This is a genomic window from Aquabacterium sp. CECT 9606, assembly GCF_918741295.1.
In the GTDB taxonomy this organism is placed as follows: domain Bacteria; phylum Pseudomonadota; class Gammaproteobacteria; order Burkholderiales; family Burkholderiaceae_C; genus Aquabacterium.
This window is the reverse complement of sequence record NZ_CAKKNB010000001.1, coordinates 1532346-1641560: the sequence shown is the minus strand read 5'-3', so window position 1 is coordinate 1641560 and position 109215 is coordinate 1532346. Positions and strand designations below refer to the sequence as shown.

At 63.4% G+C, this 109215-nt stretch carries 124 protein-coding genes and 1 pseudogene (2 of these 125 running past the window's edge); 67 read left to right on the top strand and 58 right to left on the bottom strand.

Annotation, left to right across the window (positions count from 1 at the left end; all coding sequences use genetic code 11):
- The 3 genes from LQ232_RS07770 to LQ232_RS07760 form a co-directional block, all read left to right on the top strand.
- Positions 1-16, top strand: partial view of a multidrug efflux SMR transporter gene (locus LQ232_RS07770; protein WP_230179683.1) — the end only. The gene continues 317 nt to the left of window position 1, outside the view; only the last 16 of its 333 coding nucleotides appear in the window; its start codon lies off the left edge, out of view; the stop codon is at positions 14-16.
- Positions 17-145: 129 nt separating this feature from the next.
- The gene (locus LQ232_RS07765; protein ID WP_230179682.1) at positions 146-1351 is read left to right on the top strand and encodes a serine hydrolase; all 1206 of its coding nucleotides are present in this window, start codon (positions 146-148) and stop codon (positions 1349-1351) included.
- A 245-nt stretch (positions 1352-1596) separates the two neighbouring features.
- Positions 1597-2622 (top strand): acyltransferase, encoded by a 1026-nt coding sequence (locus tag LQ232_RS07760; RefSeq protein ID WP_230179681.1) that lies wholly within the window; start codon positions 1597-1599, stop codon positions 2620-2622.
- Positions 2623-2779: 157 nt separating this feature from the next.
- On the opposite strand, the gene LQ232_RS07755 is transcribed toward LQ232_RS07760, so the two are convergent.
- Positions 2780-2983, bottom strand: a complete 204-nt coding sequence (locus LQ232_RS07755) for a 2TM domain-containing protein (RefSeq protein ID WP_230179680.1) — start codon at positions 2981-2983, stop codon at positions 2780-2782.
- Between the two features lie 205 nt (positions 2984-3188).
- Between LQ232_RS07755 and LQ232_RS07750 the strand changes: the two genes are divergently transcribed.
- Positions 3189-3389 carry a hypothetical protein gene (locus LQ232_RS07750; protein ID WP_230179679.1) on the top strand — a complete coding sequence of 67 codons (201 nt, stop codon included), beginning with the start codon at positions 3189-3191 and terminating at the stop codon, positions 3387-3389.
- On the opposite strand, the gene LQ232_RS07745 is transcribed toward LQ232_RS07750, so the two are convergent.
- Together LQ232_RS07745 and LQ232_RS07740 are read right to left on the bottom strand one after the other, a co-directional pair.
- A complete protein-coding gene (locus tag LQ232_RS07745; protein WP_230179678.1) occupies positions 3386-4522 on the bottom strand; it encodes an acyltransferase in 1137 nt (378 codons plus the stop codon). The two genes, LQ232_RS07750 and LQ232_RS07745, sit on opposite strands and share 4 nt — an antisense overlap.
- A 37-nt stretch (positions 4523-4559) precedes the next feature.
- Positions 4560-6980 carry a catalase gene (locus LQ232_RS07740; RefSeq protein ID WP_230179677.1) on the bottom strand — a complete coding sequence of 807 codons (2421 nt, stop codon included), beginning with the start codon at positions 6978-6980 and terminating at the stop codon, positions 4560-4562.
- 114 nt (positions 6981-7094) lie between these two features.
- Here LQ232_RS07740 and LQ232_RS07735 point away from each other — a divergent pair, with 114 nt between their 5' ends.
- A complete protein-coding gene (locus LQ232_RS07735) occupies positions 7095-7790 on the top strand; it encodes a mobilization protein (protein WP_230179676.1) in 696 nt (231 codons plus the stop codon).
- 13 nt (positions 7791-7803) lie between these two features.
- Here LQ232_RS07735 and fabR read toward each other — a convergent pair whose 3' ends face one another.
- Positions 7804-8484, bottom strand: a complete 681-nt coding sequence (gene fabR, locus LQ232_RS07730) for an HTH-type transcriptional repressor FabR (RefSeq protein ID WP_230179675.1) — start codon at positions 8482-8484, stop codon at positions 7804-7806.
- A gap of 121 nt (positions 8485-8605) precedes the next feature.
- Here fabR and LQ232_RS07725 point away from each other — a divergent pair, with 121 nt between their 5' ends.
- Positions 8606-9715 (top strand): ferredoxin reductase, encoded by a 1110-nt coding sequence (locus tag LQ232_RS07725; RefSeq protein ID WP_230179674.1) that lies wholly within the window; start codon positions 8606-8608, stop codon positions 9713-9715.
- A 16-nt stretch (positions 9716-9731) separates the two neighbouring features.
- Positions 9732-10847, top strand: coding sequence for an acyl-CoA desaturase (locus tag LQ232_RS07720; protein ID WP_230179673.1), 1116 nt, complete (start codon positions 9732-9734; stop codon positions 10845-10847).
- Positions 10848-10854: 7 nt separating this feature from the next.
- Here LQ232_RS07720 and LQ232_RS07715 read toward each other — a convergent pair whose 3' ends face one another.
- Positions 10855-11544: an outer membrane protein gene (locus tag LQ232_RS07715; RefSeq protein ID WP_230179672.1), complete on the bottom strand. Its 690-nt coding sequence runs from the start codon at positions 11542-11544 to the stop codon at positions 10855-10857.
- Between the two features lie 123 nt (positions 11545-11667).
- Here LQ232_RS07715 and LQ232_RS07710 point away from each other — a divergent pair, with 123 nt between their 5' ends.
- On the top strand, positions 11668-12036 hold the full coding sequence (locus LQ232_RS07710; protein ID WP_230179671.1) for a hypothetical protein: 369 nt from the start codon (positions 11668-11670) through the stop codon (positions 12034-12036).
- Positions 12037-12082: 46 nt separating this feature from the next.
- Here LQ232_RS07710 and LQ232_RS07705 read toward each other — a convergent pair whose 3' ends face one another.
- From LQ232_RS07705 to LQ232_RS07690, 4 genes are all read right to left on the bottom strand, one after another.
- Complete coding sequence (locus tag LQ232_RS07705) at positions 12083-12817, bottom strand: hypothetical protein (RefSeq protein ID WP_230179670.1); 735 nt, start codon at positions 12815-12817, stop codon at positions 12083-12085.
- A 104-nt stretch (positions 12818-12921) separates the two neighbouring features.
- Positions 12922-13143 carry a hypothetical protein gene (locus tag LQ232_RS07700; protein WP_230179669.1) on the bottom strand — a complete coding sequence of 74 codons (222 nt, stop codon included), beginning with the start codon at positions 13141-13143 and terminating at the stop codon, positions 12922-12924.
- Between the two features lie 60 nt (positions 13144-13203).
- Positions 13204-13488 (bottom strand): H-NS family nucleoid-associated regulatory protein, encoded by a 285-nt coding sequence (locus LQ232_RS07695; RefSeq protein WP_230179668.1) that lies wholly within the window; start codon positions 13486-13488, stop codon positions 13204-13206.
- Between the two features lie 77 nt (positions 13489-13565).
- A complete protein-coding gene (locus LQ232_RS07690) occupies positions 13566-16469 on the bottom strand; it encodes an ATP-binding protein (RefSeq protein ID WP_230179667.1) in 2904 nt (967 codons plus the stop codon).
- A 140-nt stretch (positions 16470-16609) separates the two neighbouring features.
- On the opposite strand from LQ232_RS07690, the gene LQ232_RS07685 reads away from it, so the two are divergent.
- Both LQ232_RS07685 and LQ232_RS07680 read left to right on the top strand, forming a co-directional pair.
- On the top strand, positions 16610-17353 hold the full coding sequence (locus tag LQ232_RS07685) for a metallophosphoesterase (protein WP_230179666.1): 744 nt from the start codon (positions 16610-16612) through the stop codon (positions 17351-17353).
- Positions 17343-18764, top strand: a complete 1422-nt coding sequence (locus LQ232_RS07680; protein WP_230179665.1) for a bifunctional serine/threonine-protein kinase/universal stress protein — start codon at positions 17343-17345, stop codon at positions 18762-18764. The genes LQ232_RS07685 and LQ232_RS07680 overlap by 11 nt, the downstream gene beginning before the upstream one ends.
- Positions 18765-18772: 8 nt before the next feature.
- On the opposite strand, the gene parC is transcribed toward LQ232_RS07680, so the two are convergent.
- Positions 18773-21100, bottom strand: coding sequence for a DNA topoisomerase IV subunit A (gene parC, locus LQ232_RS07675; protein ID WP_230179664.1), 2328 nt, complete (start codon positions 21098-21100; stop codon positions 18773-18775).
- Positions 21101-21232: 132 nt separating this feature from the next.
- Here parC and LQ232_RS07670 point away from each other — a divergent pair, with 132 nt between their 5' ends.
- Positions 21233-21454 carry a hypothetical protein gene (locus LQ232_RS07670; RefSeq protein WP_230179663.1) on the top strand — a complete coding sequence of 74 codons (222 nt, stop codon included), beginning with the start codon at positions 21233-21235 and terminating at the stop codon, positions 21452-21454.
- 6 nt (positions 21455-21460) lie between these two features.
- On the opposite strand, the gene LQ232_RS07665 is transcribed toward LQ232_RS07670, so the two are convergent.
- Complete coding sequence (locus tag LQ232_RS07665) at positions 21461-23467, bottom strand: DNA topoisomerase IV subunit B (RefSeq protein WP_230179662.1); 2007 nt, start codon at positions 23465-23467, stop codon at positions 21461-21463.
- A gap of 18 nt (positions 23468-23485) precedes the next feature.
- A complete protein-coding gene (locus tag LQ232_RS07660) occupies positions 23486-24802 on the bottom strand; it encodes an alkaline phosphatase family protein (RefSeq protein WP_230179661.1) in 1317 nt (438 codons plus the stop codon).
- Between the two features lie 116 nt (positions 24803-24918).
- Here LQ232_RS07660 and LQ232_RS07655 point away from each other — a divergent pair, with 116 nt between their 5' ends.
- Together LQ232_RS07655 and LQ232_RS07650 are read left to right on the top strand one after the other, a co-directional pair.
- The gene (locus LQ232_RS07655; protein ID WP_230179660.1) at positions 24919-26019 is read left to right on the top strand and encodes a glycine zipper 2TM domain-containing protein; all 1101 of its coding nucleotides are present in this window, start codon (positions 24919-24921) and stop codon (positions 26017-26019) included.
- Complete coding sequence (locus LQ232_RS07650; protein WP_230179659.1) at positions 26016-26171, top strand: DUF3096 domain-containing protein; 156 nt, start codon at positions 26016-26018, stop codon at positions 26169-26171. The genes LQ232_RS07655 and LQ232_RS07650 overlap by 4 nt, the downstream gene beginning before the upstream one ends.
- A gap of 19 nt (positions 26172-26190) precedes the next feature.
- Here LQ232_RS07650 and LQ232_RS07645 read toward each other — a convergent pair whose 3' ends face one another.
- From LQ232_RS07645 to LQ232_RS07600, 10 genes are all read right to left on the bottom strand, one after another.
- The gene (locus LQ232_RS07645) at positions 26191-26925 is read right to left on the bottom strand and encodes a helix-turn-helix transcriptional regulator (RefSeq protein WP_230179658.1); all 735 of its coding nucleotides are present in this window, start codon (positions 26923-26925) and stop codon (positions 26191-26193) included.
- Entirely contained in the window at positions 26900-27244 is a 345-nt protein-coding gene (locus LQ232_RS07640) for an antibiotic biosynthesis monooxygenase (RefSeq protein WP_230179657.1), read from the bottom strand. Before LQ232_RS07640 ends, LQ232_RS07645 begins: the two co-directional genes overlap by 26 nt.
- On the bottom strand, positions 27241-27579 hold the full coding sequence (locus LQ232_RS07635; protein WP_230179761.1) for an NIPSNAP family protein: 339 nt from the start codon (positions 27577-27579) through the stop codon (positions 27241-27243). The genes LQ232_RS07640 and LQ232_RS07635 overlap by 4 nt, the downstream gene beginning before the upstream one ends.
- 155 nt (positions 27580-27734) lie before the next feature.
- Entirely contained in the window at positions 27735-28085 is a 351-nt protein-coding gene (locus LQ232_RS07630; RefSeq protein ID WP_230179656.1) for an RNA-binding protein, read from the bottom strand.
- 62 nt (positions 28086-28147) lie between these two features.
- On the bottom strand, positions 28148-28366 hold the full coding sequence (locus LQ232_RS07625) for a hypothetical protein (protein ID WP_230179760.1): 219 nt from the start codon (positions 28364-28366) through the stop codon (positions 28148-28150).
- 206 nt (positions 28367-28572) lie between these two features.
- On the bottom strand, positions 28573-31710 hold the full coding sequence (locus LQ232_RS07620) for an efflux RND transporter permease subunit (protein WP_230179759.1): 3138 nt from the start codon (positions 31708-31710) through the stop codon (positions 28573-28575).
- A gap of 10 nt (positions 31711-31720) precedes the next feature.
- A complete protein-coding gene (locus LQ232_RS07615) occupies positions 31721-33208 on the bottom strand; it encodes an efflux RND transporter periplasmic adaptor subunit (protein ID WP_230179655.1) in 1488 nt (495 codons plus the stop codon).
- A gap of 3 nt (positions 33209-33211) precedes the next feature.
- Positions 33212-34411: a TolC family protein gene (locus tag LQ232_RS07610; protein WP_230179654.1), complete on the bottom strand. Its 1200-nt coding sequence runs from the start codon at positions 34409-34411 to the stop codon at positions 33212-33214.
- A gap of 147 nt (positions 34412-34558) precedes the next feature.
- Positions 34559-34927: a DUF2946 family protein gene (locus tag LQ232_RS07605; protein ID WP_230179653.1), complete on the bottom strand. Its 369-nt coding sequence runs from the start codon at positions 34925-34927 to the stop codon at positions 34559-34561.
- A gap of 24 nt (positions 34928-34951) precedes the next feature.
- The gene (locus LQ232_RS07600; protein WP_230179652.1) at positions 34952-35812 is read right to left on the bottom strand and encodes a sterol desaturase family protein; all 861 of its coding nucleotides are present in this window, start codon (positions 35810-35812) and stop codon (positions 34952-34954) included.
- Positions 35813-35914: 102 nt separating this feature from the next.
- On the opposite strand from LQ232_RS07600, the gene LQ232_RS07595 reads away from it, so the two are divergent.
- The 7 genes and pseudogenes from LQ232_RS07595 to nifA all read left to right on the top strand — a co-directional run bounded on the left by LQ232_RS07595 (position 35915) and on the right by nifA (position 43996).
- Entirely contained in the window at positions 35915-36916 is a 1002-nt protein-coding gene (locus LQ232_RS07595; RefSeq protein ID WP_230179651.1) for an AraC family transcriptional regulator, read from the top strand.
- A 66-nt stretch (positions 36917-36982) separates the two neighbouring features.
- Positions 36983-37355 (top strand): annotated as a pseudogene (locus LQ232_RS07590) (YciI family protein).
- 30 nt (positions 37356-37385) lie between these two features.
- Positions 37386-37814 (top strand): VOC family protein, encoded by a 429-nt coding sequence (locus LQ232_RS07585; RefSeq protein ID WP_230179650.1) that lies wholly within the window; start codon positions 37386-37388, stop codon positions 37812-37814.
- 60 nt (positions 37815-37874) lie between these two features.
- A complete protein-coding gene (locus LQ232_RS07580) occupies positions 37875-38936 on the top strand; it encodes an AI-2E family transporter (protein WP_230179649.1) in 1062 nt (353 codons plus the stop codon).
- An 80-nt stretch (positions 38937-39016) separates the two neighbouring features.
- The gene (locus LQ232_RS07575; protein ID WP_230179648.1) at positions 39017-40819 is read left to right on the top strand and encodes a DUF1800 family protein; all 1803 of its coding nucleotides are present in this window, start codon (positions 39017-39019) and stop codon (positions 40817-40819) included.
- A 15-nt stretch (positions 40820-40834) separates the two neighbouring features.
- The gene (locus tag LQ232_RS07570) at positions 40835-42256 is read left to right on the top strand and encodes a DUF1501 domain-containing protein (protein WP_230179647.1); all 1422 of its coding nucleotides are present in this window, start codon (positions 40835-40837) and stop codon (positions 42254-42256) included.
- 72 nt (positions 42257-42328) lie between these two features.
- Positions 42329-43996, top strand: a complete 1668-nt coding sequence (gene nifA / locus LQ232_RS07565) for a nif-specific transcriptional activator NifA (protein ID WP_230179646.1) — start codon at positions 42329-42331, stop codon at positions 43994-43996.
- Between the two features lie 9 nt (positions 43997-44005).
- On the opposite strand, the gene LQ232_RS07560 is transcribed toward nifA, so the two are convergent.
- Positions 44006-44425: a nitrogen fixation protein NifQ gene (locus tag LQ232_RS07560; RefSeq protein ID WP_256450028.1), complete on the bottom strand. Its 420-nt coding sequence runs from the start codon at positions 44423-44425 to the stop codon at positions 44006-44008.
- Between the two features lie 207 nt (positions 44426-44632).
- On the opposite strand from LQ232_RS07560, the gene nifB reads away from it, so the two are divergent.
- The 17 genes from nifB to arsA all read left to right on the top strand — a co-directional run bounded on the left by nifB (position 44633) and on the right by arsA (position 57158).
- On the top strand, positions 44633-46213 hold the full coding sequence (gene nifB / locus LQ232_RS07555) for a nitrogenase cofactor biosynthesis protein NifB (protein ID WP_230179644.1): 1581 nt from the start codon (positions 44633-44635) through the stop codon (positions 46211-46213).
- A gap of 43 nt (positions 46214-46256) precedes the next feature.
- On the top strand, positions 46257-46451 hold the full coding sequence (locus LQ232_RS07550; protein WP_230179643.1) for a 4Fe-4S binding protein: 195 nt from the start codon (positions 46257-46259) through the stop codon (positions 46449-46451).
- Positions 46452-46462: 11 nt separating this feature from the next.
- Positions 46463-46879: an iron-sulfur cluster assembly accessory protein gene (locus LQ232_RS07545; protein WP_230179642.1), complete on the top strand. Its 417-nt coding sequence runs from the start codon at positions 46463-46465 to the stop codon at positions 46877-46879.
- 18 nt (positions 46880-46897) lie between these two features.
- Entirely contained in the window at positions 46898-47446 is a 549-nt protein-coding gene (locus tag LQ232_RS07540) for a M48 family metallopeptidase (RefSeq protein WP_230179641.1), read from the top strand.
- Positions 47443-48231 (top strand): 4Fe4S-binding leucine-rich repeat protein, encoded by a 789-nt coding sequence (locus LQ232_RS07535; protein WP_230179640.1) that lies wholly within the window; start codon positions 47443-47445, stop codon positions 48229-48231. Before LQ232_RS07540 ends, LQ232_RS07535 begins: the two co-directional genes overlap by 4 nt.
- Positions 48224-48559 carry a nitrogen fixation protein NifZ gene (locus LQ232_RS07530; protein ID WP_230179639.1) on the top strand — a complete coding sequence of 112 codons (336 nt, stop codon included), beginning with the start codon at positions 48224-48226 and terminating at the stop codon, positions 48557-48559. The genes LQ232_RS07535 and LQ232_RS07530 overlap by 8 nt, the downstream gene beginning before the upstream one ends.
- Before the next feature lie 8 nt (positions 48560-48567).
- On the top strand, positions 48568-48864 hold the full coding sequence (locus LQ232_RS07525) for a nitrogen fixation protein NifZ (RefSeq protein WP_371820126.1): 297 nt from the start codon (positions 48568-48570) through the stop codon (positions 48862-48864).
- Between the two features lie 15 nt (positions 48865-48879).
- Positions 48880-49233, top strand: a complete 354-nt coding sequence (locus LQ232_RS07520; RefSeq protein WP_230179638.1) for a DUF3024 domain-containing protein — start codon at positions 48880-48882, stop codon at positions 49231-49233.
- A complete protein-coding gene (locus LQ232_RS07515) occupies positions 49230-50429 on the top strand; it encodes a cysteine desulfurase family protein (protein WP_230179637.1) in 1200 nt (399 codons plus the stop codon). Before LQ232_RS07520 ends, LQ232_RS07515 begins: the two co-directional genes overlap by 4 nt.
- Positions 50426-50647: a putative nitrogen fixation protein NifT gene (gene nifT / locus LQ232_RS07510; RefSeq protein ID WP_230179636.1), complete on the top strand. Its 222-nt coding sequence runs from the start codon at positions 50426-50428 to the stop codon at positions 50645-50647. Before LQ232_RS07515 ends, nifT begins: the two co-directional genes overlap by 4 nt.
- A gap of 10 nt (positions 50648-50657) precedes the next feature.
- Positions 50658-50918, top strand: coding sequence for a hypothetical protein (locus LQ232_RS07505; RefSeq protein ID WP_230179635.1), 261 nt, complete (start codon positions 50658-50660; stop codon positions 50916-50918).
- 17 nt (positions 50919-50935) lie between these two features.
- A complete protein-coding gene (locus LQ232_RS07500; protein WP_230179634.1) occupies positions 50936-52090 on the top strand; it encodes a DegT/DnrJ/EryC1/StrS aminotransferase family protein in 1155 nt (384 codons plus the stop codon).
- Between the two features lie 17 nt (positions 52091-52107).
- A complete protein-coding gene (locus LQ232_RS07495; protein WP_230179633.1) occupies positions 52108-52965 on the top strand; it encodes an SIR2 family protein in 858 nt (285 codons plus the stop codon).
- A 35-nt stretch (positions 52966-53000) separates the two neighbouring features.
- Positions 53001-53297, top strand: a complete 297-nt coding sequence (locus LQ232_RS07490; RefSeq protein ID WP_230179632.1) for a 2Fe-2S iron-sulfur cluster binding domain-containing protein — start codon at positions 53001-53003, stop codon at positions 53295-53297.
- Between the two features lie 22 nt (positions 53298-53319).
- The gene (locus LQ232_RS07485; RefSeq protein WP_230179631.1) at positions 53320-54903 is read left to right on the top strand and encodes an FAD-dependent oxidoreductase; all 1584 of its coding nucleotides are present in this window, start codon (positions 53320-53322) and stop codon (positions 54901-54903) included.
- Between the two features lie 12 nt (positions 54904-54915).
- Positions 54916-55287, top strand: a complete 372-nt coding sequence (locus LQ232_RS07480) for a hypothetical protein (protein WP_230179630.1) — start codon at positions 54916-54918, stop codon at positions 55285-55287.
- A 95-nt stretch (positions 55288-55382) separates the two neighbouring features.
- On the top strand, positions 55383-57158 hold the full coding sequence (gene arsA, locus LQ232_RS07475) for an arsenical pump-driving ATPase (protein WP_230179629.1): 1776 nt from the start codon (positions 55383-55385) through the stop codon (positions 57156-57158).
- Positions 57159-57271: 113 nt separating this feature from the next.
- On the opposite strand, the gene LQ232_RS07470 is transcribed toward arsA, so the two are convergent.
- From LQ232_RS07470 to LQ232_RS07460, 3 genes are read right to left on the bottom strand one after another with little or no spacing between them, the layout of a single operon-like run.
- Positions 57272-57709: an Ohr family peroxiredoxin gene (locus LQ232_RS07470; RefSeq protein WP_230179628.1), complete on the bottom strand. Its 438-nt coding sequence runs from the start codon at positions 57707-57709 to the stop codon at positions 57272-57274.
- 12 nt (positions 57710-57721) lie between these two features.
- On the bottom strand, positions 57722-58051 hold the full coding sequence (locus tag LQ232_RS07465) for a rhodanese-like domain-containing protein (protein WP_230179627.1): 330 nt from the start codon (positions 58049-58051) through the stop codon (positions 57722-57724).
- A gap of 5 nt (positions 58052-58056) precedes the next feature.
- Positions 58057-58296 (bottom strand): zinc ribbon domain-containing protein, encoded by a 240-nt coding sequence (locus LQ232_RS07460; protein ID WP_230179626.1) that lies wholly within the window; start codon positions 58294-58296, stop codon positions 58057-58059.
- A gap of 253 nt (positions 58297-58549) precedes the next feature.
- On the opposite strand from LQ232_RS07460, the gene LQ232_RS07455 reads away from it, so the two are divergent.
- From LQ232_RS07455 to LQ232_RS07375, 17 genes are all read left to right on the top strand, one after another.
- Positions 58550-59779 carry an IscS subfamily cysteine desulfurase gene (locus LQ232_RS07455; RefSeq protein ID WP_230179625.1) on the top strand — a complete coding sequence of 410 codons (1230 nt, stop codon included), beginning with the start codon at positions 58550-58552 and terminating at the stop codon, positions 59777-59779.
- Between the two features lie 34 nt (positions 59780-59813).
- Positions 59814-60227: a Fe-S cluster assembly scaffold IscU gene (gene iscU, locus LQ232_RS07450; protein WP_230179624.1), complete on the top strand. Its 414-nt coding sequence runs from the start codon at positions 59814-59816 to the stop codon at positions 60225-60227.
- A gap of 24 nt (positions 60228-60251) precedes the next feature.
- Positions 60252-60626 carry an iron-sulfur cluster insertion protein ErpA gene (erpA, locus tag LQ232_RS07445; protein ID WP_230179623.1) on the top strand — a complete coding sequence of 125 codons (375 nt, stop codon included), beginning with the start codon at positions 60252-60254 and terminating at the stop codon, positions 60624-60626.
- 8 nt (positions 60627-60634) lie between these two features.
- Complete coding sequence (gene iscA, locus LQ232_RS07440; protein WP_230179622.1) at positions 60635-60958, top strand: iron-sulfur cluster assembly protein IscA; 324 nt, start codon at positions 60635-60637, stop codon at positions 60956-60958.
- A gap of 6 nt (positions 60959-60964) precedes the next feature.
- Positions 60965-62821, top strand: a complete 1857-nt coding sequence (hscA, locus tag LQ232_RS07435) for a Fe-S protein assembly chaperone HscA (protein ID WP_230179621.1) — start codon at positions 60965-60967, stop codon at positions 62819-62821.
- 18 nt (positions 62822-62839) lie between these two features.
- Positions 62840-63175, top strand: a complete 336-nt coding sequence (gene fdx / locus LQ232_RS07430) for an ISC system 2Fe-2S type ferredoxin (protein ID WP_230179620.1) — start codon at positions 62840-62842, stop codon at positions 63173-63175.
- A gap of 137 nt (positions 63176-63312) precedes the next feature.
- Positions 63313-64449 carry a homocitrate synthase gene (gene nifV / locus LQ232_RS07425; protein WP_230179619.1) on the top strand — a complete coding sequence of 379 codons (1137 nt, stop codon included), beginning with the start codon at positions 63313-63315 and terminating at the stop codon, positions 64447-64449.
- A complete protein-coding gene (cysE, locus tag LQ232_RS07420) occupies positions 64446-65195 on the top strand; it encodes a serine O-acetyltransferase (protein WP_253074359.1) in 750 nt (249 codons plus the stop codon). The genes nifV and cysE overlap by 4 nt, the downstream gene beginning before the upstream one ends.
- Positions 65192-65542 carry a nitrogenase stabilizing/protective protein NifW gene (nifW, locus tag LQ232_RS07415; RefSeq protein ID WP_230179618.1) on the top strand — a complete coding sequence of 117 codons (351 nt, stop codon included), beginning with the start codon at positions 65192-65194 and terminating at the stop codon, positions 65540-65542. The genes cysE and nifW overlap by 4 nt, the downstream gene beginning before the upstream one ends.
- A 27-nt stretch (positions 65543-65569) precedes the next feature.
- The gene (locus LQ232_RS07410; RefSeq protein ID WP_230179617.1) at positions 65570-66421 is read left to right on the top strand and encodes an electron transfer flavoprotein subunit beta/FixA family protein; all 852 of its coding nucleotides are present in this window, start codon (positions 65570-65572) and stop codon (positions 66419-66421) included.
- Positions 66418-67518, top strand: coding sequence for an electron transfer flavoprotein subunit alpha/FixB family protein (locus tag LQ232_RS07405; RefSeq protein ID WP_230179616.1), 1101 nt, complete (start codon positions 66418-66420; stop codon positions 67516-67518). The genes LQ232_RS07410 and LQ232_RS07405 overlap by 4 nt, the downstream gene beginning before the upstream one ends.
- A gap of 37 nt (positions 67519-67555) precedes the next feature.
- Positions 67556-68866: an FAD-dependent monooxygenase gene (locus tag LQ232_RS07400; protein ID WP_230179615.1), complete on the top strand. Its 1311-nt coding sequence runs from the start codon at positions 67556-67558 to the stop codon at positions 68864-68866.
- A gap of 24 nt (positions 68867-68890) precedes the next feature.
- On the top strand, positions 68891-69190 hold the full coding sequence (locus LQ232_RS07395) for a ferredoxin family protein (RefSeq protein ID WP_230179614.1): 300 nt from the start codon (positions 68891-68893) through the stop codon (positions 69188-69190).
- A gap of 15 nt (positions 69191-69205) precedes the next feature.
- Complete coding sequence (locus tag LQ232_RS07390) at positions 69206-69661, top strand: ferritin family protein (protein ID WP_230179613.1); 456 nt, start codon at positions 69206-69208, stop codon at positions 69659-69661.
- A gap of 37 nt (positions 69662-69698) precedes the next feature.
- A complete protein-coding gene (locus LQ232_RS07385; RefSeq protein WP_230179612.1) occupies positions 69699-70022 on the top strand; it encodes a ferredoxin in 324 nt (107 codons plus the stop codon).
- Entirely contained in the window at positions 70016-70504 is a 489-nt protein-coding gene (locus LQ232_RS07380; RefSeq protein WP_230179611.1) for a hypothetical protein, read from the top strand. Before LQ232_RS07385 ends, LQ232_RS07380 begins: the two co-directional genes overlap by 7 nt.
- A 610-nt stretch (positions 70505-71114) precedes the next feature.
- Positions 71115-72965 carry a metallophosphoesterase gene (locus tag LQ232_RS07375; RefSeq protein ID WP_230179610.1) on the top strand — a complete coding sequence of 617 codons (1851 nt, stop codon included), beginning with the start codon at positions 71115-71117 and terminating at the stop codon, positions 72963-72965.
- Here the strand turns inward: LQ232_RS07375 and LQ232_RS07370 are convergent.
- Positions 72940-73932: a reverse transcriptase family protein gene (locus tag LQ232_RS07370; RefSeq protein WP_230179609.1), complete on the bottom strand. Its 993-nt coding sequence runs from the start codon at positions 73930-73932 to the stop codon at positions 72940-72942. The genes LQ232_RS07375 and LQ232_RS07370 overlap by 26 nt on opposite strands.
- A gap of 227 nt (positions 73933-74159) precedes the next feature.
- On the opposite strand from LQ232_RS07370, the gene LQ232_RS07365 reads away from it, so the two are divergent.
- From LQ232_RS07365 to LQ232_RS07345, 5 genes are all read left to right on the top strand, one after another.
- Complete coding sequence (locus LQ232_RS07365; protein ID WP_230179608.1) at positions 74160-74453, top strand: hypothetical protein; 294 nt, start codon at positions 74160-74162, stop codon at positions 74451-74453.
- Positions 74454-74559: 106 nt separating this feature from the next.
- Positions 74560-74718 carry a hypothetical protein gene (locus tag LQ232_RS07360; protein ID WP_230179607.1) on the top strand — a complete coding sequence of 53 codons (159 nt, stop codon included), beginning with the start codon at positions 74560-74562 and terminating at the stop codon, positions 74716-74718.
- Positions 74719-75162: 444 nt separating this feature from the next.
- Complete coding sequence (locus LQ232_RS07355; RefSeq protein WP_230179606.1) at positions 75163-75615, top strand: YciI family protein; 453 nt, start codon at positions 75163-75165, stop codon at positions 75613-75615.
- Positions 75612-76268: a glutathione S-transferase family protein gene (locus LQ232_RS07350; protein WP_230179605.1), complete on the top strand. Its 657-nt coding sequence runs from the start codon at positions 75612-75614 to the stop codon at positions 76266-76268. Before LQ232_RS07355 ends, LQ232_RS07350 begins: the two co-directional genes overlap by 4 nt.
- Before the next feature lie 43 nt (positions 76269-76311).
- Positions 76312-76965, top strand: a complete 654-nt coding sequence (locus tag LQ232_RS07345; RefSeq protein ID WP_230179604.1) for a DsbA family oxidoreductase — start codon at positions 76312-76314, stop codon at positions 76963-76965.
- A gap of 10 nt (positions 76966-76975) precedes the next feature.
- Here LQ232_RS07345 and modC read toward each other — a convergent pair whose 3' ends face one another.
- The 15 genes from modC to nifH all read right to left on the bottom strand — a co-directional run bounded on the left by modC (position 76976) and on the right by nifH (position 89075).
- Entirely contained in the window at positions 76976-78073 is a 1098-nt protein-coding gene (gene modC / locus LQ232_RS07340; protein ID WP_230179603.1) for a molybdenum ABC transporter ATP-binding protein, read from the bottom strand.
- The gene (gene modB / locus LQ232_RS07335; protein ID WP_371820125.1) at positions 78066-78761 is read right to left on the bottom strand and encodes a molybdate ABC transporter permease subunit; all 696 of its coding nucleotides are present in this window, start codon (positions 78759-78761) and stop codon (positions 78066-78068) included. The genes modC and modB overlap by 8 nt, the downstream gene beginning before the upstream one ends.
- Positions 78758-79501: a molybdate ABC transporter substrate-binding protein gene (gene modA, locus LQ232_RS07330; protein WP_230179601.1), complete on the bottom strand. Its 744-nt coding sequence runs from the start codon at positions 79499-79501 to the stop codon at positions 78758-78760. Before modA ends, modB begins: the two co-directional genes overlap by 4 nt.
- 46 nt (positions 79502-79547) lie before the next feature.
- Positions 79548-79856, bottom strand: a complete 309-nt coding sequence (gene fdxB / locus LQ232_RS07325) for a ferredoxin III, nif-specific (RefSeq protein WP_230179600.1) — start codon at positions 79854-79856, stop codon at positions 79548-79550.
- Positions 79853-80050: a CCE_0567 family metalloprotein gene (locus LQ232_RS07320; protein ID WP_230179599.1), complete on the bottom strand. Its 198-nt coding sequence runs from the start codon at positions 80048-80050 to the stop codon at positions 79853-79855. Before LQ232_RS07320 ends, fdxB begins: the two co-directional genes overlap by 4 nt.
- Before the next feature lie 17 nt (positions 80051-80067).
- Positions 80068-80556 (bottom strand): NifX-associated nitrogen fixation protein, encoded by a 489-nt coding sequence (locus LQ232_RS07315; RefSeq protein ID WP_230179598.1) that lies wholly within the window; start codon positions 80554-80556, stop codon positions 80068-80070.
- Entirely contained in the window at positions 80549-80968 is a 420-nt protein-coding gene (nifX, locus tag LQ232_RS07310; protein WP_230179597.1) for a nitrogen fixation protein NifX, read from the bottom strand. The genes LQ232_RS07315 and nifX overlap by 8 nt, the downstream gene beginning before the upstream one ends.
- Positions 80965-82392, bottom strand: a complete 1428-nt coding sequence (gene nifN, locus LQ232_RS07305; protein WP_230179596.1) for a nitrogenase iron-molybdenum cofactor biosynthesis protein NifN — start codon at positions 82390-82392, stop codon at positions 80965-80967. Before nifN ends, nifX begins: the two co-directional genes overlap by 4 nt.
- Before the next feature lie 11 nt (positions 82393-82403).
- A complete protein-coding gene (gene nifE, locus LQ232_RS07300) occupies positions 82404-83813 on the bottom strand; it encodes a nitrogenase iron-molybdenum cofactor biosynthesis protein NifE (RefSeq protein WP_230179595.1) in 1410 nt (469 codons plus the stop codon).
- 22 nt (positions 83814-83835) lie between these two features.
- Entirely contained in the window at positions 83836-84321 is a 486-nt protein-coding gene (locus LQ232_RS07295) for a hypothetical protein (RefSeq protein WP_230179594.1), read from the bottom strand.
- A 10-nt stretch (positions 84322-84331) separates the two neighbouring features.
- A complete protein-coding gene (locus tag LQ232_RS07290) occupies positions 84332-84652 on the bottom strand; it encodes a hypothetical protein (RefSeq protein ID WP_230179593.1) in 321 nt (106 codons plus the stop codon).
- Positions 84653-84654: 2 nt separating this feature from the next.
- Complete coding sequence (locus tag LQ232_RS07285; protein ID WP_230179592.1) at positions 84655-85002, bottom strand: 2Fe-2S iron-sulfur cluster-binding protein; 348 nt, start codon at positions 85000-85002, stop codon at positions 84655-84657.
- A 72-nt stretch (positions 85003-85074) separates the two neighbouring features.
- The gene (gene nifK / locus LQ232_RS07280) at positions 85075-86631 is read right to left on the bottom strand and encodes a nitrogenase molybdenum-iron protein subunit beta (protein WP_230179591.1); all 1557 of its coding nucleotides are present in this window, start codon (positions 86629-86631) and stop codon (positions 85075-85077) included.
- 29 nt (positions 86632-86660) lie between these two features.
- Positions 86661-88127, bottom strand: a complete 1467-nt coding sequence (gene nifD / locus LQ232_RS07275; protein WP_230179590.1) for a nitrogenase molybdenum-iron protein alpha chain — start codon at positions 88125-88127, stop codon at positions 86661-86663.
- A 66-nt stretch (positions 88128-88193) separates the two neighbouring features.
- Positions 88194-89075 (bottom strand): nitrogenase iron protein, encoded by an 882-nt coding sequence (gene nifH, locus LQ232_RS07270; RefSeq protein WP_230179589.1) that lies wholly within the window; start codon positions 89073-89075, stop codon positions 88194-88196.
- 365 nt (positions 89076-89440) lie between these two features.
- Between nifH and LQ232_RS07265 the strand changes: the two genes are divergently transcribed.
- On the top strand, positions 89441-89851 hold the full coding sequence (locus LQ232_RS07265) for a group II truncated hemoglobin (RefSeq protein WP_230179588.1): 411 nt from the start codon (positions 89441-89443) through the stop codon (positions 89849-89851).
- A 17-nt stretch (positions 89852-89868) separates the two neighbouring features.
- The gene (locus LQ232_RS07260; protein WP_230179587.1) at positions 89869-90477 is read left to right on the top strand and encodes a hypothetical protein; all 609 of its coding nucleotides are present in this window, start codon (positions 89869-89871) and stop codon (positions 90475-90477) included.
- Between the two features lie 24 nt (positions 90478-90501).
- On the opposite strand, the gene fliR is transcribed toward LQ232_RS07260, so the two are convergent.
- The 13 genes from fliR to fliF all read right to left on the bottom strand — a co-directional run bounded on the left by fliR (position 90502) and on the right by fliF (position 102196).
- Positions 90502-91263, bottom strand: a complete 762-nt coding sequence (fliR, locus tag LQ232_RS07255) for a flagellar biosynthetic protein FliR (protein ID WP_230179586.1) — start codon at positions 91261-91263, stop codon at positions 90502-90504.
- A gap of 3 nt (positions 91264-91266) precedes the next feature.
- On the bottom strand, positions 91267-91536 hold the full coding sequence (fliQ, locus tag LQ232_RS07250; protein WP_230179585.1) for a flagellar biosynthesis protein FliQ: 270 nt from the start codon (positions 91534-91536) through the stop codon (positions 91267-91269).
- A 16-nt stretch (positions 91537-91552) separates the two neighbouring features.
- Entirely contained in the window at positions 91553-92320 is a 768-nt protein-coding gene (gene fliP / locus LQ232_RS07245; RefSeq protein WP_371820124.1) for a flagellar type III secretion system pore protein FliP, read from the bottom strand.
- Positions 92321-92343: 23 nt separating this feature from the next.
- Entirely contained in the window at positions 92344-92706 is a 363-nt protein-coding gene (locus LQ232_RS07240) for a flagellar biosynthetic protein FliO (protein ID WP_230179584.1), read from the bottom strand.
- 24 nt (positions 92707-92730) lie between these two features.
- On the bottom strand, positions 92731-93222 hold the full coding sequence (fliN, locus tag LQ232_RS07235) for a flagellar motor switch protein FliN (RefSeq protein WP_230179583.1): 492 nt from the start codon (positions 93220-93222) through the stop codon (positions 92731-92733).
- Positions 93215-94216 (bottom strand): flagellar motor switch protein FliM, encoded by a 1002-nt coding sequence (fliM, locus tag LQ232_RS07230; RefSeq protein ID WP_230179582.1) that lies wholly within the window; start codon positions 94214-94216, stop codon positions 93215-93217. Before fliM ends, fliN begins: the two co-directional genes overlap by 8 nt.
- Positions 94217-94237: 21 nt before the next feature.
- Positions 94238-94900 carry a flagellar basal body-associated protein FliL gene (gene fliL / locus LQ232_RS07225; RefSeq protein WP_230179581.1) on the bottom strand — a complete coding sequence of 221 codons (663 nt, stop codon included), beginning with the start codon at positions 94898-94900 and terminating at the stop codon, positions 94238-94240.
- Between the two features lie 142 nt (positions 94901-95042).
- A complete protein-coding gene (locus LQ232_RS07220; RefSeq protein WP_230179580.1) occupies positions 95043-96446 on the bottom strand; it encodes a flagellar hook-length control protein FliK in 1404 nt (467 codons plus the stop codon).
- Positions 96447-96476: 30 nt separating this feature from the next.
- Positions 96477-96971, bottom strand: coding sequence for a flagellar export protein FliJ (gene fliJ / locus LQ232_RS07215; protein WP_230179579.1), 495 nt, complete (start codon positions 96969-96971; stop codon positions 96477-96479).
- A 1-nt stretch (position 96972) separates the two neighbouring features.
- Positions 96973-98406, bottom strand: a complete 1434-nt coding sequence (gene fliI / locus LQ232_RS07210) for a flagellar protein export ATPase FliI (RefSeq protein ID WP_370652476.1) — start codon at positions 98404-98406, stop codon at positions 96973-96975.
- Positions 98403-99470, bottom strand: coding sequence for a flagellar assembly protein FliH (locus LQ232_RS07205; protein ID WP_230179578.1), 1068 nt, complete (start codon positions 99468-99470; stop codon positions 98403-98405). The genes fliI and LQ232_RS07205 overlap by 4 nt, the downstream gene beginning before the upstream one ends.
- The gene (fliG, locus tag LQ232_RS07200; RefSeq protein ID WP_230179577.1) at positions 99457-100452 is read right to left on the bottom strand and encodes a flagellar motor switch protein FliG; all 996 of its coding nucleotides are present in this window, start codon (positions 100450-100452) and stop codon (positions 99457-99459) included. The genes LQ232_RS07205 and fliG overlap by 14 nt, the downstream gene beginning before the upstream one ends.
- A gap of 16 nt (positions 100453-100468) precedes the next feature.
- A complete protein-coding gene (fliF, locus tag LQ232_RS07195) occupies positions 100469-102196 on the bottom strand; it encodes a flagellar basal-body MS-ring/collar protein FliF (protein WP_230179576.1) in 1728 nt (575 codons plus the stop codon).
- A 206-nt stretch (positions 102197-102402) separates the two neighbouring features.
- On the opposite strand from fliF, the gene fliE reads away from it, so the two are divergent.
- From fliE to bamC, 6 genes are all read left to right on the top strand, one after another.
- A complete protein-coding gene (gene fliE, locus LQ232_RS07190; protein WP_230179575.1) occupies positions 102403-102753 on the top strand; it encodes a flagellar hook-basal body complex protein FliE in 351 nt (116 codons plus the stop codon).
- Between the two features lie 47 nt (positions 102754-102800).
- Complete coding sequence (locus LQ232_RS07185) at positions 102801-104042, top strand: MFS transporter (protein WP_230179574.1); 1242 nt, start codon at positions 102801-102803, stop codon at positions 104040-104042.
- A gap of 22 nt (positions 104043-104064) precedes the next feature.
- Positions 104065-104208, top strand: coding sequence for a hypothetical protein (locus LQ232_RS07180; protein WP_230179573.1), 144 nt, complete (start codon positions 104065-104067; stop codon positions 104206-104208).
- On the top strand, positions 104205-105014 hold the full coding sequence (locus tag LQ232_RS07175; RefSeq protein WP_230179572.1) for an SDR family oxidoreductase: 810 nt from the start codon (positions 104205-104207) through the stop codon (positions 105012-105014). Before LQ232_RS07180 ends, LQ232_RS07175 begins: the two co-directional genes overlap by 4 nt.
- A gap of 106 nt (positions 105015-105120) precedes the next feature.
- Entirely contained in the window at positions 105121-106002 is an 882-nt protein-coding gene (gene dapA, locus LQ232_RS07170; protein ID WP_230179571.1) for a 4-hydroxy-tetrahydrodipicolinate synthase, read from the top strand.
- A gap of 67 nt (positions 106003-106069) precedes the next feature.
- Positions 106070-107224: an outer membrane protein assembly factor BamC gene (gene bamC, locus LQ232_RS07165; RefSeq protein WP_230179570.1), complete on the top strand. Its 1155-nt coding sequence runs from the start codon at positions 106070-106072 to the stop codon at positions 107222-107224.
- 105 nt (positions 107225-107329) lie between these two features.
- On the opposite strand, the gene LQ232_RS07160 is transcribed toward bamC, so the two are convergent.
- The 3 genes in view from LQ232_RS07160 to LQ232_RS07150 are tightly spaced (at most 35 nt apart) and all read right to left on the bottom strand, a layout consistent with a single transcriptional unit that may run on beyond the window.
- Complete coding sequence (locus tag LQ232_RS07160) at positions 107330-107698, bottom strand: hypothetical protein (RefSeq protein WP_371820123.1); 369 nt, start codon at positions 107696-107698, stop codon at positions 107330-107332.
- A gap of 35 nt (positions 107699-107733) precedes the next feature.
- Positions 107734-108264, bottom strand: coding sequence for a hypothetical protein (locus tag LQ232_RS07155; protein ID WP_230179569.1), 531 nt, complete (start codon positions 108262-108264; stop codon positions 107734-107736).
- A 29-nt stretch (positions 108265-108293) separates the two neighbouring features.
- Positions 108294-109215, bottom strand: the 3' portion of a protein-coding gene (locus LQ232_RS07150; protein WP_230179568.1) for a cupin domain-containing protein. 236 nt of this gene lie beyond the right edge of the window; only the last 922 of its 1158 coding nucleotides appear in the window; the start codon falls outside the window, past its right edge; its stop codon occupies positions 108294-108296.

Here is a 109215-nt window from a genome sequence, read left to right as displayed (position 1 = left end):
CCTCAGTGCTAAGTAGAGCGGCCCTGTGTCTGGGGACGACCTACGGGTGTTGATGTATCAACGCGTCCGCGAACTGGGCTCGATCGGTCTACGTGCGAGACCCCGATCTCAACCTCATCGATATCTCAGAATTGGCCCACCGCCTATGAACCTCAAAAAATTCGCCTTCACTTCCCTGGCCGCCCTTGCCATCACCGCCACCGCTGGCTGGTTTTCGCTCGACAAAGAGACCCGCGCCCTGCTGGCCACGCACCCCACCAACGCGAACGTCCTCTTCTGGACCCAAGCCCAGCGCGACGCAGGCTTCCGCGCCCTAGACCGATTGCCCATCCTCGCCAAATCACGCGCCATACCCACCGGCACCAATCCCTTGGCCTTGCCGCCAGGCCCGCCACTGCGCTTGCCCTTGGATGTCGACGCCTTCATGGCCGGCCAGCGCAGTGCAGCGCTCATCGTGCTGCACGACGGGAAGGTGCGCCTTGAGCGCTATGGCCTGGGCTTCGATGGCAACGGGCGCTGGACAAGCTTCTCGGTCGCCAAGTCGGTCACCTCCACCCTGGTGGGTGCCGCCATCCGCGACGGCTTCATCAAAAGCATGGATGACAAGATCACCGACTACATCCCGGAGATGAAGGGTTCGGCGTATGACGATGTCAACGTGCGGCAGTTGCTGACAATGACCTCAGGCGTGCGCTGGAACGAAGACTATGCCGATCCAAACTCCGATGTGGCGCGCTTCAACAACCACAAGCCGGAAGAAGGCGTCAATGCGCTGGTGAGCTACATGCGCCGCCTGCCCCGTGATGTGCCCGCAGGCACGCGTTGGCACTACAGCACCGGCGAGACCAACCTGATCGGCATCCTGCTGGGCCAGGCAGTTAAAAAACCACTGGCCACCTACCTGTCAGAGAAGATCTGGGTGCCAGCCGGCATGGAACAGCAAGCCACCTGGATTTTGAGCAAGACGGGGCAGGAGATCAGCGGCTGTTGCATCCAGGCCGCCGCGCGAGACTACGCTCGATTCGGGCTGTTCATCGCCGACGGCGCCCGCGTCAATGGGCAAAGCATCGTGCCTGAGGGTTGGCTGGCCGAGGCCACCAGCACGCGTGTGGACATCGGCCAGCCAGGCCGCGGCTATGGCTACCAATGGTGGACATTTGCCGACGGCAGCTTCATGGCACGCGGCATTTTTGGCCAGGGCATCTTCATTGATCCCAAGCGCAAGCTCGTGATCGTCACCAACGCCAACTGGGCAGGCGGCGCACGCGACGCAGTGGCCGCGGCGGCCCGCGAGGCCTTCTTCAAGGCCGTGCAAAAGGCGGTGGACGCCGAAGCAGCCCAACCCAGGTGACTGATATCGCCCCAAATGAGGGGGCAAGTCCCCCGCATAAGTGGTGCACAGGCTTAAGTGCCCCTTTACACTTCTTCACCGGCAATCTTGGCTTGGCTTTGTCGCCCTTGGCTCGTCAGCGGGCGGCAACTTGTCGTTCACACCAACCATTGAGGTGGACTTTGCTCAAATCATTTTTATTTTCTGCGCCACTCATCAGTGAACGCATCACCGCCACGGGCGGCCGGCCCAGCGGCTTCGATTACATGCGAATCACGCTGGCGTTGATCATCCTGTGCTTTCACACGGCGGTGACCACCGGTGGCATGGTCACGCAACAAGCGATCAATTCGTCACCTGCCGGGCTGCTCATCGGCATGCTGCTGCCGCTGTTCTTCGCTTTGAGCGGCTACCTTGTCTCAGGCAGCCTGGAGCGCTCCAAAAGCCTGGGCGTTTTCCTGGGCCTTCGGGGGCTGCGCATCTTCCCGGCGCTGGCCATTGACACCCTCTTGTGCGCGCTGGTGCTGGGGCCACTGGTCACCACACTGCCGCTCAACGACTATTTTCAGCACCCTCAATTCATCCAGTACTTCCAGAACATCCTGGGGATCATTCACTATCACCTGCCCGGGGTGTTCGAAAGCAACCCGATGAGCGAGGTGAATGGCCAGCTGTGGACCATCCCGTCGGAACTTGAGTGCTACATCCTGCTGGCCGCATTGGCGGCGGTCGGCCTGCACAAGCGCCGATCCTTGCTGCTGGGCGTGGTCATGGCGGCGACCGCGGCATTGGAATACCGCACTGCCGTGCAAGGCGTGCCCGGCTGGGTTGGCCGAATGATCGTGCTTTGCTTCATTGCCGGCGTCTTGGTCAACGCCTACCGTGATCGAATCAGGCTCAACGGCGTGGCGTTCATCGCTGCCACCGCACTGACCGCCATCTGCCTGCGCACGCCAGCACTGATCTACGTGACGCCGTTTCCGGCCGCCTACATGATGGTCTGCCTGGGGTACCTGAACCCGCGAAAGAGCAAGTTCCTTGAAAGTGGTGATTACTCTTACGGGCTGTTCTTATATGGCTTTCCCATCCAGCAACTGATCGTGGCCACCACCCATTTTGGCCGCACTTGGTACGGCAATCTGGTGTTGAGCCTGCCCATCGCCTTGGCCTTCGCCGTCATGTCCTGGCACGTGTTTGAAAAACGTGCACTGAACCAGAAGAAGTACCTGTTCGCTTTCGACCGCTGGTGGGTGAGCACCGCCCCTGGCCGACTTCTCAGGGGTAAGGGATGACCCATCCAGTCCCCGACGGCCCCCCGCCGAGAACCCATACGGCATCCTGCACGGCCAAGTGGTCAACAGCCACATGCGCCCCGACCGGAAAACCTGCCGCGCCATGTTGATGCGGGCGGTGCAAACGCGCTGAGCGCGCCTTACTGAAAATGCAGGCTCAGCGAGATTTTCGACTGAGCATGAGCCAGACCGTGCCATGCGCGGCCAGGCCGATGCCCCAGCCCCAGGCCACGATGCTGGCCCAATCGTGCTCGGCGGAAGTGGTCTGGTTGATGCGCCACAGGCCCGCCACCACGATGACGTAAACCACGGCATGGATGACGAAGCTCAGTTGCAACAAACTGCGTTGACGGGTGGCCATGGGTGCGGTCCGGTTCAAGGTTGAAAGACCCTGGAATCTAGGCCTCAGGCGCCGGCCTGGCTCGCCTTTGGCCGCCACGGGTTTGACTGCTGGCGCCAAAGATGTAAGCACATGATTGCGCGGCCCACGCGCGCCAAAAATCCGGCTCATCCGATACGACAATACACGTCCCGCAACAAAGAGCCATCCACCCGATGGAAGCCCCATGACTCAAGAGAAAAGCCCTTCGTCCGAAACGATTGCCGGATGGGACTCCACCACCGTGGCCGGCAAAGGCGTCAGGTTGCGCTTTCTCAGCCAGGGGAAAAACCCGGGGCAACTTGAGTCGGGCGCATGGGTCACGCTGAGTGCCAAGCAATGCCAGGCTTTGGCCGAAGAACTCCTGCAGGAATCGAAAAAGATCTAACAGGTGGCCGCAGTTGCCGGCGGGCTGGTGCGCCGGCCCCTAGCAATCGCAGGCAACTCCACGTGCGTGTGCAGCAGTGCAGAGGCCACCAACGTCGCTGGCACGGCCACCAGCACCGCCGCCCAAGCGGTCGGTACCAGGCCCATGCCGAATTGCGTCACGCAAACCCAGGTCACCAATTGCAAGATGGGCATGTGGATCAAATAGGTGGCATATGACCGCTCACCCAGCCAATGCGCAATGGTTGAGTTGAACGCTTTGGCGAAGGCCCACCGCGCGCCTTGGCTGACATGGTCAGAGGCCGACTTGTTCAGCAGCATCATGCAGACAAATGCCGCCCACGCCAGGATCGGGTTGGTGCCCGCGGCGCTCATCAGCAGGCCCGAGGCCAACACCAGCCAGGCCAGCGGAAACGCCGAGAGACCTGCATCTGCCCTGAGCCAAAAACGCGTGCTCATGCCCACGCCAAAGTAAAGCGCCGCCCCTGGCAGCACGCTGGGCAGCATGAACTCACCAAACACCCCTTTGGTGTACAGCCTGTAGCCCCAGATGGCCAAAGCGGCCAGCGCCACCTGCCCCACGCGGTGGGTGGCCAGAGCGACCGCCAAAGGTGCCACCAGGTAAAACTGCCACTCCAGCGACAGGCTCCAGGCCGGCCCCAGAAACATGTACTGCGACTCGTACAGCACCTGGCTTGAAACGGCCCCGTGCAACATGGACAGGTGTGCCGCCAAGTGCCAAGGCCAATCACCACTGGCCAGACTGTCGGATTGCATGAGCAAGCGATGCGTGGCTGGCGTCAGCTCACCCCAGGGGTGAGACAGGAAGGTGTCAAAGGCCAGGTAGGTGCCGCCAATACCGGCCAGCAACGCAACGGCGTACACCGGGTAGATGCGCAAGAACCGGCGCGTGATGTAGCGGCGGTAAGGTTCGCGGCGCTCCAGCAGCAAATGCGTGACAACAAAGCCGCTGAGGATGGTGAACACCATGACCGCACCATCGGCCAACTGGCCCATGGGCTTGGCCAGCCATGGCAGCAGTTGACCAAGGCCGGTGTATGACAGGATGTGGCCGAACACCACCGTCCATGCCAACCAGGCCCTGAGTCCCTCCAGTCCGCCAAACCGCCGCATCGTGTCCGCCCCGGGCCAAAGGGGCGGATTTTAAGGCTCAGACTTCGGGTGGATCCATGAAGCGCTGGAAGTGCCGGTGCTTGGCGATCGCAGCCTTGAACATGGCGGCCGTGGTGACCGCGTCCGCCGCGGTGCCCACGATGATGCCTGGATCAGGCTCGCCCCAAGGCAGATCGGGCGAGGCCCCGGCCGCTTCCAGCAAGGTGGCGCCTGCGCCCAGCACCAGGATCGGCTTGCAGTGACGGTACTGGTCCCGCACGAATTCCAGGGCTGGCCCCACCCCGACCAGCGAGGCAATGCCAGCCTCGCCGTCTGGGATCACCAAGGCGTCGTACAGCACTGACGGTGACGCTTCCAGCGTGATGTCGACGTGGATGGGCGTGTCGGCCAAGGCTTCGACCGCGCCCAATTGCACACCGACGAAACGCGGCACGGCCCCTTCCTGGATCAAGGACGTGTAGATGGCTTTGAGGGATTCGGGCTCAACGCCATCGGCCACCAACAGCGCCACGCGGCGCGCCTTGATCGAGCCATCGCCCGGCCGGGCCAGCAGTGACAGCGCGGGAGACGGCTCGTACACGGGCGCAGGCTGGTCGGTGGCCAAGGGCATGGGGGATGGCACAAGGATGCCCAGTCCAGTGGCCACGCCCAAGGCCAGATCGGCATCAACGTTGGCCAGCATCGACACCACGCGCTCGCGGATGGCCTGGATCTGCACGCGGCTCAACTCGAAGCGGTAGGCCTTGATGATGTGTTCTTGCTCAATGGGTGTCTGGCTTTGCCAGAACAAGGTGGCCTGTGCGTAGTGCTCGGCAAACTTCTCGGGCTTGCCGCGAACCTTGTCCTCAGCCACCGGCTGGGGGAAGGAGGTGAAACCGGTCATGCGCCCAGCCTGGAAGGGGCAGCCACCGCCCAGCGAATTAGGCTCGTAAGACACACGGCCACGGTGCACGGCCTGGCGGTGCATGCCGTCGCGCTGGTTGTTGTGCACTTGGTTGACCGGCGCATTGATGGGGATCTCGTGGAAGTTGGGCCCGCCCAGGCGCGAGATCTGGGTGTCCAGGTAAGAATGGATGCGGCCTTGCAGCAAGGGGTCGTTGCTGAAGTCGATGCCGGGCACGATGTGGGCCGTGCAAAAGGCCACCTGCTCGGTTTCCGCGAAGAAGTTGTCGGGGTTCCGGTTGAGCACCATCTTGCCCACGATCGTCAGGGGCACAAGCTCTTCCGGGATGATCTTGGTGGGGTCCAGCACATCGAAATCAAAGTTGTCGGCCTGGTCCTCGGTGAAGATCTGCAGGCCCAGCTCCCACTCAGGGAAGGCGCCCGCCTCGATGGCCTCCCACAGGTCGCGGCGGTGGAAATCAGCGTCGGCCCCGGCAATCTTGACGGCCTCGTCCCAGTCCAGCGAATGGGTGCCGGCCACGGGGTTCCAGTGGAATTTGCAGAACACCGACTCGCCAGCCTCGTTGACCAGCCGGAAGGTGTGCACGCCAAAGCCTTGCATGGTGCGGTAACTGCGTGGAATGGCCCGGTCGGACATCTGCCACATCAGCATGTGGGTGGACTCGGGCATCAGCGACACGAAATCCCAGAAGGTGTCGTGCGCCGATGAGGCTTGCGGCATGGCATGGTGCGGCTCGGGCTTGACGGCATGGACCAGGTCAGGGAACTTCATCGCGTCCTGGATGAAGAAGACGGGGATGTTGTTGCCGACCAGGTCCCAATTGCCTTCGTCGGTGTAAAACTTGACGGCAAATCCGCGCACATCGCGCACGGTATCGGCCGAGCCACGCTCGCCCGCCACGGTCGAGAAGCGCACGAACACCGGAGTGCGCTTGCCCGCCTCTTTGAAGGGCGCCGCTTTGGTGAAGCCAGTGAGGGGCTTGTAGCACTCGAAGTAACCGTGGGCGGCCGATCCGCGCGCATGCACCACGCGCTCTGGGATGCGCTCGTGGTCAAAGTGGGTGAGCTTCTCGCGCAGGATGAAGTCTTCCATCGCGGTGGGCCCGCGCAGGCCGACCTTGAGCGAGTTCTGGTTGTCGGCAATGGCCACGCCCTGGTTGGTGGTCAGCACCTGGCCGCCCGAATCCACGCGCACGCGGTCGAGCGACCCCACCGTGGGGTTGTGCCCCTCGGGTGGCAGGCCCGCGCCAACCTTCTCAGACACCGCCTTCTCGCTCACGGTGCTGGCCGTGGCCAGTGGTGTGCTTGGCGTCGCCGATTGGCCTTGCGGAGGCTTGTAGGCGGCCTCACCGTGCTCGGCGGGCTTGTTCTGGTTCCACACCATGGCCGCGGCCAGATCGGCGGACGCGCTGACTTTGTTGACCAGGTCTGGCAACACTGGGTCGGTGGCCTTGGAGGCCTTGGGGGGCGGTGTGGTCGAAGGGCCGGACACGGTGGCCAGGGTGGAGCCAAGATTCAATTCGGTTTTGGAAGGTGTGCTCTTTCGCGTTGCCATGGGTCTCTTTCAATGTGGTGGCGATACAAGAGACCCAGCAGCAATCGGGGTGCCGCTTCGCAGCTTGGCGCAAAGCTTGCTGCAAGTTCAGGTTTACAACCTTTGGCACACCTCATGCAAGACACACGAATCCACCTGATCGGCGGTGAAAAAGGCGGGGTCGGCAAATCGATGGTCTCGCGCCTGCTGGCCCAGTACTTCATCGACCAGCAACTGCCCTTTGTGGGGTTTGACACCGACCGGTCTCACGGCGCCCTGCTGCGCTTTTATGCCGGCTTTGCCTCGCCGGTGCTGATCGACCGTTACGAAGCGCTTGACCACATCGTTGAGACCGCGATCGAGAAGCCCGGGCAACGCGTGCTGGTGGACCTGGCCGCGCAAACGCACGAGCCTTTGGTCAAATGGATGGAGGAATCAGGCGTGCTGGACATGGCCGGCGAAGCCGGCTTCAAGCTCACCTATTGGCACGTGATGGATTCGGGCCGCGATTCGGTCAACCTGCTGACGCGCCTGCTGGACCGCTTCGGCCCGCGCCTGAACTACGTGTTGGTGCAAAACCAGCTGCGCGGAGATGATTTCAGCCAGCTTGAGAAATCAGGCCAGCTTGAACGCGCCTTGGGCCTGGGCGCCAAGGTGATCGCCATCAAGCACCTGCACGACAACGTGGTGCAGAAAATCGACGCCAACAACGTGAGCTTCTGGGCAGCCAAGAATGGGGGCGATGGCAGCGGCCTGGGTTTGATGGAACGCCAACGACTGAAGACCTGGCTACAACACGCCTATGGCGAGCTGGCCAAGGCCGACGCCTGAAGAGGCGTGAAACTCAGGCGGCCGGCTTGGCTTGCATGGCCGCCAGGGACTGCGTGCCCACGATGATCATCCGCACCATCGTCACGAGCTGGGCGGTCAGCTCGTCCTGTTTATCAGGGGGCATGTCCATGGCGGACGCACCCATGGTGAACACCAAGCGCGTGATGGCCTTGGCGGTCAGCGCCGGCTCGAACAAGCCGGTTTGATTGGCGGCGGCCAGTCGGATCAGGTCCAGCCGCAGTTCGTCTTCAAAAAAACGCAACTCGCGCTCGACCGCCTGTTTGTAGGCATCAGAGCCCACCGTGCCCTCGCACAGCAGGATGTGCAGCAGCTTGTCGTCGGAGCGAAGCTGCTCCATGAAAGCATGGATGGAGCCGGCCACCACGCTTTGCTCGGCCGTGGCCCGGTGCCGCGCCTCACCGATGATTTGCCGCAAAGAGCGCCCTGCCCGGTCGATCAAGGCCACGGCCAGCTCGTCCATGTCACGAAACTGGCGGTAAAAGCTGTTGGGGGCAATGCCGGCCTCTCGGGCCACCTCACGCAGGCTGAGTGACGACACGCTGCGGTGAGGCCCCACCAGCTTGAGGGCCGCCGCGATGATGTCCTCTCGGGAGATCACGGCTTTGCGGCCCACGGCGTGGCTGGAAGGCGCCGCACCGGGCATGGTGGAAGGAAGGTCTAGGGACGTGTCCAAGGGCCGGCGCGCTTTGTGAAAAGAGACCGAGGGATTGTACCGTCAAACATTAATATACAACCGTATAGACAAATGTTCTAAATTACCTACAATGCGGTCAACGTCTGCTTTCGGAGACCCTGTGACCGCCCGTTCCACCCAGAGATCGCTGAGCCGCCTGATCGCCCCTTTGATCAAACCATCCGTGTTTGATTTCTGGGCCGGACACCTCAATCCTGCCTGGTCATGGGAGCGCCCCTTGGCACGCGTGGTGGCCCGCCGCATTGAAGCCCAGGGCACCGTCACCCTGGACCTGAAGGCCAACCGCCATTGCGGCGCCATCCAGCCCGGGCAGCACGTCAACGTCAGCGCCGAAGTCAATGGCCGACGCGTGACGCGCAGCTACAGTCCCACGCGCATCTCCCGCTCGGGCAAACGCTTGTCGATCACTGTCAAACAAGTCGATTGCGGCAAGCTCAGCCAACACCTGTGCCGGCAAGCCAAAGTGGGCGATGCCCTTGAAATTGGCCTGGCGTTTGGCGACATGTCACTGTCACAGGTGTCCTCAGGCGGCGCACAAACCCCCGGATCAATCCTGCTCCTGGCCGCCGGCAGCGGCATCACGCCCTTGATGAGCCTGACCCGAGCCCTTGACGCCGCAGGCCTGACGCACGACCTGACCTTGATCTACTGGGCACGCACGCGCGCCGAACTGTGCTTCATGGCCGAGTCGCGCGCATTGGCCGCCCGCCAGCCGCGCTTCCAGGTTCACTTCGTGCTGACCCAGGAAGCCCAACGTTTGAACGGTGAACACGCCGAACGCCTGAATGCCCAGTTGTTGGCCACCCTGGTGCCCGATCTGGCGCAACGCCGCGTTTACGCCTGCGGGCCGGCAGGCTTTGTTGACACCGCACGCGCCCTCAGCGTGGGCCATGCCTTGTCGTTCGTGGGTGAAGCGTTCACGCCGCGGCCCTTGGCCACCACGGATGCCGTGGGCACCGTGCGCATCAACCTGGCCCTGAGCGGCCGCACCCTGGAAGTGCCCACCGGCGAAGCCTTGCTGCCTGCCCTGGAAGCCCAGGGCCTGAGCCTGCCTTCGGGGTGCCGCATGGGCATTTGCAACACCTGCGCTTGCGGCAAGCAAAGCGGCATCACACAGAACCTGCACACCGGCGACAAGGAAGACATCCCGACCTCGGCCTTGCGCTTGTGCGTCAGCCGCGCCTGCACCGACCTCACGCTCGACCTTTGACGAAAGCTGATCCAGCATGACTTCATCCAAATCCCTCAGCCGCCCCCTGAACGACGAAGAACTGGCGCAGTTTGGCGCGGAGATCGATGCCCTGCGCGCACGCACCGTGGCCGACTTGGGCGAGCGCGATGCGCGCTACATCCGCCGCGTCGTCAAGGCCGTCAACTACCTGGAAGCGGGCGGCCGCGTCATCCTCATGGCCGGCCTGTTCCCGCCCGCATTCGTGCTGGGCACCTTGATGTTGGGCGTGTCCAAGATCATCGAGAACATGGAGGTGGGCCACAACGTCATTCACGGCCAGTACGACTGGATGGGCGACCCATCGCTGAACGGAAAGACCTACGAGTGGGACATCGTCGGCACGGCCGACAGCTGGCGCAAGACCCACAACTTCCGCCACCACACCTACACCAATGTGCACGGCATGGACGACGACATTGGCTACGGCTTGCTGCGCCTGTTCCCCGAACAGAAGTGGAGCCCGTTCTTCCTCTTCCAGCCCCTGATCGCGGTCATCTTCGCGCTGTTGTTCCAGTGGGGCGTGGCCATCCAGGACCTGCGCCTCGGCCGATATTTCAAAGGCAGGATTACCGGCAAGCAGTTGGGCGAGCAATTCAAGCCAGTGGGCAAGAAGATGCGCTACCAATTGCTCAAGGATTTCGTGATCTTTCCGCTGCTGGCGGGCCCGTTCTTTCTGCCGGTGCTGTTGGGCAACCTGATCGCCAATGGCATGCGCAATGTGTGGACCTACAGCATCATCTTCTGCGGCCACTTCACCACCGATGTGGAAACCTTCCCGCGCAGCATCGTGAAGAACGAAACACGCGGCCACTGGTACGCACGCCAGATCAAGGGCTCATCCAACCTCAAGGGAGGACGCCTGCTGAACCTGATGTCGGGCAACCTGAGCTTTCAGATCGAGCACCACCTCTTCCCTGACCTTCCAGCCAACCGCTATGTCGAGATGGCGCCCCAGGTTCAAGCCATCTGCGCACGCTACGGCCAGCACTACAACACCGGCTCATTCGCCCGCCAATTCGGTCAGGTCATCTGGCGCATCCTGCGTCACGCCTTGCCCAGCCGGCCCAAGAGCTTGGCGCCCGAGGGCGACTGGGCCATGGACCGGTCCTGACACTTCATCAGAAGCGGTATTTCACGCCCAAGGTGGCCAGATCCACATCCTGGCGGCCTTCGTTCTGGAACTTCAGCTTGTGGCGTTCCCAGTCCAGCGTGACGCTCCAGTTGCGCGTGAAGTCAAAGCTCACGCCCGCGCCATAGGCCAGGGCAAAGGCATCTGCTGAGCCGGCGGGCGCCACCACACCGGCCGCAGGCGCGCTCTTGGTCCAGCCATAGGTGGTGCCCACCTTGCCGACCAGCGTGAACCTGGGGCCCAAGGGCACGAAGCCGGTCAGCATGGCGTTGACGCCCCGGGCCTTTTGCGTGCCACCGTTGTGATCGGCATCACCCCATTGGATGTAGCCCAGCTCAATGCCCAGGTAGGGGTTGAACATGCCGCCGGTGTAAATCTTGCCGGAAGTGTCCGGATCTTCGCAGCTCAAGCCCGCCACACAGGTGGTGTGCAGCTCGCCCTTGCCGACGCTGATGCCCACGTAGCCAGAGGTGGTGTAAGGCAACCATGAGTAGCGCAGATCACTGGCGGATGGGCCTTGGCCACCGTAACCTGCAGCGGGTGGATCTTCAGGCAAGGCAGGCTGCGCGCCACCCTGGCTTTGCGCCATGGCCGGCCCTGCCATGGCCATGGAGAGCAAGGCCGCAGCCGATGCGGCCGTGAGGCCGGTTTTGAATTGACGACCAAGCGTTGGTTGCATGGGTGCTCCTTTCAATGGGTGACTGGTGAGATGAAAATGCACCACCACATGGCAATCTGCGTGCCGCCGCGAGGGCGGTATCCCGATTGCTGGAAGAAGGCATTCCTTCTACCGGAGACCGCCATGAGTGTCACCGACCGCCTTTGGCCCAATGGCCCCGTGGACCTGCCACCCGAAGCCGGCAACCTCACCGCATCACGCTATGAACCCGATGAACAGTGGCTCAAGCAAGCCAATGCCGAGTTCCAGAAGGCTGCACTGTGGCGTTGGTTCGCGACCCACCTGGAAGATCCGCGAGATGCCGTGCCACACAGCGAACAAGGTGATGACTACCTGTGGGGCGACGGCGAGCCCGTGCTGGCCGACCGGGCCTTGAACGAGCGTTTCGGTTCGGTCGTGCCAAAGGAGGTGCTGGGTGAAGTGGTTTCGGCCATCCGCCATGAGGTGGGCAACGAGTGGGCGCACAAGCGCCTGGACAAGGCAGGCGGCTGAAGTGCCGCCGCCATGGGTAAGAGGGCAAGCAGTAAAGGGCAACCGCCTATTTGTTGCCAGCCTTGTTGCCCTTGTCTTCCTGACCGCTCAGGCCAGCGCCCTCGCTGCCAGCCGATGACGAGCCCTGCTGCCGCCGTGCACGCCATTCATTGAAGTCGTTTGAAAAGTTCTGATAGCGTTCTTGATGCCATTGGCGGTAATCCTCGTCAAAGCGGCGCATCTGCTCTTCACGCCATTGTTGGTAGTGAGGATCCTCGTGGCGTTGCTGTTGGCGGGAAGACGGCGAGCCAGCCCGCTGGCCAAAATGCTCGCGGCCAAACTGGTCAAACTGCTGCTGGCTGAAATTGCTGTTGTCGGCCCGGAACCCGGCGTCGAAGGCGCCCAAGCCTGAATAGCCCAGCCCCCCATGTCCGGTTGCCCCAAAACCGCGGCTGCCGTAGTAGGAGCGTTGTTGATGCTCCGACGGGTTCCAGCCCTCCCCCGATGCGCCATAGTGGTCCCGGAATTGCCGTTCGTTGTGGTCGTCCTGTTGGTCTTCACCATAAGACGGTGAGTAGGGATTGCCGTAACGGTTGCCCGATGGCTGTCCGCCAAAGGGGGTGCCGCCGTATTGCGACGACCCGCTCGAACCACTGAACTGGCTGTGTTGGTCTTGCCGGCCGCCAAATTGGCCGCCCTGCTGGCCACCTTGTTGCCTGCTGCCTGGCTGGTCACCCCAGCTGGACTGGCCGCCTGGTTGCTGATTGCGAAAACCTTCGTCGTTGTTACGTCGTTGAGTCATGATCTTGCCCTTTCATTTCCTCGTGGAGTTCAAACAAACCGACGCTTGCTTTTGACAGGCACGGTTCGCTGGAAAAGGGGCAATCTCCATTCCTGCGAATGGCGTCAACGGGGCTGCGCCGGTCCTCGCTTGGTGCCCGGCAGCAACTGGTCTGCGCCTTGGCCAGAGGCAGTCTTTACGGGGCCAGATTGGCGATCCAGCTCCTGGGTAGGTTCGATCTCGGTGAGGTTGGAATCGGGCACAGGGGTGCCCCTGTCCTTGGCCGTGCCTTCATTGCGAGGGGTGCCGGGGCCATGGCCCACACTCACGGAAGCAGAATTAGTCATGATCGCGTCCTTGGAAACATGCGGTTGGTGGGTTTAACCCAGCAAGGCATGTTCCTGCGATCAGGAAACCTGCTCAGGTGAAGGCGTGGCCAGTCGCAATTCCTCGACGGTGAAGCCTTCCTTGGTCAAGGCTTCGCGTATCCACGAGGGTTGCGAACCTTCTCCATTCCAGGTTTCACCCGTGTGGGGATGCTTGTATTTGGGGCCTGCGGGCACGGGCAATGGCTCGGGTTTGCGCACGATCATCTCCGACTCCTCGATGCCCAATTCATCGGGCGATATTTGCCAGAAATCGAGGAGTTTCCTGATCGAACGCAGTACTGCTTCTTGTTCTGCGGTCAACATGGTTTTTTCAAGATGGAATCACGTCTGAGGGTGTTCTCTTGGTATTCAAACATTGAATGGAATATCAATCGGGGTAATTATTCACGCAGGTTCAACATGCGGTCAATTTCAGAAAAAAGCTGGACGACATTCAAAGGTTTGGTGAGGTAAACATCAAACCCCGCACGTTGGGCTTTGGCCACATCGCTGGGCATGGCATTGGCACTCAGCGCAATCAAAGGGATGTGGCGCGTGGCGGGATCACCCTTCAAACGGCGGCACAGCTCAATGCCATCAATGCCCGGCAAATTGATGTCGATCACCGCCAGGTCGGGGGGATTGGCCCGGGCCATCGCCAAACCTTGCAACCCATCGGTGGCCACCTCGACCCGGTAGCCCGTTTGCAGGGCCATCACGCCAGTGAACAACTCAACATTCGACGGATTATCCTCGACATAGAGCAATCGGCTTTCGGCCATCACCCCTGGCAATGCAAGGGAATTGCCCTCGGCCTGCGCCAGTTTCTCGGCCACGCCGGCCGGTGGCGCGGCCGCTTTCAGGTGAACCCGGAACGTCGACCCTTGGCCGAGTGATGATTCCACGGTCAATTGCCCACCCATCAGCTCGACCAGCCGGCGCGTGATCACCAGGCCAATGCCCGTGCCCTGGATCACCTCGCCTTCGGTCTCGAACCGCGTGAATGGCTGGAACAGGCGATCGAGCTGCTGCGGGGTCAAACCACGCCCTGTGTCGCTCACCACCAGCACCACCTGCCCCGGATTGCCTGGCTCCACGGTCACCGTCACTGTGCCCTGATCACGGTTGTACTTGACGCCGTTGGACAGCAGGTTGCTCAGCACTTGTTTAAGCCGCTTGCGGTCGGCCACCACCCAGGTTACCTCGCCTGGATTGCCGCGGTTGAGCAGCACCACGTTGCGCTCCTCGGCCACCGGCGCCACCATCTCCAGGGTTTCCTCAATGACCAAGCCCAGGTCCAGGGGCTCCATGGAGGTGCCCACGGCGCCGGCCTCGATGCTGGCCAGGTCGAGCACTTCGTTGATCAACTCGAGCAGGTGCCAGCCGGCCGCCTCGATCTGGCGCACCTTGTGCAGGTCAGCCTCGCTGAGCGGCGGCCTGGCCAAGGCCAGCAATTGGGCGAAACCCAGGATGGCGTTCAGGGGCGTGCGCAACTCGTGGCTCATGCCAGAGAGGAACTCGGTCTTGGCGCGGCTGGCGTGCTCGGCCTCTTCTTTGGCCTGCTGCAGCTCGGTGGTGCGCGACTGCACACGCCGCTCCAGCTCTTCGTTGGCGGCACGGAGCTCCTGCTCGGCCTTGATGTAGCGCGTGACATCGTTGATGACGGTCATGCCCGCATAGGGCGCGTCTTCGCCCTCGCGGTACAGGGGCGACACGTTCACTGAACCCCAGATGCTGGTGCCATCGCTGCGCTGGATTCTGATCAACTCGCCACGCACCGGCTGGCGGGATTCCATCATGCGTTGGAAGGGCAACTCGTTGGGGGCGTACTCGCTGCCATCCGGCCGAAACTGCCTGATGCCATAGCGGACAGGGTCGCCCGAGGCCGTCACCGCCGTGGCCTGCTCTCGGGTCACCCCATACAAGGCCAGCGCTGAATCATTGAAGTCCAGCAATTTGAGACTGCGCTCACGCACCACCATGCCTTCGGCCAAGGTATCGATCAGCAAGCGCAGGTAGGACTCTTTCTCTTTCAGCGACTTGACCTGCGAACGCACCGCCAGTGCCATGCGGTTGAAACTTTCCGACAAGTGGCCCAGCTCATCATCCCGCCGTTTGGGCAGCACGCGAGGGGGCTCCCCCGCCTCGATGGCAACGGCGGCCATTTGCAGATGGCGCAAAGGCCGGCTGATCTGGCGCCGCACGATCCACGCCAACAGCAGCAGCTCGGCCAACAGCGCCAAGGCACCCAGCATGACCACGTTGCGCGCTGCGTTCATGGCCAGTTGGTCCACCACGCCGCGCGGGTAAACGGTCACCGTGTACCAATTGGGCCCCGCGATGTGGGCAATGCCCAGCACCAACGTGTGGTCGCTGGTGTCCCTCACCACAGGGGCCTGGCCAGCCTGCTTCACCTGCCGGTAGATCTCGGTCAGCACCGGGTCTTGCAAGGCATCGAGCTTGAGTTCGCCCTTCGCTGACTTGATCTTGTCCATCAAGCGGGGATGCGCGATCAGCTCGCCCTTGTCATTGAATATCAGGCTGTAGACACCCTGGGTGGTCTGCTGGATGGTGCGGGTGATCAAAGCGTCGATGGAGACGTCCTGGCTTGCCAGGCCAACCCATTCGCCATCCACATCGATCGGCACCACGGCAGAGACCATCCAGGTGCGGGCCTTGTCGTCGAAGTACAGGTCGGTCCAGGTGCTGGATCGTTTTGGATTGCGACTGGGCGACGCGTCACGCAGAGGGGCATGGTCGAACTCGTTGGTGTCCTTGTCCAACAGCCGGCCCCAATTCACGCTGGGCGAATACATGATGATGCCCTTGCCTTGCAATGCGATGTAGGCCGAGTAGTAGCGCTCGGTCATCAGCGGACCCCACTCGCGCAGCAGTTCAAACGCCGTCATCACCTGGCGGCGCAGCAAGGCATCGTGCTTGGCGCCGGGCAACAGGCCCACACTGGGCAGGCGGAGGTGGTCATCGCGCTCTGGACGCACGCGCGTCACGCCATCGCTGTCACGCACAAACCAGGCGTTGAACTCGGCTCGCGGATCAAGGTCGTCCTTGGCCTGCAAGCGCTCCAGCCAGGCGTTGCGCAAGCGCAGTGTGTTGTCTTGGGCAAACTGGAAAGGCTGCGCGTCAAGCTCATGGCGTGCCGCTAAAACCTCCTGGAGGTTCTGGGCGGTCAAGGCCCGAACGTCTTGCAAGGTATCGCGGTAGATGAGGGCCGTCGTCAAGCCCGTTGCGGCCGCCATCAGCAGCCCCACCTGCAGCAACACCCGACTTGAAAGGCTCAAACTCATCTTGATTTGGCTCTCCGCCTGAACGCCACCCCACATGTCATTCTGGTGCATGACGCCCTTTGAAGGCCGAAAATGTGGGTGGGGAAGACCCTTAAGACTGATCCAGTCTAGACTCGTTCAATGGACGCCCTCTCTTAGCCATGAAGCTCGCGCTGTTGTCCGACCTGCACGCCAATCGCCAGGCCACCGAGGCGGTGTGGGCCCACGCCCAGGAGCAGGGGTTTGACCAGTTGGTGTTGCTGGGCGACTACGTGGATTACGGCGCGGACCCGGCCTGGACCGTGGACTTCGTGCGCGATCAACTGCGGCATGGGGCAATTGCCGTGCGCGGCAACCACGACGATGCCATCGATGGCCATGGCAGTGCCGACCTCGCGGGCCATGTCGTGCCCTCGCTGGAATGGACGCGCCAACAACTCACTCAGGAGCAGCATGTCTTTCTGACGTGCCTGCCCCTGACCGCCACGGTGGGCCCCTGCCTGATGACCCACGCCAACGCTCATGATCCCGTCAACTGGGGCTACATCCACAGCCGGGTGGAGGCCACGCGCAGCCTGCTCTCGACCGACCAACGTTTCGTCTTTTGTGGCCACATGCACCAGCCCTGCCTGTACCACCTGAGCGGCACGGGCAAGTCGGGCGAGTTCAGCCCCGTGGCGGGGGTGCCCATCGAGTTGTCGCCTGCACGGCGCTGGCTGGCCATTCCCGGCTCGGTGGGCCAACCGCGCGATGGCAACCCCGCCGCCTGCTACGCCTTGTTCGACACCACCAGCGAGACCCTGACCTTTCACCGCGTGCCTTATGACCACGAAGAAGCGGCCAGGCGCATCATCGCGGCTGGGCTGCCCAGCCACCATGCCGAGAGGTTGAAACATGGCCACTGAGCCGACCCGGCTTGAAGCCGGCCAGGTCGTCGATGGCTTCCGCCTGGATGAGCGCCTGCACCAAGGCGGCATGGCGCATTTGTGGTCGGTGACAGCGCTCGATGTCCCCACCGACATCCCCTTGATCATGAAAGTGCCGCGCATCAAAGGTGGCGAGGATCCGGCCAGCATTGTGGGCTTCGAGGTCGAACGGATGATCATGCCGCGCCTGAGCGGGCCGCATGTGCCTCGCTTCGTGGCGCGGGGCGATTTCACCCGCCAGCCCTACATCGTGATGGAGCGCATTGGCGGAGAGACTTTGCGGCCACGCTTGCTGCAAGCGCCCTTGCCAGCGGACGAAATCGCCCGCCTTGGGGCCAGCGTGGCTCAGGCCTTGCACGCCCTGCACTCGCAGCACGTGGTGCACCTGGACATCAAGCCCAGCAACATCATGTTCCGCGAATCGGGCGAGGCGATGTTGGTGGACTTCGGCCTGTCACGCCACGACCAGTTGCCCGACTTGCTGGAAGAGGAGTTCACCTTGCCGATGGGCACCGCGCCCTACATGTCGCCCGAGCAGGTGCAGTTCGTGCGCACTGACCCGCGCAGCGACCTGTTCGCGCTGGGCGTGATGATGTACCACCTGGCCACAGGCGAGCGGCCCTTTGGCCAACCCACCACCGTGGTCGGCCTGCGCAAGCGCCTGTACACCGAACCCATGCCGCCGCGGGCCTTGCGCCCGGACCTGCCTGCGTGGTTCCAGGAGATCGTGCTGCGTTGCCTCGAGGTCGACCCCGACAGCCGCTACCAGACCGCCGCGCAACTGGCCTTCGATTTGCAGAACCCCGGCCAGGTGGCCTTGACAGGCCGCGCCACCAAGCTGATCAAGGCCGGGCCCATCACCACTTTTGGACGCTGGTTCAAGGCCATGGGTGCCGAGCCCAAAGGCGATATCACTGCCACCTCGCAGGTGGAGCGCAGCCCCATCATCATGGTGGCCATCGGCTTAAAATCCAGCCCGCTGGAGCTGCAACAAAAGCTGCTGACCACCGTCGGCCGCATCCTGCAGATAGAACCCAAGGCGCGGCTGGCGTGTGTCAGCGTCATGAAGACCAACCGCGTGGGGATGGACAAGCTGACCGACGATGTGGGCAACAGCCTGCATGTGCAGCAGTTGGTGGCCATCAAGCACTGGGCGCGGCCTTTGCAGCAATCATTGAAGATGGAAGACCAGCGCCTGACCTTCCATGTGCTGGAGGCACCCGACACCGCCACGGCCATCGTCGAGTTCGCCACGCGCAACCAGGTCGACCACATCGTGATGGGTGCGCGCGGCAACTCGACATTGAGGCGCTACCTGGGCAGTGTGTCTGCCCAGGTGGTGGCCGAGGCGGAATGCTCGGTCACCGTGGTGCGGGTCCTGCCTTTTTAACCTTCCGGTCAAAGCGGCAGCACCCTCATCACTTTTTGCAGGCCGTCCACGGCCTTGCCCTTGCGGGCGCGCTTGCCGATGTGGGCGGCATAGCCTGAGTTGCGCACGTCTTCTTCCTTGTCCTTGCCGCCGCGGCCAGAGCCGATCACCTTGACACCGTTGTGTGCCGTGGTCACCGAGATCAGCGGATCCTTCTTCGCATCCACGTCCATCAAGGTCAGGCCACGCCCGCCATTGGATTGCAGCTTGAGTTCGTCCAGCGCGAACACCAACATGCGGCCACCCTGTGCCAGACAGGCCACCTGCGTGTGCGTGGGCTGCACCAGCACGGGCGGCAACACGTAGTTGCCTTCGTCCAGCGTCAAGAAGCCTTTGCCACCTTTCTGGCGTGTGATGAGGTCGCCCATCTTGGCCAGCAGGCCAAAGCCGCCGGTATTGGCCAACAGCAGGGTCTGGTCCACGGCACCGGCCAGGTAGTGCACTGGCTGCGTGCCCGATTCGAGCTCGATCATGCTGGTGATGGGCGAGCCATCACCACGCGCACCCGGCAAGGCGCTGACCTGCAGGCTGTAGACCCGGCCATTGCTGCCAATCACGATCATCGGATCGATGGTGCGGCACTCCATGGTGCCGTACAGGCCATCACCGGCTTTGAAGGCGAAGCTGGCCGGGTCGTGGCCATGGCCAGTGCGTGCACGCACCCAGCCCTTCTGGCTGACCACCACCGTCACGGGTTCGTCAATGACCTTGACCTCGGCCACGGCGCGCTTCTCGGCCTGGATCAGGGTGCGGCGTTCGTCGCCAAACTGCTTGGTATCAAGCTCGATCTCCTTGATCACGGTGCGCTTGAGCACGCTGGGGTTGTCAAGGATGTCGCGCAGCTTGGCTTCTTCGGTGCGCAGCTCGGCCAGCTCCTGCTCGATCTTGATGGCTTCCAACCGCGCCAATTGGCGCAGGCGGATGTCCAGGATGTCGTCGGCCTGGCGATCACTGAGCTTGAAGCGCTCGATCAGCGCGGCCTTGGGCTCATCGCTCTCGCGGATGATGCGGATCACCTCGTCGATGTTCAGCAAAACGAGCTGGCGGCCTTCGAGGATGTGGATGCGGTCCAGCACCTTGCCCAGGCGGTGGCTGGTGCGGCGGGTCACGGTGGCCATGCGGAAACCGATCCACTCCAGCAACACCTGGCGCAGGCTTTTCAGGGTGGGCCGGCCGTCGGCACCCACCATCGTCATGTTGATCGGAGAAGATGTTTCCAGGCTGGTGTGGGCCAGCAAGGTGGTGATCAGTTCTTGCTGCTCCACCGTGCGGGTCTTGGGCTCGAACACCAGGCGCACGGCCGCGTCCTTGCTCGATTCGTCGCGCACGGCGTCGAGCACCGACAGCACGGTGGTCTTCAGCTGGGTTTGCTCGGCCGTCAGGGCCTTCTTGCCCGTCTTGACCTTGGGGTTGGTCAGCTCTTCAATCTCTTCCAGCACCTTCTGCGAACTGGTGCCATGCGGCAACTCGGTGACCACCAGTTGCCACTGCCCGCGCGCCAGATCCTCGATCTTCCAGCGTGCACGCACCTTGAGGCTGCCCCGGCCGCTGCGGTAGGCATCTTGAATATCCTGTGGGCTGGAGATGATCTGGCCGCCGCCCGGAAAGTCAGGTCCCTGGATGTGGCCGAACAACTCTTCGTCGGGCAGTTTGTCGTTGCGGATCAGCGCGACAGCGGCGTTGGACACCTCGCGCAGATTGTGGCTGGGGATCTCGGTGGCCAGGCCCACGGCAATGCCGCTGGCGCCATTGAGCAGCACGAAAGGCAGGCGCGCTGGCAACTGCTTGGGCTCTTCGAACGAGCCGTCGTAGGTGGGGATGAAATCCACCGTGCCCATGTCGATTTCATCGAGCAGCAGGCGGGCGATGGGGGCCAGGCGTGCCTCGGTGTAGCGCATGGCGGCAGCGCCATCGCCATCGCGGCTGCCGAAGTTGCCCTGGCCGTCGATCAGCGGGTAGCGCAGCGCGAAGTCTTGCGCCATGCGCACCATGGCGTCATAGGCCGCCGTGTCGCCATGCGGGTGGTACTTGCCCAGCACATCGCCCACCACGCGGGCGCTCTTGACGGGTTTGGCGCCGGTGTTGCCCGCGAAGCTCAAGCCCATCCGGTCCATGGAATACAAGATGCGGCGCTGCACGGGCTTCTGGCCATCGCACACATCGGGCAAGGCGCGCCCCTTGACCACGCTCAGGGCGTATTCCAGATACGCGCGCTCGGCGTAGTGCGACAAGGTCAGCGATTCACCATCGTCAGATGGCGGCTGCGGCGGAAGGAAGTCAATGGTTTGCTGGGTCATCTTGGTGTGGTCTAAACCGATCGGTATTTTTTGTGTCGGACAACGCTGACAGGCAAAGCAGACACGGCCGATGGCTTGTCATCGGGTTTGAGGTCACAGTGAACACATCACAACCTATTTGGCAGTACTGACATGAACAGCATCAAAATCGTGGCCATTGCCATCATCGTTGCAGGCATCCTGGGGCTCACCTATGGCGGCTTCAGCTACACCAAGAACACGTCGGCGGTGAAGCTCGGTCCGCTGGAGTTGAACGTCAAGGAAAAAGAAACCGTCAACATTCCTCTGTGGGCTGGTGTGGGCGCCATTGTGGTGGGTGGTCTGCTGCTGGTTGGCGGCGGCCGCAAGGCCTGATTGATCTCAGATGTCGATCTCCACCTCATCGCCATGCAGCTCCATGAGTTCGCGGCGCGAGGCGGCTTCGCCCTTGCCCATCAGCTTGTTGAATGACACCTCGGTGGAGCCAAAACCAGGCTCGCCATAAGCCACTGGCAACAGGCGGCGGGTGTCGGGGTTCAAGGTGGTATCCCACAACTGCTCGGCGTTCATCTCACCCAGGCCCTTGAAGCGGCTGATGGACCAGGCGCCTTCACGGCACCCTTCCTTGCGCAGCTTGTCCAGGGTGGCGGTCAATTCACCCTCGTCCAGGGCATACAGCTTGGCGGCGGGTTTCTTGCCACGCGCCGGCGCATCCACCCGGAACAAAGGCGGGCGCGCCACGTAGATGTGGCCGGTCTCGATCAGTTTGGGGAAGTGCCTGAAGAACAGCGTCAACAACAACACCTGGATGTGCGAACCGTCCACATCCGCGTCTGACAGGATGCAGACCTTGCCATAGCGCAGGCCCGACAGATCAGGCGAATCGTTGGGCCCGTGAGGGTCCACGCCAATGGCCACCGAGATGTCGTGGATTTCATTGTTGGCGAACAGGCGGTCACGCTCAACCTCCCAGGCGTTGAGCACCTTGCCGCGCAAGGGCAGGATGGCCTGGGTCTCTTTGTTGCGGCCCATCTTGGCGCTGCCGCCCGCCGAATCACCTTCCACCAAAAACACTTCGTTCAGGCTGATGTCGCGACTCTCGCAATCGGTGAGTTTGCCGGGCAGCACTGCCACGCCCGAGCCTTTTTTCTTCTCGACTTTTTGCCCGGCTTTTTGACGCGCCTGGGCTTGCTTGATGACCAGCTCGGCCAGCTTCTTGCCATAGTCCACGTGCTGGTTCAGCCACAACTCCATCGACGGCTTGACGTAGGTGGTGACCAGGCGCAGCGCGTCACGGCTGTTCAGGCGCTCCTTGGTCTGGCCCTGGAACTGCGGGTCAAGCACCTTGGCACTGAGCACAAAGCTGGCGCGCGAGAACACGTCATCGGGCATGAGCTTGACACCCTTGGGCATCAACGAATGCATCTCAATGAAGCCCTTGATGGCGTTGAACAGGCCATCCTTCAGGCCCGCCTCGTGCGTGCCGCCGGCCACCGTGGGGATCAGGTTGACGTAGCTTTCGCGCATGGACGCGCCTTCTTCGGTGAAGGCCACGCACCAGGCGGCGCCCTCGCCTTCGGCGAAGTTCTCGGTCTCGCCACCGGTGGCGAACTGCTCGCCTTCGAACAGCGGGATGATCGGGTCGGTGTGCAGCGCTTGCGTCAGGTAATCGCGCAGGCCGCCCTTGTAGAGCCAGGTCAGCGTCTCACCGGTTTTTTCGGTGGTCAGCGTCATGGTCACGCCAGGCATCAACACGGCCTTGCTGCGCAGCGTGTGCATCAGCTCAGTGCGGGGCAGCTCGGCGCTTTCAAAGTATTTGGGGTCAGGCCAGGCGCGTGCGGTGGTGCCATTCTTGCGCTCGCCGGAGGCCAGCGGGCGCACGGTCAGCGGCTCGATCACATCACCGCCACTGAAGGCCAGTTGAGCCACCTGCTTTTCGCGGTACACGGTAACCTGCAAGCGCGTGGACAGCGCATTGGTCACGCTCACGCCCACGCCATGCAAACCGCCCGAGAAGCTGTAGGCGCCGCCCGAACCCTTGTCGAACTTGCCACCAGCGTGCAAGCGCGTGAACACGATCTCAACCACGGGTACCTGCTCTTCAGGGTGCAGACCAAAGGGAATGCCGCGGCCATCGTCTTCCACGCTGATGGAGCCATCCGTGTGCAAGGTAACGGCGATGCGCTTGCCAAAACCGGCCAAGGCTTCGTCGGCCGCGTTGTCAATCACCTCCTGGATGATGTGCAGGGGGTTGTCGGTGCGGGTGTACATGCCCGGCCGCTGCTTGACCGGCTCCAGGCCCTTGAGCACGCGGATCGACGATTCGCCGTAGCTGGTGCTGGGTTTGGTGGATGAGGACGCGGGGACAGGATTGGGTTTCGATGACATGGGCGCGATTCTACGAACTTAACGGGCACGGAAGACTTCGGTGACCGGCCGCAAATTGAGCCACTCTTTTTCGGCCTCCGAGCCAGAACCGTCCACAACCAGGTGAAATTGCCGGAAATCGGCCTTGAAACGCGCCAAAGCGCCGTTCAGCCACAGCACCGTGGCCAGGATGTTGAGGTGGTCCACCCTTCCGGCAAATTTACCCTGCCTGACACCTGCACCGAAAAACAGGGTTGGAATGCGGCCCACGCCGGTGATGTAGCCGTTGCCCCGGCTGGTGTCGGTGATGCCATCTTCGTCAAAAGTGACGATGAGCAGGCTGTTGTTGGCCTTGGCCCAAGCGGCATAGGCGCCGATGTTCTGGCGCAGCCAATCGTCGGCCACCTGGGCGCTGTTGCTGTGCGCGTCGTGCTGCTCATTGGGCACCACGATCGACACATTGGGCAGCTTTGAAAATGGCAACGGACGGCCTTGGGCATCCTTGTCAAAGCCGCGGAAAGCCTTTTTCAGCACCGGGTCGTTTGTGGGTGCGAAACCCAGGTTGGCATGAACCGGCAGCACGTGGTGCGCCAGATCACCCTTCAGACCACGGCGGCTGGTGGGTGCGATTTGATCCGTCCAGTTGATGGCGGCGTTGTGTTTGCGGCGGTAAAAATCGGTCTGGGCCTGGGCGCCCGAGCAAGCCGCCAGGGCATCGTCAGTGGCGCAATTCCAGCTGGGATATGGCAGCGATTCGCTGAAGCTGGCGAAACTGCGGCCCGATTGCATCAGCGCTGCCCCCAAGTTCGGAGAAGTCAAGGGCAACCAGGCATCAGGCAGGTTGTTGTTGCCCACGCCGATGTTGGTTTGCCGAGCAGAAGCCAACAACTGCCCCTGCCAGTCATACAAGGCCTCGCCCAAGTAAGGCGAGCGGGTATCTTCAAACCAGGCTGGCAGCACACCCTGGTGATGCCCTGAAAACAGGTAAAGGTAATTGGGTTGGCTGGGCCGTGTGGGCAGGTCCGAGCCATAGGGCGTGCGGGTGAAGTGCGAGTTGGTGAAGCGCGCACCCTGGCTGGCCAGCTCATTCAGGTAGCGCCAGTTGGAGCTGTTGCCAAAGACGGGGGCGTCGCCTCTCTTCAGTTGCGCCTCTGTGGCTTCAAAGGCCGAGAGGTTTTCAAGGATGACGATGACGGTGTGGTCAGGGTGCCAGATCGGGGCCGGATCGCCTTTGGTCGAAGGCTTGCTGCGGCGGGCGGCGGCCAGGGCGGCCAAGGGGCCAGCGCTGAGCCAGCTGGCAACAAGCCGGCGCAGGGTGGCGCGGCGAGTGATTGTTGCGGGGCGGCGAGGCTTCATGGGGCCGTAGGTTAGCCCACGCCGGCGATTCTTTTCGTGCTGTGTCGGCCGCGATGGCGCATGGCGCGTTAAATCAAGGTGCGTGCCCGTTTCGTGGCATGCTGAAAGCCACTCTGATGAAATTGCCCTCACGACTGTCCGTGCTCATCCTCGCGCTGGCGGCAGCCTTGCCGCTGACCATCGGCACATCTGCCTATGCACAGACGGCCACGACCGTCACTGCCGACAGCTTCAGCGTTGAACCTGTGCGCGCCCTGACACCGGGCACCGAGCTTGCCTTCAGGCTCACGGCCACGCCAGGGTCAGACGTGACGCTGCAGATTGGCGGCGCCACTGCCGGCGTTCGGATGCAAGAGGTCAGGCCCGGCGTTTACGAAGGCGACTACACCGTGCGCTCGCGCGACCGGCTCACGCCCACCAGCCTGGTGACGGCGCGCATCGTGCGCGATGGCCGTGAGATGAATGCCACGCTGGACCAATCATTGGTGCGCGGCGCGCCAAGCCCCGTGCAGGCAGCGCGCATCGGGGCGTTCACGGTCAATGCGCCGGATCGCATCCGCGCTGGCGACGAACTGAAGTTCTCCCTCTCAGGCGTGCCCGGCGGCACGGCGCGCGTGACCGTTGAGGGGATCAACAATGCCCTGTCCCTGACCGAAGTCAGCCGTGGCCTGTACGAAGGCAGCTACACCGTGTCGCGCAGGGACCGCCTGCGTGGCAACCTGGTCGCCACCGGTTTCTTGAAGGTCGGGCAGAAAGAGACCAGCCAGCGCTTCGTGCGTGACCAAGTGGCCAGCACGAACGACCAGGGTTGCGACCGCCGCGAAAGCCGCGATGCCCGCCGCGACGACCTGGCCACCCATGCCACTTGTGGCGTCGTGACGGCCGCCGGCAAGGCCGAGATCGACGACGCGGACTCGCACAATGTGCTGGGCACCGTGGCTGGCGGTGTGATCGGCGCCGTGATCGGCAACCAGGTGGGCGGCGGTTCGGGCAAGGACATCGCCCGCATCGTCGGAGCCCTCGGTGGCGCCTACGCTGGCAACCGCATCCAGAACGCCAGGGAAAAGACCACGGTCTACCGCGTGACGGTTCAGCTGGAAGACGGCAGCACCAAGACCTTTGACCACGCGGTGGACCCCGCTCTGCCAGTCGGTGCGCGCGTGAAGATCGTGAATGGTGCCATCGTGCGCCGCTCAACCACAGGTGACTATCAATGAATCTGCATATTGGCCTGACGCCCTTGATTTCGCTGCTGGCCGGCATCCTCATCCTGGTGATGCCGCGCTTGCTCAACTACATCGTTGCGTTTTATCTGATCGCGATCGGGCTGATTGGACTGCTGGGGGCGGGCGGGCTGCGGATGGGTTGAGCGGATGCAGTGCGCATGTTCAGCCCATTTGGGCGGCATGCGCGTTCAGCATGGGTAGCAGCGCTTGGACGCCAATCGGCGTCAACTCGAGTGCGCGCCCATCAGCCCGTCGTATCCAGGCCTGTTGGATGAAATGCTCTAGCAATTCATTCGCAAGCTGGCCAGCCAGGTGATCGCGCCTCTCCGACCAGTCAAGGCATGGATAGGCGTAGCGCCGCCCGGACATGGGCTGCTTCGGTTGCAGCCCCAGGCTTGCCATCCATGCAGCACCTTGGAGGGTCAGCTCATAGCCTTGCGAGGTGATCTTCAGGCCGTCTCTTGCCTGCAATGTGGTCAGTAATTTGACACCCAGCTCGCCTGCCAGATGACCATAGCAACAGCGGGCAAACCTCAAGCGCTTGCGGGCTGGGTGTTCCCACAAATGATCGTGGGTTGAGCGCTCTGCAACGACTGCAAGCGCCTCCAGCGCATGTGCCACATCGGCATTTGCCAGCTTGTAGTAGCGATGCCGGCCCCTGACTTCGCAAATGAGCAAGCCGACATCCAACAGTTTGGAAAGATGCCCACTCGCGGTTGCGGGGGTGACTGAGGCCGCCGATGCAAGCTCGCCTGCGCTGGCCAATTCCCCTGAGAGCAAATAGGCCAGCATCAACGAGCGAGCCGGGTCCGCCATCATCGCGGCGACCCGGGCGATGCGAGGTTCATGTGCAGCAGTTCGCGTCATGCGGTCAGCGTAATGCAACCAACGAATCAAGGGGCGCTTGATCGCGGCTTGACAAGCCATAGTCCCTAATCACATTGGCAACGCGCAACCGGTAATCAGCAAATATCTGGGATCGCCCCTCGAGTTGGGCGGCCCGATGCGCGTCCAGATTGCGCCAGTTCTGCACTGATTGCTCGTCCTGCCAAAAACTCAAGGATAGGTAGCGCCCGGGCTGATTGACGCTTTCGAAACGTTCGATGGAAATGAATCCTTCAATGCTCATGAGTGATGTCTTGAGCTCATCGGCCAATTGAAAATACCGCGGAGCCAACTCTGCACGCGGCTCAAGCTCGAAGATGATGGCGATCATGGTGCCACCTCGCGGGGCCGATCAAGTGTCGATGAAATACCTTCCAGCCAGGTTCGCTCCTCCCGAAGGATGAACCGCATGGCGTGCGCCATCTCGAAGTTGGCCCGCCCCTCTTCGTCCTCCTTGAGGACTGAACGGTAGCGCTCATAGGCCGCCATGTTGTCAAAACTGATCAAACCCCAAGCCACGTCATTGGTGCCCTCATGGGGCAGGAAGTAACCGATCAGCTCGCCTCCGCAGCGCGGAATGATTCGGCCCCACGCATCGGCATATTGGCGGAAGGCCGCCTTCTGGAAGGGATCGATTTGATATCGGATGAAACAGGTGATGGTCATGGGGGCAATGAGAGTGCAAGAACACCGTGACTGTCTGATGCCTTCGCCGCTCTTTGCTTCGGTGTGCACCGAAGTGAGCCAATGCCCGCCCGCTCCTGGTCGAGACGAAAAAAAACCGGCTCTGAAAGCCGGTCTTTTGCTGGAAGCAACTGGGATCAGTAGCGACCGCCGCCGTGGCCACCCGTGCCATAACCAACGTCCGAACGTTTCGACACGCTGTAACCAACGGCGCTGTAGCCGCCCGAGCCGCCACCTTCTTCGCGGGGACGAGCCAAGCTCACGACAATCGAGCGTCCGTCAACGGTCATGCCATGCAGAGCGGTGATCGCGGCTTGGGCAACTTCGGCAGAAGCCATCTCCACAAACCCGAAGCCCTTGGAGTTGCCGGTTTCCCGGTCCATCATGACCTTGGCGGAGGAAACGCTGCCAAACGCTGCGAAGTTGTCTTTCAGGCTGGAATCGGTCACGGAGTAGGGCAAGTTGCCCACGTAAATTTTGCTGCTCATGGAAGAAGAGCCTTTCTGAATCATGCGCATCGTCAGGATGCGGGTGTGCGAATCGGGAGTTCTCAGCTGCTGGGCTGGGAAGAGTGGTGCGGCAGGCACGTTTCCAGCCAGCCCTGGGTGACTGCAAAGAGCCGGGCAGCTTCGCGCGAGGCAAAGGTTTTGTCAAAACGGAACACACGGGAGTAGCTGCCGTTGCCCTGTGAACGATGGACCGAGAAGGAGGCGCGGAAGCGGCCACAATCGGTCTGGTGTGTCGCGGGCGAAACGACGTACTTGCCCATGGAAATGGCGATGTTTGAAATCTTGATCAATCAGGAAGCGCAGGCCTGAATAAACCTGCGTGAGCATCGAGTGGCTCGGTTGGCTGCAGCTCGGCAGACCAAAAGGGCGACGAAGGTCGCAAAACGCGGCCAGCTGGGCAGGGGTACCGCCTCTGAAAAGGCGTTGCCACAACGGCGCAGGCAGATTTATACCATATGTTCCATCTTTAAGCGAGCCCGCCCCCATTCCTGCGATGCGCCCACCGGTACAACAGCGGCAACACCAGCAACGTCAACACCGTCGACGACAGGATCCCCCCAATCACGACCGTGGCCAGCGGCCGCTGCACTTCGGCCCCCGTGCCAATCGCCACCGCCATGGGCACGAAACCCAGGCTGGCCACCAAGGCCGTCATGAGCACCGGCCGCAGCCGCGTCAAGGCGCCTTCGCGGATGGCGGGCGCCAAAGCCATGCCGCCTTCACGCAAGCCGCGGATGCAGGCGATCATCACCAAGCCATTGAGCACCGCCACGCCCGACAGCGCGATGAACCCCACGCCCGCCGAGATGGACAACGGGATATCGCGCAGCCACAGCGCGACCACGCCACCAGTCAGGGCAAAGGGCACGCCCGTGAACACCAGCAAGCCATCCTTGAGGTTTCCGAACATGGCGAACAGCAGCAAGAACACCAGCAGCAAAGCCACCGGCACCACGATGGCCAGGCGGTCTGAGGCCGATTGCAGTTGCTCGAAGGTGCCACCCCAAGTGGCCCAGTAACCAGCCGGAACTTTCACGGCGGCGTCGATCCTGGCCTGGGCGTCACCCACAAAACTGCCGATATCCCGGCCACGCACATTGGCGGTGACCACCACGCGGCGCTTGCCCTCTTCGCGGCTGATCTGGTTGGGGCCGGGTGTGAAGTCCATCGTGGCCACGTCGGCCAGGCGCGCAAAGCCTGCTGGCTCACCGCTTGCGTTGGGAGGCAAGCGAAGGGGCAACTGCCCCAAGGCGTCCAGGTCGCTGCGCAGGCTTTCAGGCAAACGAACCAAGATGTCGAAGCGCCGGTCGCCTTCAAACACCGCGCCGGCTTCGCGCCCCCCCATGGCCGTGGCCAAGGTGTCCTGGATGTCGCCAACATTCAGGCCCAGCCGCGCGGCTTTTTCCCGGTCGATGTGCACCGTCAGCATGGGTAAACCGGTGGTTTGCTCCACCTTCACATCCTGGGCGCCGGGCACGGCTTCAAGCACGTTGGCGATCTGCTCGGCGGTGTCGTTGAGCGTGCCCATGTCATCGCCAAACACCTTGACGGCCAAATCGCTGCGCACGCCAGAGATCAGTTCGTTGAAGCGCATCTGGATCGGTTGCGTGAATTCGTAGTTGTTGCCCGGCACCTTCATCACCGCCGCTTGCAAGGCCTCGATCAGGTCTTGCTTGGGCCGCTTCGGGTTGGGCCACTGATCGCGCGGCTTGAGCATCACGAAGGTATCGGCCACGCTCGGGGGCATGGGATCGGTGGCGATCTCGGCCGTGCCCATTTTGGCGAAAACGTTGTCCACCTCGGGGAAGGCTTTGATGGTACGTTCCAGTTGCCCCTGCATCTCGATGGCCTGGCTCAGGCTGGTGCCCGGGATGCGCAACGCGTGCAAGGCGATGTCGTGTTCGTCCAGGCTGGGGATGAACTCGCTGCCCATGCGCGTGGCCATCAAGGCAGCCAAGGCCACGGACACCGCCGTGATGGCGAACACCAGCGGCTGGCGCGACATGGCCTTGTCCAGCAGCGGCTCGTAGGCCCGCTTGGCCCAACCCATCAGGCGGTTCTCTTTTTCCCTGACGGGGCCGGTCAACAGCAAGGCCACCGCGGCCGGCACAAAAGTCATCGACAAGATCATGGCGCCCAGCAAGGCCGCCACCACCGTGAAGGCCATGGGGTGGAACATCTTGCCCTCCACACCGGTCAGGGCAAAGATGGGCAGGTAGACCACCATGATGATGAGCTGCCCGAACAGCAACGGCCGCCGCGACTCTTGCGCGGCCGCGAACACTTCGTGAAAGCGCTCGGCCCGCGTCAGGGGCCGGCCCAACTGCGCTTGTGCATGCGCCAGGCGCCGCACGCAGCCCTCCACGATCACCACGGCGCCATCGATGATGATGCCGAAATCCAGCGCACCCAAACTCATGAGGTTGGCGCTGACCTGCTGGGTGACCATGCCTGTGAAGGTGAACAGCATGGCCAGCGGGATCACCATGGCGGTGATCAAGGCCGCCCGGATGTTGCCCAGGAAGGCGAACAGGATCACGATGACCAGCACCGCACCTTCAAGCAGGTTGCGCTTGACGGTGGCCATGGCCTTGTCCACCAGCAGCGTGCGGTCGTACACCGTCTTGGCGATCACCCCGGCAGGCAGCGACTTGTTGACCTGCTGAAGGCGGGCATCCACCGCGCGCGACACGGCGCGGCTGTTCTCGCCCACCAGCATGAAGACGGTGCCCAGCACCACCTCCTGCCCGTTCTCGGTGGCCGCGCCCGTGCGCAGCCCTTGCCCCAAGGTGACCTCGGCCACATCGCGCAGGCGCAGGCTGACGCCTTGCGCCTGCTTGACCACGATGGCCCCGATGTCGGCCAGCCCCGCCAGTTGCGCGGGTGCGCGGATCAGGTATTGCTCGCCCCGCCGCTCGATGTAGCCCGCGCCCACATTGGCGTTGTTACGCTCCAGGGCCGTGACCAGGTCTTGCAGTTCCAGGCCGTGCGCCGCCATCTTGGCCGGGTCAGGCGCAACATGGAAAGCCTTGGCCTGGCCACCAATGGTGTTGATCTCGGTGACGCCGGGCACATGGCGCATCTGAGGCTTGACGATCCAGTCCTGGATCTCTCGCAGGTCCATGGGGGTGTAGGGTTCGCCGTTGCCCTTGAGGGCGCCTGGCTTGGCCTCCACCGTCCACATGTAGATCTCGCCCAAGCCTGTGGCGATCGGCCCCATCGAAGGGCTCAGGCCAGCGGGCAGTTGGCCGCGCGCATCCTGGATGCGCTCGTTGACCAGCTGGCGGGCAAAGTAGATGTCGGTGCCATCCTTGAACACAATGGTCACCTGCGACAGGCCATAGCGCGACAGCGAACGAACCTCTTGCAAGCCGGGCAGGCCCGCCATCGTCGTCTCGATGGGGACGGTCACGCGTTGCTCTGCCTCCAGCGGGGAATAGCCGGGCGCCTCGGTGTTGACCTGCACCTGCACGTTGGTGATGTCGGGCACGGCATCGATGGGCAGCTTTTGGTAGCTGAAGACGCCGATGGCCGCCATGGCCAGTGTGGCCAGCAACACCAGCCAGCGATGGGCGATCGCCAAGCGCAAGGTGCGCTCAAACAGGGTGAGGGTTTCAGTGGTCATGGCTGGCCCCCGCCTTGCCCAATTCAGCCTTGATCACAAAGCTGTTCGTGCTGGCATAGCGCTCACCCGCGCTCAAGCCACTGATCACTTCGACCATGCGGCCATCGCTGCGGCCCAGCTCCAATGGACGCGCCTCCAGGTGCGGGCCATGGCGGCCGAAGACCACCTGCCAGTCACGCACGGTCTGGATGGCATCCAGTTGCACGGCCACCGGCACTTCGGCCTCGCCTGAGGTGACCTCCACATGCACGGGCAAGCCTGGTCGCCACAACCCTTTCGGGTTGGGCAGCACCACCCGCGCCGTCGCGCTTCGGGTGTGCTCACCCACCAGCGCGCTGACATAGGTGATCGTGCCTGCGGCCTGAGCCTCGAAGGCGGAGGCCTTGACCTTCACCAGCAAGCCCGCGCGGATGGTGCCCAGATCCTTGGTGGCCACGGGGGCTTCCACCCACACCGATGACAGGTCGGACACGGTGAACACGTGCTCGCTCTCGCCCAGCGACTGGCCCACCGTGATGCGCTTGTCGGTGACGATGCCGCCAATCGGTGAGCGCAACTCAAACCGCGTGAGGTTGCCATGGCTGGTGGCCGCGATACCCAGGTGGGCCAGCTTTTGGCGGATGTTCTGCTCGGCCAACTCGGCCTCTTGCCAGGCCGCGCGCGCCTGCAGGTAATCTTGCTCGGCCGAAATCTTGTCTTGCCAAAGCTTTTTCTCACGCTCATGCGTGGTGCGGGCCAGGGCCAGCCGCTTTTGCGCCGCCACGCCTTCAGCACGTTGATCGGCCAAGGAAGGGCTGGACAACACGGCCAGCACCTGGCCCTTGCGCACCTGGTCACCCGCGCTCACCGACACGGCCTCCACCAGGCCCGCCAGGCGGGGCACCACTTGCACCGTGCGGTCGCCGTTGTAGCGAACCTCGCCCAGCAAGCTCAATTGGCTCTGGATTCGCGCAGGGCCAGCCACGGCCAGGGCCACCCCGGCCTGCTGCAATTGGGCATCACTCATGGTGACGCGGGCTTCCTCCTGTTCGTAGGCGAAGCGGTGGGTCACACCGCCCTGCACTGCCTCGATCGAGACCTTGAAGGAATGGGGTTCAACCACCTCGGCATCGCCCAGCAGGTAATCGCCCTGGGGCTTGAACTGGATGACTTGGGGTGCGCGCCCCAGGCGTTCCAGTGTCAGCTTCACCGTGGCCTGGTCAGGGGCCATCGGCTTGCCGTTTTGATAGGGGTAGAGGCGGAACTCGGGGGGCACACCACGCTCAAAAATGGTGACTTCCAGGGCATGCATACCAGCCTTGAACAGGCGGCCTCCGTGCGGGCCTTTGGGCGGCGTGGCCTCGGCGTGTTCGGCATGGCCGTGTTCATCGCCGGCCTGGTGCTTGTCCTTTTGTAGGACCGCCCAGCCCAGCAAGGCACCCACGGCGATGACCACCGCGATGGCCCAGCTTGACTTGGCTTGTGTGAGTTTGCTCATGGATCAGTCCTTCATCGGGTTGGGCTCACCCAGCAGCTCAAGCAAGCGGGCGTCGGCCTGGTAAGCCTGAGCGGCGGCGTTCAGCGCCAGGGCCTCCGCCTCAAAAAGGGTGCGCTGGGCATCGAGCACATCCAGGAAACCGAACTTGCCCAGCTCGTACCCTTTGGTGCTGGAGGCAAAGGCCTGCCTTGCGGCCGGCAGCACCTTGTCGCGCAGTGCGTGGGCCTGCGCCAGGGCCGAGGTCAATTGCGACCAGGCCTGGTTGGCCTGCGCTTCAACGCTGGCGCGCACGGACTCGAGTTCGGCCCTGGCCTTGTCTTCGCGGCGGCTGGCTTCCAGGATGGCGCCCTGGTTGCGGTCGAACAGCGGCAGCACCAGGCTCAGGCCCACGATGGGCTGATCGCGGCCCAATTGCGCATCGCGCTTGGCACCGAGCGACACGGTCAGGTCTGGCACACGGCGCGCCCGCTCCAGGTCGCTCAGGGCTTGCCGACGCGCGATCTCCTGCTGCGCCCGCGCGATGGTTGGCGAGGCTTCCAGCCGTTGCGCCAAGGGCGCCCAGTGACCCAAAGCCGGCAAGCGTTGAAGGTCGGTCTCCACCCGGTCAAACCTGGCACTTGGATCGCCCAGGGCCAGGCGCAGCTGAGCCACGGCCCCCTGCCAATCGTTTAGAGCCACGGTGGATGCCGACAGCGCCTGGGCTTCGGCCACTTGCGCCTTCAGCTCTTCGACCGGCGACACCTTGCCCGCCATCACCCGCTTGGAAGCCGCCTCGCGTGCCTGGGTGGACAAGCGCCCCAATTCATCGGACAGCCGCACGCGCTCTTGCGCCACGGCGGCGGCATGAAACGCCGCCATCACTTGCGACCTGATCTGGGCTCGCCGCGAAACCACATCCAGGTCCGCCTGGCCTTGCACCGCCTGCGCCGCGCTGATGCGGGCCGACCGCTTGCCACCCAGCTCGATGGGCTGGTTCAGTTGAATGGTGGTGGTGCGCGTGGCCCGCTGGTTGTCTTCCACCAACGTGGACAGCTCGGGGTTCAGCCAGGCACCGGCTTGCTGCGTGGCACCTTGGGCGGCCTCGCGCTCCAGCACCGTGGCGCGCAAATCGGGGTGCTGTGCCAGCGCCGTGGCCAAGGCGGTGTCCAGGCTCAGGCTTTGGGCCCAGGCCATTTGGCACAAGAAAGGACTGAGCAGGGCCATGCGGGCCGCCCAGCAAAGATGAAACCGTCGCATCGAATTCTCCGCACATCAAGCAGGGGACATTCGGCGAACAGGTGGATGGCACCCGGCCTCACATGGCCAGGATCACATCAGGGTGCGTTGATCCAAGGAACCTGTCTCGCCGACTCAGGGCGAGGTGGTCCAGTTGGGGCGCTCGATGCGCGTGGCATCGAAGGAAGCATAGCCCGCCAAGGGCGAGGCCACCAGTTCAGCCCGGGGCATGGGCCCAGGCAACTGCTGCGCAGCGGTGGTCAGCAAAGACAAGGCCGAACAGCAATGGTGATCGTGGTCGGCCATGGCCGACGCCGGGCTGTCTGCTTGCCCGCCGTCGTCTGGGTGATCAATGCTTGCATCAGCATGGTGCTGGTGCTCGTGATGACCCACGTGGTGGGTGTGGCCTTGGCTGCTTTCGTGCAGGCAATACGGCTCCATGACCGCCCAGACGGCCTGGAGCGGCAGCAATACCAGCAGGAAAATGGCGATCCATCGGCGCATGACGGCCAGTATATGGCAGGGTGTTCAGGCCTGGGGGTAGCGCTCGTTCACCCAATCGGGATGCTTCCACACAATGCGCAGATCCTTGTGCCGCCACACATCAACCCACATCGACACGAACTCGCCAAACACCAGGCGCAGCGGGTTGAGCGAACGCGGTGCCCGGGCACTCACGCCATAGCGGATCTCGCCCGCCTCCCGCTCGTCCACGAAGGTGCCGAACAGCCGATCCCAGATGATGAGCGTGCCGCCGAAATTGGTGTCGATCTGGCGCGGGTTGCGGCCATGGTGAACGCGGTGGTGCGATGGCGTGTTGAACACGTATTCAAACCAGGCGGGCAAGCGGCGAACCACCTCGGTGTGGATGAAGAATTGGTAGAACAGGTTCACCTCCAAGGCCAGCACAGCCAGATTCTTGTCAAAGCCAATCAGTGCCTGCGGGATGGTGCTGAGCAACACCACCCCCGACAGGTCGAACATGGGCGTTTGCCGCAAGGCCGTCGACAAGTTGTAGCGCTCGGAGCTGTGGTGCACCGAATGCGCCGCCCAGCCATAGCGCACCCGGTGCATGAAACGGTGAGCCCAGTAAAAGACCAAATCCGTCAGCACGAACAGCAGCGCGAAATCCAGCGCCACCGAAGATGAGCGCCAATTCAGGCCCCACTGCCGCACCCAGTCGTAGAACACGGTCACCACCAGCGCGATGAAGACGCCGTCCGTCACCTTGTACAAAACACCGGTCGAGAAATTCGCCAGCGTTTCTTGCGTGTTGTAGGCATCTGGCTTTTGCTGATGGACGAGATGGCGCCGCTCCAGCAGCACCAGTCCAATGAACACCGAGCCGGCGATCAGGATGAAATACAAGGCGTGCAAAAAGTCGGTCACCAGCCATCTCCAAATCATGTCGTCAATGGCTGGAATTTAGAGACGCCGCCCTGCAATGCATCGACAATGCATGCCAATGTTTTAACCATCCATGCCAAGTCAATGTCTTTCCTGATCCGCGTCACCGGCGCCTGGACACGCCTGCTCACCGACTGGCTGGACCGCGAGTCGCTTGACGCCCGCCGCCTGCGCGCCGCCGTGAACGCCCACGCGGTGAACGACGCCGTGCCCATGGTGGCGTGGGCCGGCATGCTGGATGAAGCGACCGCACTGCGCCCTGAGCGCCCTGCGTTGGGCCTGGACATTGGCGCAGGCGTGGCCGCCCGGCACGTGGGCGCCCTGGGCTACCTGGTCATGGCCTGTGACACCTTGGGCGATGCCATGGCGGCCTACCAACGCTACGAGCGCCTGTTTTATGGCGCAGGCATTGCCCAAGTGCACCCCACCGGCATGGACGTGAGTTTGAGCTGGCCGCCAGGGGGCGGGGGTGCCCTGGCCGATGAGGTGGCCATTGCCGCGCTTGTCTCGTTCATGCGGCAACAGGTCGACGAGCAGGTCTCGCCCACCCAGGTGCACTTCATGCACACGGCCAGCTTTGATCGGCAGGCGGCTTGCGAGCAGTTCTTTCGCTGCCCCGTGCGCTTCGATCAGCCGCGCACGCTGGTCAGCATCCCTCTGCCTTTGCTCGGCCTGCCGCTGAGCAAGCGAGACCCGATGCTCAAGGATTTGCTGGAGCTGCAAGCCCAAGCCCTGATGGACGCGCTGCCCGAGCCCAACGCGTTCGACCAATCCGTGCAACAACTGCTCGCACGCCTGCTGCCTGAGGGCCAGATCTCGGTGGACAAGGTAGCGGCCAGCCTGCATCAATCCACGCGCACCTTGCAAAGGCGCCTGGCCGCCAGCGGGCTCTCGTGGCAACAAATGCTGGACCGCACACGCGAGCAACTGGCGTGCGGCTACCTTCAGGACCACGGCTTGTCGCTGGCAGAGATCGCCTTGCTGTTGGGCTACAGCGAACAAAGCGCTTTCACCCGGTCTTTCAAGCGCTGGACCGGGCTGACGCCAAGGGCCTTCAGGGCCCATCGGGGCAAACAGGGCCGGTGACGGATGCGCACAATCTGTCACGCCCTGTCGATTGCGGCCCTCCAATCCCACCCAAGGAGAACAGCGATGCGTGTCATGGTGATGGTGAAGGCGACAAGCCAATCAGAGGCAGGTGAAATGCCCCGCACGGAGTTGATGGCGGCCATGGGCAACTTCAATGAAGAGCTCGTCAAGGCCGGCTTGCTGCTGGCGGGCGAAGGGCTGCACCCGAGTGCCCGGGGCAAGCGGGTGCAGTTTTCCGGCAGCCAGCGAAGCGTGACGGACGGGCCTTTCGCCGAGACGAAAGAGCTGGGTCAAGCGGTGCCCCAACCCGATGGACGGCGATTCCGAGATCGAGATTCGGCCACTGTTCGAGGCGGCCGATTTCGGTGCTGAGTTCACACCTGAATTGCAGGCCCAGGAAGAGCGCTTGCGGGCCGAGATTGAAGGTAGAAAATGACCCCCCCACATTCCTTGACAGGAGGGCACCATGGAAACCCAAGAACTTCACCGTGGCCGCTTGATTGACCACATCCAATTGGTTGTGCGCGACCTGGCGGCCAGCCAGTCGTTTTACACGGCGGTGTTCAAGGTCCTGAAGATCCCGATGGGCGGCACTGGCGAAGGCTTCTTCTGGGCGGACGAGTTGTTCGTGTCCACCGCCGACAACCCCGCCGCTCAGGGGCACTTGACCGGGCGCCACCACCTGGCGTTTCAAGCGCAGGACGAAGCCATGGTCAAGGCGTTTTACCAGGCAGCGCTGGCGAACGGCGGCCAGGACAACGGCGCCCCCGGTGAACGCCCTTACCACCCAGGCTACTACGCGGCATTTGTGCTGGACCCGGACGGCAACAACATCGAGGCGGTTTTTCATGGCAAGGCGAACCGCAGCGCGCCATCGGTGAAAGTGACGTTCTAGCCCGCTCTTCCGGCAGGGGTCAAGTAAGCTCGGGGCCTTGTTCACCACCTTGTGCCCGCCATGCAAAGCCCCCGTTCAGACCGAGTCCTCGCCACCCTGGCGTTGACGCTGCTCGGCAGTGGGTGCCTGTTGGTGTTGTGGCCCTTCCTGACCTCGCTGGTCTGGGCCGCGATCCTGGCGTCCACCAGCTGGACCGTGTTCCTTCGTCTGGATCGCCTGGTCGGGCAGCGGCGCACCTTGGCCGCCAGCTTGATGACCCTTTTGGTGACCGTGGTCCTGTTGGTGCCCGTCGTTGCCGTGGCACTGGCCATGGCCGACAACGTGGCCGAGCTGGGCGTCGCGGCCACATCGCTGCTCAAGAATGGCCTGCCCGATGCGCCCTCCTGGCTGGCCAACCTGCCTTTGGTCGGCCATTCCCTGGAAGCCTACTGGCAGCAGTTCGCGCACGACGGGCAGCGTCTGATGGAAGAGCTTGGCAAGCTGGCCCAGCCCGCCCAGACCATGGCCTTGACGGCCGGGCGCGTGGTGGGCAAAGGGGTGTTGGACATCGCGCTGTCGGTGTTCCTGGCCTTTTTCTTTTTCCTGCATGGCGAGCTACTGGCTGCCCGCCTGCACATCGCCTTGGCGCACCTGGCCGGCGAGCGCGCCACCTACTTGCTGGGCATCGCCCGTGGCACGGTCACTGGCGTGATCTATGGCGTGTTGGGCACGGCGCTGGCGCAGGGTGTCCTCGCCGCCATCGGCTTTGCCATCGCGGGCGTGCCGGGTGCCGTGCTGCTGGGCGGGGCCACCTTCTTCTTGTCGGTGATCCCCGTCGGGCCGCCCTTGGTGTGGGGCGGGGCGGCCATCTGGCTTTTCCAGCAAGGTGAACCTGGTTGGGCGGCCTTCGTGGCCGCTTGGGGCTTCTTCCTGGTCAGCGCCGTGGACAACGTCATCAAACCGCTGATCATCAGCCGAGGCTCTCGCCTGCCCTTCGCCATCGTGTTCCTCGGCGTGCTGGGCGGGGTGCTGGCCTTTGGGGTGATTGGCGCCTTCCTGGGCCCAACCTTTTTGGCCGTGGGCTATCGGCTGGCCAATGAATGGACGACCACCGAGCCTGGTGCTGTGCGGGAAACCCCCTGAATAGGTTCTTGAGGCGCTGAAACATCCCCGCTAAAGTCGCGCCAACCGCGCCGTTGTTCTGGCGCAAGGTGAGCGAATCAATGAGCAGGGAAGAGACAAGCAACAAGGGCGCCGCGTGGGTGTCGGCAGTCGGCGTGGCCGCCCTGACCACCGCCTGTGGCGGTGGCGGCAAAAAACCCAACGATCCGAAGAACAATGCGCAGGGGCTGACACCCCAGTGCGCGGCCCAGCCGGCGCAGGCAGCAGCCACACCGGTCAACCCCGCGGGCCCGTTGCCCGCTCCCACTTATGAGATGGCTTCGCGCTTCCTGGCGCAAATCGGCCTCGGCGCCACCATCCCTGACGTCAAGCAAATTGTCGAAACCGATCGCAACTACACCATCTGGCTGAACGCGCGATTGAACGACCCGTTGCCGGGCCCCACGGTTTTTGATTGGGCCAAGGAGAAGGGCTTCGCTGGCGAAGGCAACTTTGGCACCGACCGTGGCGTCGACAACGCCTTGTGGTCGCGCCTGTTGGGGCGGCCCGATGTGGTGCGCCAGCGCATGGCATTGGCCTGGTCACAGATCTTCGTGGTGTCGTCCAGCAACATGGCCACGCCTTGGGGCCAGTTCGCCGCCATGGCCTATTGGGACATCCTTGAAGCCCAGGGCCTGGGCAATTTCAGAACCCTGCTCAAAGCCATCACGCTGTCGACCGCCATGGGTGTGTACCTGAACATGCGTGGCAGCCGCAAGGCCGACGCAGTCACCCAGCGCCAACCCGACGAAAACTACGCGCGTGAAATCCTGCAGCTGTTCACCATCGGGCTCAACCAGTTGCGCCCCGATGGCAGCGAGGTGCTGAACAGCTCGGGCAAGCCCGTTCCCAACTACAGCAACGAGGACATCAGCGGCCTCGCCTCGGTGTTCACCGGGTGGGATTTCGACCGCTTCAGCGAAGCGGTGCCAGACCACCTGGCCCGCCCCATGATTCACAACTCAGCCGATTTTTCAGAAGGCAGCAAATCTTTCCTGGGTGCCACGATTGGTGCCGACAAGAATGGTGAGCAAGCGCTGGACGCGGCGCTGGATGTCATCTTTCAGCACCCCAATGTGCCGCCCTTCATCAGCCGGCGCCTGATCCAGCAACTGGTGACCAGCAACCCCAGCCCGGCGTACATCGCGCGGGTCTCCGGCATTTTTGCCAACAACGGCCTGGGTGTGCGCGGTGACATCAAGGCCGTGATCCGGGCCATCGTTCTGGACCCGGAGGCGCGGCCGCCGCTGACCAGCACTGCCGGCCTCGTCTACCACGGCAAGCTGCGCGAACCGGTTTTGCGCCTGGTTCATTGGGCCAGGTTGTTCGATGTGCAATCCACCGATGGCAAATGGTTGGTGCCCAACCTGGCCACCACGACCGCCCTGGGCCAAAGCCCCTTGCGCGCGCCTTCGGTCTTCAACTTCTACCGGCCTGGCTACGTGCCGCCCAACAGCGAGTTGACATGCCAGGGCATGGTCGCCCCCGAGTTCCAGATCACCGACGATGCCACGGTGATCGCCTACGCCAATTTCATGCAAACGGTGATCGGGTTTGGCGCCGACCAGGTCGAGCCCAACTACGATCGCATCAGGCTGCCTAGGTCGCTCATGAACTGGGATGACCTGGCCGCGACGCCCGTGGAACTCGTGGCCTGGCTCAACACCGCCTTGACCGGTGGTGCCCTCTTGCCCGAGAACATCACCATGATCCTCAGCGCCGTCGAGTCGATCACCCAGTTGGACGCGGCCATCCACCCCGTGGACACACCGACCGGCTCGCACTTTGTCACGGGCCGCCGCGCACGCGTTCTGATCGCCGTCTACCTGATCTTGTGCAGCCCGGATTTCCTGGTTCAGCGCTGAGGATTGAGCACCACCATGTCACGCCACGATTCAAGCCGCCGGGCTTTCCTGCGCCGCACAGGCGCCCTGTCCATGATGGGCGCCGCCGCACCTTGGGCCGCCAGCCTGGCCACCATGGCCGAAGCCGCCGCGGCCACTTCGGGCAATGACGACTACAAGGCCCTGGTCTGCGTTTTCCTGAATGGCGGCAATGACCACGGCAACACCGTGATCCCTTGCGATGCCAGCAGCTACCTGGCCTACGCCAACGCCCGCCAGAACCTGGCGCGCACAGAGGCCGAGCTGGTGAACACCAAGCTGAACCCAAGCAGCGGCCTGCCCTCGGGCCGCGAGGTGGCGTTCCCGCCCGAGTGGGCGCCCTTGAAGCGGTTGTTTGAGCAGCAGCGGCTGGGCATGCTGCTCAACATCGGGCCCTTGCTGCAACCCACCACCCTGGATGATTTCCGCAAGAACGTTCAACTGCCACCGCAGCTGTTCTCGCACAACGACCAGCAGGCCGTGTGGCAGTCCTACCAGCCCGAAGGCGGCACTGTGGGTTGGGGCGGCCGCGTGGGCGACCTGATGCTGTCGTCCAACAACACGGGCAAAGCCGCTTTCACCTGCGTGAACGTGGCCGGCAATGCCGTGTACCTGGCGGGCGATACCGTGGTGCCTTATGCGGTGGCGCCCGATGGCCCGGCCCCCTTGTTGGCCAGCCGATCGTCGGGCCTGTTTGGCTCCAGCCGCGCGTCTGAAGTATTCCAGTCTTTGGTCACCCGGCAAGACCACCCCGTGCTGCTGGCCCGCACGCACGCGGCCATCATGAAACGCGCCGTGGCCGGCCAGCACACCTTGAGCGAGGCTTTGCTCACGGCCCCTGGCAACCTGCCCTCGATGTTCACCACCTCGGTGGATGGCAAACCCCGCCGCCTGGCCCAGCAGTTGTTGATGGTGGCGCGCACCATCGCGGCGCGCCAGGCTCTGGGCCTCAAGCGCCAGGTGTTTTTCGTGTCCCTGGGCGGCTTTGATTTGCACGATCGCCTGATGTTGGATCATCCCAGGCTGATGGAACAGGTGGCGCAGGCGCTGGCCTCGTTCGACGAGGCGATGCGCTCATTGGGCGTGGACCGCCAGGTGACCACCTTCACGGCCAGCGATTTTGGACGCACCCTGACCAGCAATGGCGATGGCTCTGACCACGGTTGGGGCGGGCACCACCTGGTGATGGGTGGCGCGGTGGCAGGCGGGCGCCTGTATGGCACCTTGCCTGAGCCTGGCCTGGGTGGGAACGATCAAGTCGGACAAGGCAGGTTGCTGCCTTCGCTGTCCGTGGATCAACTGGCCGCAGAACTCGGCCGGTGGATGGGCGTCTCATCCAGCAACCTTGAACTGGTGGCCCCGCGCTACAAACGCTTCGGCGCAAGCGAGCTGGGTGGTTTGTTCGCGGCCACGGCTTGAGCGCATCCATTTTTGGCGCGCTACTTGCAAGTAATTTCGGTCGTCAGATTTCAGACCGGGAAAGGCAGCGCCATGGTAACCACGCACCACGAACGGGCCAGCATCGAGCTTTTGACGGTCTATCAGGTCAGCAAGATCCTGGGGTCTTCGCTCGACATTTTCAAGACCTTCCGAGAAGCCCTCAACGTCATGGTCTCCATGATGGGGTGGCGACGGGCGATCGTGAACCTGCAAACCGAGGACGGCTCCCTGCAGGGCATGTGCGCCGTGGGGCTCTCCCGGGAGGAATCCGCCAAGCTGGTCTTTGCCGTGGGAGAAGGCATCGTGGGGCGGGTTTTCGCCAGCGGCTTGCCCATGGTCGTGCCCGACATCCAGGCCGAACCACTTTTCCTGAACCGAAGCGGTGCCGCCGATCAATCGCCCAATGACCCGATAGCCTACATCGCCACGCCCATCAAGGCAGACCGCCGCACTTTGGGCGTGTTGACCATGGACAGGCTGGTCACCGACCGCTCCGGGGTCTTTGACGAAGACTTGCGGCTGTTGTCGATGGTCGCCACGCTGATGGGCCAGAACTTGTTGCTGCACCGCAGTGTCAGCGCAGAGCAGGGGCGCCTGTACGAGGAAAGCCGGCGGCTGTCAAAAGCCATCAAGCCGGTTTACAAACTGGAGACGGCCATTGGTGGATCACCCCGAATGCAGGAGGTCTTCGCCGAGGTGCACCAGGCGGCACCCACCAAGACCACCGTTTTGCTGCGCGGAGAAAGCGGCACCGGCAAAGAGGTGGTGGCCCGCGCCGTGCACAACCTGTCACCCCGCAAGGACGAGCCCTTTGTGCGGGTCAACTGCGCTGCGCTGACTGAATCGCTGCTGGAGTCGGAGCTGTTCGGCCACGAGAAAGGCGCCTTCACCGGTGCCATGAACACGCGCAAGGGGCGCTTCGAGATGGCCCACGGCGGCACCCTGTTCCTGGATGAGATCGGCGACATCTCCGCCGGGTTCCAGGCCAAGCTGCTGCGAGTGCTGCAAGAGCGTGAGTTCGAGCGGGTGGGCGGCACCACCTCCATCCGCGTGGACGTGCGCATGGTGCTGGCCACCAACCGCAACCTTGAAAAAATGGTGGCCGCAGGCGAGTTCCGGGCCGACTTGTATTACCGGATCAACGTGGTCAGCATCTTCCTGCCCCCTCTGCGCGAGCGCCGTGAAGACATCCCCTTGATGGTGGAACACTTCCTGGCGCGATTCAACCGCGAGAACAACCGCAAGGTCAAAGTGACCCCACGCGCCATGAAGGTGCTGAGCAGTTGCTACTGGCCAGGCAATGTCCGCGAGCTGGAGAACTGTGTTGAGCGCACGGCCACCATGGCCCAGAATGAAGACCTGACCGACCTGAGCTTTCCCTGCCATGACAACCGCTGCCTGACGCAGGTGCTGCACCACGTGGATCGCGAGGACGCCGTCAAACCCGGTCGCCCCATCGGCATCCCCATCACCGAAGTGCCGCTGCGTCCTGCCATGCCCGCCAAACCTGCGGACCACCATGAGGGGGATGACGATCACAGCCTTGCGGCCACCTCGTCCTCGTCTGACGACAAGCCCGATGGCGAGCGTGAACGCCTGATCTGGGCCATGGAAAAGTGTGGATGGGTGCAGGCCAAGGCGGCACGCCTGCTCAACATCACGCCACGCCAGATGGGCTACGCGCTGCAAAAGCACGACATCGAAGTGCGTAAGTTCTAGCGCCTGCTGCTAGGCAAAGCACAGGGGCTGGTCTTCGCATTGTTCGCAATGCGGTGACTTGCAGATGAGCACATCGGCGCGCTCGCACAGCATGCGGTAAAGGAACTTCTTCCACCGCATGTCCTTGTGGTTGAGGGCCTTCAAGGACGTGAAGTGCTCCTGCATCAGGGCGCCCAGTTGCGCGCGGTTGCCCAGCCCCAGGTCTTCCCACAGGTGGTTGGGGCCCATGCAGGCTTCGGCCACCGCCTGGGCCAGGTGCCGGGCCAGTACCCCCGGGTGAGTCGCGTGCTCCGTGAGCAGCACGACCAGGTCAGCAACCTCGTCGTGAACTGCGAGCTTGGGGATCAGCATGTCGTTCATGGTGGCGTCCTCTTGCGTCTCTGGCGTGCACTGACATGCCAGGTGCGGCGCAAGAGCTGTGCCACGCACATGCGCCCTCCAGCACACGCCCTCCTGTCGGCTTTGTCAGAGATCTGACAGGGTCTTGCGACAAGGCATGTTTCAAAGCCTTCAAGCCATGCCTTGCAAACCTGGGCACATGGGCTAAGTCATTGATTTTCAATTGCTTTCAAAGTGGCACGGAACTGGCAATGCTGGCTTGGCAACGAGCCTCAACTCTTGGACGGGGAACACCACATGGACGCACCGCAACTCGCGACGAAAGCCTTCATCGGCATCGGTCAAATCCGGCCCTTGGGCGCCGCCATCACGCCTGAACCTTCGGGCGGCTGTGGCACCACCGGCGGTGAAGGCAAGGCCAGTTGCGGATCATCTGGCGGCCCCGATGACATGCCGCAGGAAATCTGGGACAAGGTCAAGAACCACCCCTGCTACTCGGAAGAAGCCCACCACCACTATGCCCGCATGCACGTGGCCGTGGCGCCAGCGTGCAACATCCAATGCAACTACTGCAATCGCAAATATGATTGCAGCAACGAGTCCCGCCCCGGCGTCGTCTCGCAAAAGCTCACGCCTGAGCAGGCGGTCAAGAAGGTGCTGGCCGTGGCCAGTGAGATCCCGCAGATGACGGTGCTGGGCGTGGCGGGCCCCGGCGATTCATTGGCCAACCCCAAGAAGACCTTCGACACCTTCCGCATGCTGCAGGAAACGGCGCCGGACATCAAGCTGTGCATCTCGACCAATGGCCTGGCCCTGCCCGACCTGGTGGATGAAATCTGCCAATACAACATCGACCACGTCACCATCACCATCAACATGGTGGACCCGGCCGTGGGCGAGAAGATCTACCCCTGGATTTTCTGGCAGCACAAGCGCGTCACCGGCTACGAGGCCGCCAAGATCCTGCACGAGCGCCAGATGCTGGGCCTGGAGATGCTGACCGCGCGCGGCGTGCTCACCAAGATCAACTCGGTGCTGATCCCCGGCATCAACGACGAGCACCTGATCGAGGTGAACCGCGAAGTCAAGAAGCGCGGCGCCTTCCTGCACAACATCATGCCGCTGATCTCGGAAGCCGAGCACGGCACGGTGTTCGGCCTGACCGGCCAACGCGGGCCGACCGCGCAAGAACTCAAGGCCGTGCAAGACGCCTGCATGGGCGGCGCGAACCTGATGCGCCATTGCAGGCAATGCCGCGCTGATGCGGTCGGTTTGCTGGGCGAAGACCGCAGTGAAGAGTTCACGCTCGACAAGATCGAAGAGATGGAGATCGTGTACGACCTGGACAAGCGGCGCGACTACCAGGACAAGGTGGAAACCGAACGCCAAGCCCAGCACGCTGCCAAGCAAGAGGCCCTGAGCGCCCAGGTGGAACGCGCCGGTGTCGATCCCGACATGAAGGTGCTGGTGGCCGTGGCCACCGAGGGGCACGGCCGCGTGAACCTGCACTTTGGCCATGCCACCGAGTTCCAGATCTTCGAGGTGTCGGCCGCCGAGGCCCTGTTCGTGGGGCATCGCCGGGTGGACCTGTACTGTCAGGGTGGCTTTGGTGAAGACGAGCAGTTGCCCTCCATCGTCAAGGCCATCAATGACTGCCACGCCGTGCTGGTGGCCAAGATCGGCGCCTGCCCGCGTGACGAGCTCAAGGCTGCGGGCATCGAGCCTGTGGATGCCTATGCCCACGAGTTCATCGAAAAAGCCGCCCTGAGCTGGTTTGCCGACTACGCCGACCGGCTGGCACGAGGCGACATCACCCACCAGCCACGGGGCGATGCCTCCATCCGCCAGGGGGCCTACACCTCTGAAGCAGCGGCCTGACCGCCCCGTCCTGCACCAACCTGTTGAACGAAGGAGAACCACCATGGCCTTGAAGATCATCGCCTCCACCTGCACAGGCTGCTCCGCCTGCGAACCCGAATGCCCCAACGTCGCCATCCGCGAAAAGGGCGGGACCTTCATCATCGATCCGGCCAAGTGCACGGAATGCGAAGGTCAGTTTGATGCGCCCCAATGCCTGGCCGTGTGCCCGGTGGATGGCTGCATCGTCAACGCTTGAAAAGGACAGACATGACCATCAACATGACCGTGACCCAGGCCGCCGAACGCTTCATCAAGCGCATGGTGAAGTTCTCGGGCCTGCCCGCCACCGCTGGATTTCGCCTCACGGTGAGCCCTGGCGGCTGCTCGGGCTACAGCAGCGAGTTCACCGTGGAAGCAACACCGCTCGACGGCGACAAGGCCTTTGACATCAACGGCGTAACGGTGTTCCTGCCCGCGCAAAGCCGCCTGATGCTGGACGGCGTGACCGTGGACTTCGCCGACACCCCTACGCAATCGGGCCTGACCTTCTTCAACCCCAACGCCGGAGCCTGTGGCTGCAGCAGCAGTGACAGCAGCACCGCCAGCAGCGCGGCCACGCCACCTTCGGTGTCCAAGATCGAGATCAGCTCGATCCGCTCGTCCATGCCTCGTCCCGTGAACTGAAGCCTTGGGGAACACGCCATGCACCACCACCCCTCATCCCCGCACGACGCCGGCTTCGACAGCGCCGTGCTGGGGGGTGGCTTGCCCGCCGAAGTGGAAGGCCTGATCACGCAAGCCGGACTGGTCCGCAGTGACCGCGCCCAGGCCGAGCCTTTGCTGCAAAAGGCGCGGGAACTGGCACCATCGCACCCGGCCACGCTGATCGCGATGTACCGCTTTCACTTCTACGGGCACCGCCTGAAGGAGGCCCGCTCAGTCGCGCAGGAATCACTGAGCATCGCGCGGTCCGCCCTGGGCCAGGATGTCAACGTCACTGACGAGCAAGCCCGTTTCGACGCGGCCACCCGCTTTTACCTGTTCGCCCTGAAGGCCTATGCCTACCTGAGCTTGCGCCTGGGCGACACCGACACCGCGCGCAACACCTTGGCGGAACTGCGCCAACTTGATCCTCAGGATCGGGTGGGCGGCGGCGTGCTGACCCACGTGCTGGCCCGAGCCGAAGCCCTTGACTTGAGCGACGACGACTTCAGCGCCCCCATTGCGCACCGGGGCTGGAGCACGCCATGATGGACCTGGTCTCCAATGACATCGAATCGGTGGACTGGCAGGGCATGCCCGTCGCCTGCCAGGCTTGCCACTACCAGAGCCTACTGGCTGAGGCTCGGTGCGAGCCTGGCCGCGCCTGCGTTCAAGACCGCTACGCCCGCCGCATCGACCGCTTCTTCAACTGGAACCCGCAGCTGGCCAACGAGTTGCTGACCCACCCCTACTTCGAGGTGCGCGCCATCGCCGTTCGCTACGCCGATGTGTTTCGCCTGACCGACCTGATCCACGACCCGGACGAAACGGTGCGCCTGCAACTGGCCTTGCGCCTGCCGCAACGCGCCTTGATGAATCTGCGCGACGACCCGCACCGCGAAGTGCGCATCCGCGTGGCTCATCGCCTGGACATGAGCGCCCTGCCCTCCATGCGGCAAGACCCGGACTACTACGTTCGGCAGCTGGTGGCGCGGCGTTTGCCCCAGGCACTGCTGCCTTCAATGATGAGCGACCCGCAAAGCGATGTGCGCCAGGAGGTGGCGCAGCGCCTGGAGATGCCCGCCCTGCTGCGCATGGCCGACGACCGGGCCAGCGAAGTGCGCCGCATCGTGGCCCGGCGTCTGCCCGTGCCCTTGCTGAGCCGCCTGGCACATGACACCGACCTGATGGTTCGTTGGGAAGTCGCGCAACGGGCAGACCGGCACCTGCTCATCATGATGATCAAGGACCCCGACGACGACATCCGCGCCGTGGCGCGTCAGCGCCTGATGCCTGACCGCACGGCCACCTCACTGGGAGCGCAGCATGGGTGACATCAACCGCGACGACAACCTGATTGAAGTGGCCGATCCGCCGCGCTTTGGCTTTGGCGAGCGCGTGGTCAGCCGCACCATCATCCGCAACGACGGCACCTTCAATGGCAAGGACATTGGCGAGGTGCTGGTGCGCAAAGGCGATGTGGGCTACGTGTGCTCCATCGGCACCTTCCTGCAGCAGTTCTACATCTACGCCGTGGAGTTCACCGACCACGGCTACCGCGTCGGCATGCGCGCCAAGGAACTGATGACGCTGGACAAGCTGCCCGACGAGATCCTGGCCCAGCTGGGCGAACGTGCCGATGAACTCAAACAACTGCGATGAGGTCCCCCATGATGATCGAACCCCGTGAGCCCCAATACCAATGGGGACAGCAAGTGGTCGCGCTGGTCGACCTGGTCAACGATGGCACCCACCCCGACCATGCGCCAGACGCGGTCCTGGCCAGCATGGGCAGCGAAGGCGAGATCGTTCAGGTGGGCCGACACGTCGAGGCCAACCAGCCGGTCTACATGGTCGAGTTCGACGGCCTGGTCGTCGGTTGCCTGGAAGAAGAGATCCTGCTGTGCCAGGAGCTGGACCAGATGCTGGCGGAATCGCGGGGCCAGTTGCGCCTGTTGCACGGTTGACGAGCGAGTGCCTCCATGAACACCCTGGCCGCCCCCATGCCCGCCATGCAGGCCGTCGTCCACGACATGGACCGCGTGCGCATCGAGCGTGCCTTGCGGCAGCGGGTGCGCTACCGCTATGTGCAGCCCCAGGTGGAACGGGCGCCCAGCGCGCCGGGCTGGGTCGTCAGCAGCCCCTGCTGCTCGCGCAACATCGACCCCTCTGGTGGTGTGATCTCGATCGCCTGGCTCGAACCGGCGGAAGGCATGTGGTCGCTTTACTTTCGCGACCACGTGCATGACCGTTGGGTTCTGCATGACGAGTGCCACCACCTCCAGCCGCTGCTGGACGAGGTCTGCCTGGACCCCACCCGGGTATTTTGGCCATGAACACCGACCACATCTACCTGGACAACAACGCCACCACGTCGCCAATGGCGGAAGTGATGGGCGCAGTGGCACAGGGACTGGTCCGGCATTGGGCCAACCCCTCATCGACTCACGCCATGGGCCAGGAGGCCCGGCAGGCCTTGACACAGGCCCGCACGCAGCTGGCACGGATGCTGGGGTGCAAACCGGCTGAAGTGGTGTTCACCAGCGGTGCCACCGAGTCCAACCACATCGCCTTGCGCGGGGCCGTGGGCTTCAATGGCCGACAGGGCCTGGTCCTCAGCGCGGCCGAGCACGCGGGCGTGCAGAAGCTGGCGCGGCACCTGGCCCAGCGCCAACACGTGAATCTGGGCTGGATCGGGCTGACGCCCCAAGGCACGCTGGACATGGCGCAGGCGCGCGAGTTGGTCACGCCGCACGTGGCCCTGGTGTCCATCATGGCGGCCAACAATGAAACCGGCGTGTTGATGCCGATTGGCGAGATGGCCCGGCTGGCCCACGCGCAAGGCGCCATGCTGCACGTGGATACCACCCAATTGATCGGCAAGCTCCCCTTTGACTTCGACAAGTCCGGGGCCGACCTGGTCTCCTTGTCGGCCCACAAGTTCCACGGCCCCAAGGGGGTCGGCGCCCTGATCGTGCGTCAAGGCCTGAACTGGCCGGCCCTGTACCAAGGCTCGCAGGAACGCGCCAGGCGGGGCGGCACCGAGAACCTGCCCGGCATCCTGGGCCTGGCCGCCGCCGCCGAACGACTGACCATGGCGCCGCAGGCCTGGTTCCACCACATGGCCTCGCAAACGCGCCTGCGGGATCAACTGGAGCAGGGGCTCCTCAGCCGCTTGCCCGGCACCGTGGTCTTTGGTGGCGAGGCCACCCGCCTGCCCAACACCAGCTACCTGCGCTTTGGCCACCTGCACGCCGACGTGGTGCTTCAACGCCTGGAACGCCTCGGGATCATGGCCTCGTCCGGGGCCGCCTGTTCCGCCAGTGGCAACGAACCCTCGTTCGTGCTGAGCGCCATGGGCATCCCCCGAGAAGAGGCCCTGTGCGCCATCCGCTTTTCCTTGTCGACACAAACCACCTCGGCGCAGATCCAGATGGTGCTTGACCGCCTGCCCGCCGAACTGGCCCCACTGATGGCCGAGCAGGCCGCCGCCGCAGGCCACCCCGCATTTCCCTCAGGAGCATTTGCATGAAGATCATGATTCGCAAGGCACCCAACGGTGTGACGTCGGTGTACGTGCCCAAGAAAGACCTGGAGGAACCCATCGTGTCGATGGAGCACCCCGGCATGTGGGGTGGCTTGGTCACGCTGGCCAATGGCTGGCAACTGGCCCTGCCCGACATGCCCGAGGGCACCACCTTGCCGATCACCGTGGAAGCACGCCGCACCACGACCGGCGAAGAAGTCTGAGGCCACCACCATGGCCATCACGCCTGATCAACTCAAGGAGGCCGGGCAGATCCTGGGCTCCGCAACCACGGTGCGGGCGGCCGCTGCGGTCATCCGGGAGCGCTTTGCGCCCGCGCACGCCCTGGTGCTGGACGCCTTCGACATGCGCAGCGAGTCGCCCGCGCTGCAAGTGCAGAACCGCGCGCTCTACCTCATGGCCACCGATGGTCACTGCTGGTCGGTCACCGCCCTGCCCGAACGCGCATCGGCCTTTGTGCTCACGCAAGACTGAACGAAAGAGCCCACGCCATGGACGCCCCCGACGACTGGATTGCCCTGTCCGACCCCGACATCACCGGCGATGAGCTGGAGGCCGTGGTCATGGCCCTGCGCAGCGGCCAGCTGTCCGCCGGCCCGGCGGTCAACGAGTTTGAAAGTGCCTTTGCGCAATGGGTGGGCCGGTCGCATGGCGCGGCCGTGGGCAGCGGCACCCTGGGCGCCTGCCTGGCCCTCAAGGTCATGGGCATTGGCCCGGGCGATGAAGTCATCACCGCCGCCTATGCCTGGCACCAGGTCGCCCATGCCATCTCCCTGGTGGGCGCCACGCCCGTGCTGGCCGACATCGACTATTGGTCGGGCTGCATCGACCCGGTCAAAGCTGCCGACAAGGTCGGCCCCCGCACCCGCGCCATCCTGGCCTCCAACGTCAACGGCCACCCTGCCGACTGGCAAGCCCTGCGCGAACTGGCCACCCGGCACGACCTCAAGCTGATCGAGGACAGCACCGAAGCGGTGGGCTCACGCTACCAGGGCCGCCGCGTGGGCAGCTTCGGCGATGTGTCGATCTTCGACTTCTCGCAGCCCTCGGCCCTGTGCTGCGGGCAAGGGGGCATGGTGCTGACCGACGACCCCGCCCTGGCCAGTGAACTGGGCTACCTACGAGAACGCCGCTTGAGTGATCGCAACTCGGTGTCGGTGGGCAGCCGCGTGCCTTGGCAAGCCAGCATGAGCGACCTGGATGCCGCCCTGGGTCTGGCGCAATTGCAGCGCATTGACGAGATCCTGCTCAAGCGCAAGCAGGTCGAAGGCTGGTACCACACGCAGATGCAAAGCTTCGAAGGCATCAAGCCGCCCTACCTGGCCGAACACATCGACGAGGTCCACTGGATGCTCTACAAGATCCACCTGGGCAAGCGCTTCACCGGCAGCGCGCGCAACCAGATCATCGAAGACATGGACTCGAACTCGGTCCAGTCGGCGATCTACTGCGTGCCGCTGCATCAGCAGTTTCACTACCAGCAACTGGGCTGGCACCGCGGGCTGCTGCCCAACACCGAGCGCATCGGTGACCGATCCCTCACCCTGCCCTTTCACACCCACCTGGACGAAGACGAGGTCAGCTACATCGTCAAGACGCTCAAGGACGCCTCGGTCAACGTCGGGGCTGGGGCCGCCATCTACTGAGCTCATTGGAGTTGCACATGACCATGACCGACGCCCCCGTGGCGGTGACCGCCCCGCCTTGGCTCGCCGAGCTGAGCAATGGCCTCAAGAAGGGCCGCATCGTGCCCTACCTGGGCCCGCGCATTCTGGAGCTGATCCCCGATGCCCCGGTGCCCGCCACCCCCGAGGCCCTGGTGGCGCTGCTGGTGGCCAAGGCCACCGTGCCCCACAAGATCCGCAACCGCCTGACCCAGGCCGCGCAGTTCATCGAGAACTTCAAGCACCGCAAGAGCGTGGTCAGCCTGATGAACGAGGCCTTTGCCCAGCCCGCCGTCCCCAGCGCCTTTCACCTGTGGCTGGCCAAGGTGGCGCCCCCACTGGTGGTGGAAAGCTGGTACGACGACACCCTGACCACGGCCTATGCACAGACGCACCCGGCCGCCGACTGGGGCCAGGTGCAAGGCCTGGCGCAGTCCGAGCACTTTGGCACCTGGACAGCTTTCTACGATGCCCTGGGGCAGCTGGCTGAAAGCTGCCCGCCCGAATGGAAGTCGCTCGTGTACCGGCCCATCGGCGGCCACGCGCCCGCCGGCAACTACCTGGTGTCCGACTCGGACTATGTGGAAGTGCTGACCGAGATCGACATCCAGACGCCCATCCCGGCCGAGGTGCAGCAACTGCGCACCGGGCGCGGCTTCCTGTTCCTGGGCTGCCGCTTCAATGACCAGCTCACGCGCAGCTTTGCCCGCCAGATCATGAAGCGCTCCAGCGACCGCCACTGGGCCGTCCTGCCCGACGAGCCCACGCGCATGGAAGTGCGCTTCCTGGAAGAAAACAACGTCACCCGCATCGCCCAACCCCTGGCCGAGGTGGCGGCGTTGTTGACCGCGGCCTGAGGGCCACCCCTGACCTTTTCAAACTGGAGAACGACATGACCACGCTGACCATCCTGCCCGCCGGCATCACCTTCGACGCCCCCGCAGGCACCACCCTGCTGCAGGCCATCAAGGACGCGGGCGCCGCCATCATCAGCAAGTGCGGTGGCAAGGGCGAATGCGGCGCCTGCCACCTGTATGTGCAGGAAGGCCGCAAGAGCCTGTCCAAAGTGCAGCGCAAAGAGAACGAAGCCCTGGACGCCATCGTGGGCGTCAGCTCCAAGTCGCGGCTGGCCTGCCAGACCCTGCTTGGCGAAGAGCCCGTGACCATCGAACTGCTCAGCTTCGTCTGAGCGACGCGTGGAGGCCCATGCCATGATCGACGTCGCGATTGTCGGCGCGGGCCTCACGGGTTTGGCCCTGGCGCGCTCGTTGCAAGCTCAGGGCCTGCGTGTGGCGATGTTCGAAGCGCGAGACCGCGTGGGCGGGCGCATCCTCACCGATGCCTCGGCAGGGTCGGGTGCCCGTGTGGACCTGGGTGCCAGCTGGTACTGGCCCGACACCGAGCCCCGCATGGCCGCGCTGGTCGAGTCCCTGGCCCTCAAGTCCTTTGCTCAGCCAGACCAGGGCCACGTGCTGTCGCTGGCCGACCCTGCCCGCGCACCCGACGTGCTGGACGTGCAAGGCATCCATGGCGGTGCGCGCCGCCTGTCCGGGGGCATGGGCCAGCTGACTCAGTCACTGCATGAACAGTTGCTGGAGGGCATCGTCAAGCTGGACCATCGACTGGTGGCGGTCCACGATGCCCAAGACCACGTCGAGTTGCACTTTGCCCGCGTGGAGAGTGGCGTCCAGCACGTTGAACGGGTGGCGGCGCGTCGCGTGGTCCTGACCCTGCCACCGCGCCTGTTGGCCCAATTGGTTCGCTTTCAGCCAGCGCTGTCGCCATCCACAACCCAGGCCTTGACCACCGTGCCGACCTGGATGGCGCGCGAGGCCAAGGCGGTGGCCCGCTTTGAACGCCCTTTCTGGCATGCGCAAGGACAATCAGGCAGCGCCTTTGTCAGCCATCCTCAAGCCGTGCTGCGCGAAGTCTGGGATGCCAGCGACGAACAAGGCGCCGCGCTGGTCGGCTTTTGCGCCATGGCCCCGGACACCCGGCGACCCTTCGAACGCAGCCTGCCCTTGCTCACCTCCAGCCAGTTCACCCAATTGTTCGGCCCCGAAGCGCATGCCGACTCGGTGTTGGTGAAGGACTGGAGCCTGGATACCTGGACCTGCAGCGAACTGGACCGCAGCGACGCCGAACCCATGCCCCCGCAGGCCGACCCGCTGCTGCGTCGGCCGCACTGGTCCGGCCGCCTGCTCTTTGGGGGCACCGAAACCGCGCGTCACGCGGCCGGCCACATGGAAGGCGCCCTCGAATCAGCCGCCCGCCTGGCCGACTTCCTGCGCCCACGTCGACAGACTGACCCGTTCACCCACCAGCCCCTTGAAGGCGACGCCCTGCTGAGCTTCCAGGCCTGGGTTGAGCAAGAGCGCCAGGGAACCATGCCTCGCTACCGGCAGCATTTGAACCAGATGCTGGCCCGCCAGGACCGCGACCGCGTCACTCAACGCGCCTTGCTGGCCACGGTGGAGCAAACCTACACCCGCGCCTTGGAGCAACTGGCCGCTTTGGAAGTGGGCTGGGGCGTGAACCATGCGGCGGTCCCCTCGGGCCGCAGCGAGCTGACACCGCGAGTTCTGTCGCCCTTCAGCGGTTTCAGCAAGAGCCTGGTGAATGACGCCCTGGCCTTCAATGCCAGCTCCTGCGCCTTGTCGAATTTCGACACGGAACACCGGCCCGATGCCGACTACCTCCAGGCCATCACGGTGGACCTGGCCGCCGCCTGGCGCGAGTTTGCCTGGGCCACCAATGACCTGCTGTGCTCGCGCAGCAGGCCTTCCCCTGAATGAAGGAGCCCCACCATGTACGGCGCAGCCTTGCTCAAAACCATCAACGACGCTGGCCTGGCGGTGATGATCCTCACCGAAGGCCTGGAAGATTTCGAGCTGTTGGCCTCGCGGCTGACCCGCGCCGAAGTGACGCGACAGTTGCGCCTGCTGATCCAGACGACCGAATGCCTTCCCCAGGAACTGATGCAAGGCATGCCCGAGATCGACTGGCGCGGACTGACGGCCGCAGGCGTGGCGCTGTCAGGCCGCGCGGGCCCAGCGCTGGACGACGCCTTGATGTTCGCCATCCGCTCGCTGGTGCCCGCCACCCTGATGTGGCTGAGGGTCTACCAACAGCAGCAGCCTGGTTGGTTTCGGATGGTGCCAGCGATGGCCAGTCAGTGACGGGTGGCACGCCCAGACGCTGCACGCGCTTGATGCAGCGCAAATCGAAGCAGGAGAACTGGCGCACATGCCAGACCATTCGATCAAAATGCAGCATGAACCAAGCCCCCAGCTTTTTGAACCACGCCACCCGCCACGTGCTCTTCACCGGCAAGGGTGGTGTCGGTAAAACGTCGCTGGCCACCGCCACGGCACTGGCCCTGGCAGACTCCGGCCAACGCGTTTTGCTGGTTAGCACCGACGCCGCGTCGAACCTCGACGAAATGCTGGGCATCGAATTGCACAACACCCCCACCGCCGTGCCGGGTGCGCCAGGTTTGTCGGTCTTGAACATTGACCCCGACAATGCCGCGCAAGCCTACCGCCAGCGTGTCATCGCTCAAATGGACGCCGGCGCCAGCCCTGCTGAACTCGCCACCGTGCGCGAACAACTGTCCGGGGCCTGCACCACCGAGATCGCCTCGTTCGATGAGTTCGCCGCCCTCTTCTCGGACGGCGCTCAGCACTTTGACCACATCGTGTTTGACACGGCCCCCACCGGCCACACCTTGCGGCTGCTCAGCCTGCCCAAAGCCTGGAGTGGCTTCCTGAGCGGCAACGACCGAGGCGCCTCCTGCCTGGGACCGCATTCGGGCCTGAAGATGCAGGAGGCGCGCTTCAAGGCGGCCCTGGAGGCCCTGAGCGATCCGGCCAGAACCACCGTGGTCCTTGTCACCCGGGCCGACAAAGGCGCCATGGCCGAGGCGGCCCGCACCTCGGACGAGCTGCGCGAGCTGGGCCTGAACAACCAGCGCCTCGCCATCAACGGGGTGTTCCATGCCAGCGACCACACCGACCTGGTGGCCAACGCCATCGAAGCATTGGAGCAGCAGGCACTGGCGGACATGCCCACCTCGCTGCGCGCCTTGCCTCAGGACCAGGTACCCCTGCGGGCCTTCGACACCGTCGGCCTGCCCGCCTTGCGCGCCCTGCTCTCGCCAGCAGATGCCATCATCAACGCGGGCATGGCCGTGGCCGAACCCGCCCAGCCCGCCGAGCCCCTGCAAGGCCTGGACGCCTTGGCCGACAAACTGGCCGCGAGCCCGCACGGCCTGATCATGGTCATGGGCAAAGGCGGCGTCGGCAAAACCACGGTAGCCGCGGCATTGGCCTTGGGTCTGGTCCAGCGCGGCAAGTCCGTGCACCTGAGCACCACGGATCCTGCGGCCCACCTGACGGGCACCCTCGCAGGCGAGGTGGCCGGCTTGCGTGTGGACCGGATCGACCCCAAGGTCGAAACGCAGCGCTACATCGACCGGATCATGGCGGCCAAGTCACCCAAGCTTGATGCGCAGGAACAGGCCCTGTTGCTGGAAGATCTCCAATCCCCTTGCACGGAGGAAGTCGCCGTCTTCCATGCATTCTCACGCACCGTCAGTGAAGCACGCAGTGCCTTCGTCGTGCTGGACACGGCCCCCACCGGGCACTCCCTGCTGCTGATGGACGCCACCGGGGCCTACCACCGGCAGATGACGCGGGAGTTCGAAGGTCGCGGCACCAGCCATGTGATCACGCCACTGATGCGGCTGCAAGATGCGGCCTACACCAAGATCATTCTGGTGACCTTGCCCGAAGCCACCCCCGTGTCGCAGGCCTCGGCCTTGCAAGACGATCTGCGCCGCGCCGGCATCGAGCCTCACGCCTGGGTGCTCAACAAGAGCGTTCTGGCAGCGGGTACCCACGACCCCTTGCTGGCCGCGCGGCTGGCCGGTGAGCGCCGGCAGATGGAGCGCATGTCCGCCGGCCTGGCCAAGCGGATCTTCACGGTGCCCTGGTTGATCTGCCCGCCAATAGGCCTGGTCGAACTGTCCAAGCTGGTTCACAAGCCCTAAGGGTAGGCTGCCGGACGCCCCCTCGTTGCTGGCCGCCCACCTGCACATTTGGGCGGTATCGGCTGACCAATGAATGGACGACCACCTAAGACGCCAACCCAGAGTGACGGCGCTCAGGCCGTCACCGGCGTGTCCAGCACCGCGTTGAGCGTCAAGCTCACGTTGTTCTTCGTGGCATCCACGTAAGGGCAGATGCCCTTGGCGCGCTCGATCAGGTTGTCGGCCGTGGCCTGGTCCAGTGGCCCGGCCATGTGCACTGTCAGGCTCAAGGCCATGCGGTAGGCGTCTTCAAACGTGATGAACATCGACAAGGCGGCTTCCACATAACAGCCTTTGAGCGGAAGGTGGCCCTTCTTGGCGATGTGCCTGACGGACTGTTCAAAGCAAGCGCCAAACGCCCCCGCAAACAGTTGCTCCGGGTTGGGCCCATCGCCCTTGCCCCCCATGGCTGCGGGCACGGCCAGCTTGAGCTTGAAGCTGCCATCATCGCTCTGGATGGTGCCAGTGCGACCGCCTTGGGTCAGCATCTGGGCTTTGTAGACAAGGTCCATGGAAGTCTCCGGTCAAACGTGGATGGGGTGGCCCGCCTGGCACCACGCTTCCCAGTCGCCAATCAGGTCGCAGACCTGCACAAAGCCAAAGTCCGCGAACATCTCGGCATAGGTCTGGCTGGCATGGCCGTGGTAGCAGTGGATGAAGACCGGGCGGTCCTTGGCTTGGCTCAGCAGCAAGCCTTCGTGGTTGCGGCCGTCAAGCCGCAAGCTGCCCAACAGGCGGCCTTGCGCGTGGTGGTGGGCCTGCCGGGCATCCAGCACCAGGGCCTGGGGATGCGCCTGCAGCCAAGCCAGGGCTTGTGGCGCGGCCAGGCGTTGAAAGCGACGTCGGCCGGTCATGTTTGTCAGCTTCGAGACAGCTTGGACCGCTCGGCCTGGCTGTAGTTGCTGAAATGCCCTTCCGCGGCCGCGCGCTGGCGGCCACTCTGAATGATGGCGGCACTGCGCCCTGGCGCCTGCGGTGCGCTGACGCACTTGGCCACGGCGGTGGAACCACATTGAGGGCAAGCAGGGATGGTTGTGCTGCGCACCAGCAGCTCGAAGCGCTTGTCGCAAGCAGGGCATTGGTAGTCGTAGAGCGGCATGGCGGGCTGGTCGGCAAAGCGACAGGGTTCAAGGATTGACAGCCTCGTTTGCAAGATCGATGCCTTGCCAAATGGCCGACAAACCCGACAAAAATCACAAGGCTTTGTCGCGCATCGCTCAGGCCATCCACGCCCACCATCAGCCGATTTATTCATACAAATCAACAACTTGATCAAAGCTGAACAGGTGGCACCCAAGTTGCATAGAGACCCTTGAGTCCAGCATTGAACGCACAGCCCAAGGAGCCCTTTCATGACCAAGTTGACCGTGCCGCCCAACCGCCCTGTGTACCTGGACTATGCCGCGACCACCCCCGTGGACCAGCGGGTGGCGGCCAAGATGATCCCCTACCTGTGTGAACGTTTTGGCAACCCGGCCAGCCGCTCCCACGCCTACGGTTGGGCCGCCGAAGAAGCCGTCGAGCTGGCCCGTGAACAAGTGGCCTTGCTCATTGGCGCCGACCCGCGCGAGCTGGTCTGGACCTCGGGTGCCACGGAGAGCAACAACCTGGCCATCAAGGGCGCCGCCCAGTTTCACCAGGCCAAGGGACGCCACCTGATCACTGTGGCCACCGAACACAAAGCCGTGCTGGACACCATGCGTGAGATGGAACGCGCGGGCTGGGAGGTCACCGTGCTGCCCGTGCTGGACACCGGCCTGGTCGACCTCGATCGGTTCAAGCAAGCCATCCGCCCCGACACCGTGCTGGCCTCCGTCATGTTCGTCAACAACGAAACCGGTGTCATCCAGGATGTGCAAGCCCTGGGCCAGATCTGCCGCAGCCAAGGCGTGCTCTTCCATGTGGATGCGGCGCAAGCCACCGGCAAGGTCCACATCGACCTGAGCACCATGCCCATCGACCTGATGTCCATGTCGGCCCACAAGACCTATGGCCCCAAGGGCATCGGCGCGCTCTATGTGCGGCGCAAACCCCGCGTGCGCATCGAAGCGCAAATGCATGGTGGTGGCCACGAGCGCGGCATGCGCTCTGGCACCTTGCCCACGCACCAGATCGTGGGCATGGGCGAAGCCTTTCACCTGGCAGCGCGCGAGATGGGCCCCGAGCTGGAACGCATCCGCAGCCTGCGCGACCACCTGTGGGCAGGCCTGTCACGCATCGACCATGTGCAGATCAATGGCGACTTCGAACGCCGCACGCCGCACCACCTCAACGTCAGCTTCAACTATGTCGAAGGCGAGTCGTTGCTGATGGGCATGAAAGACATCGCCGTGTCCTCGGGCTCGGCCTGCACCTCGGCCAGCCTGGAGCCCAGCTATGTGCTGCGCGCCATGGGCCGCACCGACGAGCTGGCCCACAGCTCGGTGCGCTTCACCATCGGCCGCTACACCACGCTGGACGAGATCGACTTCGTCATCGCACGCGTGTCCGACGTGGTGGCCAAGCTGCGCGACATGAGCCCGCTGTGTGACATGGTCCAGGCCGGCGTCGACCTCAACAGCATCCAGTGGGCAGCGCACTGATTGCCCCATCCCCAACCGCACCCGGAGAAACCACATGGCCTACAGCGACAAGGTGATTGAGCACTACGAAAACCCCCGCAACGTCGGTTCGTTCGCCGCCGACGAAGAAGGCGTGGCCACCGGCATGGTGGGCGCCCCGGCCTGCGGCGACGTGATGAAGCTTCAGATCAAGGTGAACCCCGTCACCGGCGTGATCGAAGACGCCCGCTTCAAGACCTATGGCTGCGGCTCGGCCATCGCGTCCAGCTCGCTGGTGACCGAGTGGGTGCGCGGCAAGACGCTGGACCAGGCCTTGTCCATCAAGAACACGGCCATTGCCGAAGAGCTGGCCTTGCCGCCCGTGAAGATCCATTGCTCCATCCTGGCCGAGGACGCCATCAAGGCGGCCGTGGCCGATTACCAGGCCAAGCGCGCCGTGTCTGACCAGCCCATCTGCCACCCCAACTGACCACCAACGCCAAGGAGTCTACAAATGGAAAACGCATTGATCGCCACCACCGTCGCCGACATGGCGCCCCCCGCACCCCTGAACTTCAGCACCGCTGCGGCCGCCAAGGTGAGCGAGCTGATCGTGGAAGAAGGCAACCCCAACCTGAAACTGCGCCTGTACGTCACCGGCGGCGGCTGCTCGGGCTTCTCGTACGGCTTCGCCTTTGACGACCAGCTCAGCGACGACGACACCCGCATCGACAAGGACGGCGTGTCGCTGGTGGTGGACGCCATGAGCCTGCAATACCTGATTGGCGCCGACATCGACTACGAAGACGGCCTGGAAGGCTCGCGCTTCGTGATCCACAACCCCAATGCGCAGACCACCTGCGGTTGCGGCAGTTCCTTCTCCATGTGAGGTGAGCCATGTCCATCACCATGACCGAGGCTGCGGCCCGACACGTGCAGAAGTCCTTGAGCAAGCGGGGCAAAGGCGTGGGCCTGCGCCTGGCGGTCAAGACCAGTGGTTGCTCGGGGCTGGCTTATGCCATCGAGTTCGCCGACGAGGCCTTGCCCGAAGACCTGTCCTTTGAAAGCCATGGCCTGCAATTGCTGGTGAACGCCAACAGCTTGCCTTTCCTGGAAGGCACGCAGCTGGACTTTGTGCGCGAAGGCCTCAACGAGGGCTTCAAGTTCAACAACCCGAACGCCAAGGCCGAATGCGGTTGCGGCGAAAGCTTCGCGGTCTGACCCATCATGGCACTGCTTCAAATCGCCGAACCCGGTCAAAGCGCCGCGCCGCACCAACACAAGCTGGCGGCCGGCATCGACCTGGGCACCACCAACTCCCTCATCGCCAGCGTGCAAAGTGCCCTGCCCCGCGCCCTGGCCGATGAGGCGGGCCGGGTGCTCTTGCCTTCGGTGGTGCGGTATGAAGCCGTGTTCCAGTCGCCCCCGGTGGTGGGCTTCGAAGCCCTGCATGCCCAGGCCCACGACCCGCTCAACACCATCGCTTCGGTCAAGCGCCTGATGGGGCGCGGCATGGCCGATGTGCTCAAGACGGGCGCACCGTCCTACCGCCTGATCGACGAGCCCGGCATGGTCAGCATCGACACCGCCGCCGGCACCAAAAGCCCGGTCGAGGTCTCGGCCGACATCCTGCGCGCCCTCAAGGCCCGCGCCGAGGCCTCACTGGGCGGTGACCTGACCGGCGTGGTCATCACCGTGCCCGCCTACTTTGACGACGCCCAGCGCCAGGCCACCAAGGACGCGGCCCGCCTGGCCGGCTTGCACGTGCTGCGCCTGCTCAATGAACCCACGGCCGCCGCCATTGCCTATGGTCTGGACAAGGCCGCCGAAGGTGTCTTCGCCGTCTACGACCTGGGCGGTGGCACTTTCGACATCTCGGTGCTGCGCCTCTCGCGCGGCGTGTTCGAGGTGCTGTCCACCGGCGGCAACTCGGCCCTGGGGGGCGATGACTTCGACCGCGCCCTGGCCCTGTGGCTGGTTGGTCAAGCCCAATTGGACTGGGCCGCGCTGAACGCCAGCGAGCAACAGCACTGGCTGACCTCGGCCCGCGCCGCCAAGGAGGCCTTGTCCACCTATGACGCGGTCGATGTGGCGGGCATCACCTTGACGCGCGAGGTGTTCGCGCAGTGCACAGCCGCGCTGGTCAAGCGAACCTTGATCGCCACCAAGCGCGCCTTGAAGGACGCCGAACTGGGCATTGACGCCATCGACGGCGTGGTGCTGGTGGGTGGCTCCACCCGCATGCCTGTTGTCCGCGAGGCCGTGGCCCAGTATTTTCAAAAGCCGCCCCTGACCGACCTGAACCCCGACGAGGTCGTGGCGCTGGGCGCCGCCATGCAAGCCGATGCCCTGGTGGGCAATGGCCAGGCCGATGGCCAATGGCTGTTGCTCGATGTCTCGCCCCTGTCGCTGGGCTTGGAAACCATGGGCGGCCTGGTGGAAAAAATCATTCCCCGCAACTCGACCCTGCCCACATCCCGAGCGCAAGACTTCACCACCTTCAAGGACGGCCAGACCGTGATGTCGGTGCATGTGTTGCAAGGCGAGCGTGAAGGCGTCAACGACTGCCGCTCGCTGGCCCGCTTCGAGTTGCGCGGCATCCCGCCCATGGTGGCCGGGGCCGCCCGCATCCGCGTGACCTTCCAGATCGATGCCGATGGCCTCCTGTCGGTGTCGGCCACCGAACTGAGCAGCGGCGTGCTGGCCGAGATCCAGATCAAGCCCTCGTATGGTTTGAGCGATGAACAGATTGCCGCCATGCTGGCCGACAGCGTGGGCCGGGCGCAAGCGGACATGAAGCTGCGCATGCTGCGCGAGGCCCAGATCGATGCCCGCCGCCTGCTGGACGCCACCGAGTCGGCCCTGGCCGAAGACGGCCCGGCCTTGCTGTCACCCGCCGAGCGCCAGCACATCCTCGAAGCCATGAACCTGGTGGCCGAGCAACTGGAAACCGAGGCCGCCACCGAGGCCGTGAAGGCCGCCTGCCAGGCCCTGAACGTGGCCACCGGTCCCTTTGCCGCTCGCCGCATGGACGCCAGCATCCGGCAGGCCCTGACCGGCCGCGTTCTCGATTCCATCACCTGATTTTTCAAGGTCACTGCCATGCCTCTGGTCACAGTCCTGCCCCACGCCGAGCTGTGCCCCCAAGGCACGCAGTTCGAGATCAAACCCGGACGCACGCTGTGCGAGGGCCTGCTCAAACACGGCGTGGCCATCGAGCATGCCTGCGACATGGTGGCGGCCTGCTCCACCTGCCATGTGCTGGTCCGCGCTGGCGCCGACACCTTGTCCGAACCCGACGACGAAGAGAACGACCAGATGGACAACGCTTGGGGCGTGGAGCCCTGCTCGCGCCTGGCTTGCTGCGTCAGGGTCAAGGACGGCGACCTCACCGTCGAGCTGCCCAAGCACAGCCGCAACCACGCCCGCGAACGCTGAAGCGAGTGTGTGAAATGGCGCAAACCCGACACGACATTCCAGGCGATTCAACGCGCCACGCCCCTTGAAGCCACTGGCACAGCGATTGCAATCAAGGCATCAGGCACACCCGCCCACACCCTTCGAGTCCACCCCCAATGCACAGCGCGATCATCAACGACACGACCTTGCGCGACGGCGAGCAGACCGCAGGTGTCGCCTTCACGCTGGTCGAGAAATGCGCCATCGCCCGGGCCTTGTCCAACGCCGGTGTGCCCGAGCTGGAAGTGGGCGTGCCAGCCATGGGCCAGGCCGAGATCGAATCCATCAACACCCTGGCGGCCATGGGCTTGAACAGCCGCCTGATGGTGTGGGGCCGCATGTGCGAGGCCGATGTGTTCTCGGCCCTGGCCTGCGATGTCGACATCGTCCACTTGTCCATCCCCGCCTCCGATGTGCACTTGCAGCACAAGCTCAAGCAAAGCCGTCTGTGGGCTTTGGAGCAGATTGATGAGTTCGTGAGCATGGTCCATGAAGCGGGCCACGAAGTGTCGGTAGGTTTTGAAGATGCCTCGCGCGCCGACCCCATCTACCTGGGCCAGATGGCCCGACTTGCCGAGCGTTGCGGGGCTCGGCGCATCCGCTTTGCCGACACCCTGGGCGTGCTCGATCCCTTCGCCACCTTCGACTCCATCGCCCTGCTGCGCCATGCGGTGGACATCGAGATCGAGATCCATGCCCACAACGACCTGGGCCTGGCCACCGCCAACACCCTGGCCGCACTGCGCGCTGGCGCCACGCACGCCAGCACCACGGTCAACGGCCTGGGCGAGCGGGCCGGCAACGCCGCGCTGGAAGAAGTGGTCATGAGCCTGCGCCACCTGCACGGCCTGGACTGCGGCGTGCGCACCACCGACCTGTACGGCATCTCGCAACTGGTGGCCAGCGCCTCGGGGCGGCCCGTGGCGGCCAACAAGAGCATCGTCGGCGAGGCCGTGTTCACGCACGAGTCCGGCATCCACGTGGACGGCCTGCTCAAGAACCCCAGCAACTACGAAGGATTCGACCCCGCCGAGCTGGGCCGCGAACGCCGCACCGTGCTGGGCAAGCACTCCGGCTCGCGCGCTGTGCGCGTGGCCTATCACGCCTTAGGCCTGCCCGTGGTCGATCCGCAGGTGCAGCCCCTGCTGGAGCGCATCCGCGCCCATGCCGTGCGGACCAAACGCGCGCCCACACCGGACGACCTGCAACGCTTTTTTCTGGAGGCCACGGCCTCCGAGGGGCAGCCCTCATGAAGCGCGATGACCCCGCCCTGCAGGCCATGGCCATGATGCACACCGACAGCCCAACCTCCTGGTGGTCGCTCCTGCGCGAGGACGTGAGCTGCGTGCTGGCCCGCGACCCGGCCGCCCGTTCGCGCTTCGAGGTGTGGACCATCTACCCCGGCGTGCAGGCCGTGGCGCTGCACCGCATGGCCCATGCCCTGTGGCGCCAAGGCTGGCGCTACCTGCCGCGCTGGATGTCCTTCGTGGCCCGCTGGTTCACCAACGTCGACATCCACCCCGGCGCGCGTATTGGCCGGCGCTTCTTCATCGACCATGGCGCGGGCGTTGTGATCGGCGAGACCGCCGAGGTTGGCGACGACGTCACGCTGTACCACGGCGTCACCCTGGGCGGCACCACCTGGAGCCCCGGCAAGCGCCACCCCACGTTGGACGACGGCGTGGTGGTGGGTGCGGGCGCCAAGATCCTGGGCCCGGTCACGCTGGGCGCGAGAGTGCGGGTGGCGGCCAACTCCGTCGTCATCGACAACGTGCCCGAGGGCGCCACCGTGGTGGGCATCCCGGGGCGGGTAGTCGTGCGCCGCCGCCGCACCGTGAACAGCCTGCCCGACGCCCTGCTGCTGGACCTGGACCACCACCTCATCCCTGATCCGGTGGGCAAAGCCATCGGCTCGCTGCTCGACCGCATTGGCAACCTGGAACAGGAAGTCAAGCGCCTTCAACACACCGAAGACACACCCACCGGAGCCCGATCATGACCGACACCCTCGCACTCCAGCTTCGCCAGCTTTCATCGGCCGAGGACTTCCTGCAGTTCTTTGGCGTGCCGCACGACCTGTCGGTGCTCAACGTCAGCCGCCTGCACATCCTCAAGCGCTTTTACCAGTACATCCGGCAAGAGCCCAAGCTGCCCGAGAACAACGAGCAAGCGCTCTACCAGTGCTACCGCACGCTGCTGGTCAAGGCCTATGAGGACTTCGTCAAGTCCACCCCCGCGCAAGAAAAAGTCTTCAAGGTGTTCCAGGACGTGGACGGCCACCAGCACGTGAGCCTGCAAAGCCTGAAGGCCTCGCTGCCCGCCCGGCCCCAGACCACCACGGCCTGACCGCAGCCCCCTCACAGGAGCCTCACCATGCACATCGTCGTCTGCATCAAGCAAGTGCCTGACTCGGCCCAGATCCGCGTCCACCCGGTCACCAACACCATCATGCGCCAGGGTGTGCCAGCCATCGTGAACCCGTACGACCTGTTCTCGCTGGAAGAGGCCTTGCGCTTGAAGGACCAGTTTGGCGGCCGCGTCACGGTGCTGTGCATGGGCCCGCCGCAGGCCGAAGAGGCCTTGCGCAAATGCGTGTCCTTCGGGGCCGACGATGCGGTGCTGGTCACCGACCGCGCCTTCGCGGGGGCCGACACCCTGGCCACTTCTTACGCGCTGGCCGCCGCCATCCGCAAGCTGTCCAGCGAACAGGCGGTGGACCTGGTCTTCACCGGCAAGCAGACCATCGATGGCGACACCGCCCAGGTCGGGCCCGGCATCGCCAAGCGCATGGGCCTGCAACTGCTGACCTACGTGTCCAGCATCCAGGAGACCAACCTGGACGACGGCACGATCACCGTCGAGCGCCGTGGCGAAGGCGGCGTGCAGGTGCTCAAGACCCAGCTGCCCGCGCTGATCACCATGCTGGAGAACACCAACGAGATGCGCTTCGCCAGCCTGCCCGCCATGATCCACGCCGCCAGCCACCCCGTGCGCAAGTGGAACAAGGAAGACGCCGGCATCGAAGACCTCACCAAGATCGGCTTGAAAGGCTCGCCCACCGTGGTCAGCAAGGTGTTCGGGCCCACCCCTCGGTCAGAGAAAGCCGAGATGGTGAACCTGGACACCACCACCCTGCGCGACATGACGCTCAACCTGCTGCAGTCCATCTTCACGCGCCACCCCACGCTCGAACAAGACCTGATCAACAAGGGAGTCACGCCATGAGCGACGCCGCCAAAGCCCCCCTCAAACCCGCTGGACGCGGCCGCAACCTGGAGCTGTCTGATGCGCTCAAGGCCTACAAGGGCGTGTGGGTCTTCATCGAGCACGAGCGTGGGCACGTGCACAGCGTGTCGTGGGAACTGCTGGGCGAAGGCCGCAAGCTGGCCGACCAGCTGGGCGTGACCCTGTCGGGCGTGCTGCTGGGCGGCGACGACGAGCCCCTGGACCAGTTCGCCCAAGAGGCCTTCAGCTTTGGTGCCGACCACGTCTACATCACCCGCGACCCTGTCCTCAAAGGCTACCGCAACGAGCCCTTCACCAAGGGCCTGACCGACCTGGTCAACAAGTACCAGCCCGAGATCGTGCTGCTGGGCGCCACATCACAAGGCCGTGACCTGGCGGGCTCCGTGGCCACCACCCTGCTCACCGGCCTGACCGCCGACTGCACCGAGCTGAACATCGACCCCGTGACCCGCGCCCTGGCCGCCACGCGCCCCACCTTTGGTGGCTCGCTGCTGTGCACGATCATGACCCTGGCCTACCGCCCGCAGATGGCCACCGTGCGCCCCCGCGTGATGGCCATGCCCAACGCCGACACCACGCGCACCGGCACCACCAGTGAAGACACGTTGGGCCTGATCGAGACCAACATCGTCACCAAGCTGTTGGACTTCATCCTGGACACCAACTCCAACAAGATCAACCTGCCCTATGCCGACGTGATCGTCAGCGGCGGCAAGGGCTTGAAGAACCCCGAGAACTTCAAGCTCGTGTTCGACCTGGCGCGGGTGCTGGGCGGCGAGGTGGGCGCCACCCGGCCCTGCGTGCAAGCAGGCTGGGTCGAGGCCGACCGCCAGGTGGGCCAGACCGGCAAGACCGTGCGGCCCAAGCTGTACATCGCCGCGGGCATCTCGGGCGCCATCCAGCACCGCGTGGGCATGGAGGCCTCGGACGTGATCGTGGCCATCAACACCGACCCCAATGCGCCCATCTTCGACTTTGCGCACTACGGCATCGTGGGCAACGCCCTGCAGGTGCTGCCCGCGCTGACCCAGGCCTTCCAGGCGCACCTGGGCCAACGCATCCGCAAAGTGGCCTGAACAAGCCACGCCCACCCAACCGCCCCGGAGCCTCACCATGAACGTGAACAAAACCTTTGACGCCATCGTCGTGGGCGCAGGCCCCTCGGGCAACGCCGCGGCCTACACCATGGCCAAGGCGGGCCTCAAGGTCCTGCAGATCGAACGCGGCGAATACCCCGGCTCCAAGAACGTGCAGGGCGCCATCCTGTACGCCGACGCGCTGGAACGCATCATCCCGGACTTCCGCGACGATGCCCCGCTGGAGCGCCACATCATCGAGCAGCGCATGTGGGTGCTGGACGACGACTCCTTCGTGGGCAGCCACTTCCGCAGCGAGAACTACAACAAGCCGCCCTACAACCGCTACACCATCATCCGCGCGCAGTTCGACAAGTGGTTCTCATCCAAGGTGCGCGAAGCGGGCGCCTTGCTGATCTGCGAAACCACCGTGCAGAACCTGATCATGGACGGCGACCAGGTGGTGGGCGTGCGCTGCGACCGCGAAGCGGGCGATGTGTTCGCCGACGTGGTCATCCTGGCCGATGGCGTGAACAGCACGCTGGCACGCAAGGCAGGCTTCCACCCCGAGATCAAGGCGGGCAACGTGGCCTTGGCCGTCAAAGAGATCCTGTTCATGCCCGAAGAGCTGATCCAGCAGCGCTTCAACATCAAGGGCGATGAAGGCGTGGTCATCGAGATGGTGGGCAAGATCACCGACGGCATGATGGGCACGGGCTTTCTGTACACCAACAAGGATTCGCTCACCATTGGCGTGGGCTGCATGCTGTCGGACTTCAAGAAGAACGAGCACAAGACCTCGCCCTACCAATTGCTGGAACACATGAAGCGCCACCCTTCGATCGCGCCGATGATCCAGGGCGGGGAGATGAAGGAGTACTGCGCCCACCTGATCCCCGAAGGCGGCTTCTTCGCCATCCCCAAGGTGTATGGCAACGGCTGGATGATCGTGGGCGACTCGGGCGGCTTTGTCAACGCCGTGCACCGCGAAGGCTCCAACCTGGCCATGACCACGGGCCGCCTGGCCGCCGAAACGGTGATCAACGCCAAGGCCACCAAGCAGCCCTTCACCCAGGCCACCTTGAAGGCCTATCAACGCGCGCTGGACGACAGCTTCGTGATGAAGGACCTGAAGAAGTACCGCGACATGCCCAAGGTCTTCCACGAGAACCCGCAGTTCTTCACCACCTACCCCGAGCTGATCAACCAGGCGGCCCGCACCATGGTGACGGTGGACAACGTGGACAAGAAGACCAAAGAGCGCCAGATCTTCTCCAGCTTCCGCCAGACCCGCTCCATCACCGGGCTGGTGGGCGATGCCTACAAGCTGTGGCGGGCCATCCGCTGAACCACACCACCCAGGAGCCACGCCATGCAACCCATCCAAGTCAATGTGGAAGAAAAGCTCTTCCAGAACCGCTACAAGGTCGACGCCGGCCGCCCCCACATCAAGATCAAGGATGCCGAGGTGTGCCGAACCGACTGCAAGGAACGTTCGTGCACCTATGTGTGCCCGGCCTCTTGCTACAAGGAGGAAGGCAATGGCGCCGTCACCCTGATCACCGATGGCTGCCTGGAGTGCGGCAGCTGCCGCATCATCTGCTCGGACTTCAGCAACGTGGACTGGGAGTACCCGCGCGGCGGCCACGGCATCCTGTTCAAGTTTGGCTGATCGGGCGCACCCACCATGGACGACATCCACGTTTTCCTGGCGCACGCCATCCTGCTGGAGTTCGAAGCGGCCCGCCGCTATGAGGACCTGAAGGCCACGATGGGCACGGCGGGCAACAAGGAGGCCGAGGCCTTCTTCGGCAAGATGGCCGAGTTCTCGCGCCTGCATTTGAAAGACGCCATGCGGCGCGGCGGCTTTCGGGACTTGCCCACGCTAGCCCCGGAAGAATGCCAGTGGCCCGAGGGCGTGAGCCCGGAGCAAGCCGCCTGGGCAGGCGTGGATGGCTTCATCGACGTGGCCACGGCCTACCGCCTGGCGCTGGATGGCGAAGAGCGCAGCCAGTTGTTTTACGCCGCCATTGCCTCGTCCACGCCAGACCCCGAAGTGCGCCGCATGGCCCGCGAGTTCGCCAAGGAAGAGAGCGAGCACGTGGCCGAGCTGGAGCGGATCATGGCCCGTTTGGCGGCCTGAGTGTCATCTTGATTTCCCCCTTTGGAGTTACCCCACCATGTCCCGCCCCGACCGCAGCGTTTTCGTGTGTTCACAGCAGCGCCCGCCCGGCCATCCCCGTGGCAGCTGCGCCTCGCAGGGCGGCCAGGCGGTGTTGCAGGCCTTCTGGAAAGAGGTGCAGGTGCGCAATGCCCACGAGCAGGTGGGCGTGACCTATTCAGGGTGCCTGGGGCCCTGCGATGGCGGGGTGAACGTGGTGGTGTTTCCCGAGAGCGTGCTGTACAGCCGCGTGAAGCCGGAAGACGTGCCCGAGATCTTTGAGAAGCACCTGCTGGGTGGCGAAGTGGTCAAACGCCTGGCCGCCTCGGCCGGGTCATGGTGAACATCTTCACCGGCGAGACCTCGGCCGAGTTGTTCGGCGGCGAGGTGCCGCCGCAGGTCAAGCACCTGGTGGAGGAAGCGCGCAAGGCAACCACGCCCGAGCGCGCGCTGGCCTTGTTGTGGACGGCCCAGGTGTGCGCGCCGGAGTGCCCTTCGCTGTACTACCTGCTGTACAAGCTGCATGCGCAGGGGGCCGATTTCGAGTCGGCCGAGCTGGCCGCCTTGAAGGGGCTGGACGTGGCGGCCGAGCAGGCGCATTTGCCGGAGGATTGGCGCCAGGTGACGGGTGAGATGGCGGACTTCATGGCGCCGGGGCCGGCGCGGTTCTGGTTGTTCACCTTGAAGGCTCTGGCGTTCATCAGGTTGCGTCGGCAGGATCTGGTGTCGGCGCAGTTGTATTTGGACAAGGTGCTGCAGTTGGATCCGCTGGGGGGGACGGGGGCGCTGGTGATTGAGGCGTTGATCAAGGGGGCGCGGGGGTGAGGGGCGAGGTGCATGCGCGCCGAGGGGTGAGTCAAAGTTGACCGCGTGGGGGCAATGCAAGGGGCTGATAGCGACCCAGAAGGGGGTGGGCGCGGCATTTTGCCGAATGACGGCCTAGCAGCGGGTGCGGCCCTTCAGCGGTCCAACCACGTCGGTCCGCTTTCCGGCCAGGTTCTGACGCTCACGACCGACTGCTCTACGGAAGTTCAACCGATGGGGCGCCGCCTGGCTTGCGAACTGGCGGTTCAGCGCCTTGGCTCAGTCGCAGATCTCGTAGGGGTCGTCCACAGGATGGCCGGCTAGAAGATTATGGATGTGGTCAGGCAGTCGTCGCCGAAGACGTTCTTAGCTGCCTGGTGAGGATGTCTCGGGCCACTCTCGTATTGGTCTGGTAGCAAATCTGCATGTAGGCTCCGCCACCGGGGACACAACGGGGATTAGGATTAATAGCTAGAACCCGGTTCGCCGCGTCGTTGCCTATGCTGTGTGAGGATGAGTGGTCTTGGCCGTATCGCTCGGCTGTAAAAGCCCATTTTCGTTCTCGTATGATTGTGGCCAGCTTAACAGTGCTTGCTGTTGTTGGGCACCTATTCCCTAGGGAGTCTTCTGCATGCGTCGGTTGCGAATACTGCATATCTCTGACCTACACGAACGCGCGGAGTTTTCCGGCATGCCTGCCAGCCGAGCGGACACGATCAAATGGGATCAACGACAGCGTGGGATTCTGCTTGGAGAAAGCTTCCGGAGTGCGCTGGCTGCGATTGCGGAAAATGGCATCGACCTAGTTTGCTTCACCGGTGATCTTGCCGATTGGGGGCAGTCGAGCGAGTACGAAAAAGCTACGCAGCGGATCGATGGAATTCTCAAGCTAGTGAGCGTTCCCCGCTCACGATTCTTTGCTGTCCCAGGCAACCACGACGTCCGGCGCGACATCAGCAAAGATGCTTGGTTGGCGATGCGCGTTTGGTTGGAGAAAACGCACGATGTGTCTAATCTTGGTCGATGGGTGATGGGCCCTAAAGGGCCCCCATACGGAACACACCAGGACTGGATTCCCGAAGTGATGCGCCGTACGGAATCGTTTTGGACGTGGTTGGCACAGTTCCGTGGAGACGACCTGCGTGCCATATCGAACGAGAAGTTGGGTTATCGCTTTGAAATAGCAGCCGGTACGCTAGAGGGAGTCGATAAGCACATTCATATCGTAGGGCTCGACTCGGCATGGTTATGCGGGGCTGAGGTTGAGCACGAGAATGTCGTTCTCAAAGACCAAGGAAGCATCATTGTCACGAACGAGCAGGTCGATGCCCACACGCGAGATGGTGAGCATGTTCTTGATGGTTATCGAATAGCGTTAGTGCACCATCCCTTAGAGCACTTGGCCGACAACATTGCGATACGCCAGTCGCTGGGAGATAACGGGGTAGATATTCTGCTTCACGGTCATCAGCACATGCCAACATCTCTCCAAATTCGGGAGCCGGGATCAAACTTAAGAATTTTGGCTGCTGGTTGTTTGGTCGAAGGCGATCTGGGGAGAGAGTGGCCCAACGGCTTTCAAGTTCTCGATATTGATCCTTTGACGCGGTCAGGAAGCATCATGTTCCAGAAATGGTCCTCGACAGGGCGATTTTGGGCGAAGGGTAGCGATATTTATCGAGAGGCGCCAGATGGGGTCCTGGCCTTTGATGATGGGCAAACTTCGTCGAATCCGACCATCCTGAAAGCAGAAAAGCGGGTGCCATCAGAAAGGTTCAGCGCCCTTGCAGTCGAGCATGGTGCCAACAAGATCGTGCATCTTGCATTTTCGACGTATGGATATGCCGCTGTTGGAGACTCTTCTGTGTCGGTTTGTGGTTCGTTATGCCTGACAACGGACGATCCCGATCGACTTGTGCGGGTGCTTGGGCAGATGCGCTCCGAGATCGCTGCCGCTCCTTTGGTACCAGCGGCAATTAAGGAGCAATTGTCGAAGGCAACGTTCAGCGAGATTTTTGAAATGCCGGTCGCCAGAGTGGCAGCGTTGCGCCTACTTGAGACCATGTCTTTCTCAGCATATTTTTACTATTGTTGCAAAAGTGACTTTGACGCCATGTCTGCTGAAACGCGCAGAGAGTCCATGCTTATAACCCCCCTGGTTCACAGACTTTCCACGCGGAACCTGGAAATTCGGGGAGTCAATAGCCGGGTTCCTGAGCTTGCCGATATATTGGCGACTGCTCGCCAGAGGATCGTCGAACTTTACGATCGAGAACCTATTTTGTCGGCAAAGGAAGCATCGAAGTACGCATCGCTTGAGGAGTTGGCATCATTTGTGGTCTCCAGCGCTTGCAACCATCTTTCAAGTTCTGGAAATGCGGGTGTGGCTGAGATCTTCGAGAGCTTACGCACGCGAATCCGCTACGCTGAAGATGTCTCCAGTGGCGAGCAACATCTCAGGGATTCCAATCCTTTACCTTGATCCGTTCTTTTCGCTTTGCTTGTTGCTCCTCCCACGCTGTTTGATAGACCTGTTGCCATTGGTTGACCAACGTAGGTTCGATCGATTTAGCGTAGTTGAGAATCCCCCACAGCCAAGTGATTTCCGGGTGGCTTTTGTATCCCTGTTTGACCCAGTTGTTGTGATCGTCCAGGCCATGTTTCTTAATGAAATACATGACCAGACGTAGCTGATGCTTTAGGCGCTTTGGCAGGCGCGGGGCGGTAGTGTCCGCCACTGAAAGTCCAGTGACAAATTGCACTCGACCACGATGTTGGCGAAAGCACCGCCCATCTCGTAGTTCGAAGCTTCGGTTTTTAAGGATTGTGCGCACTGAGTCATCAGACGGGACAGAATCTCCCGAGAATGTAATGTCATCGGCGTAGCGCGTGTAATTCGAGTTAGTTGCACCAGCGAGGCGAAGAAATGCCTGGTCCATATCAAAACATACCAGGTTCGCGATCATGGGGCTGCAGCGGGTGCCCTGTCTCAACAGTCCATCAATCGTGCACAGCTTAGCAAGCACCTCCGCCATAGGGGCCAACACCCCGTGTTCAACAAAGGCAGCTTGGACCTGATCTACCGTGATCGCATCGAAGAAACTTTTAATGTCGGCATGTAAAAGTACCTTGGCACCAAGGTGTTGCTTTGCATTGCTCAGCGTGGAGCGTCCTTTTACAAAGCCTTGTACATGCCATCCAAAATTTGCGCTATTGGCAACCACCATCGATAGGCCGCGGTGCAACTGTTTCAACCGCTGTTCGTGAGCTGCAAAGACAATGCGAAACTCATTGGAGCGTCGCTTTCCCTTTTTACTGAGCTTTAGTGCCTCGTAGTAGGTGCTTTGCTCGGGGCTCTCCGCGTATTCAGTAATGAAGTCGGCTTCGACGCCACAAGCCCGGGCGACATCGTCGATGGTCTTCAGTTCACGCAGCTTTGATATCGTCATAGAAGGTGGCAACGACGGATGGAATATGCGAGGTCTTAATGCTCGGGCCCGAACTCGAGCCCACGGAAGTCTTCCGAGACAGATCATCACGCCGTTGCCGTCAATAGCCTAGCAGAGTTTCGCCCAAAGATCGTTAGCGGCGATTACCACCGGGCGAAAGTCTCTTGGGATTTTCCGTCTTTGCTGAGCCGGGGAAAAGAGCGTATGGCAGGTGACGAAAGCCATGAATGGCGATAGCACAAGATAATGGAGCTGGTCAAGTGCGCGGAAGACTCGCGACCCAGGTCAAAGGGAGGGTAGCTTTGGGCAATGCAGAAAATGTGTCGATGCCGGAGTGGGCGTCCATTTCGCCGGTGCCTGGTGCGTGCGGCACCCACGCTGTTGATGATCCTGAGATCGCTGAAGTTCTCGACAAAGAGACAGGCGAGTTTGTTGGCCATCAAGAGTTGATTGGCGACGAGTACGAGCGTGCAATTCAGCTGCGGCTAGTGGTCGGGCTTGGACGACTGACTCGTGTTTAGTCGCCGAACCAGAGCCCCTCAACGTCCGGTCTCGGCGGGTGCTGTCATCCAACTGCCTATTCTGACTGTCAGCAACCAGCCTAAAGCAATCACCCGAACCCGCGCGTTGAGCAGCTCCTGGCCGACAACCACCATTCAAAGCTACCAATACGCCCTGTTGAAGGTGCTGGGCAACGGTTCTGGCCTGAACACCCTCCGCCGCGACATGGCCGTCCGCTTCACGCGCAAGGCGCGCGCCGCTCAAAGCCCGGCGCCCGCCGCTTAATTCCCGGCCCGCAAGGCACCCAAGCCCCATTCGCGGGGCTTTTTTCCTGGGCCTTTGGGTGTGCGGGCCTTGCGCGCAAGGCTTTTCTCCTTGCGCGCAAGGCTCGGGCACCCGGCGCTTGGGGTTCAAAGGCTTGCGCAGCAAGGCTCAAAGAGCCGCCGTTGGGGATACGGAGCCTTGCGCGCAAGGCTCAAAGCCCGGCGCTTGGGCATGGTGAACCCCAAACGCAAGGCACTTCAGCCTTGCACTTTGCCCATCTGAGGCCCAAGCGCCGGGCTTTTTGCCTGGCGGCCCGGGTTCAGAACTCGGCCGCCCACGCCAACCGCCTTGCGCGGCGCGCCTTGTTGTTCGCCAAAATGCCCATGGCTGTCGATTTCGGGCAAGCTGGTTCGTCGTCATCATGTCGGGCCGCTTGGCCCCCAACCCCTGTCAAGGAGAACAACGATGCGTGTCATGGTGATGGTGAAGGCCACGGGCCAATCAGAGGCGGGCGAAATGCCCAGCACGGAGCTGATGGCGGCCATGGGCCAATTCAATGAAGAGCTCGTCAAAGCCGGCATCCTGCTGGCGGGCGAAGGTTTGCACCCCAGTGCCAAAGGCAAGCGGGTGCTGTTTTCCGGCACCCAGCGCACGGTGAGCGATGGCCCATTCGCCGAAACCAAGGAGCTGGTCGCCGGATTCTGGCTGTGGCAGGTCAAGTCCATGGACGAGGCCGTTGAGTGGGTCAAACGCTGCCCCAATCCCATGAATGACGATTCCGAGATCGAGATCCGCCCGCTGTTCGAAGCCGCCGATTTCGGCGAGGTGTTCACCCCTGAGTTGCAAGCCCAGGAGGAACGCCTGCGGGCCGAGATCGACAAAAGCGCGGCAGACCGCCAGAAAGGAAGCGCCCCATGAGCCTGAGCCTCTATGCCCACCCTTTCTCGTCCTACTGCCAGAAGGTGCTGACCGCCCTCTACGAGAACGCAACGCCCCACACCATCCGACTGCTCGACGGCAGCGGCACCGCGGGCCAAGAATTCGCGACCTTGTGGCCCATCAAGCGCATGCCCTTGCTGGTCGATGGCGAGCGCACCGTCGCAGAGGCCAGCATCATCATCGAACACCTGGGCCTGCACCACCCCGGCCCGGTGCGCCTGATCCCGCAGGATGCCGATGCGGCCCTCGACGTGCGCTTCATGGACCGCTTTTTCGACAACTACGTGATGACGCCCATGCAGCGCATCGTGGGCGACTACCTGCGCCCCGCCGATCAGCGCGATCCGCGCACCGTGAGTGATGCCCAGGCCTTGCTGAACGACGCCTACCAATGGCTGAACCAGCGCATGGCCGACCGCGAATGGGCCTGCGCCACGGGCTTCAGCCTGGCCGACTGCGCGGCGGCGCCCTCTTTGTTCTACGCCGACTGGGTGCACCCCATCGACCACGGGCTGGGTCATGCGAGGGCCTACCGCCAGCGCTTGCTGGCCCGCCCATCGTTCGCCCGCGCGGTGGACGAGGCCCGGCCTTTCCGCAAGTTCTTCCCGCCCGGCGCGCCCGATCGCGATTGACGCAGCGAGCATGGGGGCATTGCCCTGTCGGTACGATCCCGGCATGAACACCCTCAAGATCGATTTTGTGTCCGACATCTCCTGCCCCTGGTGCGCCATCGGGCTGTCGGCCCTGGAACAGGCCCTGGAGCACCTTCAAGGTGAAGTCTCGGCCAGCCTGCGGTTTCAGCCTTTCGAGTTGAACCCGCAGATGCCGCCCGGCGGTCAAGACATCGGCGAGCACCTGACGCAGAAGTACGGCTCGTCGCCCGAGCAGCAGGCCGAGATCCGCGAGAGGATTCGCCAGCGCGGGGCCGAGGTGGGTTTCGAGTTCAGCCCCGCCGGGCGTGGCCGCATCTACAACACCTTCAACGCGCACCGCCTGCTGCATTGGGCCGGCGAGGAACATCCCGATCGGCAACTGGCCCTGAAGAAGTCGCTGCTGCAAGCCTGCCACCGCGACCGCCAGAGCATGGACTCGCCCGAGGTGCTGCTGGCCTCAGTCCGCGAGGCGGGGCTGGACGAGGCACGCGCACAGGCCATCCTGAAAAGCGGCGAGTTCACCGACCAGGTCCGGGCGCAAGAAGCGCTCTACACCAACAGCGGCGTCCACTCGGTGCCTGCGGTGATCATCAATGACCAGCACCTGATCTCGGGCGGGCAGCCGGTCGCCGTGTTCGAGAACGCCTTGCGCCAGATCGCGGCGCAGTTGCAGTAGCCCCGCCTCCTTAACGCATCAGCGCCGCGCCCTTGATCTGCGCGAACACCGCCTGGCCCGGCACCAGGTTCAAGGCATCGCGCGAGCGGCGCGTGATGCGGGCCAATAACACAGGCGCTTGCTGGGCACCACTGGCATCGGGCGCCTGAAGGCGAAGCTGCAAGGTCACCGTGTCGGGGCCGTCGTCGCGCAGGGCCTCGATGTGGGCGGGCAGGATGTTGACGATGCTGCTGTCGGCGCGGTGGCTCAGCGCCACACTCACATCTCGGGCCAGCACGCGCACACGCACGGCTTGCCCCACAGGCGCCTGGTGCAGGCCCACCCACAGCGGCAGGCCGCTCACCTCGATGCGGCTTTGTCCGTAGCGGGCATCGTGCTCGGCCACCCTGCCTGGCAGCATGACGCTGGCTTCATCCAATTGGCTCAGGGGCAGGTCCAGCCTGGGCAGCAAATCGCTGGCGGCACCGCTGGCCACCACCCGCCCGGCGGACATCAGCACCAGGTGGTCGGCCAGCCGCACGGCCTCTTCCAGGGCATGGGTCACGTAGACCAGGGGCACGCCAGACTGCTGGTTCAATCGTTCCAGGAAGGGCAGCACCTCGGCCTTGCGTTGAGCATCGAGCGCTGACAGGGGTTCGTCCATCAGCAACACACGCGGGCTGGTCAGCAGCGCCCGTGCGATGGCCACGCGCTGGCGCTCGCCACCAGACAGGCGATCGGGACGACGCTCCAGCAGGTGGGCAATGCCGAGCAGCTCCACGGCTTCGTCCATGCTCACCCTTCGATCGGCCTTAGCCGTGCGCTGCAGGCCATAGTGCAAGTTGCCCTTGACCGTGAGGTGTGCGAACAGGCTGGCCTCTTGAAAAACGTAGCCAATGGGCCGCTGGTGGGTGGGCAGAAACTGGTGCTCGTTTTGCCAGACCTGGCCGTTCACCTGCACCGAGCCTTGGGCACGCTCCAGCCCGGCCAGGGCGCGCAGCACGGTGGTCTTGCCGCAGCCCGAGGGGCCCAGCAACACACTCACGCCCTGCCCTGGCAATTGGAGCGACACATCCAGCGCAAAGCCACCGGGATAGGACAAGACCAGCTTGGCCAGGATGTCAGACATGCCCCGCCCCTTGGCTGCGCAAGGCCCGCCCGTTCAAGAAGTACAGCAGGAACATCACCGCAAAACCAAAGCCGGCCAGGCCCGCCGCCAACAGGTGCGCCCGGCCGTAGTCCATGGCCTCAACGTGCCCGTACAAGGCCACCGACAGCACGCGCGTGGCCCCGGGGATGTTGCCGCCGATCATCAGCACCACGCCGAACTCGCCCACGGTGTGGGCAAAGCCCAGCACGGCGGCGGTCAGGAAACCAGGGCGGGCCAGGGGCAAAGCCACGGTCACAAAGCGGTCCCAAGGGCTGGCGCGCAAGGTGGCGGCCACTTCCAGCGGACGCGTGCCCAGGGCTTCAAAAGCCTGGTGCAGCGGCTGAACGACGAAGGGCAGCGAATGCAGGATGGAGGCCACCACCAGCCCCCAGAAGGTGAAGGGCAACAGGCCCCAACCCAGCATGCTGGTGAAGCGGCCCACCGGCCCTTCGGGTCCCATCAACATCAAAAGGTAAAAGCCGATGACGGTGGGCGGCAGCACCAGGGGCAAGGCCACCACCGCCGCCACCGCACCCTTGAGCCGCGACCGCGTGCGGGCCAGCCACCACGCGATGGGCGTGCCCAGCACCAGCAGCAGCGCGGTGGTCACGCTGGCCAGCTCGGCGGTCAGCCTCAGGGCTTGCAGGTCATCGGCGTCCAGCATCACAGCCCGTAGCCGTAGGCCTTGATCACGGCCTGGGCCTTGTCACCGCGCAGGTACTTCATCAGGGCGGCGGCGGCCGGGTTGCCCTCGCCTTTCTTCAGCACGGTGGCGTCTTGCAGGATGGGGGTGTACAGCTTGGCCGGCACCACCCACCACGAGCCCATGGCGGGCTTGCCGGGCGCGGCCACTTGGGACAAGGCCACAAAGCCCAGCTCCGCATTGCCGGTGGCGATGAACTGCTGTGTCTGGGCAATGTTGTCGCCCTGCACGAACTTAGGCAGCAGGCTGTCGTGCAGGCCCAAGGCCTTCAAGGCTTGCTCGGCCGCGGCACCGTAGGGGGCCAGCTTGGGGTTGGCCAGCGCCAGGTGGTTGAAGGCGCCTTTGCTCAAGACCTGGCCCTGGTTATCCACGAAGCCCGGCTTGGCACTCCACAGCACCAGCGTGCCCTTGGCGTAGGTGAAGCGCTGGCCCTTGACGGCCAAGCCTTCGTCTTCCAGCTTCTTGGGGGTGTCGTCGTCGGCGGCCAGCAGCACTTCGAACGGCGCGCCCGACTTGATCTGCGTGTAGAACTTGCCCGTGGACCCGGTGATGGCGACTGCGGTGTGGCCGGTGTCGGCCGCGAAGTCAGCGGCGATTTTCTGAAAGGGCCCGGCAAAGTTGGCGGCCACGGCCACCTGCACCTGATCGGCCTGCGCCGACCAGGCCATGAGGGACAGCACGCCCGCCAAAACCAGCCTGTTCATCACCCGCTCCTGAAACCTGGGCCTCCATGATGACCCATGAATGGGGTCAAACGCTGGCCGCAGCGTGCGTGTAGCACTTCTTCGGACAGATCTTGGAGCAGGCCGTGCAACCAATGCACAGCTCCTGGTGCGCGATGGTCATGACCTTCTTTTCGTATTCTTCTTCGTCGTCATCGTCGTCGGAGGCTATGGCAACGCGCTGGCCCTGGTCGTCCAGCCCCACCAGCTCCAGCACGCCACGCGGGCACACCTTGAAGCAGCGGCCGCAGCCAATGCAGGTGGCCTCGTTGATCTGCTGAACAAACTTGGGCTCCCAGGTTTCACCGCTGGGCATGGTGATGGAAAAGGTGCTCATGGCGTACTCGCGGCGGCAGCGGCCTTGCGGGCCTCGGTCAGGGCAGCGTGGGCATCGTGGCAACGCTGGGCCACGCTCAGGATGTTCTCCCAGTTGGTGGGCAAGTCTTCGGACAGGTCGTGCAGGTCCATCTTGGCCTGCGTGGCCTGGGCGTTCAGCTTCTTGATCCTGAGCTTGAGTTCATCGGCGTCCATGCGGGTCTCCTTGGCGGTCAGGCGCCGTAGTTGGCCACCTCGGGGTACTGGCGCACCATGGCGATCCCCTCGGACAGGAACTTGTTGCCCTGCTCGGCCAGCTTGGCCAATGAGGCGAAGCCGAAGCGGTGCACGTCGCGCAACTGTTTGTTGAAGACGACCAGGCGGCCAGCCAGCAGCACCAGGCGGCCGAAGCCCTCGTGGCTCATCTTCATCATGGGGCTGACCATGTTGCCCGTCTCGCGCTCGATGGCCACGCCCACGGCGTTGTAGAACAACTCCATGCGCCACAGGATCTCGGGGTCCGGGTCGCCAATGATGGGCAACTCGCGGCGCTGCTCGGCGCTCAGGATGTAGGGGCCCAGCAAGGCCAGGTCCGACTTGCCCTCCCAGGCGCCGTGGGTGTCTTGCGCGCGCAGCACCTTGATGAGTTCACTCACGAAGGGCGTGGCCATGAGGGCCTCGTCCGATGGCGTGGTGGGCGCGTCCAGTGTGGCTTCAGCCATGGTTGACCTCGTCTTCGTCTTCAAAGTTGGGGGTGGCTGCCTCAGTGCCCTTTTGCAGGGCCTTGCGCAGCCAGGGGGGCGGCGTGCCCTTGAGCACGTCTTGCAGTTTTTCAAGGATGTCCAGGATGGGCTCGGGCTGGGGCACCTTGATCGGGTGGATCTTGGTGGCCACCACGCGGGCTGCGGCCGAGCCGCCAATGGCCGCCACGTACAAGATGGCGCAGTCCTTGATGGCTTCCAGCTTGGGGGCCAGCTTGTCTTCGTCACCGTCTTCTTCCAGCTTCCCGCCGAACTCGAAGTTCTCGACGAAGCTGTAGCCCGCCGGTGTCACGTCGTAGACCAGGATGTTTTTGGCCCAGCCAAAGTGCGCGTCCACGCGCTGCTTGTCCTGGGTGCTGAAGGCAATTTTCATGGTTCGACTCCGTCAAGGGTCAGGGGCGAGGTCAGCTCGGTCTCGGCCACGATGGGCCGGGCCACGCGCTGGGCGATGTCCGGCAAGGGCCAGCTGCCCTCGTCGGCGTGCGGGATGTGGGCCATCATCAAATTGGCCAACTCGAAGATGAACTGGCGCGTGCCTCGGTAGCCCACCATCACGCGGTGGGCGTTGCCGATGCGGTCAAAGATCGGAAAGCCCAGGCGCAGGAAGGGCTTGTTCAGCCGCTCGGCGGCCTGGCGCCCGTGGGAGTGCGTGATCAGCAGATCGCACTCGGCGGCGCCTTTTTCCAAGTCTTCCAGGTCGCCCAGCAAGGCGGTTTCGGCCGGCAGTTGCGCCAGCACGGCCGAGTGCGTAGTGGTGACGCAGCAGGTGAGCTGCGCGCCCATCTCATTCAGCAGCGACCCGGCGGCGAACATCAGGTCGGGCTCGGCCCCGATGGCCACCTTGACGCCGCCCAGGTAGAAGTGGCCATCCAGCATGGCATCGAGCAACTGGCTGCGCTGGCGGCGGTACTTGGCGGGCACGGGCTGGCCGCTCAACTCTGACAGCAGCATCAAGAAGCGGTCATTGCACTCCAGGCCAGTGAGCCGATCGAACAGGTGGTAGGGCGTGCCGGTGAGCGTCTCCAGCGCCGTGGCCGCGTCGCGCATCTGCTCGCCAATGGCCAACGTGGCGACCGACGTGGCCAGGCTGCGAATCTCGTCCAGCGTGGTGCCGCCCAGGGTGGTGCCGCGCCAGTCGGCTGGGATGTGCCCATCCAGCGAGCCGGACACATCGGGCAAGGTGATCAAGCTCAGGCCAAAGGCCTGGATGACCTCTTTCAGCTCGTCCAGATCGCCCGGCGTGAGGTGGCTGCCAGGCAGCAAGTTGACCTGTTTGGCCACGCGCTCTTGACCGATGAAAGCCTGTTCGCCGGTGACCGGGGCCACCACGCTTTGGATGATGCCGGTCACGGCGTGGCGCCAGCCGTCTTCAAAGGCGCCCACATAGTCGGGCGTGGACACGTAGACCAGGGCCGTGTCCTGCAATTCAGGTTTGCGTTGCAGGGCCGTGGCCAGGTAGCCGTCCACGTCATCGCCCTTGGTCTCGGTCAGGCCGGTGGAGCAGATGGCGATGATGGCGGGCGCGGCGCGCTTGCGGATGTTGAGCAGCGCGGCCTCGATGTTCTCGTAGCCACCCATGATGGTGGTGACTTCGTTCATGGCCGTGGTCTGCAGGGGGATCGCCTCTTTGAAGTGGCGCACCAGCAGCACCAGGCCAAACGAGGTGCAGCCTTGGGAGCCGTGCATCACGGGCATGCAGTTGTCCAGGCCCATGAAGGCGTAGCTGGCGCCCAAGGGCTGGCTCATCTTCAAGGGGTTGACCGTGCAGGCCTTTTTGGATTCGAGGGTCTTGGCCATGGCGGGCTCCTTCAGACGGCCAGCAGGCCAGCGTCGGCTTCGTCCCACGGGGCGGGGATGCGGACCTGCTGCCACACGGGGTTGTAGAGCGCCTTGTCGATCTCTTCCACCAGCTCGACCATGCCTTCGTAACCGGCGTAGGCGTGGTGGCGTTCCTGGTTGATGTCCAGCCAGGGCATGCGCGCCTTCAGGGCGATGAACTGCGAACGGCCCCCTGACAGCATGATGTCGGCGCGCGCATCGCGCAGCATGTTGTACATCTCGCGCGGGGTCATGTCGTCGATCATGTGGGCGTCGTCACCCATGATCTCCTTGATCTTTTCCTTGTCTTCCTTGGTGGACTTCTTGACCGAGGTGCCCACGATCTCCATGCCCACCTCTTGCAAGGCGGACACCACCGACCAGCTCTTGACGCCACCCGTGATCAGCAGCACGCGCTTGCCCTTCAGGCGTGCCTTGTAGGATTCCAGCCGCTTCCAGGCACGGGCCTCTTCGACTTCAATGAGGCGCTCGGTGCGGTCGATCAGGTCGGCCCCGGCGCCGCGCTGCACCAGCAGGCGCGCGATCTGGCGCAGGGTGTCGCTGGTGTCGCCAATGCCGTAGAACGAGCCTTCGAAGTAAGGGATGTCCCACTTCTGCTGCATGCGCGTGGCGATGTTGATCATCGACTTGGAGCACACCATCATGTTGACCTTGGCGCGGTGGCTGCTGGCCACCTCGTGGTAGCGGCCATCGCCCGAGATGCACGACAGGATGCGCACGCCCAGGGCATCCAGCAAAGGCTTGACCTGCCACAACTCGCCCGAGAGGTTGTACTCGCCGATGATGTTGATGTCGTAAGGCGTGGTGAAGGCGGGCTCTTCGGTGCCGATGACGTAATCCAGGATGGACTCGCCGCCCAGCTTGTTGCCCAGGTTCTTTGGGCCTGCAAAACCGGGGCTGTTGACGGGGATCACGGGCTTGCCGAACTTCTCGCTGGCACGTTTGCACACGGCTTCGATGTCGTCGCCGATCAGCGCGGTCACGCAGGTCTGGTAAACGAACACGGCCGGTGGGTCGTACTTCTCGATGATCTCGCGCACGGACTTGAACAGGCGCTTTTCGCCGCCATAGATCACGTCCAGCTCGTTGATGTCGGTGGTGAAGCCGGTGCGGTACAGCTGCGAGCCGGACGAGGCGCTGTGCCGGTTGTCCCAGGAGTTGCCTTCGCAGGCGATGGGGCCGTGCACCAGGTGGGCCACGTCGACGATGGGCTGCAGGGCGATCTTGGCGCCGTCAAAGGCGCAGCCGCCAGCGGCCGCGCCGGGCGAGAGTTGCTTGGTGCAGCCCTTCTTGCGCTCTTTCTCGCTTTTGCCAACGTTCTTGTCGCAGCCCGGTTCGTCAAAAACTTCGGCGATTTTTTGTTTGAGCGATGCAGACATGGTCAACTCCAGATGCGACGCTTCACACGTCTTCGGCCAGCACTTCCAGGGACAACAACTGTTCTCTCAAGGCGTGGCGCGCACGCCAACCGCCCAAGGCCTCGAACAAGGGCTCCTGCCCTTCGATGGCGGCAATCGCCTGCTGGTCGGTCCAGTAGACGCGGCGGATGCCGGTGCGCTGGTCCAGGGCGGCCAGGCAAGCCTGCTCTACCTTGATCTGATCAGGCTGGTACATGCCCGCGCCCAACAGGTGGTCGGCGCGGAACAAGGTGGTGTCCCAGCCGTGTTGATCGCCCAGCGCGGCAATCGCGGGAAAGGCTTGCCGGGCGGCTTCGTCCAGGGGTCGGTCACGCACCAGGTCCATCAACTCGCGCGGTGAGATCTCGTCAAACACTTCCCATGGCTGCAAAGGGTCCTGGGCCTGCACCTTGCGCAGCAGGTCGTGCCCGTCAAAGGCAAACCAGGCCTGGGCATCCTGGGGTCCGTGGATCTCAAGCACGTAGATCATGGCCGCCCCTTCATTCCACGCCTTCGGCCTGCGCCTTGGCCCAGATCACCTTGCGAAAGCGCTCGGCAATGGCGACCGGGTCGTTGACGAAAGCGCGCCTGGTCGTGTCCATGGCCCCTTGCGCGATCGCGGCTTCGTCATGGCGCAAAGGCACACGGCCCGCCATGTGGGTCGCGCCTGGAACCGCTTTCTGGATGGCCTGGCGGTTGGGGTGCTCGATCAAAGGCACCAGGGTGTCGGCTTCGGGCTGTCCGCCCAGGCAGAGCTGGCCATCGATCACCTCGACCAGGCGACCGTCCTGGGTGGTTTTGACATAGGTGGTGGCAGCCATGATCAGAAACTCACCACGATGTCTTCATTGCGGACGATGAACTGGCAGGCCAAGCGCCATGGCGGCGGCATGTCCTTGGTCTCGGCGTCCTCAATCTGCTGGGCCGTGATCTTGCCGGCCAGCTTGAGCACCGTCTTCTCTTTCTGGGTCAAGGCGACGCCGTAAGGCGCATTGCCCGACAGCACGCTGACCTGCACCTGGCAGGAACCGCATTCGCCGTTTTCGCACTCGAACTCGACAGGCACCTTGTTCGCCTTGGCCAGGGCCAGCAAGGTGCTGGTGTCGCCGGCAATGGCATACACCGTCAGGTCCTTCTTCATGCTCGGGGAAGTGAAGGTCACGTTGGCCATGGTGATCTCGCAAATTGCAGTTTGGACAATCCTCCGGTGGTCGGGCCAGGCCCCACCACCGGAGGCCTCACATCAGCGGATGATGTCGTACGAGTAGTCGGTCTTGCCGGGCACGATGGTGTTGGCATCGAGCGCCTCGAAGTACTCGTCCAGCAGCGTGATCAGCACGCGCATCGCGCCGTCGTAACCCCAGATGGGGTAGCGGTGGTAGTGGTGACGGTCAAAGATCGGGAACACCATGCGGATCAGGGGCACGTTGGTGTCGCGCTCCAGGTACTTGCCGTAGGTGTTGCCAATCAGGAAGTCCACCGGCTCGGTGTGCAGCAAGGAGCGCAGGTGCCACAGGTCGCGCTTGGGGTAGACCTTGCAACCCTTGCCATAAGGCGACGAGTCGAACAAGGCCTGCACCTTGGCGGCCCAGTCTTCCGTGCCATTGGTGGCCAGCACGTGGGCGGGCTCGGCGCCCAACTCCAGCAGGAACTGCGTCATGCCCAGCATCTGGTCAGGGTCGCCATACATGGCATAGCGCTTGCCGTGCAGGTGAGCCTGGCTGTCGGCCATGGCGTCGACCAGTTGACCACGCTCCAGCTCCAGCTCGGCCGGGATTGGCTTGCCGGTGACCTTGGACAAGGCCATCAGGAACTGGTCGGTGCCCGCGACGCCGATGGGGCTGTTCAGCACCACCACCTCGTGGCCCTTGGTCTTGAGGTACTTGATGGTCTTTTCACAGCAGAACTCCTGGAAGACGATGGTGGCCTTGGCATGCAGGCCACGGATCACGTCTTCCTTGGTGGTGCCGCCTTCGTACATGCGGAACTCGCCGTCGGTCGGGGTGTTCCACACTTCGGACGGGTCACAGATGATGTTGTAGTCGATTCCGAACAGGCCGAAGATGCGCTTGATCTCCTTCATGTTGCCGACCACGAAGCCATCGAAGCCGCCAATGAAGTTGACCGTGTCGGTGGGCACGCGCTCCAGGGCAGGCACCGTGCCGGCCTTGCCATCCCAGAAGTGCTGCAGGATGCCCAGCAAGGCGTTGTCGTAGCCCGTGACGTGGCTGCCCACGAAAGCCGGGGTGTGCGCAAAGGGCACATCGAACTCGGCCGGCACGCTGCCCTTTTCCTTCGAGGTCTTGATGAAGGCGTTCAGGTCATCACCGATCACCTCGGCCATGCAGGTGGTCGACACGGCGATCATCTCTGGCTTGTAGAGGTTGTAGGTGTTGGCCAGGCCATCGACCATGTTGTTCAGGCCGCCGAACACGGCCGCGTCTTCCGTCATCGACGAAGACACGCAGGAGGTCGGCTCCTTGAAGTGGCGCGAGAAGTGCGAGCGGTAATACGCCACGCAGCCTTGCGAGCCATGAACGAACGACAGGGTCTTGGCAAAGCCATTGGCCGCGTACACCGCGCCCAGTGGTTGGCAGGCCTTGGCGGGGTTAACGGTCAAGGCTTCGCGGGCGAAGTTCTTTTCCTTGTAGTCCTCGGTCTTGGTCCATTCGACGATCTGCTTGATCTTGTCGTCTGGGTGGTTGAACTCGAAGGCCTTCTTGCCCTCGAGCATGTCCACGTATTCCGGCTCACGGAACAGGAACTCGTGGTCCAGGATCTTGTCTGCGCTTTGTGGCATGGTGATTCTCCAGTCAGTGTCTATCGAGGTCAGGCGGCAGCGAGTGCCTTCCAGGGCGCACGGGTCAGGCCCCAGATTGGGCTGCTGATGGCCATGTCCATGTCACGCGCGAAGATCGCGAAGCCGTCATAGCCGTGGTACGGGCCGGAGTAATCCCAGCTGTGCATCTGGCGGAAGGGCACGCCCATCTTCTGGAACACGTACTTTTCCTTGATGCCCGAGCCGATCAGGTCAGGCTTGATCTTCTCGACGAACTGCTCGAACTCGTAGCCGGTCACGTCGTCATAGATCAGGGTGCCGTCTTTGACGTAATGCGTGGTGCGCTGGTAATCGTCGTTGTGGCCGAACTCGTAGCCGGTGCCGACCACGTTCATGCCCAGGTCTTCATACGCGCCGATCACGTGGCGGGGGCGCAGGCCGCCGACGAACAGCATCACGGTCTTGCCTTCCAGGCGGGGCCTGTACTTGTCGATCACGGCCTGCATCAATGGCTTGTAGCGCGCGATGACTTCTTCGGCCTTGGCCTTGATGGTGTCGTCGAAGTGGCTGGCGATCTCGCGCAGGGACTTCTCGATCATGGTGGGTCCGAAGAAGTTGTACTCCACCCAGGGGATGGCGTACTTCTCTTCCATGTACCGGCTGATGTAGTTCATCGAGCGGTAGCAGTGCAGCACGTTGAGCTTGGCCTTGGGGGTGTTTTCCAGCTCGGCGATGGTGCCGTCGCCAGACCACTGGGCGATCACGCGCAGGCCGATCTCTTCGAGCAGGATGCGACTGGACCAGGCGTCACCCCCGATGTTGTAGTCGCCAATGATGGCCACGTCGTACGGGGTGGCCACGAACTCGTGCTCTTTCTTGGTCTTGCCTTCGAACACCCAGTCGCGGATGGCGTCGTTGGCGATGTGGTGGCCCAGCGATTGGGACACGCCACGGAAGCCTTCGCAACGCACCGGCACGATGGTGTGGTTGTTGTGCTCTTTGGATTTCTTCTTGGACACGGCTTCGATGTCGTCACCGATCAGGCCGATGGGGCACTCGGACTGCACCGAGATGCCTTTGTTCAAGGGGAACAGCTCCTGGATTTCGTCCACGATCTTTTCCAGCTTCTTGTCACCGCCGAACACGATGTCCTTTTCCTGGAAGTCGGACGTGAACTGCATCGTCACGAAGGTGTCCACACCGGTCACGCCGATGTAGTAGTTGCGGCGTGCCGCCCAGCTGTACTGGCCGCAGCCCACCGGGCCGTGCGAGATGTGGATCATGTCCTTGATCGGGCCCCACACCACGCCCTTGGAGCCGGCATAAGCGCAACCGCGGATCGTCATCACACCGGGCAATGACTTGATGTTGGACTTGACGCCGCAATCGGGCTTGCCTTCTTCAAAGGTACCCAGGTGCTTGGCGCGCCGTTTGGCCATCTTTTCGGGATAGGCCTTCAGGACTTCATCAATCAAGGCTTTGTTGGTGGCCTTGCGTTCTTCAACGGTCATGCTCATGGTGGACTCCGTTATGTGCTTTCAGGGATGGACCGAGGGAGAGGCCCCTCGGCCCCCCCTCCCTACTTACGCTGCCAGCTCGGCAGCGGCTTTGCCGACTTGGCTTTCGTCGATCGTCTTCATGATTCCGTGCTCCATCAGCAGGTCTTCCAGCTGATCCATCGTGATGGGGGTGGGGATGGTGCCGTTGCCGGCGTTGGCATGGATCTTCTGGGCCAGCGTGCGGTACTCCTCGGCCTGCTTGGATTCAGGCGCGTACTCCAGCACGGTCATGCGGCGCAACTCGGCGTGCTGCACGATGTTGTCGCGCGGCACGAAGTGGATCAGGCGCGAGCCCAGCATCTTGGCCAGGGACTCGGCCAGCTCCAGTTCCTTGTCGGTCTGGCGCTCGTTGCAGACCAGGCCACCCAAACGCACACCACCCGAGTTGGCATACTTCAAGATGCCCTTGGAGATGTTGTTGGCGGCGTACATGGCCATCATTTCGCCCGACATGACGATGTAGATTTCCTGGGCCTTGTTTTCGCGGATGGGCATGGCGAAACCGCCGCACACCACGTCGCCCAGCACGTCGTAGGACACATAGTCCACGCCGTCATAGGCGCCGTTTTCTTCCAGGAAGTTGATCGAGGTGATCACACCGCGACCAGCGCAACCCACGCCTGGCTCCGGGCCACCGGATTCCACGCAGCGGATGTCGCGGTACCCCACCTTCATGACGTCTTCCAGCTCCAGGTCCTCCACCGAACCGGCTTCAGCGGCCAGCGACAAGATGGTGTCCTGGGCCTTGGCGTGCAGGATCAAACGGGTGGAGTCGGCCTTGGGATCGCAGCCGACGATGAGGATCTTCTGACCCATCTGGGCCAGCGCAGCCAAGGTGTTTTGCGAGGTGGTGGACTTGCCGATGCCACCCTTGCCATAAAAGGCGATCTGTCTCAATGAAGCCATTTCAGTTCTCCAGAAAAGCTGAGGTTTAAAAGCAGGTTGCGAAGCCGCGACCCTGATGTGCCTTTGGTGCCGTTGTAGGTCTTCGTATCGCCACGTTCTGGCCAGACATGGTCTGCGCAGGGTCTCTATCGCAACTGCCGTGCCACCACTTGTCAATTCATTCAAGCCATTGATTTCATTGATGAATATGGCTTTCAAAGGCTGTGCAACGCCCTTTGATTTGTTTGTTCGGAACCCGACAAAACCGATCATTCGCGTCGTGAACTTCACATGCGCGACGAAGGCCACCAGCCCCCTTTGCACTCGGCCTCATAGGAGCGTTGGGCGCACGTGAACACTGGTATGCCGATTGCAATGGTGAGCACATGAACCCCACGACCATCGTCCCGCCTGCCAATCCACACTACCGCCAAATTGGTGGTGAAGCAGGCATTGGCCGGCTGGTCGAGGCCTTCTACCGATTGATGGACACGCTGCCACAAGCGGCCAGCATCCGCGCCATGCATGAGCCCGACCTGGCCATGACCAAACGGATCTTCAAGCTGTTCCTGAGTGAATGGCTGGGCGGCCCCCGCGAGTATTCCGCCCAGCGAGGCCACCCCCGACTGAGACAACGGCACATGCCCTTTCACATCGGGCTGGCCGAGCGAGATGCGTGGCTCCTCTGCATGAGCGGCGCATTGCAAGAAGTCGTGCCTGACGCGGTGTTGCCCGAGCAGCTCATGCAGGCATTTTTCAAGACGGCGGATTTCATCCGCCAAGACCGACCGAGTTGACCCTGAAGGATCTCATCATGAGCGTGACCATCGACCAGCCCCCCATCGAGCAAACGGCCCTGGGCCGCCTGGACAAGGGCCGACATCTGCAGAACCCCGTGTTCAAGGGCCTCACGCACAAGCCGGGCCGATTTGGCTTTCGCGGTGAACTGGCCCTGCGCTTTTCAGCACAACTGGCCGACGAAGCCCGCCCACCCGAGCTGACCTGCGACCAGGTGATGGCGATTGCCTTGACGGGAGAAACCACCATCCCCTTCTTCGCGGGCTACCTGTTGTCGTTCGAGCATTTGAAGGACGTTGCGGAAGTGCTGGGCAGCGGGCTCACTGCTGGGGGCAAGTACTTCTTGTTCTGCAACAACATGGACCTGAGCAAGAAGTACCAGGTTCCATACAAGGGCGCCATGTTCTACGTTCTGCCACTGGACGAGGGCACGGTCTACAACGAGTTGCTGGAGTTGCTTTATCTGGAGAAGAACGACCTGAAGAAGCTGGACACCGCCGGCAAGCTGGACGCCATCGCCAATGCCGCCCTGAAGTACGACATCACGTTCGACACCATCACCTATGCCGAGGGACTGGGCTTGATGGGCCCCGTGCGCAACCCCAACGAGAACCGGCCGGTGTAAACCGGTCGCCATGGCCTGGCTGGACTACTGGAAGTAGCCCAGCATGCGCTCCAGCGCCATGGTCAGCGGCATTTGCATCATCGGCAGGGTCAGCCACAGGCCGGTCAGGCCCACGCCCAAGGTCACCGGGAAGCCGATCGAGAAGATGTTCATTTGCGGCGCCACGCGCGAGATCAGGCCCATCACCAGGTTGACCAGAGACAGCATGGCCACCACCGGCAGCGACACCCACAGGCCGATCTTGAAGATCTCGGCGCCCCACACCTGGGGTTGGATCACGCTGAGGAAAGCCAATGGCTGAGGTGCCACCGGAAATGTGTCAAAGCTGTGCACCACGGCGGCAGTGAGCATGAGGTGGCCATTCATGACCACGAACAGCCACGCGGCGCAGGTGCCATAAAAACGGCTCACGGCGGTGGCTTGCCCGCCACTCATCGGGTCGAAGAAGCTGGCGAAGTTCAAGCCCATTTGCAGGCCCACGATTTCGCCAGCGAACTCGATGGCGGCAAACACCACTCGGGCGGCAAAGCCCATGGTCAGGCCGATCAAGACCTGCTGTGCCAACACCATCAAGGCTTGTGGCGAGTTCAAGGCCACCACAGGCATCTCGGGCAACGTGGGCTGGGCGGCCACCACGATCAACAGCCCCAGGCCCATGCGAACACGCCGGGGAATGGCGCGCATGGACAAGACCGGCGCGGCCGTGAACAAGCCCATCACGCGAAAGAAAGGCCACAGCCACGGCGTGATCCACGCCATCACCTGGGCTTCGCTGAAGGTGACCAACGCTCAGCCCACCACGCTGGGGATCGACTGCAGGACTTGCTGGATGTAATCCACCAGGGTGCTGAGCATCCACGGGCCAGCAATGCCCAGTGTGGCGAAAGCGGCCAGCAGCTTGGGCACAAACGACAAGGTCGCTTCGTGGATTTGTGTGGCGGCTTGAAAGATGCTGACGATCAGGCCCACGGCCAGCACCACCATCAGGATGGGCGCGCACACGGTGAGCAGGGTCAGCAGGCCATCGCGGCCAATGGTCAGGACTTGTTGCGGATCCATGCTCAGTCCCCTTCTTCTACTGCGCGAAGCTGGCGGCCAGCGAACCCAAGAGCAGGTTCCAGCCATCGGCCAACACGAAGAGCATCAGCTTGAATGGCAAGGCCACCATCACGGGTGACAGCATCATCATCCCCAAGCTCATCAGCACACTGGCCACGATCATGTCGATGACCAGGAAGGGGATGAAAATCAGGAAACCAATCTGGAAAGCGGATTTGAGCTCGCTGGTGACAAAGGCCGGCACCAGCACTCGCAGGGGCACGGACTCGGGCTTGACGTCGCCTTCGATCTTGGCCAGGCGCACAAACAAACCCAGGTCGGACTGGCGCGTTTGCTTGAGCATGAACTGGCGCATGGGGCCTTGGCCACGGTCCATCGCTTCGCTGAAGCTGATCTGGTTGGCGGCGAAGGGCTCGTAGGCGTCCTTGTAAACCTTGTCCAGCGTGGGGCCCATGACGAAAAGTGTCAAGAACAGCGACAAGCCGACGATAACTTGATTGGGTGGTGCAGCCTGTGCACCAATGGCCTGGCGCATCAGGCTGAGCACGATGACGATGCGGGTGAAACCCGTCATCATCAGCAACAGCGCGGGCAAGAAGCTCAGCGCCGTGAAGAACAGCAAGGTCTGGATCGGCACCGAGTAGTTGGTCCCACCAGCGCCCTGGCCAATCAGCAAGGGCAAACCGCCACCTGGCGTGGGCACGGTCTGGGCCATCGCGGCCGCGGAGCACGCAGCCAGGCCCAAGGCCACGGCCGTGGCCTTCAATCGCTTCGAAAAATGCATGGGGTGTCCTGGTCGCTCGCTCGTCAAACCTTGGGGTGCTCGCCGACGTCTGAAGCACGCCTGAGCAAGATCGGGAACGTCGACGCGGTTCCCTCGCGTTCTGCCTGCTCCTGGCTGTCCTGCGTGGGTTGCAGGCTGTGCAGGGCAGTGATGCTTTGCGCGGTCACACCCAGCACCAGCCAGGTCTTCTGATCGCCCGCGCCCAGCTCGACGGTGACCAGGCGCTGGCCAGGGCCCAGTGACAACTGACTCACCGTCTTGAGCACCGCGTCGCCCGACCCCATGCGGTTCTTGGCCAAGCCGGATTTCTTGAGCATGTACAAGCTCAGCGGGATCATGGCCACGATGAACACGAACCAGAAAATCAGCATTCCTGTGGATTGCATGTGTGTCTCCTTGTGCGCGCCTGGTCAGCCACCGCGGCTGAGGCGGCGCATGCGTTCTGAGGGGGTCACGATGTCGGTCAAGCGGATGCCGAACTTGTCGTTCACCACCACCACTTCGCCCTGGGCAATCAGGAAGCCGTTGACCAGCACGTCCATGGGCTCGCCGGCCATCGCGTCCAGTTCCACCACCGAGCCCTGCGCCAATTGCAGGATGTTCTTGATGGGGATGCGCGTGCGGCCCAGCTCCACCGTCAACTGCACGGGGATGTCCAGGATCATGTTGATGTCGTTGCCCGCCGGGTTGATGGACGAGGCCGCGGCAAAGTTGGCGAAGGCAGCCGGCGTGCCTTGCGCTGCGGGGCTGGACACTTCGCTGGCCGATCCGAAGATGTCATCGGTGGAGGCCGCCGACGTGCTCTGCTGCGCCAGCGCGGCCTCCCACTCCGCGGCCATCGCGTCTTGTTCTTCGTTGGGGGCTGCTTCGGCGGAAGTCGTTTCGGGTTCGATGTCAGACATGTTGTTCTCCCAGCCAGCCGTTGTTGGCCGTGGTCAGTAGCTTGTCAATGCGCAAGGCGTATTTGCCGTTGGACGTGCCGTAGTAGCACTCCAGGATGGGCACACCGTCCACCTTGGCTTCAATGAGTTTTTCAAGGTCCAGCTCGATGAAGTCTCCGGGCTTGAGGGCCAACAGTTGCTCCACCGTGGCGGGGGCATGGGCCATCTCGGCCACCAGCTCCACCTCGGCCGCCTGGATCTGCTGCGTGAGCAACTTCACCCAGCGGCGATCGGGCTCGGCCGAATCACCCTGGATCGACGAAAACAGGATGTCGCGGATCGGCTCCAGGGTCGAATAAGGAATGCAGATGTGGATGGTGCCGCTGGCATCGCCGATCTCCAGCGTGAACGAGCAGCACACCACAATCTCGGCGGGTGTGGCGATGGTGGCGAACTGGGGCTGCATCTCCGAGCGCTGGTAATCCAGTTCCAGGGGATAAATGCCGCGCCAGGCCTTCTTGTACTCCTCAGACACCACCTCGATCAGGCGCGTGATGATGCGTTGCTCAGTGGGCGAGAAATCACGCCCTTCAATGCGGGTGTGGTACTTGCCGGCGCCGCCAAACAGCGAATCGATCACCGCGAAGACCAGCGTGGGATCACACACCACCAGGCCTGAGCCGCGCAGGGGGCGGATGGCCATGATGTTGAAGTTGGTGGGCACCACGATCTCGCGCAAGAAAGCGCTGTACTTTTGCACCTTGATGCCACCCACCGACACCTCGGGCGACTTGCGGATCAGGTTGAACAGGCCAATGCGGATGTTGCGGGCAAAGCGCTCGTTGACGATTTCCATCGTGGGCATGCGCCCGCGAACAATGCGTTCCTGATTCGCGAGGTTGTAGTCGCGAATGCCTTCCTTCGGCTCGTCTTCCTGCTCCAGCTTCTGGCTTTCGCCAGTGATGCCTTGCAGGAGGGCGTCAACTTCGTCTTGCGAGAGGATTTGCTGATTCATGGCCTGGCTACTGCGGTTGGCTCACTGAACGATAAAATTGGCGTAGTTGACTTTGACGATGGGGTTGTACTGCTCGACCTTCTTTTTCTTCTTCTTTTTCTTCTTGGGTGCAGTGTCTTCGTCGGTCGCTTCTTGCGCTGCCGCCTCTTCGTCTTCAGGTTCGTCGATTTCGTAGCCCATGGCCCGAGCCGCATCACGGCGGATCTGCTCGGCCAGCTTTTCCTTGCCCTCCTGGGTCAGCAACTGGTCAGACGTCTTGTGCGACAAGATCATCAGCACCGAATTGCGGATGGCCGGCATGTAGGTCTTGATTTCCTCGGCGACTTTGGGATCGTCCACCTGCAGGGTCAGGCCGATCTGCGCAAAGCGCTCGGTTTCCTTGTCGGCCAGATTGACGATGAAGGGATCAAGCGGCACAAACGCCGGCGGCGCAGCGTGCTCATCCTTGCCGTGCTTGGCCTTGGGGGCTTCCTTGGCGTGCGAGGAGCTTTCGGTGGCTTCGCCATCCTCGCCTTCGGCTGCTGCTGCGGCTGCGGCGGCCGCGTTTTTCTTCATCACGAAGACAGCGGCACCGCCGCCAATCACCACCAGCAGCAGCACGGCCGCGATGATGATGATGAGCTTTTTAGGCCCCTTCTTGGGGGCGTCGCCTTCGGCGGGTACCGCAGCGGAAGCAGCTGACATTCGCAAATCTCCTGAAATTCAAGCCCTTCGACCCTGAAAAAGTCGAAAGAGGCATGATGGGATTATTGGAAGTCAGGGCCAAAACTGAAGAACCGATAAGCGATGTGAAATCCGCGCGATTCTGGACAGGGCGGGCCTGGGCCTATGCATACAGGTCAAGGCCACCTCGTCGCCCTGCCTGGGCGGCCGCCGCAGCCATGCGACCTTCATGTGGTTCACCACCGGACGAATCCAAGCCCGGAGACCCACCACCCCAGGCCGGGGCGCCACCAGGCTGACCCGAGGCCTGGTTGAACTGTTGCTGGGGTGCCTGATCGGACACGCCCGATCCGCCGAGACTGAAACCGGCGTCGTCCAGGGAGGCGGACAACATCGGCAGGCTGGCCTCGATGGCACGCCTAGTTTCAAGGTTGGCCGCCGCGAAATCAACCTGCGCCGACTGGCCATCCAGTGAAATCTTCACGCTGATGGGGCCCATCTCGGCAGGATTGAGGTGCAGTTCGGCCGACATGGTGCCGTCTTCGCCCACGGCGTTCACCCACATGCCCACCCGCTCGGCCAGGGCTTGCGGAAATTCGGGGCTGTTGACGGCCGGGGCCAGGGTGGCGCTGGTCTGGGCCGCGGCACTGGCCTCGGCCGTTTTGCCGGCCAGGCCACGCATCATTTCGGTGGACAAGGTGCTGGCAAAGTCAGCGCCCTTGGCCGATGAATCTGCCGCACCATCCGCCACGGCCAGGCGGCCTTCCGCGGCTTGCAGGGTCGAGACATCAATGGCGCCCTTGTCATTGGCGGCACTCATGGCCGCCAGTGCATCATGCCCTGTCGCGCCGACTGGTGTGGTGCCATCCTTGGCTTGCAACTGGGCTTCGCTGGCATCCGCACCGGCTTTCTGGGCATCCCCCCCGCCCAGTGAGGCCGCCTTGGCGCCACCGTGGGTCAGGCTGGCCAGCCAGGCCAGCATGGACGAAGGGTCGCTGGCGGTGGCGCTTTCGGCTGGTTGCTGGTCTTTGGCCGCCACCTCGCTTTGCCCGACGGCCTCTTTACCCTCATCCACAGCGGCTTGGTCTTGCCCAGCCTCGTTGCTGCGCTCAGCTTTGTCAGCGCCTTCCTTGGCCTGGCCTTTGGCCCCGTCCGTCTTGGCCGGCTTGCGATTGGCATCGGCCGACGCGGTCTTGGGCTTCTCAGCCTTGGGGGCGTGCGCGGTCTCGGAATGGCTCACGGGCGCCTGGCGCTTGGCTTGCGCGGCATTGGCCTGGGCGCGGGCCAAGGCATTGCGCGCTTCCACCGAGGTGGACGAGCCGCCCTGCCCTGCGCTGGCTTTGGTGGGCGCGGCGGCATTGGCCGACAACTGGGCCGCTGTGGACGAAGCTTGAGGCGTGCTGGCCGCGGCACGTGCCATCCAGCGCGAGAAATCGGATTGCATGGCAGCCTGATCAGCCCCATTCGCCTGGGTGGACGAGGACGACAACTTCGCCGCCCAATCGGTCGCCGCGCTGTTGGTGGTACCGGATTTGCCAGCGTTGGTGGAGTTGATGGGACCGTTCATGTCACAACCTTTCAAGATCATTCATTCAAATCAATAGGACGTCGGCACGAAGCTGGTGCTCGAGCCCATCGACGAAGACAGTGGCGAGGAGCCGCCCCGGCCCGCACGCGCGGCCTGTTCGTCGGTGGCTTTCTGGTCACGGCGCTGTTCGCGCTGCGCGGCCTCGAGCGCGCGTCGGTCGATCAGTTGGCCCACAGCGGCCACCTTGCGCTCGCGCTCGATCAATTGCAGGCGACATTGCTCCATGAACAGCGCGGCCTGGGCGACCCGTTTGTCCTGCTCGGACACCGCATCACCCAAACGCGCGGTGAAGTCCTGGTAGCAGCGCACGATTTCCATGCCGCCCGATTTGGAGAACTGGGTGCTCCAGCGCTGCTGGTATTCCTTGCGCCAATCGGCCAGGGACTGGGCCTGCTGGCGCGCGGCCTCGTGGGCGCGGCGGGCGTTTTCCATTTGCGAGACGGCATCGTCCCGGGCCTTCTCGGCCGAATCAAGCAGGATCAACAGGGGCTGGATGGTGCTCATCTCAATCGCTCACGATGTGACGCAGTTGCTCGACGCTGTCATCCAGGCGCGCAGGCAGGTGCATGTCTTGTTGGAGCATGGCCACCATGGCCGGGTGCAGTTTCACGGCCTGGTCCAGGTCGCGGTCGTGTCCGGGCACATAAGCACCCAGCTGGATCAGGTCCTTGGCCTTGCTGTACTTGGACCACAGCTGCCGGAAGCGGCGCGACGAATCGATGTGCTCGCTGCTGGCCACGTTGTTCATCACGCGCGAGGCCGATTTTTCAATGTCGATGGCCGGAAAGTGCCCCGCCTCGGCCAGGTCGCGCGACAGCACGATGTGGCCGTCAAGGATGGCGCGGGCAGCGTCGGCAATGGGGTCTTGCTGGTCGTCGCCTTCGGACAGCACGGTGTAGAAGGCAGTGATGGAACCGTGGCCATTCAGGCCGTTGCCGCTGCGCTCCACCAATTGGGGCAGCTTGGCAAAGCACGAAGGCGGATAGCCCTTCGTGGCAGGCGGCTCGCCAATGGCCAGGGCGATTTCGCGCTGGGCCATGGCATACCGGGTGAGCGAGTCCATCAACAACAGCACATGCAGGCCCTGGTCACGAAAGTGTTCAGCCACCGCAGTAGCGTAGTTCGCGCCTTGCATGCGCGTCAATGGGGGTGCATCCGCGGGTGCGGCCACCACCACCGATCTGGCCAGGCCGTCTTCACCCAGAATGTCTTCGATGAATTCCTTGACTTCACGGCCCCGTTCACCAATCAGCCCCACCACGATGACGTCGGCCTGGGTGTAGCGGGCCATCATGCCCAGCAACACCGATTTACCGACGCCGGAGCCGGCGAACAGGCCGATGCGCTGGCCACGGCCCACCGTCAGCATGGTGTTGATGGCGCGAACGCCGGTGTCCAAAGGCAGGCGCACGGGGTCGCGCTCCATGGCATTCATGGGGCGGCGCACCAGGGGTTCGCTGCGCACGTGGTTCAAGGGGCCGTGGCGGTCCAGGGGTTCACCGTGGGCGTTGACCACGCGGCCCAGCAGGCCACTGCCGATGGGCAGGTGGCGGGTGCGGTCTTCGCTGCGGCGCCAGGGGTGGTTGGGCCGGCCCAGCAAAGGCGGATTGATGGGGATGGCGCGCGGCACCACGCGGGCGCCGCTGGACAAGCCGTGCGCTTCGGCCGTCGGCATCAGGTAGGCCCGATCGCCGGCAAAACCCACCACCTCGGCCAGCACGGGCTGGGCTTCCAGACGGGTTTCGGAATGGATCTCACACACCGCGCCCACGGGCAGGCGCAGGCCTGCGGCCTCCAGCACCAAGCCAGCCACGCGGACCAGCTTGCCTTGGTTTTCCAGCGGGATGGCGGTGCTGGCGCAGTCGTCCAGGTCACCCAGGAAGCGGTTCCAGCGGTCCATGGCCACGCCTTGGCCAGCGGCGCGAATGGGCATGTTCATGCGGCATCTCCGGCAGAGGGCAATTCGTCATCCATGTCGGTGCTGTCACCGTTGTCCACGGGGGTGTAAGGCACCTCGTGGCCGCCATTCCATGCGGTCTGGCTGCCCATCGCGGCGGCGGCGCGGAACCAGCGCGCTTCCACGCTGGCATCCACCACAGCGATGTCGGACTCGACCAGGCAGCCACCACGTGTCACCGAGGCATCGGGCAAGAGGCGGGCACCCCGGGCTTGCAACACCTCGGTCAAAGACCCTTGGGCCAGCGCGTTGTCGTCAGGGTTCAGGCGCACCACGATCTGCTTGGCGGACGACAGCAGCACGCTGAGCGCTTCTTCAGCGACCGTCAGCACGGCTTCGGGGCGTTGATCCAGCTCGCTGCGCACCACTTGGCGGGCCAGCTCCAGCGCCACACCGGCAATCCGGCCAGCCAGTTGCTGCTCCAGCGATTCCAGGCGGTGGTGGAAGTCGGACGCCAGTGCGCCGATCTGGTCGTTCATGTAGGCGGCCAGTTGGGCCGCCTGGGTCTGCTTGTAGCTTTCGAGCGCGATCAGGCCATTGCGGTAGCCATCCTGGTAACCCGATTTGTGGGCCTTGTCGACCAGCTCTTCAACATCGGGCGCTGGGGTGGGGGGCGCCGGAGGCTCAGGGGGCATGGGGGCTTCTTCGCCGGGCATGCCGCCCACCAAAGGTTGCCGCTTGATGCTGGTGACCGTGGCCTTGGGCGCCGGCTTGGGTGCAGCGGGCCTGGCGGTAGCCGCAGTTGGCTTGGCACCGGCCGGGGCGGCTTTCGCCGAGGCACCGGCTGCCGGCTTCACCGTCAAAGGCACGCTGGCTGCCGCCCGCTCCGAGAATGTCTGCTTGCGAACACCCGACTCGCCCGCAGGGTCGCCCTTGTCGGGCGAGGGTTGTTCGAACGTTTGGGGGTTCCAGGCGGCAAACGATCCCAGCTCTTCGCGAGGGATGAAACGCGTGTACGAATTCGGCACGTTGCCGCCGTGGCCATTGCCATTGCCATTGCCACCGTTGTTGCCTCCGCCTGGCGGCACGGGCTTAGACGTACTCATCGTCGCCTCCGCTGGCCAAGGCTATCTGCCCTTCGTCGGCCAGGCGCCGCACGATCTTGAGCATTTCCTTTTGCTCGCCTTCGACCTCGGACAGCTTGACCGGGCCGCGCGATTCCAAATCTTCACGCAGCGTTTCGGCCGCGCGGCTGGACATGTTCTTGAACACCTTCTCGCGGATCTCTGGCGAAGCTCCCTTGAGCGCGATGATGAGCGATTCGGTCTGAACTTCCTTGAGCAAGGCCTGGAAACCCTTGTCGTCCAGCTTCTCCAGGTCGTCGAAGGTGAACATGTTGTCCATGATCTTCTGCGCCAGGTCCGCGTCGCTTTCGCGGATGTAATCCAGCACCGAGGTTTCCAGGCTGGAGCCCATCAGGTTGATGATCTCGGCGGCAGGTTTCACGCCGCCGAGCGACGACTTGCGGATCTGGGTGCCGCCCGCCAAAACGCGAGACAAGACATCGTTGAGGTCCTTCAAAGCCTGCGGCTGGATGCCGTCCAGGGTGGCGATGCGCACCATCACCTCATTGCGGTGGCGGTCCGAGAACGACTTCAGCACCGATGAACATTGATCAGGATCCAGGTGGACCAGGATGGCGGCCACGATCTGGGGATGCTCGTTACGCAGCAGTTCGGCCACCGATTGAGCGTCCATCCATTTCAGGCTTTCGATGCCCGTGACATCACTGCCCTGGATGATCCGGTCGATCAACAGATTGGCTTTTTCATCACCCAAGGCTTTGCGCAAAACCGCCTTGATGTACTCATCGGTGTCGGGCACCAGCACGCCCAGGTCGCTCGAATCATCGGCAAAACGTGTCAGCACTTTTTCAACGCGGTCGCGTGGCACCGACTTGAGCTTGGCGATCGTTTCACCCAGGCCTTGCACTTCCTTGGGCTCCAGGTGTTTAAAGACCTCGGCAGCCTCTTCCTCGCCCAGTGACATGAGCAAGATCGCAGCGTCTTCGAGTCCTTTGTCATCCATGTTCATCCGTCCTTGACTAACCAGCCATCCATTCGCGCATCACACCAGCCATGGCCGCGGGGTTCTCACGCGCCAACTGGCGCGCCGCTTCCAGACGTGCATCACCTGTGGGCGCACCCAGGGCCGGCAACAACTGGCCGTTCGGGCCCATCACCATGCCGGGCGGCACCGTCTGCAAGCCAGGCAGCTCTTGCACGTCATCGACCACCGCGTTCAATTTGGGTTGTTTGTCTTCTTCAGACACGGCAGGCTGGGCTGCCTTGATGGCGGGGCGGATCGCGCCGAACACCACGATCAGCGCTGCCAGCGTCAGGGCGCCCGGCACGGCCAATGTGCGCAGCAGGTCCACCGTCTCGGGGCTCTTCCAGAACGGCGTGTTGTCCGGCTCTTCTTTCACCACCTGGAAAGGCGTGTTGATCAACTTGACCGAATCGCCACGCTGCTCGTTGAAGCCAATGGTCTCGCGCACCAGCGCCGTCAACTTGTCCAGTTCTTCCTGGCTGATGGGCTGCACCGTGGTCTTGCCCTTGGCATCGGTCACCGAGCGGCTGTTCAGCACCACGGCGGCGTTCAAGCGCTTGATCGTGCCGGTGGCGTTGCGCGTCACGCGCACCGTCTTGTCCACTTCGTAGTTGGTGACAGCCTCGCGGCGGCTGGTGCCTGTCGTGCCACCGGCGCCCTGGCCGGCCTGCAGCGCTTGCGCCGTTCCGTTCACCGGCGCCGTCGCGGGCGTGGGCGGCTGGTTACTGGCCGCACCCGGCACACCCGATGGCGTGGCCGTGCCACCGCCCGATTGCTCCGTGCTTTGCTGGCTGCGCACCGAGGCGGGCGCCTGGCCTTGATTGGGTTTGTATTCTTCGGCAGTGGATTCAACTTGTGAGAAATCCACATCGGCCGTGACTTGGGCGCGCAGGTTGTTCTGGCCCAGCACTGGCTCCAGGATGTCCTTGATACGCTGTGTGTAGTTGGCTTCGATCTGATGCACGTATTGCAGCTGCTGGGCATCCAGGCCGGCCTGGTCCACGCCATCATTGGGGCCTGACAGCAAGCCGCCCGATTGATCCAGCACGCTCACGGCCTTGGTGGGCATTTCGGGCACGCTGGACGACACCAGGTGCACGATGCCCGCCACTTGGCCCCGGTCCAGGGTGCGGCCGGGGTACAAGGTCAACACCACGGAGGCCGACGGTTTTTGTTGTTCGCGGAAGAAGCCATTCTGGTTGGGCAAGGCCAGGTGCACCCGGGCGCTCTGCACACCGTTCAGGGTCTGGATCGAGCGGGTCAGCTCGCCTTCCAGACCCCGCTGAAAGTTCAAGCGTTCCTGGAATTGAGTGACGCCGAATTTCTGGGTTTCCATCAATTCAAAACCCACCACCGAGCCCTTGGGCAAACCGGCGGAAGCCAGCTTCAGGCGCACGTCGTGCACCTTGTCGGCCGGCACCAGGATGGCACCGCCGCCGTCAGCGTATTTGTAAGGCACGTTCATCTGCTGCAGCGAGGCCACGATCGCGCCGCCGTCCTTGTCGGACAAATTGGCGTACAGCACCCGGAAATCGCCCTGCTTGCCCCACAACACCATCGCAATGAAGATGGCGACGATGGCCGCCAGACCGCCCCCCAGCATCAATTTGCGCTGCATGGGCAATGCCCCCACGCGCTGAACAAAATTGAGCGGCGGGGTGGGTTCGACCGCCTGGTTGGGCGATGCGATGACAGCTTGAGTTGGTGCGACTGTGACTTCCATGTGTGGTCGAAGCGTTGGGTCGCGCATCGAAACCATACGATGCCGCAAACCCGCCGGAACACGTCCATTATTCGGAGGAAGAGCAGGCAAAAGTGCCGGGAACAGCCGCAGATTTACCGGGCACTTCCCAACTTCGGATCAAGCATGGACGCCTAGTATTGGCATCGTGGTGAACTGCATCACGCCTTGTCTGAGATAACGGCACCATGGACCTGAAACTTAAGCCTTTTGATTTCGCACAAGCCGCGGCCAAAGCCGGCATGTCCGATATCGCCGAGCGCGTTCAGGCCAAAACCCGGCTTGACGCCCTGGGCGGCACCGGCAACGTCGAGAAATCGAGCTTCCAGGCGGCTTTTTCCAGTGCCTTGGGCTCCGTCAGCCAAGCCCAGAACCAGGCTACTGCCATGCAGCGGGAAGTGCAATTCGACAACCCCACCGTCAGCCTGGAACAAACCATGGTCGCCATGCAAAAGGCGCAGCTCGGTTTTCAGTCGGCGGTTCAAGTGCGCAACAAGCTGGTTCAGGCTTACACGGATATCATGAACATGCAGGTCTGACCGACCCGCCTGTTCAACCCACCGCGCCCTGGCCGGGCGCCCTCCTCATGCGCAACGATTCCCGCCTGCCTTTGCAGCAATTGCTGCTGTGCGGCGCCCTGGTCGTCACCCTGTCCATGGGCATCCGCCACGGCTTTGGCCTGTGGCTGCAACCGATCATCATGGAACGTGGCTGGAGCCGCGAGTCGTTCTCGCTGGCGATGGCAGTGCAAAACCTGGTCTGGGGTGCCGCCGGGCCCATCGTGGGATGGTGGGCCGACCGCCGTGGCGCCTTCTGGGTGTTGTGGGCCGGTGCCCTGCTTTATGGCTGCGGCCTGCTCGGCATGTCCTTGGCAGGCACCCCCACGCTCTTCATGCTCAGCACCGGGGTGCTGGTCGGCCTGGGCCAGGCCTGCTCCACCTACGCGGTGGTTTATGGCGTGCTCGGCCGCCATGTTGACCCAAGCCGCCGATCCTGGGCCATGGGCATCACCGCCGCGGCCGGGTCTTTCGGACAATTCCTGATGGTGCCAGTGTCCAGCCTGCTGATCAGCCACCTGGGCTGGCAACAGGCCTTGTGGGTGCTGGCCAGCATTGCGCTGCTGCTGATCCCGCTGGCCTGGGGGCTGCGCGATGACCCGCAAACCCTGCGAGACGAGGCCACCGCCCGCAACATTCAAAACCCCGAACTCAAGCAAACCGCCGGACAAGCCCTGCGCGAGGCGCTCAGCCACCCAAGCTACCTCTTGTTGACCGGTGGCTACTTTGTGTGCGGTTTCCAGCTCGCCTTCATCGGCGTGCACCTGCCCAGTTACCTCAAAGACCATCAGCTCGACCCCACCGTGGCCACCACCGCCCTGGCCTTGATCGGCCTGTTCAACGTGGTCGGCACCTATGTGGCTGGCGCCTTGGGCCAAAAATGGCGCAAGACCTGGATCCTCTCAGGCATCTACACCCTGCGCTCGGTGGTGATGATCGCGTTCATCCTGACGCCGCTCAGCCCGCTCACGGTGGGCTTGTTCGCCGCAGCCATGGGCACTTTGTGGCTGTCCACCGTGCCGCCCACCAACGCTGTGGTCGCACAGATGCTGGGCGTGCAGCACTTGTCCATGCTGGGCGCGCTGGTGTTCTTCTCGCACCAGATCGGCTCTTTCATGGGCGTGTGGCTGGGCGGGCGCTTGTACGATGCCACGGGCAGCTACGATGTCGTCTGGTGGTTGGCCGTCGGCCTGGGTTTGCTGGCGGCGGCCCTGAACCTGCCCGTCAAGGAAAATGAGGCCCCGGCGGGCCGGACCCTGGCGCAGGCCTGACATCCCGCGAGCCGAGACCCGCATGGCTGCCCTCAAGCCCCATCTAAAACCATGGCGTTGGCTGGCCTACCTGGGCGTGGCTGTGTTGCTGGCCTTGGTCTTCCTCATGTATTTCCGCAGCCAACTGGTCTTTGACCTGGCCACGCGCATCTGGAGTTGCTTTTGAGACAAGTCGTGATCATCACTGGCGCCTCTGATGGCATCGGGGCCGAATTGGCCCGGCAAATGGCCCAGAGAGCAGGCGGCCAACTGGCCCTCGTGCTGGCCGCCCGCAGCGCCGACAAACTCGAACAGGTTGCCCAGCAGTGCCGACAACTGGGGGCCGAGGTGCTGGTGCGTCCCACCGACGTGGGCCAGGAAGAGGCCTGCCGGGGTTTGATCGCCGACACGGTGGCCAAGTACGGCCGCATCGACACCCTGGTCAACAACGCCGGCATGTCGGCGCACGCGCTGCTGGAAGAGGTGACCGACATGGCCTGGTACGAACAACTCATGCGCATCAACCTGTGGGGCAGCGCCTGGTGCACGCACGCCGCCCTGCCACACCTCAAGGCCAGCCGGGGCCGCATCGTGGTCGTGTCCAGCCTGGCCGGTTTGGTGGGTTTGCCGGGCCGCACCGCCTACAGCGCCACCAAGTTCGCCATGACCGGCTTTTTCGAAGCGTTGCGGATTGAACTGCAACCGCACGGCGTGTCGGTCACCCTCACTTACCCGGGCGTGGTCGCCACCGAGATCCGCTACCGGGGCTTCAACGCCCGGGGCCAGGCCGCAGGCCAAAGCGGCCTGGACGAGCGTGGCGCCATGTCCATCGAAGAATGCGCCCGCCTGATCCGCGTGGGCACTGAGAAGCGTCAGCGCGAAGTCGTCATGTCAGCCAAAGGCAAGCTGGCGCGTTGGATGAAACTGGTGGCGCCAGGCTTGGTGGACAAACTGGCCCTGGCCGCGCTCAACAAGGACGTACGCCCGCATTGATGGTGCGTTCAAAGGCCCTCCGGCCAAGCCCAGGGCATACCCCGCATTCCCCTTTACACAGGACCCCCGCCTCGCTGGGTAAAATCCCGCGATTGAAGGAACCAGCATGAAATCCATTTTTGGCAGTATCGTCGCCCTCATCACCCCCCTGCACGACGACGGCAGCGTTGACTACGACAGCCTGCGCAAGCTGATCGACTGGCACATCGCCGAGGGCACCAACTGCATCGGCGTGGTCGGCACCACGGGCGAATCGCCCACGGTCGACGTCGAAGAGCACCGCGAGATCATCCGCGTGGCCGTCGAGCAGGCTGCGGGCCGAGTGCCGATCATGGCCGGTTGCGGCGCCAACTCCACCCGCGAAGCCATCGAGTTGAGCGAGTACGCCAAGAAGGTCGGCGCCGACTGCACCCTGCAGGTCGTGCCCTACTACAACAAACCCACTCAAGAAGGCATCTACCAGCACTTCAAGGCCATCACTGAAGCGGTGGACATCCCCGTGGTGCTGTACAACGTGCCCGGCCGCACCGTGGCCGACATGACGCCCGAGACCGCCCTGCGCCTGGCCAAGCTGCCCGGCGTCATCGGCCTGAAAGAAGCCACCGGCAACATCGAGCGCGCCGCCTGGCTGATCAAGCAGGCGCCCAAGGGCTTCAGCATCTACTCGGGCGACGACCCCACCGCCGTGGCTTTGATGCTGCTGGGCGGACACGGCAACATCAGCGTGACGGCCAACGTGGCCCCGCGCCGCATGGCCGAGCTGTGCAAAGCCGCCATGGCCGGGGACACCAAGCGCGCAGTCGAGTTGCACATGGGCCTGCTGCCCTTGCACAAGCACCTCTTCGTCGAGCCCAACCCGATTCCCGTCAAGTGGGCACTGGCCCGCATGGGCAAGGCTGGCGGTGCCCTGCGCCTGCCCTTGACCACACTGACCGAGTCCGGCCAGACCATCGTTGAATCCGCGCTGCGCGAATGCGGCCTGCTGTGATCCCTGTAGGATCACGCCCTGTGCGCAATCCATGCGCCGATTGACTTGACCCCGGATGCCCTTGCCCATGTTGAAGACACAAAGCCCTCTCCGTCTGACCGCTCTCAGCCTGGCGCTGATCGGCGCACTGAGCGCCACCGGGTGCTCATCCGTCAGCAACGTGCTGTCGGGCGACAAAGTGGACTACCGCAGCAGCGGTGTCAAAACCGTGACCCTGGATGTGCCCCCTGACCTGACCCAGTTGTCTGGCCAGTCTCGCTACGGCCAACAGGCCACGCAGCCGTCCACCGTATCGGCCAGCAGCATGGCCGTCCCTGAGCGCACACCCGGCGTTGATGCTGGCACCACCGTCGCCATGCCGCAATCTGGCCTGGTCAAGCTGGAGCGCAGTGGCCAGAACCGCTGGCTGAGCGTGGCCCTGCCCCCTGAAAAGGTCTGGGAGCAGGTCAAGTCCTTCTGGCTTGAGTCAGGGTTTGAATTGCCTGTCGAACAAGCCAGCACTGGCCTCATGGAAACCAACTGGTCCGAAAACCGCGCCAAGCTGCCCCAAAGCGGCGTGCGCAAGCTGCTGGGCGGCATCCTGGACAGCCTGTACGACACCGGCGAGCGCGATCAATTCCGCACTCGCATTGAGCGCACGGCACAAGGCAGCGAGATCTACATCACGCACCGCGGCACCCAGGAAGTCTACGAAGACTCGCGCAAGGACCAGACCAAATGGGTAGCCCGCCCTGCCGACACCAGCCTGGAAGCAGAGATGCTGTCGCGCCTGATGCTCAAGCTGGGCGCCCCCAAGGACACCGCAGCCACGGCCAAGGCCGACGTGGCCTCCGGCGCCCCGGCACCTGTCGCCCCCGCCCGCGTCAGGCTTGAAGCCGATGGCGTTTCGCTGGCCGCCGATGATGATTTCGACACCGTGTGGCGCCGCGTGGGTCTGGCGCTGGACCGGGGCGGCTTCACCATTGAAGACCGCGACCGCAGCCAAGGGACTTACGAGATCCGCCTGGCCCCGGGCACGGATCCCAATGCCAGCAAGCCCGGCTTCTTCTCGCGCCTGTTTGGCTCATCGGATGCCAACGCCGATGGCCTGAAGCGCTACCGGGTCCAGGTCACGGCCAAGGGCATCAACAGCGCCATCAAGGTGCTGAACACCAAGGGCCAGGCAGAAACGTCGGACGCCGGTCGCCGCATCACCAAGCAGTTGCTGGACGAATTGAGCTGATCCAGGCGGGGGGCGGAAAACACGCCCCCTTGGCCGCCGCCAGCAAGTCACGCAGACGTAAAAAAGCCGCTCCGAAGAGCGGCTTTTTCAATCTGCGAGGACAGATTACTTCGAGGCAGCAGCGTCAGCAGCGGCCGAAGCACCTTCAACCACAGCCGAAGCAGCTTCCGAAGCGGAGGCGGCGACAGAAGCAGCTGCATCCGAAGCGACTTCAGCAACAGCTGAAGCGGCGGAAGCGGCTTCCGAAGCTGCCGAAGCGGCTTCAGCAACAGCGGATTCTTCAGCTTTCTTACCGCAAGCGGCCAGGGCCATGGCAGCGATCAACGAAGCCAGCAGGAGCGACTTTTTCATGCTTGTGTCCTCAAAAGGAATAGTCAAAAAACGGGGTTCTATGGAACTATGTGCAAAGCTCACAGCCCCAAAAAAGGGAAACAGTGACTTTGGATGCCTGGCAATCGTTAAATTGCCACTCATTCAGACTGCAATTATACGATGCTTCGGGCAATTCCCTATAGGCCCAAAGTCGTCGGAGGTAAGGCCTCGCTACAACGTTGCAAAATAACATCAGCTTCTTGACGCCATTCGCTCAAATCCGACGGCCTGCGGGACCACAGGCCACGCCCCGAAATGGGGTCCAGAAGACGCAGGCCCAATTGCTTCTCGAGCACCAAAGTGGGCATCAGGGACGGCGCCTGGTCGGGGTCCGCCAGAAAGCATTTCACGCGGTGCGCCCACGTGCCTCGCCAAGCCACCCAGCGCGGATGCCGCCTGGGCAACTCGTCCAGGCTGGCCGCCACCACTGTGCAGTGGGTGATGCGGCTGTTCAACCCCCACTGGTGAAAGGCCTCCATGACGCTGCGCTCACCCAAGGGCCAACGGCTGAAATCGCCATCGCACAAGTACAAAGGCACCGGGTGGGCCGCCGCCACGGCCATCGCGGCGCGCACACGATCGATGAAGTCCGGCCAGCCATCGATGCGGCCCAAGGAGAGCTCGCTGCTGTTGTCGCCGGGAGGCGTCGTCATCTCAATGGGGTCCATGGCAAGCCTCCATCAGCCAACAAAAATCTTCAAGGGCGGGGGTGCAACCAACCATCTTCGGCCCATTGGTCCAGCAACTCACGGGCGTCGGGGCTGGCCTTGGCCACGGCCAGCGCGCTGAGTTGCCGCTGATCGGCCAACGCCCGCATCAAGCGCGCATCGGCCCCAGCCGCCAACCAGGATTCGCCGTTGGCAAAGATGCGCTTGTCGTCATAGACCATGCGGGTTTTGGCATCCAGCACCACGCCCACCCCATCCGGCAGGGGCTCACCGGGTTCGAACCAGACGCGGGGCTTGAGTTCCGTCAGGGACTCGCCCAAGGCGGCCTGAATCTGCTGCGGATCGCTGAGGAAGCGCTGCACTGCCTCCAGGGCGAACTGCTGCAGGTCTGGCGGAATGCGCCCGGGCTGGTCGGTCGCGGTTTGCTGCGGGTCTTTGTACAGGCGTGGTTTGGCGGCCACGTCCATGCCTTCAGCACACCGCCCCAGCACCTCGCGGGTGATCTCGGTGGCCTCTGGTGCACGGAATCCGATCGAACACGTCATGCACTCGCCTTCGGCCACGCCGTCATGACCCCACATGGGCGGCAGGTAAAGCATGTCGCCCGGCTCCAGCAGCCATTCTTCCTGAGGCTCGAAGTGGGCCAGCACTTTCAGGGGCACGTCCGGGCGCAAGCTGGCGTCCTTGAGCGGCCCCACGCGCCAGCGACGGCGTCCGTGAACCTGCAGCAAAAACACGTCGTAGGAATCGTAATGCGGTCCCACGCCGCCGCCATCACTGGCGTAGGAAATCATCAGGTCGTCCACGCGGGCCTGGGGGACAAAGCCGAACTGGCGCAACAGCGCATGGGCTGCGGGCACATGCAGGTCCAAGCCCTGCACCAGCAAGGTCCAGCCAGGTTGGTCCAGCTTGGGCAAGGCCCGCCGTGGGATGGGCCCTTGGCGCAAACGC

Excerpts from the sequence above, each read along its gene's own strand:
- LQ232_RS07765 (WP_230179682.1), top strand. The coding sequence starts at position 146 with ATGAACCTCAAAAAATTCGCCTTCACTTCCCTGGCCGCCCTTGCCATC.
- LQ232_RS07760 (WP_230179681.1), top strand. The coding sequence starts at position 1,597 with ATGCGAATCACGCTGGCGTTGATCATCCTGTGCTTTCACACGGCGGTG.
- LQ232_RS07755 (WP_230179680.1), bottom strand. The coding sequence starts at position 2,983 with ATGGCCACCCGTCAACGCAGTTTGTTGCAACTGAGCTTCGTCATCCAT.
- LQ232_RS07750 (WP_230179679.1), top strand. The coding sequence starts at position 3,189 with ATGACTCAAGAGAAAAGCCCTTCGTCCGAAACGATTGCCGGATGGGAC.
- LQ232_RS07745 (WP_230179678.1), bottom strand. The coding sequence starts at position 4,522 with ATGCGGCGGTTTGGCGGACTGGAGGGACTCAGGGCCTGGTTGGCATGG.
- LQ232_RS07740 (WP_230179677.1), bottom strand. The coding sequence starts at position 6,980 with ATGGCAACGCGAAAGAGCACACCTTCCAAAACCGAATTGAATCTTGGC.
- LQ232_RS07735 (WP_230179676.1), top strand. The coding sequence starts at position 7,095 with ATGCAAGACACACGAATCCACCTGATCGGCGGTGAAAAAGGCGGGGTC.
- LQ232_RS07720 (WP_230179673.1), top strand. The coding sequence starts at position 9,732 with ATGACTTCATCCAAATCCCTCAGCCGCCCCCTGAACGACGAAGAACTG.
- LQ232_RS07715 (WP_230179672.1), bottom strand. The coding sequence starts at position 11,544 with ATGCAACCAACGCTTGGTCGTCAATTCAAAACCGGCCTCACGGCCGCA.
- LQ232_RS07710 (WP_230179671.1), top strand. The coding sequence starts at position 11,668 with ATGAGTGTCACCGACCGCCTTTGGCCCAATGGCCCCGTGGACCTGCCA.
- LQ232_RS07705 (WP_230179670.1), bottom strand. The coding sequence starts at position 12,817 with ATGACTCAACGACGTAACAACGACGAAGGTTTTCGCAATCAGCAACCA.
- LQ232_RS07700 (WP_230179669.1), bottom strand. The coding sequence starts at position 13,143 with ATGACTAATTCTGCTTCCGTGAGTGTGGGCCATGGCCCCGGCACCCCT.
- LQ232_RS07695 (WP_230179668.1), bottom strand. The coding sequence starts at position 13,488 with ATGTTGACCGCAGAACAAGAAGCAGTACTGCGTTCGATCAGGAAACTC.
- LQ232_RS07690 (WP_230179667.1), bottom strand. The coding sequence starts at position 16,469 with ATGAGTTTGAGCCTTTCAAGTCGGGTGTTGCTGCAGGTGGGGCTGCTG.
- LQ232_RS07685 (WP_230179666.1), top strand. The coding sequence starts at position 16,610 with ATGAAGCTCGCGCTGTTGTCCGACCTGCACGCCAATCGCCAGGCCACC.
- LQ232_RS07680 (WP_230179665.1), top strand. The coding sequence starts at position 17,343 with ATGGCCACTGAGCCGACCCGGCTTGAAGCCGGCCAGGTCGTCGATGGC.
- parC (WP_230179664.1), bottom strand. The coding sequence starts at position 21,100 with ATGACCCAGCAAACCATTGACTTCCTTCCGCCGCAGCCGCCATCTGAC.
- LQ232_RS07670 (WP_230179663.1), top strand. The coding sequence starts at position 21,233 with ATGAACAGCATCAAAATCGTGGCCATTGCCATCATCGTTGCAGGCATC.
- LQ232_RS07665 (WP_230179662.1), bottom strand. The coding sequence starts at position 23,467 with ATGTCATCGAAACCCAATCCTGTCCCCGCGTCCTCATCCACCAAACCC.
- LQ232_RS07660 (WP_230179661.1), bottom strand. The coding sequence starts at position 24,802 with ATGAAGCCTCGCCGCCCCGCAACAATCACTCGCCGCGCCACCCTGCGC.
- LQ232_RS07655 (WP_230179660.1), top strand. The coding sequence starts at position 24,919 with ATGAAATTGCCCTCACGACTGTCCGTGCTCATCCTCGCGCTGGCGGCA.
- LQ232_RS07650 (WP_230179659.1), top strand. The coding sequence starts at position 26,016 with ATGAATCTGCATATTGGCCTGACGCCCTTGATTTCGCTGCTGGCCGGC.
- LQ232_RS07640 (WP_230179657.1), bottom strand. The coding sequence starts at position 27,244 with ATGATCGCCATCATCTTCGAGCTTGAGCCGCGTGCAGAGTTGGCTCCG.
- LQ232_RS07635 (WP_230179761.1), bottom strand. The coding sequence starts at position 27,579 with ATGACCATCACCTGTTTCATCCGATATCAAATCGATCCCTTCCAGAAG.
- LQ232_RS07630 (WP_230179656.1), bottom strand. The coding sequence starts at position 28,085 with ATGAGCAGCAAAATTTACGTGGGCAACTTGCCCTACTCCGTGACCGAT.
- LQ232_RS07625 (WP_230179760.1), bottom strand. The coding sequence starts at position 28,366 with ATGGGCAAGTACGTCGTTTCGCCCGCGACACACCAGACCGATTGTGGC.
- LQ232_RS07615 (WP_230179655.1), bottom strand. The coding sequence starts at position 33,208 with ATGAGCAAACTCACACAAGCCAAGTCAAGCTGGGCCATCGCGGTGGTC.
- LQ232_RS07610 (WP_230179654.1), bottom strand. The coding sequence starts at position 34,411 with ATGGCCCTGCTCAGTCCTTTCTTGTGCCAAATGGCCTGGGCCCAAAGC.
- LQ232_RS07605 (WP_230179653.1), bottom strand. The coding sequence starts at position 34,927 with ATGCGCCGATGGATCGCCATTTTCCTGCTGGTATTGCTGCCGCTCCAG.
- LQ232_RS07595 (WP_230179651.1), top strand. The coding sequence starts at position 35,915 with ATGTCTTTCCTGATCCGCGTCACCGGCGCCTGGACACGCCTGCTCACC.
- LQ232_RS07585 (WP_230179650.1), top strand. The coding sequence starts at position 37,386 with ATGGAAACCCAAGAACTTCACCGTGGCCGCTTGATTGACCACATCCAA.
- LQ232_RS07580 (WP_230179649.1), top strand. The coding sequence starts at position 37,875 with ATGCAAAGCCCCCGTTCAGACCGAGTCCTCGCCACCCTGGCGTTGACG.
- LQ232_RS07575 (WP_230179648.1), top strand. The coding sequence starts at position 39,017 with ATGAGCAGGGAAGAGACAAGCAACAAGGGCGCCGCGTGGGTGTCGGCA.
- LQ232_RS07570 (WP_230179647.1), top strand. The coding sequence starts at position 40,835 with ATGTCACGCCACGATTCAAGCCGCCGGGCTTTCCTGCGCCGCACAGGC.
- nifA (WP_230179646.1), top strand. The coding sequence starts at position 42,329 with ATGGTAACCACGCACCACGAACGGGCCAGCATCGAGCTTTTGACGGTC.
- nifB (WP_230179644.1), top strand. The coding sequence starts at position 44,633 with ATGGACGCACCGCAACTCGCGACGAAAGCCTTCATCGGCATCGGTCAA.
- LQ232_RS07550 (WP_230179643.1), top strand. The coding sequence starts at position 46,257 with ATGGCCTTGAAGATCATCGCCTCCACCTGCACAGGCTGCTCCGCCTGC.
- LQ232_RS07545 (WP_230179642.1), top strand. The coding sequence starts at position 46,463 with ATGACCATCAACATGACCGTGACCCAGGCCGCCGAACGCTTCATCAAG.
- LQ232_RS07540 (WP_230179641.1), top strand. The coding sequence starts at position 46,898 with ATGCACCACCACCCCTCATCCCCGCACGACGCCGGCTTCGACAGCGCC.
- LQ232_RS07535 (WP_230179640.1), top strand. The coding sequence starts at position 47,443 with ATGATGGACCTGGTCTCCAATGACATCGAATCGGTGGACTGGCAGGGC.
- LQ232_RS07530 (WP_230179639.1), top strand. The coding sequence starts at position 48,224 with ATGGGTGACATCAACCGCGACGACAACCTGATTGAAGTGGCCGATCCG.
- LQ232_RS07525 (WP_371820126.1), top strand. The coding sequence starts at position 48,568 with ATGATGATCGAACCCCGTGAGCCCCAATACCAATGGGGACAGCAAGTG.
- LQ232_RS07520 (WP_230179638.1), top strand. The coding sequence starts at position 48,880 with ATGAACACCCTGGCCGCCCCCATGCCCGCCATGCAGGCCGTCGTCCAC.
- LQ232_RS07515 (WP_230179637.1), top strand. The coding sequence starts at position 49,230 with ATGAACACCGACCACATCTACCTGGACAACAACGCCACCACGTCGCCA.
- nifT (WP_230179636.1), top strand. The coding sequence starts at position 50,426 with ATGAAGATCATGATTCGCAAGGCACCCAACGGTGTGACGTCGGTGTAC.
- LQ232_RS07505 (WP_230179635.1), top strand. The coding sequence starts at position 50,658 with ATGGCCATCACGCCTGATCAACTCAAGGAGGCCGGGCAGATCCTGGGC.
- LQ232_RS07500 (WP_230179634.1), top strand. The coding sequence starts at position 50,936 with ATGGACGCCCCCGACGACTGGATTGCCCTGTCCGACCCCGACATCACC.
- LQ232_RS07495 (WP_230179633.1), top strand. The coding sequence starts at position 52,108 with ATGACCATGACCGACGCCCCCGTGGCGGTGACCGCCCCGCCTTGGCTC.
- LQ232_RS07490 (WP_230179632.1), top strand. The coding sequence starts at position 53,001 with ATGACCACGCTGACCATCCTGCCCGCCGGCATCACCTTCGACGCCCCC.
- LQ232_RS07485 (WP_230179631.1), top strand. The coding sequence starts at position 53,320 with ATGATCGACGTCGCGATTGTCGGCGCGGGCCTCACGGGTTTGGCCCTG.
- LQ232_RS07480 (WP_230179630.1), top strand. The coding sequence starts at position 54,916 with ATGTACGGCGCAGCCTTGCTCAAAACCATCAACGACGCTGGCCTGGCG.
- arsA (WP_230179629.1), top strand. The coding sequence starts at position 55,383 with ATGAACCAAGCCCCCAGCTTTTTGAACCACGCCACCCGCCACGTGCTC.
- LQ232_RS07470 (WP_230179628.1), bottom strand. The coding sequence starts at position 57,709 with ATGGACCTTGTCTACAAAGCCCAGATGCTGACCCAAGGCGGTCGCACT.
- LQ232_RS07465 (WP_230179627.1), bottom strand. The coding sequence starts at position 58,051 with ATGACCGGCCGACGTCGCTTTCAACGCCTGGCCGCGCCACAAGCCCTG.
- LQ232_RS07460 (WP_230179626.1), bottom strand. The coding sequence starts at position 58,296 with ATGCCGCTCTACGACTACCAATGCCCTGCTTGCGACAAGCGCTTCGAG.
- LQ232_RS07455 (WP_230179625.1), top strand. The coding sequence starts at position 58,550 with ATGACCAAGTTGACCGTGCCGCCCAACCGCCCTGTGTACCTGGACTAT.
- iscU (WP_230179624.1), top strand. The coding sequence starts at position 59,814 with ATGGCCTACAGCGACAAGGTGATTGAGCACTACGAAAACCCCCGCAAC.
- erpA (WP_230179623.1), top strand. The coding sequence starts at position 60,252 with ATGGAAAACGCATTGATCGCCACCACCGTCGCCGACATGGCGCCCCCC.
- iscA (WP_230179622.1), top strand. The coding sequence starts at position 60,635 with ATGTCCATCACCATGACCGAGGCTGCGGCCCGACACGTGCAGAAGTCC.
- hscA (WP_230179621.1), top strand. The coding sequence starts at position 60,965 with ATGGCACTGCTTCAAATCGCCGAACCCGGTCAAAGCGCCGCGCCGCAC.
- fdx (WP_230179620.1), top strand. The coding sequence starts at position 62,840 with ATGCCTCTGGTCACAGTCCTGCCCCACGCCGAGCTGTGCCCCCAAGGC.
- nifV (WP_230179619.1), top strand. The coding sequence starts at position 63,313 with ATGCACAGCGCGATCATCAACGACACGACCTTGCGCGACGGCGAGCAG.
- cysE (WP_253074359.1), top strand. The coding sequence starts at position 64,446 with ATGAAGCGCGATGACCCCGCCCTGCAGGCCATGGCCATGATGCACACC.
- nifW (WP_230179618.1), top strand. The coding sequence starts at position 65,192 with ATGACCGACACCCTCGCACTCCAGCTTCGCCAGCTTTCATCGGCCGAG.
- LQ232_RS07410 (WP_230179617.1), top strand. The coding sequence starts at position 65,570 with ATGCACATCGTCGTCTGCATCAAGCAAGTGCCTGACTCGGCCCAGATC.
- LQ232_RS07405 (WP_230179616.1), top strand. The coding sequence starts at position 66,418 with ATGAGCGACGCCGCCAAAGCCCCCCTCAAACCCGCTGGACGCGGCCGC.
- LQ232_RS07400 (WP_230179615.1), top strand. The coding sequence starts at position 67,556 with ATGAACGTGAACAAAACCTTTGACGCCATCGTCGTGGGCGCAGGCCCC.
- LQ232_RS07395 (WP_230179614.1), top strand. The coding sequence starts at position 68,891 with ATGCAACCCATCCAAGTCAATGTGGAAGAAAAGCTCTTCCAGAACCGC.
- LQ232_RS07390 (WP_230179613.1), top strand. The coding sequence starts at position 69,206 with ATGGACGACATCCACGTTTTCCTGGCGCACGCCATCCTGCTGGAGTTC.
- LQ232_RS07385 (WP_230179612.1), top strand. The coding sequence starts at position 69,699 with ATGTCCCGCCCCGACCGCAGCGTTTTCGTGTGTTCACAGCAGCGCCCG.
- LQ232_RS07380 (WP_230179611.1), top strand. The coding sequence starts at position 70,016 with ATGGTGAACATCTTCACCGGCGAGACCTCGGCCGAGTTGTTCGGCGGC.
- LQ232_RS07375 (WP_230179610.1), top strand. The coding sequence starts at position 71,115 with ATGCGTCGGTTGCGAATACTGCATATCTCTGACCTACACGAACGCGCG.
- LQ232_RS07370 (WP_230179609.1), bottom strand. The coding sequence starts at position 73,932 with ATGACGATATCAAAGCTGCGTGAACTGAAGACCATCGACGATGTCGCC.
- LQ232_RS07365 (WP_230179608.1), top strand. The coding sequence starts at position 74,160 with ATGGCGATAGCACAAGATAATGGAGCTGGTCAAGTGCGCGGAAGACTC.
- LQ232_RS07355 (WP_230179606.1), top strand. The coding sequence starts at position 75,163 with ATGCGTGTCATGGTGATGGTGAAGGCCACGGGCCAATCAGAGGCGGGC.
- LQ232_RS07350 (WP_230179605.1), top strand. The coding sequence starts at position 75,612 with ATGAGCCTGAGCCTCTATGCCCACCCTTTCTCGTCCTACTGCCAGAAG.
- LQ232_RS07345 (WP_230179604.1), top strand. The coding sequence starts at position 76,312 with ATGAACACCCTCAAGATCGATTTTGTGTCCGACATCTCCTGCCCCTGG.
- modC (WP_230179603.1), bottom strand. The coding sequence starts at position 78,073 with ATGTCTGACATCCTGGCCAAGCTGGTCTTGTCCTATCCCGGTGGCTTT.
- modA (WP_230179601.1), bottom strand. The coding sequence starts at position 79,501 with ATGAACAGGCTGGTTTTGGCGGGCGTGCTGTCCCTCATGGCCTGGTCG.
- fdxB (WP_230179600.1), bottom strand. The coding sequence starts at position 79,856 with ATGAGCACCTTTTCCATCACCATGCCCAGCGGTGAAACCTGGGAGCCC.
- LQ232_RS07320 (WP_230179599.1), bottom strand. The coding sequence starts at position 80,050 with ATGGACGCCGATGAACTCAAGCTCAGGATCAAGAAGCTGAACGCCCAG.
- LQ232_RS07315 (WP_230179598.1), bottom strand. The coding sequence starts at position 80,556 with ATGGCTGAAGCCACACTGGACGCGCCCACCACGCCATCGGACGAGGCC.
- nifX (WP_230179597.1), bottom strand. The coding sequence starts at position 80,968 with ATGAAAATTGCCTTCAGCACCCAGGACAAGCAGCGCGTGGACGCGCAC.
- nifN (WP_230179596.1), bottom strand. The coding sequence starts at position 82,392 with ATGGCCAAGACCCTCGAATCCAAAAAGGCCTGCACGGTCAACCCCTTG.
- nifE (WP_230179595.1), bottom strand. The coding sequence starts at position 83,813 with ATGTCTGCATCGCTCAAACAAAAAATCGCCGAAGTTTTTGACGAACCG.
- LQ232_RS07295 (WP_230179594.1), bottom strand. The coding sequence starts at position 84,321 with ATGATCTACGTGCTTGAGATCCACGGACCCCAGGATGCCCAGGCCTGG.
- LQ232_RS07290 (WP_230179593.1), bottom strand. The coding sequence starts at position 84,652 with ATGGCTGCCACCACCTATGTCAAAACCACCCAGGACGGTCGCCTGGTC.
- LQ232_RS07285 (WP_230179592.1), bottom strand. The coding sequence starts at position 85,002 with ATGGCCAACGTGACCTTCACTTCCCCGAGCATGAAGAAGGACCTGACG.
- nifK (WP_230179591.1), bottom strand. The coding sequence starts at position 86,631 with ATGCCACAAAGCGCAGACAAGATCCTGGACCACGAGTTCCTGTTCCGT.
- nifD (WP_230179590.1), bottom strand. The coding sequence starts at position 88,127 with ATGAGCATGACCGTTGAAGAACGCAAGGCCACCAACAAAGCCTTGATT.
- nifH (WP_230179589.1), bottom strand. The coding sequence starts at position 89,075 with ATGGCTTCATTGAGACAGATCGCCTTTTATGGCAAGGGTGGCATCGGC.
- LQ232_RS07265 (WP_230179588.1), top strand. The coding sequence starts at position 89,441 with ATGAACCCCACGACCATCGTCCCGCCTGCCAATCCACACTACCGCCAA.
- LQ232_RS07260 (WP_230179587.1), top strand. The coding sequence starts at position 89,869 with ATGAGCGTGACCATCGACCAGCCCCCCATCGAGCAAACGGCCCTGGGC.
- fliQ (WP_230179585.1), bottom strand. The coding sequence starts at position 91,536 with ATGGATCCGCAACAAGTCCTGACCATTGGCCGCGATGGCCTGCTGACC.
- fliP (WP_371820124.1), bottom strand. The coding sequence starts at position 92,320 with ATGCATTTTTCGAAGCGATTGAAGGCCACGGCCGTGGCCTTGGGCCTG.
- LQ232_RS07240 (WP_230179584.1), bottom strand. The coding sequence starts at position 92,706 with ATGCAATCCACAGGAATGCTGATTTTCTGGTTCGTGTTCATCGTGGCC.
- fliN (WP_230179583.1), bottom strand. The coding sequence starts at position 93,222 with ATGTCTGACATCGAACCCGAAACGACTTCCGCCGAAGCAGCCCCCAAC.
- fliM (WP_230179582.1), bottom strand. The coding sequence starts at position 94,216 with ATGAATCAGCAAATCCTCTCGCAAGACGAAGTTGACGCCCTCCTGCAA.
- fliL (WP_230179581.1), bottom strand. The coding sequence starts at position 94,900 with ATGTCAGCTGCTTCCGCTGCGGTACCCGCCGAAGGCGACGCCCCCAAG.
- LQ232_RS07220 (WP_230179580.1), bottom strand. The coding sequence starts at position 96,446 with ATGAACGGTCCCATCAACTCCACCAACGCTGGCAAATCCGGTACCACC.
- fliJ (WP_230179579.1), bottom strand. The coding sequence starts at position 96,971 with ATGAGCACCATCCAGCCCCTGTTGATCCTGCTTGATTCGGCCGAGAAG.
- fliI (WP_370652476.1), bottom strand. The coding sequence starts at position 98,406 with ATGAACATGCCCATTCGCGCCGCTGGCCAAGGCGTGGCCATGGACCGC.
- LQ232_RS07205 (WP_230179578.1), bottom strand. The coding sequence starts at position 99,470 with ATGAGTACGTCTAAGCCCGTGCCGCCAGGCGGAGGCAACAACGGTGGC.
- fliG (WP_230179577.1), bottom strand. The coding sequence starts at position 100,452 with ATGGATGACAAAGGACTCGAAGACGCTGCGATCTTGCTCATGTCACTG.
- fliF (WP_230179576.1), bottom strand. The coding sequence starts at position 102,196 with ATGGAAGTCACAGTCGCACCAACTCAAGCTGTCATCGCATCGCCCAAC.
- fliE (WP_230179575.1), top strand. The coding sequence starts at position 102,403 with ATGGACCTGAAACTTAAGCCTTTTGATTTCGCACAAGCCGCGGCCAAA.
- LQ232_RS07185 (WP_230179574.1), top strand. The coding sequence starts at position 102,801 with ATGCGCAACGATTCCCGCCTGCCTTTGCAGCAATTGCTGCTGTGCGGC.
- LQ232_RS07180 (WP_230179573.1), top strand. The coding sequence starts at position 104,065 with ATGGCTGCCCTCAAGCCCCATCTAAAACCATGGCGTTGGCTGGCCTAC.
- dapA (WP_230179571.1), top strand. The coding sequence starts at position 105,121 with ATGAAATCCATTTTTGGCAGTATCGTCGCCCTCATCACCCCCCTGCAC.
- bamC (WP_230179570.1), top strand. The coding sequence starts at position 106,070 with ATGTTGAAGACACAAAGCCCTCTCCGTCTGACCGCTCTCAGCCTGGCG.
- LQ232_RS07160 (WP_371820123.1), bottom strand. The coding sequence starts at position 107,698 with ATGAGTGGCAATTTAACGATTGCCAGGCATCCAAAGTCACTGTTTCCC.
- LQ232_RS07155 (WP_230179569.1), bottom strand. The coding sequence starts at position 108,264 with ATGGACCCCATTGAGATGACGACGCCTCCCGGCGACAACAGCAGCGAG.